The organism is Wylensekiella montiformis, from assembly GCF_009697385.1.
Lineage (GTDB): Bacteria > Bacillota > Negativicutes > Selenomonadales > Selenomonadaceae > Selenomonas_A > Selenomonas_A montiformis.
Genome location: NZ_VUNL01000008.1, coordinates 57,672 through 152,404 on the forward strand (window position 1 = coordinate 57,672; position 94,733 = coordinate 152,404).

General features: G+C 53.4%; 94 protein-coding genes, 3 tRNA genes, 1 rRNA gene, 4 pseudogenes and 1 riboswitch (1 of these 103 only partly in view). Of the genes and pseudogenes, 9 read left to right on the plus strand and 93 right to left on the minus strand.

Annotated elements, in window-relative coordinates; translation table 11 throughout:
• The 3 genes from FYJ78_RS08060 to FYJ78_RS08070 form a co-directional block, all read right to left on the minus strand.
• A protein-coding gene (locus FYJ78_RS08060) for an ABC transporter ATP-binding protein (RefSeq protein WP_195847927.1) crosses the window boundary here: on the minus strand, nt 1-294 show its 5' portion. 1,482 nt of this gene lie to the left of the window's left edge; the window shows 294 of its 1,776 coding nt (coding positions 1-294); it begins with the start codon at nt 292-294; its stop codon lies beyond the left edge, outside the window.
• Between the two features lie 129 nt (nt 295-423).
• On the minus strand, nt 424-1,320 hold the full coding sequence (locus FYJ78_RS08065) for a DMT family transporter (protein WP_154620906.1): 897 nt from the start codon (nt 1,318-1,320) through the stop codon (nt 424-426).
• 130 nt (nt 1,321-1,450) lie between these two features.
• Nucleotides 1,451-2,344 carry a LysR family transcriptional regulator gene (locus FYJ78_RS08070; protein ID WP_154620907.1) on the minus strand — a complete coding sequence of 298 codons (894 nt, stop codon included), beginning with the start codon at nt 2,342-2,344 and terminating at the stop codon, nt 1,451-1,453.
• A 456-nt stretch (nt 2,345-2,800) separates the two neighbouring features.
• On the opposite strand from FYJ78_RS08070, the gene FYJ78_RS08075 reads away from it, so the two are divergent.
• Nucleotides 2,801-4,087, plus strand: a complete 1,287-nt coding sequence (locus FYJ78_RS08075) for an MFS transporter (RefSeq protein WP_154620908.1) — start codon at nt 2,801-2,803, stop codon at nt 4,085-4,087.
• Between the two features lie 65 nt (nt 4,088-4,152).
• On the opposite strand, the gene FYJ78_RS08080 is transcribed toward FYJ78_RS08075, so the two are convergent.
• Both FYJ78_RS08080 and FYJ78_RS08085 read right to left on the minus strand, forming a co-directional pair.
• The gene (locus FYJ78_RS08080) at nt 4,153-4,797 is read right to left on the minus strand and encodes an NAD(P)H-binding protein (RefSeq protein WP_154620909.1); all 645 of its coding nucleotides are present in this window, start codon (nt 4,795-4,797) and stop codon (nt 4,153-4,155) included.
• A 1,006-nt stretch (nt 4,798-5,803) separates the two neighbouring features.
• Nucleotides 5,804-7,606, minus strand: coding sequence for a methyl-accepting chemotaxis protein (locus tag FYJ78_RS08085; protein ID WP_195847928.1), 1,803 nt, complete (start codon nt 7,604-7,606; stop codon nt 5,804-5,806).
• Nucleotides 7,607-7,891: 285 nt separating this feature from the next.
• Between FYJ78_RS08085 and FYJ78_RS08090 the strand changes: the two genes are divergently transcribed.
• On the plus strand, nt 7,892-8,302 hold the full coding sequence (locus tag FYJ78_RS08090; protein ID WP_154620911.1) for a hemerythrin domain-containing protein: 411 nt from the start codon (nt 7,892-7,894) through the stop codon (nt 8,300-8,302).
• 104 nt (nt 8,303-8,406) lie between these two features.
• The gene (locus FYJ78_RS08095) at nt 8,407-8,757 is read left to right on the plus strand and encodes a hypothetical protein (RefSeq protein WP_154620912.1); all 351 of its coding nucleotides are present in this window, start codon (nt 8,407-8,409) and stop codon (nt 8,755-8,757) included.
• Nucleotides 8,758-8,925: 168 nt separating this feature from the next.
• Here FYJ78_RS08095 and FYJ78_RS13165 read toward each other — a convergent pair.
• Nucleotides 8,926-9,219, minus strand: a pseudogene (locus FYJ78_RS13165) (transposase); the annotation flags it as partial.
• Between the two features lie 9 nt (nt 9,220-9,228).
• Nucleotides 9,229-9,528 (minus strand): annotated as a pseudogene (locus tag FYJ78_RS13170) (IS3 family transposase); the annotation flags it as partial.
• A gap of 314 nt (nt 9,529-9,842) precedes the next feature.
• Here FYJ78_RS13170 and FYJ78_RS08105 point away from each other — a divergent pair.
• Genes FYJ78_RS08105 through FYJ78_RS08120 form a run of 4 tightly spaced genes read left to right on the plus strand, consistent with a single transcriptional unit; the run spans nt 9,843 to nt 13,259 of the window.
• Nucleotides 9,843-10,346 (plus strand): PTS sugar transporter subunit IIA, encoded by a 504-nt coding sequence (locus tag FYJ78_RS08105; RefSeq protein WP_154620913.1) that lies wholly within the window; start codon nt 9,843-9,845, stop codon nt 10,344-10,346.
• Nucleotides 10,343-11,200 carry a PRD domain-containing protein gene (locus FYJ78_RS08110; RefSeq protein ID WP_154620914.1) on the plus strand — a complete coding sequence of 286 codons (858 nt, stop codon included), beginning with the start codon at nt 10,343-10,345 and terminating at the stop codon, nt 11,198-11,200. Before FYJ78_RS08105 ends, FYJ78_RS08110 begins: the two co-directional genes overlap by 4 nt.
• Nucleotides 11,201-11,244: 44 nt before the next feature.
• The gene (locus FYJ78_RS08115; RefSeq protein WP_154620915.1) at nt 11,245-12,627 is read left to right on the plus strand and encodes a PTS transporter subunit EIIC; all 1,383 of its coding nucleotides are present in this window, start codon (nt 11,245-11,247) and stop codon (nt 12,625-12,627) included.
• Nucleotides 12,624-13,259, plus strand: a complete 636-nt coding sequence (locus FYJ78_RS08120; protein ID WP_154620916.1) for an HAD family hydrolase — start codon at nt 12,624-12,626, stop codon at nt 13,257-13,259. The genes FYJ78_RS08115 and FYJ78_RS08120 overlap by 4 nt, the downstream gene beginning before the upstream one ends.
• Before the next feature lie 84 nt (nt 13,260-13,343).
• Here the strand turns inward: FYJ78_RS08120 and FYJ78_RS08125 are convergent.
• A pseudogene (locus FYJ78_RS08125) lies at nt 13,344-14,958 on the minus strand (ribonucleoside-diphosphate reductase subunit alpha).
• Between the two features lie 3 nt (nt 14,959-14,961).
• Between FYJ78_RS08125 and FYJ78_RS08130 the strand changes: the two are divergent.
• The gene (locus tag FYJ78_RS08130; RefSeq protein ID WP_235899953.1) at nt 14,962-15,381 is read left to right on the plus strand and encodes a transposase; all 420 of its coding nucleotides are present in this window, start codon (nt 14,962-14,964) and stop codon (nt 15,379-15,381) included.
• Between the two features lie 43 nt (nt 15,382-15,424).
• Here FYJ78_RS08130 and FYJ78_RS08135 read toward each other — a convergent pair whose 3' ends face one another.
• The 39 genes and pseudogenes from FYJ78_RS08135 to FYJ78_RS08325 all read right to left on the minus strand — a co-directional run bounded on the left by FYJ78_RS08135 (nt 15,425) and on the right by FYJ78_RS08325 (nt 53,273).
• The gene (locus FYJ78_RS08135) at nt 15,425-15,622 is read right to left on the minus strand and encodes a hypothetical protein (RefSeq protein WP_195847929.1); all 198 of its coding nucleotides are present in this window, start codon (nt 15,620-15,622) and stop codon (nt 15,425-15,427) included.
• A 338-nt stretch (nt 15,623-15,960) separates the two neighbouring features.
• A complete protein-coding gene (gene rpsI / locus FYJ78_RS08140; protein ID WP_154620918.1) occupies nt 15,961-16,353 on the minus strand; it encodes a 30S ribosomal protein S9 in 393 nt (130 codons plus the stop codon).
• A gap of 24 nt (nt 16,354-16,377) precedes the next feature.
• Nucleotides 16,378-16,818, minus strand: a complete 441-nt coding sequence (rplM, locus tag FYJ78_RS08145) for a 50S ribosomal protein L13 (protein ID WP_154620919.1) — start codon at nt 16,816-16,818, stop codon at nt 16,378-16,380.
• 198 nt (nt 16,819-17,016) lie between these two features.
• Nucleotides 17,017-17,955, minus strand: coding sequence for an NAD-dependent epimerase/dehydratase family protein (locus FYJ78_RS08150; RefSeq protein ID WP_154620920.1), 939 nt, complete (start codon nt 17,953-17,955; stop codon nt 17,017-17,019).
• A 115-nt stretch (nt 17,956-18,070) separates the two neighbouring features.
• Nucleotides 18,071-18,688 (minus strand): histidine phosphatase family protein, encoded by a 618-nt coding sequence (locus FYJ78_RS08155; protein WP_154620921.1) that lies wholly within the window; start codon nt 18,686-18,688, stop codon nt 18,071-18,073.
• The gene (gene cobD / locus FYJ78_RS08160; RefSeq protein WP_154620922.1) at nt 18,682-19,755 is read right to left on the minus strand and encodes a threonine-phosphate decarboxylase CobD; all 1,074 of its coding nucleotides are present in this window, start codon (nt 19,753-19,755) and stop codon (nt 18,682-18,684) included. Before cobD ends, FYJ78_RS08155 begins: the two co-directional genes overlap by 7 nt.
• Nucleotides 19,752-21,140: a cobyrinic acid a,c-diamide synthase CobB gene (locus tag FYJ78_RS08165; protein ID WP_154620923.1), complete on the minus strand. Its 1,389-nt coding sequence runs from the start codon at nt 21,138-21,140 to the stop codon at nt 19,752-19,754. The genes cobD and FYJ78_RS08165 overlap by 4 nt, the downstream gene beginning before the upstream one ends.
• A gap of 33 nt (nt 21,141-21,173) precedes the next feature.
• A complete protein-coding gene (locus FYJ78_RS08170) occupies nt 21,174-22,064 on the minus strand; it encodes a GHMP family kinase ATP-binding protein (protein WP_195847930.1) in 891 nt (296 codons plus the stop codon).
• Nucleotides 22,065-22,089: 25 nt separating this feature from the next.
• Nucleotides 22,090-22,857 carry an adenosylcobinamide-GDP ribazoletransferase gene (gene cobS, locus FYJ78_RS08175; RefSeq protein ID WP_154620925.1) on the minus strand — a complete coding sequence of 256 codons (768 nt, stop codon included), beginning with the start codon at nt 22,855-22,857 and terminating at the stop codon, nt 22,090-22,092.
• A 52-nt stretch (nt 22,858-22,909) separates the two neighbouring features.
• Nucleotides 22,910-23,851: an adenosylcobinamide-phosphate synthase CbiB gene (gene cbiB / locus FYJ78_RS08180; RefSeq protein ID WP_154620926.1), complete on the minus strand. Its 942-nt coding sequence runs from the start codon at nt 23,849-23,851 to the stop codon at nt 22,910-22,912.
• Nucleotides 23,845-25,383: a cobyric acid synthase gene (locus FYJ78_RS08185; protein WP_154620927.1), complete on the minus strand. Its 1,539-nt coding sequence runs from the start codon at nt 25,381-25,383 to the stop codon at nt 23,845-23,847. The genes cbiB and FYJ78_RS08185 overlap by 7 nt, the downstream gene beginning before the upstream one ends.
• Nucleotides 25,384-25,451: 68 nt before the next feature.
• Nucleotides 25,452-26,069 (minus strand): bifunctional adenosylcobinamide kinase/adenosylcobinamide-phosphate guanylyltransferase, encoded by a 618-nt coding sequence (gene cobU, locus FYJ78_RS08190; RefSeq protein WP_154620928.1) that lies wholly within the window; start codon nt 26,067-26,069, stop codon nt 25,452-25,454.
• 4 nt (nt 26,070-26,073) lie between these two features.
• Nucleotides 26,074-26,709, minus strand: a complete 636-nt coding sequence (locus FYJ78_RS08195; protein WP_154620929.1) for a precorrin-8X methylmutase — start codon at nt 26,707-26,709, stop codon at nt 26,074-26,076.
• Nucleotides 26,678-27,478 (minus strand): precorrin-6A reductase, encoded by an 801-nt coding sequence (cobK, locus tag FYJ78_RS08200; RefSeq protein ID WP_154620930.1) that lies wholly within the window; start codon nt 27,476-27,478, stop codon nt 26,678-26,680. Before cobK ends, FYJ78_RS08195 begins: the two co-directional genes overlap by 32 nt.
• Nucleotides 27,475-28,230 (minus strand): precorrin-3B C(17)-methyltransferase, encoded by a 756-nt coding sequence (cobJ, locus tag FYJ78_RS08205; RefSeq protein WP_154620931.1) that lies wholly within the window; start codon nt 28,228-28,230, stop codon nt 27,475-27,477. The genes cobK and cobJ overlap by 4 nt, the downstream gene beginning before the upstream one ends.
• On the minus strand, nt 28,218-29,312 hold the full coding sequence (locus FYJ78_RS08210; protein ID WP_154620932.1) for a cobalt-precorrin 5A hydrolase: 1,095 nt from the start codon (nt 29,310-29,312) through the stop codon (nt 28,218-28,220). Before FYJ78_RS08210 ends, cobJ begins: the two co-directional genes overlap by 13 nt.
• Nucleotides 29,309-30,064 (minus strand): precorrin-4 C(11)-methyltransferase, encoded by a 756-nt coding sequence (gene cobM / locus FYJ78_RS08215; protein ID WP_154620933.1) that lies wholly within the window; start codon nt 30,062-30,064, stop codon nt 29,309-29,311. Before cobM ends, FYJ78_RS08210 begins: the two co-directional genes overlap by 4 nt.
• Before the next feature lie 249 nt (nt 30,065-30,313).
• Nucleotides 30,314-30,682, minus strand: a complete 369-nt coding sequence (gene pylSn, locus FYJ78_RS08220) for a pyrrolysine--tRNA(Pyl) ligase small subunit (protein ID WP_154620934.1) — start codon at nt 30,680-30,682, stop codon at nt 30,314-30,316.
• Between the two features lie 142 nt (nt 30,683-30,824).
• Nucleotides 30,825-31,496: a cobalamin B12-binding domain-containing protein gene (locus FYJ78_RS08225; RefSeq protein ID WP_195847931.1), complete on the minus strand. Its 672-nt coding sequence runs from the start codon at nt 31,494-31,496 to the stop codon at nt 30,825-30,827.
• Between the two features lie 174 nt (nt 31,497-31,670).
• The gene (locus FYJ78_RS08230; protein WP_195847932.1) at nt 31,671-32,132 is read right to left on the minus strand and encodes a helix-turn-helix domain-containing protein; all 462 of its coding nucleotides are present in this window, start codon (nt 32,130-32,132) and stop codon (nt 31,671-31,673) included.
• 25 nt (nt 32,133-32,157) lie between these two features.
• On the minus strand, nt 32,158-33,009 hold the full coding sequence (pylD, locus tag FYJ78_RS08235; RefSeq protein ID WP_154620937.1) for a 3-methylornithyl-N6-L-lysine dehydrogenase PylD: 852 nt from the start codon (nt 33,007-33,009) through the stop codon (nt 32,158-32,160).
• Complete coding sequence (gene pylC / locus FYJ78_RS08240) at nt 33,006-34,214, minus strand: 3-methylornithine--L-lysine ligase PylC (protein WP_154620938.1); 1,209 nt, start codon at nt 34,212-34,214, stop codon at nt 33,006-33,008. The genes pylD and pylC overlap by 4 nt, the downstream gene beginning before the upstream one ends.
• Nucleotides 34,211-35,302 (minus strand): methylornithine synthase PylB, encoded by a 1,092-nt coding sequence (pylB, locus tag FYJ78_RS08245; protein ID WP_154620939.1) that lies wholly within the window; start codon nt 35,300-35,302, stop codon nt 34,211-34,213. The genes pylC and pylB overlap by 4 nt, the downstream gene beginning before the upstream one ends.
• A gap of 13 nt (nt 35,303-35,315) precedes the next feature.
• Nucleotides 35,316-36,164: a pyrrolysine--tRNA(Pyl) ligase large subunit gene (gene pylSc, locus FYJ78_RS08250; RefSeq protein WP_154620940.1), complete on the minus strand. Its 849-nt coding sequence runs from the start codon at nt 36,162-36,164 to the stop codon at nt 35,316-35,318.
• Between the two features lie 5 nt (nt 36,165-36,169).
• Complete coding sequence (locus FYJ78_RS08255; protein ID WP_195847933.1) at nt 36,170-38,068, minus strand: ASKHA domain-containing protein; 1,899 nt, start codon at nt 38,066-38,068, stop codon at nt 36,170-36,172.
• A 105-nt stretch (nt 38,069-38,173) separates the two neighbouring features.
• Nucleotides 38,174-39,580, minus strand: a pseudogene (locus FYJ78_RS13005) (monomethylamine:corrinoid methyltransferase).
• Nucleotides 39,581-39,762: 182 nt separating this feature from the next.
• Nucleotides 39,763-40,992, minus strand: a complete 1,230-nt coding sequence (locus FYJ78_RS08265) for a uroporphyrinogen decarboxylase family protein (RefSeq protein WP_154620942.1) — start codon at nt 40,990-40,992, stop codon at nt 39,763-39,765.
• Nucleotides 40,993-41,019: 27 nt separating this feature from the next.
• The gene (locus FYJ78_RS08270; RefSeq protein WP_206671389.1) at nt 41,020-42,039 is read right to left on the minus strand and encodes an MtaA/CmuA family methyltransferase; all 1,020 of its coding nucleotides are present in this window, start codon (nt 42,037-42,039) and stop codon (nt 41,020-41,022) included.
• A gap of 17 nt (nt 42,040-42,056) precedes the next feature.
• A complete protein-coding gene (locus FYJ78_RS08275; RefSeq protein WP_154620943.1) occupies nt 42,057-42,728 on the minus strand; it encodes a cobalamin-dependent protein in 672 nt (223 codons plus the stop codon).
• Between the two features lie 19 nt (nt 42,729-42,747).
• Nucleotides 42,748-44,421, minus strand: a complete 1,674-nt coding sequence (locus tag FYJ78_RS08280) for an ASKHA domain-containing protein (RefSeq protein ID WP_154620944.1) — start codon at nt 44,419-44,421, stop codon at nt 42,748-42,750.
• Between the two features lie 3 nt (nt 44,422-44,424).
• The gene (locus FYJ78_RS08285; RefSeq protein WP_154620945.1) at nt 44,425-45,447 is read right to left on the minus strand and encodes a uroporphyrinogen decarboxylase family protein; all 1,023 of its coding nucleotides are present in this window, start codon (nt 45,445-45,447) and stop codon (nt 44,425-44,427) included.
• A gap of 33 nt (nt 45,448-45,480) precedes the next feature.
• The gene (locus FYJ78_RS08290; RefSeq protein WP_154620946.1) at nt 45,481-46,131 is read right to left on the minus strand and encodes a corrinoid protein; all 651 of its coding nucleotides are present in this window, start codon (nt 46,129-46,131) and stop codon (nt 45,481-45,483) included.
• 39 nt (nt 46,132-46,170) lie between these two features.
• Nucleotides 46,171-46,833, minus strand: a complete 663-nt coding sequence (locus tag FYJ78_RS08295; RefSeq protein WP_154620947.1) for a corrinoid protein — start codon at nt 46,831-46,833, stop codon at nt 46,171-46,173.
• A 210-nt stretch (nt 46,834-47,043) separates the two neighbouring features.
• Nucleotides 47,044-48,372, minus strand: a complete 1,329-nt coding sequence (locus tag FYJ78_RS08300; RefSeq protein ID WP_235899955.1) for an ammonium transporter — start codon at nt 48,370-48,372, stop codon at nt 47,044-47,046.
• 132 nt (nt 48,373-48,504) lie between these two features.
• Nucleotides 48,505-49,104 (minus strand): precorrin-6Y C5,15-methyltransferase (decarboxylating) subunit CbiT, encoded by a 600-nt coding sequence (gene cbiT / locus FYJ78_RS08305; protein WP_154620948.1) that lies wholly within the window; start codon nt 49,102-49,104, stop codon nt 48,505-48,507.
• Between the two features lie 22 nt (nt 49,105-49,126).
• Complete coding sequence (locus tag FYJ78_RS08310) at nt 49,127-50,437, minus strand: flagellin N-terminal helical domain-containing protein (RefSeq protein ID WP_154620949.1); 1,311 nt, start codon at nt 50,435-50,437, stop codon at nt 49,127-49,129.
• A gap of 174 nt (nt 50,438-50,611) precedes the next feature.
• Nucleotides 50,612-51,964 (minus strand): adenosylmethionine--8-amino-7-oxononanoate transaminase, encoded by a 1,353-nt coding sequence (gene bioA, locus FYJ78_RS08315; protein ID WP_154620950.1) that lies wholly within the window; start codon nt 51,962-51,964, stop codon nt 50,612-50,614.
• Nucleotides 51,965-51,983: 19 nt separating this feature from the next.
• Nucleotides 51,984-52,670, minus strand: coding sequence for a dethiobiotin synthase (gene bioD / locus FYJ78_RS08320; protein WP_154620951.1), 687 nt, complete (start codon nt 52,668-52,670; stop codon nt 51,984-51,986).
• Between the two features lie 6 nt (nt 52,671-52,676).
• Nucleotides 52,677-53,273, minus strand: coding sequence for a biotin transporter BioY (locus FYJ78_RS08325; protein WP_154620952.1), 597 nt, complete (start codon nt 53,271-53,273; stop codon nt 52,677-52,679).
• A 364-nt stretch (nt 53,274-53,637) separates the two neighbouring features.
• Here FYJ78_RS08325 and FYJ78_RS08330 point away from each other — a divergent pair, with 364 nt between their 5' ends.
• Nucleotides 53,638-54,876, plus strand: coding sequence for a dicarboxylate/amino acid:cation symporter (locus tag FYJ78_RS08330; protein WP_154620953.1), 1,239 nt, complete (start codon nt 53,638-53,640; stop codon nt 54,874-54,876).
• A gap of 210 nt (nt 54,877-55,086) precedes the next feature.
• Here FYJ78_RS08330 and cbiE read toward each other — a convergent pair whose 3' ends face one another.
• From cbiE to rrf, 46 genes are all read right to left on the minus strand, one after another.
• Nucleotides 55,087-55,731: a precorrin-6y C5,15-methyltransferase (decarboxylating) subunit CbiE gene (gene cbiE, locus FYJ78_RS08335; protein WP_154620954.1), complete on the minus strand. Its 645-nt coding sequence runs from the start codon at nt 55,729-55,731 to the stop codon at nt 55,087-55,089.
• Nucleotides 55,713-56,825, minus strand: a complete 1,113-nt coding sequence (gene cbiD, locus FYJ78_RS08340) for a cobalt-precorrin-5B (C(1))-methyltransferase CbiD (protein ID WP_154620955.1) — start codon at nt 56,823-56,825, stop codon at nt 55,713-55,715. The genes cbiE and cbiD overlap by 19 nt, the downstream gene beginning before the upstream one ends.
• A gap of 31 nt (nt 56,826-56,856) precedes the next feature.
• On the minus strand, nt 56,857-57,846 hold the full coding sequence (locus tag FYJ78_RS08345; RefSeq protein ID WP_154620956.1) for a lysylphosphatidylglycerol synthase transmembrane domain-containing protein: 990 nt from the start codon (nt 57,844-57,846) through the stop codon (nt 56,857-56,859).
• A gap of 31 nt (nt 57,847-57,877) precedes the next feature.
• On the minus strand, nt 57,878-58,666 hold the full coding sequence (gene folE2, locus FYJ78_RS08350; protein WP_154620957.1) for a GTP cyclohydrolase FolE2: 789 nt from the start codon (nt 58,664-58,666) through the stop codon (nt 57,878-57,880).
• A gap of 34 nt (nt 58,667-58,700) precedes the next feature.
• Nucleotides 58,701-59,345 (minus strand): ribulose-phosphate 3-epimerase, encoded by a 645-nt coding sequence (gene rpe / locus FYJ78_RS08355; protein ID WP_154620958.1) that lies wholly within the window; start codon nt 59,343-59,345, stop codon nt 58,701-58,703.
• Nucleotides 59,342-60,244, minus strand: a complete 903-nt coding sequence (gene rsgA / locus FYJ78_RS08360) for a ribosome small subunit-dependent GTPase A (protein ID WP_154620959.1) — start codon at nt 60,242-60,244, stop codon at nt 59,342-59,344. The genes rpe and rsgA overlap by 4 nt, the downstream gene beginning before the upstream one ends.
• Before the next feature lie 32 nt (nt 60,245-60,276).
• The gene (gene pknB / locus FYJ78_RS08365; RefSeq protein WP_154620960.1) at nt 60,277-62,028 is read right to left on the minus strand and encodes a Stk1 family PASTA domain-containing Ser/Thr kinase; all 1,752 of its coding nucleotides are present in this window, start codon (nt 62,026-62,028) and stop codon (nt 60,277-60,279) included.
• 61 nt (nt 62,029-62,089) lie between these two features.
• Nucleotides 62,090-63,487, minus strand: a complete 1,398-nt coding sequence (locus FYJ78_RS08370; protein WP_154620961.1) for a peptidoglycan D,D-transpeptidase FtsI family protein — start codon at nt 63,485-63,487, stop codon at nt 62,090-62,092.
• Nucleotides 63,480-64,751, minus strand: a complete 1,272-nt coding sequence (locus FYJ78_RS08375) for an FtsW/RodA/SpoVE family cell cycle protein (RefSeq protein ID WP_154620962.1) — start codon at nt 64,749-64,751, stop codon at nt 63,480-63,482. Before FYJ78_RS08375 ends, FYJ78_RS08370 begins: the two co-directional genes overlap by 8 nt.
• Nucleotides 64,748-65,452 carry a Stp1/IreP family PP2C-type Ser/Thr phosphatase gene (locus FYJ78_RS08380; protein WP_154620963.1) on the minus strand — a complete coding sequence of 235 codons (705 nt, stop codon included), beginning with the start codon at nt 65,450-65,452 and terminating at the stop codon, nt 64,748-64,750. The genes FYJ78_RS08375 and FYJ78_RS08380 overlap by 4 nt, the downstream gene beginning before the upstream one ends.
• Nucleotides 65,453-65,456: 4 nt before the next feature.
• Entirely contained in the window at nt 65,457-65,900 is a 444-nt protein-coding gene (locus tag FYJ78_RS08385; protein ID WP_154620964.1) for an FHA domain-containing protein, read from the minus strand.
• A gap of 10 nt (nt 65,901-65,910) precedes the next feature.
• Entirely contained in the window at nt 65,911-66,654 is a 744-nt protein-coding gene (locus FYJ78_RS08390; protein WP_154620965.1) for an FhaA domain-containing protein, read from the minus strand.
• 153 nt (nt 66,655-66,807) lie between these two features.
• Complete coding sequence (gene rlmN / locus FYJ78_RS08395; protein ID WP_408014434.1) at nt 66,808-67,857, minus strand: dual-specificity RNA methyltransferase RlmN; 1,050 nt, start codon at nt 67,855-67,857, stop codon at nt 66,808-66,810.
• A 13-nt stretch (nt 67,858-67,870) separates the two neighbouring features.
• The gene (rsmB, locus tag FYJ78_RS08400) at nt 67,871-69,220 is read right to left on the minus strand and encodes a 16S rRNA (cytosine(967)-C(5))-methyltransferase RsmB (RefSeq protein WP_154620967.1); all 1,350 of its coding nucleotides are present in this window, start codon (nt 69,218-69,220) and stop codon (nt 67,871-67,873) included.
• A gap of 42 nt (nt 69,221-69,262) precedes the next feature.
• Nucleotides 69,263-70,069 (minus strand): DUF116 domain-containing protein, encoded by an 807-nt coding sequence (locus tag FYJ78_RS08405; RefSeq protein WP_154620968.1) that lies wholly within the window; start codon nt 70,067-70,069, stop codon nt 69,263-69,265.
• Nucleotides 70,070-70,119: 50 nt separating this feature from the next.
• Entirely contained in the window at nt 70,120-71,055 is a 936-nt protein-coding gene (gene fmt, locus FYJ78_RS08410; RefSeq protein ID WP_328597684.1) for a methionyl-tRNA formyltransferase, read from the minus strand.
• Entirely contained in the window at nt 71,052-71,519 is a 468-nt protein-coding gene (def, locus tag FYJ78_RS08415; protein ID WP_206671390.1) for a peptide deformylase, read from the minus strand. The genes fmt and def overlap by 4 nt, the downstream gene beginning before the upstream one ends.
• Nucleotides 71,520-71,558: 39 nt before the next feature.
• Nucleotides 71,559-72,419, minus strand: a complete 861-nt coding sequence (locus tag FYJ78_RS08420; protein WP_154620970.1) for an amidohydrolase family protein — start codon at nt 72,417-72,419, stop codon at nt 71,559-71,561.
• Nucleotides 72,406-73,680: a peptidase T gene (gene pepT, locus FYJ78_RS08425; RefSeq protein ID WP_154620971.1), complete on the minus strand. Its 1,275-nt coding sequence runs from the start codon at nt 73,678-73,680 to the stop codon at nt 72,406-72,408. Before pepT ends, FYJ78_RS08420 begins: the two co-directional genes overlap by 14 nt.
• Nucleotides 73,681-73,816: 136 nt before the next feature.
• The gene (locus FYJ78_RS08430; protein WP_154620972.1) at nt 73,817-75,187 is read right to left on the minus strand and encodes an AMP-binding protein; all 1,371 of its coding nucleotides are present in this window, start codon (nt 75,185-75,187) and stop codon (nt 73,817-73,819) included.
• Entirely contained in the window at nt 75,184-76,332 is a 1,149-nt protein-coding gene (locus FYJ78_RS08435) for an acetyl-CoA C-acyltransferase (RefSeq protein WP_154620973.1), read from the minus strand. Before FYJ78_RS08435 ends, FYJ78_RS08430 begins: the two co-directional genes overlap by 4 nt.
• Before the next feature lie 9 nt (nt 76,333-76,341).
• A complete protein-coding gene (locus FYJ78_RS08440) occupies nt 76,342-76,911 on the minus strand; it encodes a biotin transporter BioY (RefSeq protein WP_154620974.1) in 570 nt (189 codons plus the stop codon).
• 71 nt (nt 76,912-76,982) lie between these two features.
• Nucleotides 76,983-77,528: a hypothetical protein gene (locus tag FYJ78_RS08445; protein WP_154620975.1), complete on the minus strand. Its 546-nt coding sequence runs from the start codon at nt 77,526-77,528 to the stop codon at nt 76,983-76,985.
• 71 nt (nt 77,529-77,599) lie between these two features.
• Complete coding sequence (locus tag FYJ78_RS08450; protein WP_154620976.1) at nt 77,600-77,788, minus strand: hypothetical protein; 189 nt, start codon at nt 77,786-77,788, stop codon at nt 77,600-77,602.
• Nucleotides 77,789-77,913: 125 nt separating this feature from the next.
• Complete coding sequence (locus tag FYJ78_RS08455) at nt 77,914-79,497, minus strand: DEAD/DEAH box helicase (protein ID WP_235899956.1); 1,584 nt, start codon at nt 79,495-79,497, stop codon at nt 77,914-77,916.
• Nucleotides 79,494-79,970 carry a CinA family protein gene (locus FYJ78_RS08460; protein WP_328597685.1) on the minus strand — a complete coding sequence of 159 codons (477 nt, stop codon included), beginning with the start codon at nt 79,968-79,970 and terminating at the stop codon, nt 79,494-79,496. The genes FYJ78_RS08455 and FYJ78_RS08460 overlap by 4 nt, the downstream gene beginning before the upstream one ends.
• A 16-nt stretch (nt 79,971-79,986) precedes the next feature.
• The gene (gene rimO / locus FYJ78_RS08465) at nt 79,987-81,315 is read right to left on the minus strand and encodes a 30S ribosomal protein S12 methylthiotransferase RimO (RefSeq protein WP_328597686.1); all 1,329 of its coding nucleotides are present in this window, start codon (nt 81,313-81,315) and stop codon (nt 79,987-79,989) included.
• Nucleotides 81,316-81,423: 108 nt separating this feature from the next.
• Nucleotides 81,424-82,470, minus strand: coding sequence for an ABC transporter substrate-binding protein (locus tag FYJ78_RS08470; RefSeq protein ID WP_154620979.1), 1,047 nt, complete (start codon nt 82,468-82,470; stop codon nt 81,424-81,426).
• A gap of 148 nt (nt 82,471-82,618) precedes the next feature.
• Nucleotides 82,619-83,569 (minus strand): chemotaxis protein, encoded by a 951-nt coding sequence (locus FYJ78_RS08475; RefSeq protein WP_154620980.1) that lies wholly within the window; start codon nt 83,567-83,569, stop codon nt 82,619-82,621.
• 119 nt (nt 83,570-83,688) lie between these two features.
• Complete coding sequence (locus FYJ78_RS08480; protein WP_154620981.1) at nt 83,689-84,558, minus strand: CvfB family protein; 870 nt, start codon at nt 84,556-84,558, stop codon at nt 83,689-83,691.
• Between the two features lie 9 nt (nt 84,559-84,567).
• Nucleotides 84,568-84,912: a ribosome silencing factor gene (rsfS, locus tag FYJ78_RS08485; protein WP_328597687.1), complete on the minus strand. Its 345-nt coding sequence runs from the start codon at nt 84,910-84,912 to the stop codon at nt 84,568-84,570.
• A 2-nt stretch (nt 84,913-84,914) separates the two neighbouring features.
• Nucleotides 84,915-85,958 carry an LCP family protein gene (locus FYJ78_RS08490; RefSeq protein ID WP_154620982.1) on the minus strand — a complete coding sequence of 348 codons (1,044 nt, stop codon included), beginning with the start codon at nt 85,956-85,958 and terminating at the stop codon, nt 84,915-84,917.
• Nucleotides 85,959-85,993: 35 nt separating this feature from the next.
• On the minus strand, nt 85,994-86,596 hold the full coding sequence (gene yqeK, locus FYJ78_RS08495; protein ID WP_154620983.1) for a bis(5'-nucleosyl)-tetraphosphatase (symmetrical) YqeK: 603 nt from the start codon (nt 86,594-86,596) through the stop codon (nt 85,994-85,996).
• Nucleotides 86,593-87,216 carry a nicotinate-nucleotide adenylyltransferase gene (gene nadD, locus FYJ78_RS08500; protein ID WP_154620984.1) on the minus strand — a complete coding sequence of 208 codons (624 nt, stop codon included), beginning with the start codon at nt 87,214-87,216 and terminating at the stop codon, nt 86,593-86,595. The genes yqeK and nadD overlap by 4 nt, the downstream gene beginning before the upstream one ends.
• 157 nt (nt 87,217-87,373) lie before the next feature.
• Nucleotides 87,374-88,630 (minus strand): glutamate-5-semialdehyde dehydrogenase, encoded by a 1,257-nt coding sequence (locus tag FYJ78_RS08505; protein WP_154620985.1) that lies wholly within the window; start codon nt 88,628-88,630, stop codon nt 87,374-87,376.
• Nucleotides 88,631-88,651: 21 nt separating this feature from the next.
• Nucleotides 88,652-89,779 carry a glutamate 5-kinase gene (proB, locus tag FYJ78_RS08510; RefSeq protein ID WP_328597688.1) on the minus strand — a complete coding sequence of 376 codons (1,128 nt, stop codon included), beginning with the start codon at nt 89,777-89,779 and terminating at the stop codon, nt 88,652-88,654.
• Nucleotides 89,780-89,794: 15 nt separating this feature from the next.
• Nucleotides 89,795-90,097 (minus strand): ribosome assembly RNA-binding protein YhbY, encoded by a 303-nt coding sequence (gene yhbY / locus FYJ78_RS08515; RefSeq protein ID WP_154620987.1) that lies wholly within the window; start codon nt 90,095-90,097, stop codon nt 89,795-89,797.
• Between the two features lie 16 nt (nt 90,098-90,113).
• Nucleotides 90,114-91,394 (minus strand): GTPase ObgE, encoded by a 1,281-nt coding sequence (gene obgE / locus FYJ78_RS08520; protein WP_154620988.1) that lies wholly within the window; start codon nt 91,392-91,394, stop codon nt 90,114-90,116.
• A 170-nt stretch (nt 91,395-91,564) separates the two neighbouring features.
• Nucleotides 91,565-91,858 carry a 50S ribosomal protein L27 gene (gene rpmA / locus FYJ78_RS08525; protein WP_154620989.1) on the minus strand — a complete coding sequence of 98 codons (294 nt, stop codon included), beginning with the start codon at nt 91,856-91,858 and terminating at the stop codon, nt 91,565-91,567.
• A 5-nt stretch (nt 91,859-91,863) separates the two neighbouring features.
• The gene (locus FYJ78_RS08530; RefSeq protein ID WP_154620990.1) at nt 91,864-92,184 is read right to left on the minus strand and encodes a ribosomal-processing cysteine protease Prp; all 321 of its coding nucleotides are present in this window, start codon (nt 92,182-92,184) and stop codon (nt 91,864-91,866) included.
• 3 nt (nt 92,185-92,187) lie between these two features.
• Complete coding sequence (gene rplU, locus FYJ78_RS08535; RefSeq protein ID WP_154620991.1) at nt 92,188-92,499, minus strand: 50S ribosomal protein L21; 312 nt, start codon at nt 92,497-92,499, stop codon at nt 92,188-92,190.
• Nucleotides 92,500-92,721: 222 nt separating this feature from the next.
• Nucleotides 92,722-94,056, minus strand: a complete 1,335-nt coding sequence (locus FYJ78_RS08540) for an NCS2 family permease (RefSeq protein ID WP_154620992.1) — start codon at nt 94,054-94,056, stop codon at nt 92,722-92,724.
• 92 nt (nt 94,057-94,148) lie between these two features.
• Nucleotides 94,149-94,252, minus strand: a riboswitch (purine riboswitch).
• 90 nt (nt 94,253-94,342) lie between these two features.
• Nucleotides 94,343-94,433 (minus strand) — tRNA-Ser (locus tag FYJ78_RS08545).
• 5 nt (nt 94,434-94,438) lie between these two features.
• A tRNA-Trp gene (locus tag FYJ78_RS08550) sits at nt 94,439-94,514 on the minus strand.
• A 12-nt stretch (nt 94,515-94,526) separates the two neighbouring features.
• Nucleotides 94,527-94,602 (minus strand) — tRNA-His (locus tag FYJ78_RS08555).
• A gap of 8 nt (nt 94,603-94,610) precedes the next feature.
• Nucleotides 94,611-94,727 (minus strand): 5S ribosomal RNA (rrf, locus tag FYJ78_RS08560).
• Nucleotides 94,728-94,733: the final 6 nt, after the last annotated feature.

A 94,733-nucleotide genomic window follows, 5' to 3' on the forward strand; every position in this document is an offset into this window, starting at 1 on the left:
GCGCCGAAAGCAGGCCTTGCGCACATCGTTGCCAAAATGCTGCGCACAGAAATTGACACAAATACCGCCCGCTATACCGCATCCTCCGCCCAACAGAACCACCAGCGCCATGGCCAGCCCTGTCCTGAGAACAAACTCCGGATCAGGGACGCCGCCGCGCCCGGCCCCCAAAATCCCTTCATCGACAATGGATGCCATCATACGCGGCTGATAAAGATCGACAAGCACCTCCGCAATCATCAGAAAAACTGCCAGACTTGCCTGATAGCGATAGGGATAAAGATAACGTATCATAACATCCTCCCGGAACACCATAAAGAAGCTTCCTCTATCATACCATATCCTTTCAGGAAATCGCTCAAAAAAATTCCTGCCCGCATCAAGACGGACAGGAACTTCAACATGCCTTTGCCAAATTCTGACTCAGCTGGAAACGGTCTGCTGCAGCCGTTTCAAAAACAATCCCGATTGTGTGGCCAGAACACCAGCCATCATCATCACACAGCCAAAAATCTGAGCTCCGCTCATCACTTCGCCAAGCAGCAGCCAGCTGAACACCGCACCAAAACAAGCTTCAAAGCTCATGATGATCGCTGCCGGCCCCGGATCTGCATATTTCTGTCCAAGAATCTGCAGCGTAAACGCGACGCCGCCCGACATGACGCCACCGTAGAAAATCGGAAACCATGCCTGAAAAACCGCCGGCCAGCTGATATCCTCCCAGGCCACAGCAGCAATCGTACTGCCCAGCCAGCAAACAAAAATCTGCGCCAGTGACAACTCAATCTCATCCACCAGCAAAGCAAAACGATCAATGAACAGAATCTGCCCGGCCCAGAAAAACGCGCTGAGCAGAACCAGACCATCGCCAAAATTCAGCGTCACAGCCCCGTGAAGAGACAACAAATATAAGCCGGCCAGCGCGAGCACTGCACCGATCCAGTTTTCCCGCCGGATCCGTTTGCCGAGCACGACAGCGCCCAGCGGAACCAACACGATATACAACGCGGTAATGAACGCCGTTTTCCCCGCTGTCGTATATACCATAGCCACCTGCTGCAGAGAGGTAGCAATCAGCATAATCGTACCTGCGCCCAAACCGGCTTTCCAGCCGGATTGGGTCATTCCGTTCTCCTGTCTCCGGCGCCGTTTGCCGCGAACTCCCAGCCATACCAGCAGCAAAAAAACAAAACCCATAAAATAGCGGGCCATCGCATAAGTAAAGGGGCCAAGATCATCCATACCGGCCATTTGAGCGACAAACGCCGTTCCCCAGATGAACGCGGCCATCATCAGAAAAAAGTACCCTCTCAACTTCATAGTACCACCTCCCGTTCTCTCTTGTGTCCGTCTCCATTATACCATGCAAAACAAAATATGCAATAATATACTTTTTTGTATTTTTATTCTTACTAAACAAGAACAAGGACAACGTAAAAACCATCACCGTTCAGGATAGGCGGCTGTCCTGATGCTGCCGAAAATAATTGATGGTAAACTGCTGGAAGCATACCGCAGCCGGAGTCAGAGGCCGCCGCGTATTCCAGGCGATCCCCACAGCTCGCCTGCAGACCGGAAAAGATACGGGGATATAGCGAACCCCCATCTGCTCGGTGCATGGAATATGCGGAAGCAGACTGACCCCCAGCCGCGCAGCTACCAGAGAAATCAGATTATGTACCTCATCCCCCTCAAAGATGACCTGCGGATGGCTTTCCGCCAGATCCAGCAGCTGATTGACCTGCTGCCTCAGATTGTATTCCGGTTTCAATGTGATAAAGGGCGCCCCATCGATCTCCTGCAAACGAACTTTATTTTTATGCACAAGTGGATGATCTTCCGGAACGACAAGAAACAATTCTTCCGACCACAAAAACATCCAGGCAATATCTGCCTCATTGAGCATCGAACAAAGGCAGATATCGGTATCGCCGTCTTCAATCTGACGGGACATAATCGTGGAATTCTGCTGATTCAACCGAATGACAACATGCGGATACCTGGCATGGAAGCGGCTCAGGATCAGAGGCAAATACGTATCGCCCAGCGAATGAAGGAAGGACACGCTGACAGAACCTTCTCCGCCGCTTTCCATCCGAAGTTCCTGCCTGGCTACATCCATTTCCCGCAATGCCCGGTCCACATGGAACAAAAATTTTTCCCCCATATCCGTCAGACTCGTCTCTTTTCCATGTCGTTCAAACAGCGAAACACTGAGTTCATCTTCCAGTTTTGCAATCGAGCGACTTAAAGCCGATTGAGATACGGCAATCGATTTGGCGGCCTGCGTGAAATTCCTGCAGCGGGCCAATGCCTGAAAATACTTCAATTGTGTCAGTTCCATTCGCGCTTCATCCTCTGTTTCTTCCGTCTTCTATTGCATGCTGTGCATAATTCCTTTTAGTTATCTGCTATTATATACTACAAATACTCATTTTTTCAATCATCTCCATCTATTATAATGTATTTTATACATAGATTTCCTGAATTTTTCTCATATATACAACATTTATAAACAATAAAGAGCAACTATGCAGGCAGCGCCAAAAGGTCGTGCACAAAATGCATTAGACAACCTCCGCCCCGCTGACTATAATGAAGCCTTGAAATTTCCATTTACTCATCACGATCAGAAACAGGTGAAATCATGTATGCTGAAATCCCCCGGGACTACATCCGGGAACTTTGTCAAATCGCCCGCATCCCGCGCGATGATGCCGAAGCCATGCTCCGTACTGCATTCATACCAGCTGCGAGACGTTCCGGCACACGTCAACTACACAGAAAGGAAGTCAGGCCCATGCCCGAAACAATCAATTCCGAACCATTATGGAGCAAAGATTATTTCTTTGATATCAGCGTAAATTTTCTCGTCTATTGTGTCCACTTTCTGCTGATGCTTTGGTCCACCGCTTATGCGATTCATACCTGGAACGCCTCGATCGGGATGGCGGGACTGGCCTCCGGCCTTTTTATCGTCGGCGCTCTGTTCGCCCGCATCCCGGCCGGACGATTCATTGACTTCGTCGGCCGCCGCAGGATGTTTCTCGGCGGAACGGCAATGTTTTTCCTACTGGTGCTCTGCTATGAGTTTGCTCCGACCCTGCAGCTGTTCATGCTTGTCCGTTTTCTGCACGGGCTCTCCTTCGGTACCACATCGACAGCAGCCAGCACGGTCGCAGCCGCCCTTATTCCTCTGAAACGTATGGGAACCGGCATCGGCTATTTCACGCTCGGCGTGACCATTGCTTCAGCCGTCGGTCCTTTTCTGGCCATGAATCTTACGCGCTCCGGCGCATTCCATTTGGGCATTGAGATCTGCACAGCCGCCACCCTCGTCATTTTTCTTCTGTCCCTTTCGATTCATGCGCCGGAACGAATCATCCTGCCGGAGGAAAAAAAAGATCTGTATCATTTTTCCTTTGACCGGTTTTTCTCGCTCAAGGCGCTGGGCATTTCCACGATTGCGTTTATGGGCGGTGTCTGTTATTCGACCGTGCTCAGCTTTCTCGGTGCTTATACCAATGCCATCGGTGTCACGGGAATCGGCGCAACCTGTTTCTTCCTCTGTTTTGCAGCTACATCCTTCATCAGCCGGCCGCTGACAGGTTTTCTTTTGGATAAATATGGCGGAAACATCGTCATTTATCCCTCGCTGCTGTGTATGACTGCTGCCATGGGAATTATCGCGCAGGCATCGTCAGATATCCCCCTGCTGATTGGTGCGCTGTTCCTCGGATTCGGCTATGGAACCGTCACAGCCTCCTGCCACGCGCTGGCTGTTCATTGCGCGCCCATGCATCAGGTCGGCGTAGCTACCAGCACATACTTTGTCCTGCTCGATCTCGGCATCGGTGTCGGGCCATATACTCTCGGAAGCTTTGTCCCGTCTATGGGATTCTCTTTTGTCTACCTGGCGGCAGGAACCATATCGCTCGGAGGCATCGCACTCTACTATTACCTGCTCGGCCGCCGTCATCGCTTTACACGTCATCAAATGGACCGCGACAGCGAAGCAAAAACCATCGTTGCCCGGCGGCGGCGCCGCTTTTATGAACAGCGTCTTTCCACCGCCTCAGGCCATTAACCGAAAAACGAGAGCCGTTCTGTATCAAAAGGTACAGCGGCTCTCGTTTTTGTTTTTGTTCCCGTTCACCGTGATATCCGGCGGATCTCCTGACCGGTAATACGCCGAATACCACAAAAAGACTCAGCACCGGTCTCCGCCATACAGGAAGCAACCGTCTCCGTCGAAACCGGCGCCATACTGCGGGCAAGGCCAGCAAGATTCAGCAACTGAATAAACTTTACAGAAAGAACTTCCATCCGGCGTTTGGCATGCTTGCGGATCAGCGACGGCGGCTGCAGAATCGTCAATCCATCAAAACGCAGAGAGGCAATATCCTCCTCAATCTGCCCCTTAAGACGCAGATAAAACCAGCGGGAAGATGAATTCGCACCAACCGAGGATACAAGCACCATTCGCGGCACGCCGTTCTCTCTGGCTATGCGCGCAAACCCGACTTGATAATCATAATCGATATGATACTGCGCTTCCTTTGAACCAGCCTGCTTCTTCGAGGTTCCCAGTGCGGAAAAAAGCACATCCCCCCGAACCATCTCCTGCCATTCTTCCGGACGGTCAAAATCTACCCGATAAAACCGAAGCTTCTCTGCTTTCATACCGGGGTCGCGCCGCGCAAAGGCAAGGACCTGCTCATAACGGGGATCCCGGATCAGCACATCCAGCAGCTCCATTCCCACAGCGCCGGTAGCGCCAATCACAATCGCTTTCATACAAAACTCCCTTCTGCTCGCTGATCGTTCAGCTCCAGCGCCTTGTCCAGCTCGTTCAGCACGACGTTCACCAAAAGAGGTTTAGTGTCCATAGCTATTCCTAATGGCATCAGCTTCCTCCATATATGCATCATATACTTCTGCATATTCATTCAATTCCGCTCCTGTTGGAGTATAGGTGAAAAAACTTCCATTTTCAAGCGGTATCGTATACCATATAGCTTTATTTCCAATCGCATTCCTCATCGTTCTCGCGACATCAAAAGGTATATGTCCGCTCTTATATGTAAGTTTATATTTATTCATTTTATCATATCTATTGTTAGGCAGATTATACGCTATGTTTCCTATATGCAATATGATATTATCGCGCTTAGACATCAAGCGGTTTGAATCACCCGTATAGGGAACCCATACACTAAAGTACATTCGCAGCCATTCATTAAGTTTCATATCACGCAGAAGAAGAATCGCAATGGAAAAGCCCAAAAAATCCAAGGCGATATTATGGATTACATCTATGGGAATGCCTCGTAATTGATAACTTTTATCGGTCTTACATCATTGACAAACCTACAACATTTTCCTGTACGATATTTTCGGCTAAAAAAACACACCGTACGGGGGGAAATGTATGCTCACCAAAAAGATACTCAAATCAATCCTAAATGTCAAGCATACCGCTATAGATGACATGAAAATAAATTAAGCTATCCGTTTACATGGCCTACGGATTTCGTAATATAGACAACATGATCGATATGATTATGCTCCGCTGCTCCTACATGGATGTAAGGTTGCCATGGGATTAGGAAGCTGCTTAGCAGGCTGGGAATTTCTCCACACAAACTGATGATGCCTAAAAAAAATCCGGCACCCTCCTATCATACAGGAGAATGCCGGAACTGATTTTTCAGCAACCGAGATCGTGACGATGCTCGAGCAGATCCTGTTTCGTCATGAATATCATCCTTTCCCTTCGAGCAGTAATCTGTAACCATTCTGCTTATATCTTAAACACCGCGATGGAATTTTGCAAGTTCTGCGCCTGCTCCGCGAGCTTGCGGCTCGCGTCCGCGATCTCGTGCATCGAGGCCGTTTCCTCCTCCGTCGCCGCCGAGACGGTCTGCGCCTCATCCGCCACAGAACGACTCTTGGTGTTGATCTCCTCGACTGCCGCATCGATGCGGCCGATGCTCTGCGTCAGACGCTCGACGGAGGACTGCATCGCCTGCGATGCCTCTGCCACCTTGCCGACCATGCTCGCAATGCCCTCGAAGGAAGTGCCTGCGCCCTGCACGGTCTTTGTCCCATCCATGACTTCGGAGAGTCCCTGATGCATGGCGTCCACAGCCTCCTGCGTCGAAGACTGGATGCGGCCGATGCGCTCTGAGATCTCACTCGCCGCTTCCTGCGACTGCTCAGCGAGCTTGCGCACCTCATCGGCGACCACAGCGAAGCCGCGGCCATGTTCTCCCGCGCGCGCCGCCTCAATGGCAGCATTGAGAGCGAGAAGATTTGTCTGCTCGGCGATGCCGGCAATCGTGTCGACGATCTCGCCGATTTGCTTGGAGTTCTCCCCAAGACCCTCAATGAGTTCCGCGATGTGGCTGACATTCGTCTGAATGGACTGCATGCCTGTCACAGCCGTTTCGACATCCTGACGTCCCGCGGTCGCGACATCACTCGTCTGCTGAACCTGATGGCCTGTCTCTTCAATGTGTCCCTCAAAGTCCTGCATGTGCTGCGTAAGCTTCTTTGTATGCTCGTTGGCCGTCTGCACATCGTCGAACTGCTCCGAGCAGGAGCCCGCGACCTTGACGATCGACTCAGCGATTGACTGGCTGACATCCGCCGCTTGCTCGGCCGAGGATGTGAGTTCCTCAGACGACGCCGCGAGGTACTCCGCCGTTTGCGCGACATTGCGCATGAGCGCGCGTACTTTTTCATTCATCTCCTGCATGGCCTGTGCCATCGTGCCGAGCTCATCCGGGCGGGAGGCAAGCTCCTGCATCTCCGCAGCAGCCTCACCCTCGAGGCGGAAGTCTCCCGTCCCCATGATGCCGAGCCGCTCCGTCGTCCGTACGATCGGCCGCGCGATGTTCGCGCCAATATAGCGTGAAAAGAGCACGAGGAGGATTTGCAGCAAGACGATCACGCCGAGCGACTCCAGGACGCTCGTGCGCAGATCCGCCGCGAGCTTCGCCTCTTTCTGCGCGACGATCGCATCGATCTCATCAATCCAGACGCCCGTGCCAATCACCCAATGATATGGTTTGAACTCGATAGAATAGCCGTATTTCGGCAGAGGCTCCGTCTCGCCCGGCTTTGGGAACGTCCAGCGTGTAAAGCCGCCGCCCTCCTGCTGCGCAGACTTGTTGATCTCCTGAATGTACGGATACCCATTGATGTCCTTTGCGTTGAAACGGTTCGTTCCCTCGACATCCTTCCTGCCGAGCAGCACGACGTTGTTGCCATCCACCGTATCGATCCAGAAATAGCCCTTGCCGCCGTCATAGCGCAGGTCACGCACGCGGTCGGCAGCCTCCTTCTTCGCCTGTTCCTCCGTGAGTTCACCTGCCTGCTGCTTCTTGTAATACTCGTCGAGGATCCCATAGGCGACCTCTGTCTCTCCCTTGAGCTGATTTCCCACACTTTCCTCGAGGTCAGTCCTGTACGTGGCAAGCTGCGCGTGATTATCGCGCACCGTACTGACAATGAAATACGCACCAATGCAAAGCGTCGATATCAGCGAGACGCCGCCGATGGCAAGCATCAAACGCGTTTTCATGGAAGTAATCTTTAGCATCCCACATTCCCCCTTATTTCGAGACTTCCCGTTTCTCGAGTACATGACTTCTTTATTTGACTTGCTGTTTCTCTTATATAATTTATAATTCGCGTTGAATATTGATTCTCCTTCTTTTGTGCCACAATTTCAACAATTTTATTTGCAGCCATTCATCTCTTCTTTGTAACACTCGTTACAGATTCCTGTTGACAACCATATTATGATGGAAACAAGCTCAACACACAATGACCGCGTCGCGGTCATTGTGCGCCCGTCCTTACAGTAAAAAGGAGGTATCGTACCATGTATCTTGAATTGCTTGTCGATCATCACACATCCATCCATTCGCTGCTGAAACAGCTTTCCGCCTTCACCTCCGCGTCCATGCTCGCCGCAAATGCCGAGGAAGCCTCCCGCGCGATTTCCCGGCTCGCAGGGCTCCTCACCGTCCACCTTGCGGCGGAGGACAAATTCCTCTACCCGAGCCTCGCGCGCAGCGAAGACGAGCATATCCGCACGACTGCCGCGCGCTTCGATGAGGAGATGGGGCATCTCGCCAGCGCATTCCTTTCCTATAAAGATGCATGGATGACGCCGACGAAGATCCGGCAGAATCCCGCCGCCTGCCTCGATGCGACGAAGGAAGTCCTTGCCGCGCTGCAGGAACGCCTCGGCCGCGAGGATGCACAGCTCTATCCGCTGCTTCAAGATTAAAAAAGGCACTCCATCAGAATGTGTGGGGAACTAACTCTTCCCACACATTCTGATGGAGTGCCTTATATCTACGTTTATGCTTTTAGAAAAAGGAGAAGATTAAAATGAAAAAACTGTTTAGGAATCTTGTAGTAGCATTTGCTTTGATTGCTTCTATTATTGGTGTATCTGTTGCACCGACAGCAGAAGCAGGTCATGTTGTCACTGATGATGACAGATTTGGCATTTACATTAATGACAGCTCTATTTATTATGATAGAGTAGGTCATGCTAATGCTCAAATCAGGTATGGAAGACTTGGTTATGAAGATAGCTTTGATCCGATTCTTGTAAGTGTGATGTGGGGAAAAGGATTCTATGCTTATAGAATTGATAGTTATGGAAATAATATCGGTTCTATTCCTCAGAATGTACAGTTGGCTCTTGCCAATTATCTCTCTGAAAGATATCAGTAATATTTCTATTTGAAGTATTTATCCCACGTGCTGTGCTTATGGCTTGTGCTCCAGGGGCGGCAGAAAAAGACGTGAAAGCAGCTGGTGGCTTTCACGTCTTTTTGTAGAATCGGGTATGCAGCTATTTTCTGCAGTGAAGGCGGGGGTGCGGACGTTTTCTTGGACAGCCTAGGCAACCAATCCAAGAGATCGCCTGTACTCCACAGGGCTTAAATATCCTAACGATTTCTTGATTCTTTTTTCATTGTACCAATGAAGGTACTGATCTAACTCACGTGAGAATTCCTCCACGGTCACACCCGTCCAGTCCTGATTGTAGAAGAACTCATTTTTTATTCGTCCAAATAAACCTTCACAGGCAGCATTATCTGGAGAGCACCCTTTCTGTGACATGGATCTGGTATATCCGTTTATCTTCATTCTCTCGATCCAACCTGGCCAGCGGTAGTGACATCTTCGATCCTCAAGACCCTCTTCCTTCATCACTCTGCGAACGACCTTCTCCGAGACCTTTATCCCTGTCTTTTTTAGTTCTGCATGAATCCTGCGATATCCATATCGAGCTTTGTTTTCAAGGAATATACGAACAACTTCATGGCGCAGATATTCATATTTATCTTCTGCTACAAAAGCCTTTATCTGATAGTAGTAACTACTCCTTGACAGTTTCATTCTTCGAAGCAGAATCGGTAGCGGGTACTTCTCCTTCATGGCGTCGATAACCAAGTCGACGTACCACATCTGTAACAGATCCTGTCTGATGGAAAACATGCAGTGCCTTTGTTCTCTGTTCTTCTGAATACATCATTGACTCCTTTCTGAGCCCTATATGTGTCCAGGTTTCTTTCCGCACCCCCTAATCGGGACATTTTTATTTGTGGCATATCAGGACTTTATCATTTATGGCTTATATATTTATATTATCTGAAAATTTATTATTGACAAAGTAGCTAAAAAATGATATTCTTGTTATAGATACAAGGAATGTTACTGCAAAGCAGGCATAACCGCGATTGAGACGGACTTCGTCCGCCGATCTTGTTATGCCTGCTTTTTATTATGTCTGAAAGCTGGAGGTACGCATTATGAACTGGCACAATCTATTCAAGAAAAAGACTCCGGCCTTGCGGCCGCGAATTTTCAAGGACAACATCCTTTATGCTCCCACACAAGGAACATACCTGCCACTCGCTAAGGTATCCGATCCTGCCTTTGCCAGTAAGAGCATGGGCGACGGCTTTGCCATCGTACCTGAAGGTAATATCCTCTATGCACCGGTCAGTGGCTCAGTCGCCGGAACATTCCCGACCGGTCACGCCCTCACGCTCAAGAGTGATAACGGACTGGAAATCCTGATCCATGTCGGTATCGATACGGTTGAACTCAACGGGCAAGGATTCGAGACTATCGCTCAGCAAGGCCAAAAGGTTACAGCCGGTGATCCTCTCCTGCGCTTTGACCCGGTAGCCATCCGGAAAGCCGATTACGATCCCACCATCATGATCATCGTCATGAATCCCCGGGATATTCACCTGACACCACTGGCGGAAGGCAGTGTCCAGGCACTTGACGAGATAATGAAGTTTTGATTATAGAAGGGAAGGATGCCATTGTGAAAATTGAACGAATCTACAACAACAATGTCATCTTGGCTCATGACGATAAGAACGAAGAAATCATCGCCATCGGTAAAGGCCTGGCATTCAGCCGTCATGTCGGCGATACCATTGAAAAAGACCGCATCGAAAAACTCTTCATCCTGCGGGACAAATCCATCCAATCCAAACTACAGGCAATCCTCAGCGATATCCCTTCTGTCTACCTGGAAATCGTGGAAGAACTCATACAAGAAATTCATGCAACGTCAAATCTAACGCTCAATGAAAGCATTTATCTGACGTTGACCGATCACATCAGCGTTTCCCTCGAACGAGAAAAGCAGGGCCTCCTCTGCCGCAATCCCCTGTTGCCGGAAATCAAGCAATTCTATCCGCAGGAATATCGGCTGGCCCGTCTGGCAGTAGGTATCATCCGGCGGTATCTGCAGGTGACGATATCCGATGACGAAGTTGGCTTCATCACCCTCCACATCGTCAACGCCAGCGTCAATCAACAGATGATGGTAACCGTGAAAGCGACACGTATGGTCCGGGACATCCTCACCATCATTCGCCAGGCATTTCCCGATAAGATTGAAGCTAAGCCGCTGCTTTATCAGCGTCTGGTCCGCCATCTGCAAATCTTTACGAGGACCCTGCTCACCGTCGAAAAAATCGAAGACAACAGCAATTATTTTTATAAGCTCGGCAAGACACAATACAGTGATGCCTACCGCTGCGTAAAAACCATCAACCATTATGTAAAGGAAAAAACCGGCAAAACCATCACAGATGGTGAGCAGGGCTATCTTCTGCTCCATATCATCAATTTGATTTATTCCTAAAAGCAAAATCCCTGCATCATGGCACTCAAGAAGGAGGAAATTTCATGAATGCAAAAATGATCAATCAAATCGTAGATGCCGTCGGCGGTGCCGACAATATCTGTTCCGTCGTTCACTGCTCCACCCGACTGCGTTTCTCGCTGCGCGACGAAAAAAAAGCCGATGATGCTAAAGCACAAAGCATTCCCGGTGTTCTGTCCTTAGTGAAGAAAGGCGGCCAATATCAGCTGGTTATCGGCAATGATGTGGATCTCGTTTACGATGCCCTGATACAGAAATATCCGCAGTTGCAAAAGGACCAGGCTCCAAAGCAGGCAGTTCCTGCCAAGAAAAAAGGCATCGTCAATGCCATCCTCGGCGCGATCACCGGTTCCATCGCCCCGGTCGTCCCCTTACTGGCCGGCTGCGGCATGGGCAAGGTTCTGCTGCTCGTCCTCGTCATGAGCGGGCTGCTCACTAAAGCCTCCTCTTCCTACATCCTGCTCAATATGATTTTCGATACAGGATTTTACTTCATGCCAGCCTTCATCGGGTTCTCCGCAGCCAAGATGTTCGGCTGCAATGCTTTCATGGGCGGCTTTATCGGCCTGGCCATGGTTCACCCGACCTGGACAGGGCTCGTTGCCAAAGGGGCCCCCATTGACTTCCTCGGTGTACCAGTCCTGCTGGCCAAATATTCTTCTACCTTGATCCCGGTCCTGTTATCCGTCTGGATCATGTCTTATATCGAAAAAGGCGTCAAGAAGATTGTGCCGGGTATGGTCAAAGTTTTCCTTGAGCCCATGCTCATCGCCCTCATCAGCGTGCCATTGGCTCTCGTCTGCATCGGTCCGCTCGGCAATTTGCTCTCGCAGGCCATCGCCGATGGCAGCATGTTCATCTACGGAACCCTCGGCGCTGTTGCACTGGCCATCTTGGCGGCTCTCTACCCCTGGCTCGTTTCCGTCGGACTGCATAAGGCCCTGAGCCCGATCAGTATCATGCTCGTGGCTCAGCAGGGGTTTGACCCCGTTATCCGCGTGGTTGCACTCTGCTCCAACATGTCTCAGGCGGCAGCCGCCCTGGCTGTTGCTTGGAAGACGAAGAACAAGGCTCTGAAATCCCTTGCCTTCTCCTCCAGCATGACCGCTTATCTCGGCGGCATCACAGAACCTGCCATGTACGGTGTCAACCTCAAGCTCAAGCGCCCAATGTACGGCTGCATGATTGGCAGTGGCATCGCCGCACTCTTTGCCGGTTTTGTAAAGCTCAAGGCCTTCATCTATGTCACGCCAGGACTCCTGAGCATGGCTATGTGGATTGGTGAAGACGAAAACTTTATCCTGCAAGCACTCATCACCCTCGTGATTGCCTCCATCGCCACGTTCATTGCCACCATCATGATTGGCTTCGAAGATCCTGAAGAAAACAAGGAGGAACAAGCATGAAAGCATTCATATTCGATATGGACGGGGTCCTCATTGACAGCGAACCACTGCACATCGAAGTAAAGCTCGAGACATTCCGTCATTTCGGCATACCATTCCCCCCGGAGAAGCTGCCGTCCTTTGCCGGCCGTACGAGCAAGGATCTCTTTACTGAGGCGCTGCTTGCGCATCCCCAAGCAGGACTCACCTGGCAAGAACTCGCCTCCTTCAAGCACCAGCGCTATATCGACCGGCTGATACACGATCCTTCCATTCAGCCCATCACCGGAGTAACCGAGCTTTTACGGCACCTGCGCAGCAAGAAGTTCCGCATTGGATTGGCCTCCTCATCTGGACGCAATATCATCGAGATGGTACTGAGCCGCTTTGGCATCCGGTCCTACTTCGATACCATCGTCAGCGGTGCAGAACTGCCGCACAGCAAGCCATACCCTGATATCTACCTGAAAGCAGCCGAAGGGCTGGGCATACCACCATGTGACTGCACAGTCGTGGAAGATGCCACAGCCGGCATCGCTGCTGCCAAGGCTGCTGGCATAACCTGCATCGCTTTCCACAACCCTCATTCCGGCCAGCAGGATCTCAGTCAAGCTGACCGTATCGTCGAACATTTCTCAGAAATCCTTGTCTAACTTCGCCCCTGTCCCCTTCATATAGCAAAAAGCACGCCATATGGCGTGCTTTTTGTATATATATTCGTACAGGATATAGATCCGTCAAAGGTCATCAACAAGTGCCGTGCTCTTGGCGTAGGCCGTGCTGCGGCCCTCGATGAAGTCCGTCTTGATGAAGTTCGGGTTGGCGTACTGACTGACCCAGCGCATCGAGGACGGCTCTTCCTCATAGCCCTCGTAGAGCGCGCCGAGGCCGATGCTCTCCGCGCGCGCATTGCCGAGGTAGCGCACGTAGTCCTCGATCATCATCTCGTTGAGGCCCTCGACCTCGTTGCCGATGGCGTACTTGCCCCAAGCGATTTCCTGGCGCATGCCCTGCGCGCGGACCTTCGTGGCGAGTTCCTGCCACGCTTCCGACTCGTAGCCGCGCTTCCTGAAGTAGTCACCCGTCTGCCAGTCGCTGCCCGCAAAGCAGCCGTACGAGCCCTTCTCCGCCACGAGGTCGCTGCTCGCCTCGATGGCCGCGTAGTTGATGCGGGAGAAGACGTCGTCGAAAGGTGAGGTGCTCCTCGCTCTCCCAACGGACGGCGTTCCTGGCGAGCATGTGGTGGTAGCCCGAGACGCCAAGGCCGATGCTCCTGTACTTCGCATTCGTCAGGCGCGCGTAGGCGAGCGGCGCCTCATTGAGATCGATGACATTGTCGAGCGCGCGCACCGCCGTGCGCACGACAGAGCGCAGCTCCTCGTGCGACGTCACGTCGATGCGGCCGAGATTGAGGCTCGCGAGATTGCAGACGATGAAATCGCCCGGCCGCGTCGTGACCTGCACGACCGTGTCGCCCGCCTCCGTCTTGATTTCCGTGCGAACCGACTCGACAGCCGACATGTTCTGCGCGATCTCCGTGCAGAGATTCGAGCAGTAGATCATGCCGGCTTGCGGATTGGGGTTGAGGCGGTTGACCGTGTCGCGGTAGAAGGTAAACGGCGTGCCCATCTCGACGACGGACTTCAGGATCAGGCGGACGATCTCCTTGACCGAGATCACGCGCTTGTCGATGCGCGGCTCGGCGACACAGGCGCGGTAGCGCTTCTCCCACTCCTCACCCCAGAAGTCCTCGAGCGCGTATCCCATGACCATCTCGATCTCGTGCGGGTCCATGAGGAACCACGGCGCGTCGAGATCCTCCTTCGCGAGTTTCCAGAAGAGGTCCGGGTAGCAGACGGCCGGGAAGATGTCATGCGCCTTCATGCGGTCGTCGCCATTGTTGGTGCGCAGCTGCAGGAACTCCGGCAGGTCCTTGTGCCAGGCATCGAGGTAGACAGCGCAGGCCCCCTGGCGCACGCCGAGCTGGTCGACGGCCACAGCCGTGTCATTGACGAGGCGGATCCAGCGGATGACACCGCCCGCCGCGCCCTCGAAGTCGCGGATGGCCGCGCCTGTCGCGCGGACCTTGCCGAAGTAGAGGCCCATGCCGCCGCCCCACTTGCTGACCTTGACAAACGAGTCGAGGCTGCGGTAGATGCCGTCGAGAGAGTCCGGCACCGTGTCGATGAAGCGGCTCGAGAGCTGGTGATACGGCTTTCTCGCGTTGGCGAGTGTCGGCGTCGCCATCGTGACCTGCTGCAGGCTCAGCATGTCGTAGAAGCGGCGTACCCAGTCCATGCGCACCGAAGGCTCCTCGAGCATCGCGAGATGCAGTGCGATGCCGAGGTTCATCTTATGCGTGCGGTAAGCCGCCTGGTGCGACCTTCCGACCGGAAGGCCGTCCTGGATGCGCTTAAGCGCGTTTGCCGGCAGGAGAATGCTACACTTGCACGGCAAGAGCTGTCAACCTTCCTCAACTCGTATGGAAGAAAGTACAAGCGACTTCATAAGCTTTTTCAGAATGAGGCCAGCCTCTTTTCGTTTTACGAGTTCCCGAAGAGCATCCAGCAGACAATCTACACGTCAAACCTCATTGAGAACAACAACAAGGGATTTCGTCACAAGGCAAAGCTCAAGGAGCAATTCCCCAATGAGGATTCGCTGGAACGATTCGCCTGCATGGTCTACTGCGATTACAACCGACGGTTCTCTGGGAAAGCTCATCGCGGATTTCAGGAAGCATATTCGGAATTATTGGAGATGTTCGCGGATTGAGTTTTCGGCCTGCACTATAAAAGTTTACACATAAGGATCGACACTACCTCTTTAAGTACTGGTAATACTTATACGCCGCCTTCGGAACGCGATTGCCATTGATCTTATACCGCATCGCGCCGTTACTCGTCTCCTCAGCCTTGGCCTTCGTATACGGATTGCGGGCCAGCGACTCCATGAGTTTTTTCATCGACATAAAGCCCTTGCCCGCGCCGAATGGATTCCCCACTGCTTCCAGCACACTACGAACTTTGCGGGTAGCGCCCGGCGTCATATCGTTAATGAACCCATGATATTTTCTTTGACAGAGTAAACAACACGCAGCCTTGAGCCTTGCTATCACTCCACGCTCTGTTAGCCAGTTCCACGAAAGACTGCTTGTTTGCGCCTTACGCGCAGCTTATCGACGCCATCGACAAAATTTAGCTGTTCTTTTTTGTAACTTGTATGTAACTTGTATATCGATTTTAATACACTATTTCATACACTAAGACGCTTTTTCGAAAAGAAAGAGAACTGAAAAAGCCCGCCAGCACTGAGCTGACGGACTTTTTGTAACTTGCTTTGATACTCTGAAACTTAACGTTTCGAGAACTGGGAAGCCTTGCGGGCTTTCTTGAGGCCGTATTTGCGGCGCTCTTTCTCGCGCGGATCACGCGTAACGAAGCCGGCCTTCTTCAAAGCCGGACGAAGATCAGCGTCCATCTCCATGAGCGCACGGGTAATCCCGTGACGGATTGCACCGGCCTGACCAGTTACGCCGCCGCCAGCAACATTAGCGATGACATCGTACTTGTCGACGGTCTCCGTAAGATTGAGAGGCTGACGAACGATCAGCTCAAGAGTTTTCAGACCAAAATACTCTTCCATGTCGCGACCATTGATCGTGACTTTGCCTTCGCCTGGAACCAGACGAACACGGGCAACGGAAGATTTTCTGCGGCCAGTGCCGTAGTAGCTTACTTGTGCCATGTAGAATGTTCCTCCCTTTCCAGATTAGCGAATGTTCAGCTCAAGCTTTTCCGGCTTCTGAGCTGCGTGCGGATGCTCCGGTCCAGCGTAAACGCTGAGCTTGCGGTACATCTGCGCACCAAGGCGGTTGTGCGGCAGCATGCCTTTGACCGCATGCTCAATCACGCGCTCCGGGAACTTCTCCAGCATCAATCCGGCACTTGTGAACGTCGTGCCGCCCTGATAACCGGAATGACGGAAATACGTCTTATCCGTAAGTTTCTTACCCGTAAATTTCACTTTCTCAGCATTGATGACGATGACGTAATCACCCGTATCAACGTGCGGAGTAAAGGTCGGTTTATTTTTACCGCGAAGAACTTTTGCGACTTCAGCTGCGAGGCGGCCGACAGTCTGGCCTTCAGCGTCTACAACATACCATTTGCGCTCGATATTGGATGCATTTGCCATAAACGTTGTCTTCATGCGATTTCCCCCCTATGATTTCAAATCTGATTCCATCGGTACATGACGTTCTCGCGGCCAGCCTCCGGGGCTAATGGAAACCTGGACCCGTAACATCACATAGAACTATTCTACCCATAAACGGCCGTCAAGTCAAGCAATTTACGAGATTTTCCTCTATTTTTTCCGTCAAAAATGACAATAGTCTCAGCCCGAACGTCACTGCAGACCGCGCTGATCTGCTTCAATATATCCGAGCGTATTCTTCAACCCCTGCTCCAAACTGGTAACCGGCTGCCATTTCAGTGCCTGGCGCGCCTTTTCATTGCACAGTACGGAGCGGCAGATATCTCCGGCTCTTGCCGGGCAGAAATTCGTCTTGATCTTCCGTCCCGTGATCCGGCCGAAGATCTGAATCAGGTCCAGCAGGCTGGTTTCCGTCTGCGTGCTAAGATTATACACGGTATTGGCGGCCGGAGTGGTCAGGGCCGCGCAGATTCCCGCTGCAATATCTCCGGCATAGATGAAATCCCGTGTCTGATGTCCATCGCCGTAAACCGACAGCGTCCCTCCGCCGGCCACCTTCCGGGCAAAGATGCTTATAACGCCGCCTTCGCCGCGGTCTCCCTGCCGTTCTCCGTAAACGTTGGCAAAGCGCAATACCACATAGTCCAGACCAAACTGTTCCTGATAAAGCTTCAGATACCGTTCCACTGTCACTTTAGTCAGCCCGTAAAATGACATTGGCGCCGGCAGCCGCTCTTCCCTTATCGGCAAAGCATTCTCGGGAACATCGCCATACGCGGCTGCGGTCGAGGCAAATACGATACGCCGGATTCCGCCTTTGCGTGCCGCTTCCAAAAGGTTCACGGTTCCAACCACATTCTCCGTCGCATCGAACAGCGGATCATCAATCGAAACATTGACCATCGTCTGTCCAGCCAGATGAACCATCGCATCGAAACCAGCTGCGATAATCCGTTCCCGCGCCTCCTCCGACCGGATATCCATCTCCCATCGGTCACATCCAGCAGGGAGATTAGACCAGTCCCCTGTACTCACATTATCCAAAACCGTTACCTTTTGTCCATCGGCCAATAATTTCCGAACCAAATGCGACCCGATAAACCCGGCTCCGCCAGTCACTAAAAGCTTCATTTTATTTCCTCCTGTCGTCTCGATAACTATATCATATTTTCCGCACAAAATCCCGTTTCTCAGAAAAAAACCGGATAAACAAAAGTTTAACCGGTTTTTTCGTCATAGTCATATATCAGCGCAATCCGCCGAGATGCGCCGTACTGTTGATCAGCTCGACCGTCGCACCTGCCTCAGAATCATAGCGGACAATATTGACCGCCGTGTTGAACTGGCGGATGCTCCATACATAGCGCAGCGGCATGTGCAGCGCAGCCGCGAGCAATGTCCGCAGCACCGCGCCATGTGCCGTTACAGCCACGGTCTTTCCCTCATTCTCCTGGATCAGTTCATTCAGCCGTTTTACCGCGCGGCATTGTACTGCAGCAAAGGATTCGCCATGCGGAATGTCCAGAAGATCCGGTCGCTGCAGAAAATGATCCATAGCTTCCGGCCACTTGGCAACGATCTGCGCATACGTCAGTCCTTCCCAATCGCCGAAGCTGATTTCTCGGAAAGCAGGCTCACGATGCACGGGCAGCCCAAACCGTCCGGCTACAGCCAGCGCTGTATCAAAGGCCCGAACCAAGTCACTGGAATAGATGACATCGATCTTCTCTACCGGAAAATGATCAGCCAGAAGAGCAGCCTGCGCTCTGCCTGTGTCCGATAAAGCTACATCAGACTGCCCCTGATACCGCCCGTCCGCATTCCATTCCGTCTCGCCATGACGGATAAACACTACTTTTACCATGAAATTTCCTCCAACGCCGTCAAGAATCGCTTGTTTTCTTCCGGGGTCCGAACCGCAACGCGAATATAACTCCGTCCGTCCAGCCCCGGATAATTGGCACAGTCACGAACCAATATTCCTTTCCGGCTCAATACATCGGTCAACTCCGTGCTGCTCATCGCCGTACCGCTGATATCCAGTAAAATGAAATTCACGCTGGGCTTCAGCGGACGTATCCCCTGCACATCAGCAAGCTGCTGATAAAAGGAACTGCTCCATTCCGCGAGCTCTTCACGGCTGCGCTTCTGATAGTCCCGATCGCGCAAAACCGCAATGCCCGCTTGCTGTGCCAGCACATTCACATTCCAGACATCCTTGCCCTGATTCAGCTTGTCAGCCAGATCGGGCGATGCAGCGCCAAACCCCAGCCGGAGGCCCGGAAGCGCATAAAATTTCGTCAGAGAACGCACCACAAACAAATGCGGATACTCCTTTGTCAGATCGCGCACCGTATACCGCGTGTCATACCGCAAAAAATCCAAAAAGGATTCATCTACGACCAGCCACTGACGTCCGCCTTTCATTTCTTCCAGCAAATGCGTGAGTTCATTGCGCGTCACGAGGCCTCCGGTCGGGTTATTCGGATTCCCCAGAATAATGCAGTCCGCTACTGGAAGCGCCGCCGTCAGTTTCTCCCGATCCAGCCGGAACGCTTCCTCCGGTTCCAGCTGAAAATAACTTACTTTGCAGCGGGCAGCCAGCGCGGCCCGCTCATATTCGCTGAACGACGGAACCGGCAGCAGAACGCGCTTGGGACGTACAGTCTGAAGAAACAGATAAAACAGCTCTGCCGCGCCGTTTCCGAGGACCAGCTGATCCTCGGAGAGGTTGTATGCCTCCGCCAAGGCCGCTTTGAGTTCCTTCGCATCCGGATCCGGATAATGCACCACCGCGCCGATATGATCCGCCACCGCCTGATATGCCTTCTCGGACAATCCCAGCGGATTAATATTCGCGGAAAAATCCAGCCATCTCCCCTGCTGAGGAGATTTCCGATAAATATTTCCCCCATGTTCAAATGCTTTCAAAACGATCCCTCATTTCTTTCCCGCTGCAACCAAAACTGACGGCAATGTGCGACAAACGAAGCCGCAGCATCCGGACATCCGGCAAAATGCAGATGCAGATAGCTTCCCAGAGCATTCTTTCGGCTCTGTCCGGCAGGATACGATACTCCATTGCGCAGTTTCTTAAAGCAGAACGGCCGCAGCATCCCGTTCGTTTCCTGTTCTGCCGAAAAGTGAAACTCATGTCCATGAAACAGTTTCCCACAGGGGCCCAGCACGGTATCCTGCCAGAGTTCCGCCTCGACATAGCCGACCATCTGAAGTTTTTTCGTCATGACTGCCCGTCCTGAAAATACACCGGCCATCGGCCAGACTTTTCCCTCAAAATCCTGCAGATCCTCCAACAAATACATATAACCGCCGCATTCAGCATAAATCGGCATACCGCGATCCGCCACGCTGCGGATCGCCGCCCGCATGGACGCATTTTCCGCCAGACGGCCGGCAAACATTTCCGGGAAACCTCCGCCAAAGATCATGCCATCCAGCTCCGGCAAAGTATCGTCATGAAGAGGACTAAACGGAACCAGTTCTGCCCCGTTCTGCTCCAATACCTGCAGGCTGGTCGGATAATAAAAGGAAAACGCCTCATCGCGGGCGATACCGATGCGGCACAAGTGAGGCCTACCCTTTTTCTCTGCTTTCAGGCCATCCCCAATAGAACCTGCCTGAGCAGCCAGATCCAGCAGACCATCCAGATCCAGCTGACGGGAGACGGCCTCCCCCATACGATTTACGACTTGACATTCTTCATTTTCCTGAACAGGAAGCAGGCCAAGATGCCGCTCCGGCATGACCAGCGCTGTGTCCCGCCGGATCGCACCGAATACCGTCATCCCGATCTTCTGCATCGCTTCACGGACGATCGCTTCATGTGTATCCGATCCGACACGGTTCAGAATAACGCCTGCCAGCTGCACATCGGGATCATAATCGCGAAAGCCGCGGGCAATCGCCGCCGCCGACGCCCCCATGGATTTGACATCGATAACCAATACGACTGGGGCCTGAATCAACTTTGCAATCTCAGCAGTCGAACTCACCCCGCTGCGTCCGCCATCAAACAGTCCCATGACGCCTTCAATCACAGCCAGATCCGCCGACCCGGCCTCTTTACAAAAAATCTCCGGCACCACCTGAGGAGGAACCAGCCAGGTATCCAGATTGTGCGCCGGGCGCCCGCTGGCCAGCTGATGATAGCCCGGATCAATATAATCCGGCCCGACTTTGAACGACTGCACGTTCAAGCCACGCTGACGCAATGCAGCCAAAAGCCCCGTGACAATCGTAGTCTTACCCGAACCGGACTGGACAGCTCCTATGACGAGACGTGATATCTTACCCATGCAAAGATTCCTCCTCTTCCTCCTCGCACCATTTCAGCTGGTCTCAAAAAGCGGCGGCAACGTATCGGATCGAATATCCACGCCCCCTGAAATCAATCGCGCCTGACGCAGCAGAGCCAGATCCGGAAAGCGCAGACAAATCTTCCGGACGGTTTTTTCCAAATAGGATTCAGGAATTCCAGCCGGCCATATCACACCAATGACCGTGCCGCTGTGCGCCACATTGACGCCCAGCGCGCCAAGCGGCTGAACGAAATCGAGCAGTTCCTCCAAATGCGCTTTGTAAAGAACGGACTGATTGGCCAGCGCACTGATCGTCGCAGCCTGGGCAATCAAGGCTGCATCCTGAGCGCGGCAGCCGCGCTCAAAAACCGCCAAAGCTTCCGCGATGCGCTGCGGATCCGGAAAATTCGGCTCCGGACGGGCATGAAACGCCAACGTATCGACCTGACCACCCGTATCAAAAACAGACAGGCGTACAGACGGCAGCACAGGATACTGTGCCAGCAGTGTTCCGGTCATAGAGTTCATCCTCACGATGCCTTCACAAAATATCCCATCCGTCGGTTCAATGGCCGCTGCCTCCCGCAGGATATCCGCTGCAGAAAGCTCATAGCCAAGGGCCTGGGCCACTCCCACGGCCGTCGCCGCAATATCCGCACTCGAAGAAGACATGCCCTTCCCCTGCGGCAGTTCAGATTCCAGCCGGATGCCCCAGGGGAACTCCTTTTCTCCCAGTAAAACCAATGTCCTTTTCATGGCACTCTTTGCCTTGCTGCCCATACCGTACCAGCCGGTAAAGCGGTCTGAAATCCGAACGGCAGCATAGCAGTCAATCGGGCAGGTAATAAGAAACGGACCGTCGGGCAGGACCCCCTGTATCAATTCACCACAGGAGCCCGGCACCCGGATTACGATTTCCATAGACTTCACTTCCTGTTCATCGGAATCAGAGCCACACGGCATGAACCCCTCCAACCAGCCAGGAGGCCACGAAAAACACCAGCAGCACCACCGTTTCCGTCAGGGTCTCGATGGCCCCATACGTATCGCCCGTAAGCCCGCCGAGCCTATCCGTCAGCCAGCGTCCTGCCCCCCAGGCAAAAACAAGTCCCGTCAGCAGCGCAGCTGCGGCGATACCGCCCCATGGAAGCACACCAGCCGCCGTGACAGCCCCGGCAGCCGCCACGGTTTTCCGATCTGCCATATCAGAAAAAATCTTGCCCATTCCCTCTTTTCTCGCATATGGAAAACCGGCAATGACCATGACCATGGCCATGCGTCCGATAGCCGGCATCACAAAGACTGCTGGAAGAAGCCATACCGCATCAATACCGCGCATCGCTGTCCAGTTTATCATCATAAGGCTCACCAATGCAATAACGCCGAATGAGCCGACCCGGCTGTCTTTCATGATCTCCAATTTGCGCTCACGGCTGCGCGCCGAAAACACGCCGTCTGCCGTATCCATAAGCCCGTCCAGCAGAAGGCCTCCCGTAAAAAACACCGGGAGCAGCACAAGAACCGCCGTAACGAGCTCCGCCTGACCGAAAAGACGCATCAGACACCAGGCTGCCGCCATATAAAGCCCGCCGAGTACCAGGCCAACCAAAGGAAACCATTTGGTGCTCCGCCCGAAATCTTCCATGGTAAGATCTGTCTGCGTACGAAGATGAATGCGAGTCAAAAACTGCAGCGCGGTCAAAAAAGATCTCATAGCGGCATACTCCTTCTGTCAATCATCACGTCGCCGGCAGCCACGCCAGCGTCTACAAGCCAAACATCGCATAAAGAATGAGCAAAAACAGCACCGTGGCCGTATACATCATGCGGATACATTCCATGATATGTTTGGGCGCGGTCATCTCAATGACATCTCCCATATAAGCGCGAAAGGTCCTCCGGCCAAAATAAGTATTGAATCCGCCCAGACGAATGTGCAGCGCCCCAGCCACAGTTGCCTCGGCATATCCGCCGTTCGGGCTTGGATGCTTGCCCGCATCGCGCTGCATAACGCGCCAGGCATTCCGATGATCAAAGCCGAGCAGCCAGGCCGAAAAGACAAACAAAATCCCTGTAATGCGTGCGGGGATATAGCCGAGCACATCATCCAGACGGGCAGCCGCACGTCCGAAATAAAGATACTTCTCATTCTTATAGCCGATCATCGAATCCATTGTATTGGCAGCGCGGTAAAGCACGGCCAGCGGAACGCCGCCAACGGCGAAAAAAAACAGCGGCGCGATAATCCCGTCAATCGTATTTTCCGCAATGGTTTCCACGGCCGCCCTCGCCACTTCCGCATCATCCAGCTGTTCCGTATCCCGGCCGACAATCCAACCGACCTTTTTCCTCGCTTCCGCCAAATTCCCATCCATGAGCAGAGCATAAATCTCCCGGCCTGCCTTGGCAAGACTTTTCGGCGAAATCGTACTGGACAGCAGAAGGGCGCCAACCACCGCCGATCCCCACCAGAAAGGAATCCAGCCGGCCATCATCATGATAAGAGCCGCCACCTCATAACTGATAAAGAGAACCAGCAGCACGAGCAGCGCCCCCATGCGGAACTTCCGCGCCGTGCTGTCCGCTTTCCGGTAAAAGCAATGCTCCAGAAAAGAAATCAAACGGCCGATCAGACAAACCGGATGGTATTTGCTGTTCGGATCGCCTATGATCGTGTCAATCAAAAACGCGAGAATTCCGGTCAGCATCTCGTTTCTCCCATGATTTCAGCCAGCTTGTCCATATCAAGGCTTCGGCGAACAATATCTGCCAGACGGTTATAGGCCCGTTCTTTTTCCGTCCGCACATTCCGCTGAACAGAAAGCGGTGCAAGCCCTTTCCTTTCCCGCAGGCTGTTCAATACCTGACGGCGGAACCCATCATGATCGAAAATCCCATGGATATATGAGCCGACAATGTCGCCGCCATGTTCGCGGATCGAGACTGCGCCATCCCAGCTGTCAAAAGGTTCATCCGCCTTGGCTGTGATGTGAAAGGGATGCTCTACACCGGAGCCGAACGCCGTGTGCCCCATATGGATCTCATAGCCGGGCATCCCCTCCGCCCGAATGTTTTTTCCGAGAAAGTTAAGACTCAGACAATCGGCTGTAACCTGCGCCGTAAGTTTTTCCGCCTCAAAAGTGGTCTCCATGTCCAGGAACCCCATACCGCGAATGCCGTCGTGATCGGATTCCGTATGATGCGGATCGCGGATTTCCCGGCCAAGCATCTGATACCCTCCGCAGATGCCCCATAGCGGCGTCCCGTTTGCAACGCACTCGCGAATCGCCTCCTCGAGGCCCGACTCCCGAATCCATAGAAGATCCTCCGTCGTATTCTTGGAGCCCGGAAGCAGAATAAGATCCGGTTCTCCCAGTTCCTCCCGGCTCTGAACGTAATAAAGCGCAACATCCGGTTCAGCAGCCAGACTATCAAAATCGGTGAAATTGGAAAGCTTCGGGGTCCGGACCACAGCAATGTGGATATCGCCGTCTTCCGGAACCTCCTGCTTTTCTTCAAGCGATACAGAATCTTCATCGTCAATGCCCAGATTTTCAATATGAGGAACGATTCCCAGCACGGGCTTGCCCGTCTTTTTCTCCAAAAACTCCACTGCTGGCATCAGCAGACGGACATCACCACGAAACTTGTTGATAATCAGTCCCTTGACCAGCGCGCGCTCTTCCTCATCGAGCAATTCCAGTGTACCGACCAGCGAAGCCAATGCGCCGCCCCGGTCAATATCGGCGATCAGCAGAACAGGCGCCTGCAGATATTTCGCGACGCGCATATTGACGATGTCATTCTCTTTGAGATTGATTTCGGCCGGGCTGCCCGCTCCTTCGATCACCAATGTATCATACGCCAAGACCAGACGTCCCAGTGCCTCTTTGACCGTCTCGAAAGCCTTCAGCGAATATCCCTGATGGTATTCCGCCGCACTCATATTGCCGACCGGCACCCCCATCAGAATAACCTGTGAACAGGAATTGCCCGTCGGCTTCAAAAGGACAGGATTCATATCGACCATCGGCTCCAATCCAGCGGCCTCCGCCTGAGCCACTTGCGCGCGCCCCATCTCTTTTCCGTCCTTGGTCACATAAGAGTTCAATGCCATGTTCTGCGCTTTAAACGGAACCACCTTTCGTCCCTGCTGATGAAAGATACGGCAAAGCGCCGTAGTAATGATGCTTTTACCGACATGGGAACTGGTCCCCATAAGCATGATCGAATTTGACATAGGAATTCCTCCTTGTTGTGACGCTGTTTCTTCCTGCTCACCGGCAAAACGGGGTTGCCGGATGCCGATCATCCGGTGATCCCCGGCAGATAGTCCCGGGCATCAGCCAGAGCCTTAATCTCCACGGGAATGCCCGCTATTACTGCATAGACTTGATCGGCGGCTGCGGCAATCTGCTGATTGGCCAGTCCGCTGAGATCCCGATAGAGACGGCCGAGCCTGTTTTCCGGAACAATGCCGGCGCCGACTTCATTAGTGACAAAGACCGTCGTTGCACCGCTCCCGCGAAGCAAGTCAGCTGCCTTGATCAGACGGCCAACCTTTTCGTGAACCATTTCATACAGTTTATCCTCGTCCGCCAGCGCAGCCGCGTCCTGTGCGCAGAGCATATTGCTCAGATAAAGCGTGATACAATCAAATAAAATCACGTCGCTGCAGGATCCTGCTTCCAGCAATGCCTCATGAGCATCAAACGGAGCTTCCCAAGTCTTCCAGTCCGCCGGGCGTCTCCGTCGATGAAGGCGGACGCGGTATTCCATCTCCGAATCAAGGACTTGTGCCGTGGCAATATAAGCCGTCCTGCCGTTTTGACCGGCCACCAGCCGCTCAGCAAAGGCAGATTTTCCGGAACGGGCGCCGCCGGTCACAAGAATCAGCCGGCCCCGCTGCCGCTTTTCCTCCGCCATCGTATCATCCCCGATCGTTATTGATGAGATACATCATCGCGTTGACCGCCGCTGCCGCAATCGGACTTCCACCCTTGGTTCCCTTCACCGTGATATAGGGAATCCTGCCATTTTCCGCCAAAGCCTGCTTGGAATCCGCCGCCCCGACAAAGCCGACAGGAATGCCGACAATGCAGGACGGACGTATTCCCTCTTCCTCAACCAGACGAAGGACTTCAAACAAGGCAGTCGGCGCATTGCCGATAGCGATAATAGAACCGTCAAGGCTGCGGCCAAACTGGCGCATCGCCGCCATAGAGCGCGTAATCCCCTGTTTCTTTGCCGTCTCAGCAACAGAAGGGTCCGCAATGAGACAATGCACTTGGCCGCCGAAGGATGCGAGTTTCCGTTTGTTGATGCCTGTACGGACCATCTCCACATCCGTGTAAATATCACAGCCTGAACGCAGCGATGCCATCGCCTTGTCAATCGCGTCGTCCGACATGCGGATAAGAGGGGCGTACTCCACGTCCCCGGCCGCATGAATGATCCGCGAATACACTTTCACCGCCTTTTCATCCAGCCCCATTCCCGCAAGATGCGGAGCAATGATCTCCATGCTGCGGGTTTCAATGTCCATTGGCTTTTTGATAAACTCCATCATAATTCTCCTCTATAAACCGCCGGATATCCTCATACGTTCTGCCGAGATGCGCATACGACATAACCGGACGGTCAATAACAATGACCGGCAGGGCAAGATCGGCGGCGGCAGCGACCTTGGTATCCGTGCCGCCGATAGTGCCGCTGTTCTTTGTAATGACAACATCCGCCTTATATTTGACATACAATTCCCGGTTCAGCGCCCGGCTGAACGCCCCCTGCATGGCGACGATATGGCCCGGATCGATCCCCATCTCTTCACATTGCCGGACTACTCCGGCTGTCGGCAAAACACGGACGGTCAGAACACAATCCTTTAATGCCGGATGACGGGTGAACCGTTCCAGATTGCGGCTTCCCGTGGTCAAAAACACGTTTTTTCCGCAGCATGCCGCCTGCCGGGCTGCCTCCTCATAGCTGTGAACCAGCATGACAGATGAGCCGGGAAATTCCGAAAGATCCCGTTCATAGCGGATATATGGAACAGATTGTGCCGCACAGGCGTTCATAAGATTGCGGGAAACATCTGCCGCATAGGGATGGCTGGCATCTATCGCCAGCCTGATGTGATGCGCATGAAAATAATCCGAAAAACCTTTTTCATCCAGCGGCTGATCGTTGATGAGCAACCGGCCGCTTCCCCTGCTTTCCGACAGCAATTGTTCTCCATAGCGGCTGACCACCGAAGCGGTCACATCATACCCATGACCGAGAAGGAATGTTACGAGATCGCGGCCATCCTTTGTGCCGGCCGCCACAAAAATCATATTCCGCCCTCCTTATTCTGATAGCCGCGCGGCGTAATCATCCAGCCATCCCGCACATAAGTCTGGCTGTTGCCAATGATGACCAAAGAAAACATATTGATCTCTTCTTTGGTAAAATCGGCCAGCGTAGAAATCACCTTCTGCTCCCCATCCCGGCTGGCTGCCGTGACAATCCCAACCGGTGTGGCAGGATCCCGATACTGGAGCATAATGCGGCGGACTTCCTCAATATTCTGAACCCGCTTTTTGCTTTTGGGATTGTACAGTGCTGTCACAAAATCCCCCTGAGCGGCCATCTCAATGCGCTTCTGAATCCGATTCCATGGCGTCAGCAGATCCGAAAGACTGATCACGGCAAAATCATGCATCAGCGGTGCGCCGAGGACCGAAGCAGCAGCATTAACGGCAGACACGCCTGCGATCACGCCGCCAAATGACGGACGATGTTCCGGAGGATATTGAAGGACGATCTCCAGTACGAGCCCGGCCATGCCATAAACACCAGCATCGCCGCTCGATACCACGACGGTATCAGCCCCGCCGGCCGCTTTCTCCGCCGCCATACGGCAGCGGTCGACTTCCTGCATCATTGCCGTGCCGATAACCTCCTTCCCTGCCAGAAGGTCCTCAATCAGACGAATATAGGTATGATAACCGGCAACGACCTGTGCCGCTTCAATCGCTCGTTTGGCCCGCGGCGTCATATCCTCCAGACTTCCCGGTCCAATACCGACTACTGTTACTTTTCCCATATCAGAGCCACCGTCACTTTCTCAAATTTCGTCTTGCAAAGCGCCATCCTGCCGCCGGCCTTTCCAGTACAGCAGCAGGCTGCCGCTTCACAGACATTGCCGATCCCCAAGGTTTGCTTCACAAAGGACGACTCATTCAGATGATACTTGCGGATAGCCGAAGCCATCTCTTCGTTTTCATAAAATAAAACCGGACATCCTATGCTTCGCCCGGCCGCAAGAAGTCCCTCTTCCTGTGCCTTAAACGACGTACTGGCCAACGCATCAAGAAAGGAACAATCCACGCCAATCCGTCGGCAGGCCTTATCCAATGCCTGCATGACCAGCGCTTCGGGTACGCCCCGGCGGCAGCCGATACCGGCGATCAGTCTGCGCGGCGTCATGCAAAGGCAGTCTTCCGGCAAATTCCGGATGGCATGGCAGTCGCTCCTGCCAAGCACCAGCACGTCCAGAGGTCCCGGTTTCTTCAACATATCTTCTTTCCCGCACAGCACAGCCTGCTGCCCTGCCTGAAGGAGCTTCTGCCGGTACCACTCGCCGTGCGGCAAAGTCCGGTCAATACGCCAGCATACTGCGTCTCCCGCCAATACCGCCCGATTTATCCTGCGAATATGTTCCTTTGGCCAGGGGCGCAGCCCCAACGGACCGGAAAGCGCATCCGGAGCCAGGCATCCGTTCACATCGGTTGCCGTCGTAATCACCGGCTCCGCGCCGATCGCCCGGCAAAGGCTCCGGGCAAGAGCATTGCCGCCGCCTACATGTCCGGAAAGCAGGCTGATTCCATATTTTCCCCGTTCATCGAAAACCAAAATCGCAGGATCCGTCAGCTTACTCTTCAAATGCGGCGCCGTCATGCGCACGGCAATGCCCGCCGCCATGATGAAAACCAGCGCATCATAGGCGGAAAATATTTCCTTCACCACATCCGACAGGCGTGCAAACCAATGAATGTCCTCCGCCGCGTCTGCATCCTCCGCCAGTTTTTCCGACGCATACACATCTACAGGCTCATCCACGCACCAGCGCATTTTCATGGCCAGTCTCAGAGCAGAGCGGGTCAGCACACAGCAGGCCAGCCTCATCGGGATGCCTTCCGGAATCCATGCGAAAATTCCGGCGCGTAAAGCCGCGAAAGCTCATAATCCGCCCCAAGACAGCGGCTCACAACAATCATGGCCGTCCGGTCAATGCCCTGATTCCGGGTCTTCTCCACAATCGTTGCCAGCGTACCGCGCACAATTTTCTGCTCCGGCCAGGAAGCTTTCTGCACGATAGCAATCGGTGTTTCCGGCGCATAACCGCCGGAAATCAGTTCAGCCACTACCTGATCGAGCATCGCAATGGAAAGATAAATGCACATCGTCGACTGATGCGCCGCCAGACTGCGCAGCTTTTCCCGTTCCGGTACGGGCGTACGGCCTTCATTGCGCGTAATGATAACCGTCTGCGAAATCCCCGGCAAGGTATACTCCTGCTGAAGTGCAGCTGCCGTCGCAAAACAAGAACTGACTCCCGGCACGATATCAAACGCGATGTTCCTCTTCCGAAAGGCGTCCATCTGTTCCTGAATCGCACCATACACGGATGGATCGCCAGTATGCAGGCGCACGGTCATCTTGCCACTTTTTTCCGACTGTTCCACCACGGCAATAACCTCATCCAACGTCATGGCAGCAGAATTATAAATTTCAGCGCCGTCCCGACAAACATCCAGCAGCGCCGGATTGACCAGCGAACCGGCATAAATGACTACATCGGCTTCCTGCAGATATCGCTTTCCCTTGACTGTAATGAGTTCCGGATCGCCGGGACCCGCTCCGACAATATGTACCATGAACCATATCCCTCCCTGACTTTTTCTGCCGTGTGCAGAACCATTTCTTGACAACTATAGATGTACGATGACAACTATAATTATACAAATGACCCGTCTATAAGTCCATACCGGGAAACAAACTCAACGCGCAAACGCCCGATTTGCGGACATCGTGCGTCCCTTCCCGCCCAGCCCATCGCGCGGCGGCCTGCGCAGCCGGATGTTTATAGAATAAGAAAGACCCCGCCTCTCCGGCAGAGTCTTTTCTCATTTCCCACGATCCGCCAAATCCGATCCCCATGACTGATTCATATGTGTCTTGCTGTATTTAGCGATTTTCCAGTCCGGAATCCCGCAGGCACGGCATTTACAACCGCACCATTTATTTCTCAGCCATCGTGCTGCCCGGCTGTTTCGCGAATTGCGCACCACAAACGATTCGCCGCAGAAAGTCGTGATCCTGGCTGTTGTACCATGAAATTCCATTGACCGGATCCCGTGAAGAATTCCTCCTCGCGCAGGCCACAGACGAATCTTGTCGATCAGTTGAAAAAACTCCGCGTTTTTCCGGTAAAAACGCTCCCGCTCGCGACTCTCCCTCTGAGAAGAAATCTCGTCCGTACGGTTCCGCTTCATCGTTTCTCCCTCCTGTCCATGCTTTCTTTATCCTGTTATGTTTCAATGCCCGAAGGCAGAATATCCTGGCGGAGAATCCGGGAGTTTCACCCGGCTGCACGGATTTAGAGTCCGCGTGATCCATCCGATCCATCCTCCTCAATTATCTATGTGTTTCACGTTCCCGACGATGCCCATGCACCATCTCATTGGTAAGCCGAACGGCTTCCGCCGCATCGCGCGCATAACCGTCTGCTCCGATATGCCTCGCCCAGGCGGGAGAAATCTGCCGGCCGCCGACCAGAACCTCAAAGTCATGACGCATCTCCTTCTCCCGAAGAAGATCCATCAGTTCACGCTGTTCGGGAACGGTCGATGTCATCAGGGCAAAGCCGATAATAACCTCCGCCCTCCAGTCCTTCGCCTGTGCTATAGCCTCAGACGCTGAAACACTGCGGCCGAGGTCCAGGACTTCAAAACCATGCGCCCGAAGCACCGAGGTCACCAGCTGTTTGCCGATGTCATGAATATCGCCCGACACCGTATAAACTTCAATGCGTCCCTGAGCCAGCGTTTCCTTTTCCGTCTGATAATCGTCAGACAGGACCTGCAGTACCGTTTCAAAGACATCGGCAGCCAGCAGCATCTGCGGAATATACAAACGGCCGGCATCAAAATCCCGGCTGAGTTTTTCTGCAGCGGGCAGGACGGCAGAGTGAATGATCTCCAGCAACGGAACCTTGGCATCGTACAGGTATTCCGCCTGACGAACCGCCTCGTCCGTATCAAGCTCTGTCAATGCCGCCTGCATGTTCCGAAACCCTTCTGTTTTCATGACCAAACGCGCCTCCCAGCTTCCTGAAAAACACAAAAAGCCCGACAGAACGATACTGTCCGGCTCCCTTGCCACCATATGAATAAAAAGATATTTGTATATCTATTTGTTACAATTATAGCACATTTATTTACAACATTCAATCGATACAGACGATAAAATGAATGCTTTTGTTTATTTTTTTAATTCTTCCTGTATTTTTTTCATATCTTCCGCACTGGCTGACCGAAGAATCAGACGAATCGACTCGACCGAAACCTCCCGCTGAAACCGCGTCCTGATCTGACTGGTCAGTTCCGCCAGCGTCCATTTGCGAATATCTTCCGGCGGCTGACAGGACATGCGCAGAATCTCCAGCCTCTCCTGAGGGGTAAACTTCTCCGGCGCGCCGGAACGCTGCAGATCCGACAACCCTTCCATGCGGTATCGGACAAATCGATTGCGCCATTTGCGGCAGGTTTTCTCCGAAATGCCGAGCTGACGGCCTATCTCGATATTCTCATGTCCTTCTGCAGCCAGCAGCACGATGCGTGACCGCAGATAAAGACGCCGCTCCACAGTCTGGCTGTTGACGTTATGACGCAGGCAGGACTCTTCTTCCGGACTCAGCACAATTCTTGCCGCAACTCTTGGCACAACACCGCCCCCTTCTGCCAATAGTTTATCCTATTTTTTGGTTTTCGTCAAAAAGGTGCAGTGCCGCTTCGGCCTGCAATGTACAAGCCATCGCCGCAACGCCGAGTTCCAGCGGATCGTGAATGACCTGCTGCGCATGACGCGCCATGACAGCCGGCGATACTCCGCAGGGGATTCCCGGCGCGGCGATGATCGTCTCCGCATCAACCTGATCCAGCCCGATAAGATCGGGCGCTGTTGTCGCTTCGAGGTAAAGATTGCTGGCGGCCAGCGCCTCGTCCAGACTTCCCGCCAGATAAAAATGAGAACGACCGCGAAACGCCTCTGTGCGCGCTGGATCGCAATCATAAATGACGATATCAGCGCCGCGGCCGCGCAAAAATTCCGCGCCGTCCCGGCCGACAACGCCGGCTCCCAAAACCGTCACGGAACGATGATGAAGGTCTCCGGCGCGCGCGGCCAGTGCGGCAGCAAACGCCCGCCCTGTGCAGGCGCTGTTCTCCACCGAGCAGTGCGCGTGCAGATCAATCATGGTGCAAGTCAGATCATCCGCAATAAAAATCTGTCCGGCTCCCCGCTCCACGGCCTCAGCCATACCAGCAGCATCCGGCTGATCCGTCACAAAACAATCCATTCCGATATAGGACAGGATTGCCTCCACACTGTCGGAAAATCCGCCGATAATGCCCTGCCCTGTTGTCAGCGGAATAATACCTACCCGGGCCGTATGAAGCCGCTTCAGGAAGCGGCTGTCCCCGCCTGCCGCCAGCATGGCAAGTCCCGCCAGGCCGTATCCCGTCTGACTGGTCAGCTCTTCATCATGCAGGGCCATCCGCCGCCGGATATGCTGAATATCGTTCTCTGTCAGTCTGGTCATAGTACATACTCCCTTTCATCGCAATCCGTCAGATTCTCATCGAGCTCCGGACACTCCAAATGCTCCTGATCCAGTATCGTTCGAATAACCTCCTCATGTTTTTTCCATGCTTCTTTGCGGCTGTCCGCTGTGATCATCAATGTCGCAGCCCAGCTCGCGCGGCCCGGCCGATAATTCGTCAAAGCCTCGTCCGCGCCAAAGAAACCATACGTCCAGTTCAATGCCCCCTGCGTGCCCATGATATGTTCGCCTACAAAGCGCAGCTGGCCGGCCGCGACATAAATGTGTTCATAAATCACACCGCGTTCCGGGCAGCGGGGACAGCACAGCACGCCTCCGCTGCCGATTCCCTCTGCATAAATGGCCGGAGGAACCACTCCTGTCGAATGATACACGGCGGTCAGCGTCTGACTTGGCAGGCGCGCATCAATTTCCAGTACCTTAAGCTGGCCGTCATTGAGAATCGCTTCCACATCCATGATTCCATCGAGCTTGACCATTTCCGCAAGCTCTCCCGCACATTTCGCAAAATCACTCTGCAATTTCGGACTGAGACCGCTGGGACAGATGACCCGTTTGCAATCGTACCGGTCGTCCATTTCCAGCTCCGTAACCTCAAACGTCCACATCCGGCCCTTCTCGGCAATAATCTCAATCGAATACGACGGGCCTTCCAGATATTCCTGCACCACAACATCAGTCAGGCCGGGATGCCTGGCCTGATAAAGTTCCAGTTTGGCGCGTTCTGAGATTCGGCATACGCCCTCGCTGCCGCTGCGGTCGGAAGGCTTGGCAATAACGGGGAACGAGCAATTTGGCCAATAGCGCGGCGACGGAACGCCAAGCTTATGGAACATAGCATCGGACGCCAGCTTGGAGCGGGTAATGCGATAGGCATCCATACAAAACATCATCTTCACACCGCATTCCCGCGCCGTTTCATCGATCACCGACAGGACGGGAAGCTTTTCCAGCGCGGGAATGATAAAATCATGTTCCCGCATGACCTGCTGAAGCTTATCCGCTTCCATGATGTCAAAACAGAGAAATGTGTCAGCCATCGCCGAAGCCGCACAATCCGGGTCCAGATCTACCACCGTAACCTGCCAACCGGATTTTTTCATTAAATAGACAGCCTCAACACCCTGCAGCTTGCCGCCGAGCACCAGCACCTTTTTCTTCCTGCTGCCATGTTCTTCATTCATACAGATACCCTCTTTCTCTCATTCCGGCAATCCTGACGATGGGCCACGTCCAGCCACTGCGCATATTGTTTCGATGATGCGGCCCGAAGCCCGCAGCGTGCCAGCACCGGCTGAATTCCCTGAACGGTACGGGCTCCGTCGCCAATATCCTTCTCGCTCTGCGCAACACCGGCCAGTCCGGCATCCGGCGGAATCAGCGAAGTGACCACATTGGCTCCTGCATCCAAACGGGATTTCAGCCCCTGCAGCCCCTCCACATCCAGCGAAGCCGGAATCAGACGATTCGGGAACAGCAGCCGCATCACTGCGATCAAATTGAGTTCCCGGCTGCAGCTTCCCGCCTGCACGTTTTCCAATGGCGTCCCCTTCTGCGGTACGAAAGTCATGGTACGAACCTGTCGTGCCCCGAGCAGTTCCATCTGGCGAAGGGAATGAATCTGATCGGCCGTGGTATCGCCCACCCCGGTCAGCAATCCTTCTTCGACCAGCAGTCCATATCGACGGGCCGACAGCTTGCGCTCCCAGCGTTCCTGATAGGGCTGGTCCAGACGCAGGCGGTCGTAAAGTGCAGGCGTATGCGTCTCCTGATACAGCGCGTACCAGTCGGCGCCGGCCTCCCGCAAATAGGGCAGCAGTCGCTCTGGGACAATTCCCGGCGACACCATCAGTGGCAGCCCTGTCTCTTCACGGACCGCACGGATAAGTTCGAGCAGCCGCTCATAGCCGCGTTCACCGTCATTCAGATAATATGGATCTTCCCCCATGGTCAGATCCAAAAGGTTTACACCGGAATCCTTTAGACGCACCGCCGCTTCCAGAATCTCCTCCCGGCTTCTGCGATACCGGATGCTTTGCCGGTTCTGACTGCGGAATCCGCAAAAGCGGCAGCCGTTTCGGCAATAGGTAGAAAAATAAACAAATCCGTACAAAAAAACCTCAGGGCCGAAATTCTGCTGACGAATCCGGCGCGCCTCCCGAAACAGCGCATCACGTTCCGCCGGATCCGTAAGTTCCAGCATATAGGCCAGCTCCGCGTGGCTTAGTTCCGCTCCGCAGCGATTGCGAAAAAGGATCTGCTTGATATTCATGGTTTTCCCCTCCTCAGGACAGATTGAGACGCACCCCGTCAAGATAAGCCAGACTGCGGCTGTACGGTTTGACATGACGGGCGCCCTCTTTCATCATGGCCAGCCGTTCCAGTCCGAATCCCCATCCTACCCAGGTCGAATCAATCCCCCAGGCATCGTCGAGAACATGCGGGCCCATGGCGCCGGAAGCCGCTTCGATTCCCTGCCAGGTCACATCCATGGTATCGCCGTAAACGACCGATTCTTCCCGTTCCAGCCGGAAATCCGGCAACCCCGCTGCCTCCATGACCAGTTTGGCAAAATCCCGTAAATGCGCCAGACGCTCTTCCGGATCCAGCCCCCACTCCACGAGGTTCAGCATCGTAAACTCATTCAAGTGCGTACTGCCCTGCGACTCCTTGCGGAAGCATGACCCCACTTCAAAAATACGAATTGGCCCGCTCCAAAGCCGCATCAGGCTTTTGGACACATCATAGAGATTCGGGGCCAGCATCGGCCTGAGGCACCGGTTCTTATCCAGCCAGAACACCTGGGAAAACAATGCGTGCCGATCATCGATCGTCATGCGCGCCAGCATCTGCCGGGAAAGAATCGTCGGCGTCGTCACCTGCACAAAGCCGACTCCCGTCAGGACGTCAACCAGTTTTTCCGTCAGGCGGCATACGGCAGGGCGCCGGACAGACTCGCGGAAGGTATCCAGCCGGCGGCGTCCACGGGAAGCGAGCTCCTTTTCCCGCAAGTAGAACGTCTTATCCCGTTCACGCGTTGAACAGAACCACTCATCCAGAACCTCATCACCGCCCAGTTCCACCAAGCGTTCGCGCTGTGTTTTTGTCCAATGGATACGATCTGACCACTCCATGCTTCTCACTTCTCCTTCGAATGATCCGGAAACATCGTTCCCTCAAAGAATAATCGCTGAAAATCCGTCTGGCTCGCCGCCTCAACAAACCGGATTTGGCGGGACAGCTCTCCTGCCTTATCGCGCAGATCCCGGTCAAACAAAGCGGCAAGCGCTCCCTCGCTGGCCGCATTGCCGATGCTTTCAATGACTGCGCCGGGACAAAGGGGAAACATCCGAATCCGGCAGGCATTCTCCTTATCGATGTAGCTGCCGAAGGCCCCGGCCAGCAAGATCCGCTCAGGAGCCTTTCCGCCGCCGGCGCGAATGAGCAGAACCGCACCGGCATACAGTGCGCCTTTCGCCAGCTGAACGGCCCGTACATCCTTCTGCGTAATGACCAGTTCTTTGCCCGTCCCCGACTCCTCGGCCGTCGCGAGAACAAACTCCCGGCTGTGGCGCCCTGCCGGCCGCAGCCGCGGAGAATCCGTCTCCTTGCGAAACGTCCCGTCCGGCCCGATCAAACCACAGCGAACGAACTCGGCGATGACGTCGATAATCCCTGATCCGCAGATGCCTTTGGGCTTTCCTCCGCCGATCACCCGGCAGAAAGGCAGCCCCGTTGCCGCATCGATGCGAACCCTCTCGATCGCTCCCGGTGCGGCCCGCATCCCGCAGGAAATTTCCGCTCCCTCCAGCGCCGGGCCGGTCGCACAGGAAGTAGACCAGATGCCCTCTGCATCGCCATAATCGATCTCGCCGTTCGTTCCGATGTCAATCACCATCGTCCGGACCGGCTGCTGATCCAAGCGTTCAGCAAGCAGGACGGCCACGTTATCTGCACCGACGAATCCCGCTTCGATCGGCAGGCAGGAAACATCTCCGAACTGCGGTACCTTCAGCCCAAGCTGCCCGGCCGGCAAAGTGACCGGGCGGCGCAGAACGGAAACAAACGGCGATTTGCCGATTCTTTCCGGATCGAGTCCCAGAAAAAGATGCTCCATAACGGTGTTGCCGGCAACGATCATTTCGTAGATCCGCTCCGCGCGAATCCCGGCTTTCTCCGCCAGATCTCCGGCCAGCCGCCCGATATCCTGACGGACCAGATCTGCAAGCTGCCGAAGTCCGTCTGAATGCATCATGACATGAGAAATCCGGGAAACTACATCATCACCGCAGCATATCTGCCCGTTCATACAGGAACATCGCGCCAAAACCCGCCCTGTGGAGAGATCCGCCAGCGATGCCGCAATGGTCGTAGTACCGAGATCCACAGCCATTCCATATAATTCAGGATTTTCTGTCTCGGGAACAGGTCCGGCATCAATGATCTCCGTTGCCTCTCCGGATGACAGAAAAACCGCCTGAACCCGCCAGCGGCACTTACGCAGCAGTGCCGGCAGGCGAAGGAGCAGCCCGTACCGGCAGCATGTCTTCTCCTTCATGCGCCCCGTTTCACAAGCTACCGCCTCGCACAAACGCTCTTCATCCGAGCGAAAATCCTCCAGCGACGGAGGAGACATCGTCACACATACGGATTGAACGCGCGGATTCAACAGGAACCTTGCCCGCCTGCCCCGCTCGACAATCACTCCTTGCTCAGTCCGGCTCTCCGCCGGGATTTCCACCGTGGCGTCCTGATAAAGCTCCAGGCAACAGGCCAGACGGAAATTTTTTTGCCGTTCCTGCAGCGTCAGACATTTTTTCTCGTTCCAGGTCAGAGGATTTACGGCGCCTTCACGGATCAGATTCTGCATAGGCCGTCCTTTGATATGAACCCGCACCTTGCATTTTCCGCAAGTACCGTGTCCGCCGCAGACCGCCCGGATCTCCAGCCCGTTCTGCCGGATCGTTTCCAGCACCGTTTCCCGCTGTCGGACCTTGATGCGCCGTCCTGACGGCTGGAACAAAATTCTCACTGCCATCGCTCTTCCGCCTTTCTTCTGCTGCATGACCGCTTACCGGAACAGAAAAAGGGTCCAGGAGTTCCGGCCCTGCGAAACTTCTGTACCCTTTCCCCTTAGAACACGTTACAACAGGCTTTTCTTTTTTGTCCAATAATCCAGTCCGAGATCCGTCATGATCCTGACCGCTTCATCATAGACATCAAGATATTCCTGCGTCGGCAATAATGTCGTCGTATCGTAGCACGCTTCAAACGGCTTGCCAACCGGAGCAGTTTTATAATCCTTCTCATACATGCTAATCAGCTTGTCGAGAATCGCATTAACCTTCTCCGTCTCCATACCGGCAACGGCATGCGCACATTCTCCCATGAAGCGGGCTTCCATACCCGTTGTGAAGTTCGTGGCCACACCCTTGCTGGCTGCAACACCGGAAAGAACCTCCCGGCCGCTGCATGTATCGGTGATGGCCTGCGCCGCTGTTTCCAGCAGGCACATGACCGTACACGGTCCAGCCGTCGTATAATACTGATTGCCCATCATCAGATCCAGATGCGACTCGATGGCCATGCAGGCGTGTCCAGCAATAGCCAGCGTCTCCCTGGACGTGGTATTGCCCCAGCGCACATGCGTCGGACCATCAAGATGCCAGGTAGCCTGCATCATGACAAAGGAATTCAGCGTCGTAGCTACATCCACGATCGTGGTCTCTTCAAGGCCGCCGGCATAGCCGCCGTAAATCGGCATCTGCTCGCACATGATCATATCGCTGCTCAGTACATAATGCGCATCAAAAGTGAGTGCACTGACATCAATCTTGAGCTCATTGAGCTGCGATACTTCATGGCTGTCGGTCGTCCTCATGCCGCCTGGAAAATCTGCAGCGATTGCTCCGGCAGCGGAAAGGGATGTTTCATTCCCCTAAAGCCCCATGCCGCAGCGTCCGGCACGCATCTGTGCTTCACGAACCGCCTTGGCCTCTGCTTTCACAGCAGCGATTTCCCAAGGGGACCCCGGCGTCGGATCCTTGCCCTTGATCGTCTGCAAAACGCCATCCACAATGGTATCTACGATCGGCTCCTGCGCATAGGACTGATGAATCGCCTGGAAATACTCTTCCGAGCAGGGAGCGCCGGTCGGTCCGCCCTGAATGATCGGCGCCCGTTTATCATCATGTCGGCGGCAGGCAATGGTGCGTCCATTCACACCCGGCACACCATACTGCGCGCTCTTCGGTGCATTTTCCACCGAGGCCAGGATCTCTTCTTCCGTATACTTGATGACGCGATGCGTATCGATGCAATAAACGCCACAAGTTGCCAACAGCTCCAGTCCTGCCAGGAACAAATTGCTGCAAAGCTTCTCATCCGTAGGAATGATCGTATGCTTGTCCATTTTGATCCCGTATTTCTTCTTGAGCTTCATGGCCGTCTGGGGAATGATCTTAAAATCCCAGTCTTTTTCGTCGACCTTTTCCCCTGTTTTTGCCCGGTCATAGACATCCATGACCGTAATGGTTCTGGCCAATGTCATAGGAATCCCTCCTTTTTTTATAAAAAAAGCTCATAACACCGATCTTCATCAGCGTTATGAGCTTCTTTGCCCTGCACATCCTCAATAAAGGAATGTATTTTTTTGTTTTCATTGATATTATACCATGATAACAAAGCGGTTGCAAGCATAACGCGATAAGAAATTCTCGTTTTTTACTTCTTCTATCCGGTATCCGGATCATCCGGGAAATGAAGAAAGCTCACCTTTTGATGCGGTATGGGAACAGCCGTAACCAAAATGCAGTTATGTCCCGTTATGGATACCTTATGCCGATCATAGACGGAGAGCAGCGCTTCGGCAAAATTATGCTTACCGGTAAGTTCATAGGTCTCGGAGGTACAAAGATGCATATATTCCAGCGATGTGGACGTCTTGCCGCAGACATGCACAATCCCGCCCGGCCGCAGGCCGGCGACCTCTTTCAGCAGCCGTACGGTTTCCCGCCCGCTTACTTCACGGAAAATCTTTGGCCCGACAAACTCCACCACTCCGCTGGGATCCGCATAGGAAATCATTTCCGCGCCGGCTTCGAAAGCCAATCCGATATAGCGGACCAGATTCCGCCGGATCTTTGCCATAGCCGTTTCAATGAATTTTCTTTCCTTTCGCAGACCCCGAAACAACACCATAGAATCCATCAGCATAGAAAGAACGGTAAACGGAGCCTCCACCTTCAAAACGCAGGGACGCCCCACGGCATGAAGCAGCCGGATGGCCCGGAGCACCTCAGCAATCCGTCCCTTGGAAAAATCAATATCCGGAAGATCGGCCAGCTCCTGAACCGAGTGAAAGCGATACCCTCCGGGCAGCGGCAGATGGCCTGCCTCGGGAAAGACGATCTCCGCACCAAAGGCCCCGGCCTCGATCGTCACGCAGAACGGAAGTTTGCAGACCGGATCCCCGTTGCTGTCAGCAATGAGGGATGCCGCTGCACTCATGAGCGGCGCATATTGATAAGCATCCCAGTAGCTCGCGCCGAACTTCCGGATAACAAATGGCGGTATCTCCTCACTGCCTGCATGATTGCAGTCAAACCCAGGCAAGCGCTCTCCATCTGCGGTCGGAATCAGCAAAGGACGGGCCGGCGATGGAACCGTCACAAAAATGCTGTGCCGTGGAATGCTCAGACAGGCCAGATGCCAGCCGTCATTCCGTTCAGCCGGGGAAAGCGCCATGCGTTCCCGATTGTCCGCCGGGCGCAGCAACGGTTCGCCTGCGGGAAGCTTTTCCTCCCGCTCATCCGCCGCGACCCGTACCCGGCATCGTCCGCAGCACCGTGTGCCGTGACAGCTGCTGTCAATCGTGACACCGTTGCGGCGCGCTGTCTCCAGGATGGTTTCATTACGACGGATCCGGCACCGGCGCCCTTCCGGCAAAAAAGTAATGAACATCCCGATTCCTCCTCACTCCTGCCAAAATCAGTTTTTGGCCCCTTCGACCATCGCCTGCAGATTGCGAAGCGGTGTGCTCGGAGCTGCAGCGCAGCCCGGCGAGATGATGTCTACGCCGCGGGACAGCGCGCTCTTGACCGCATCCTTGATCTCCTCCGGCGTACCGTTCAGCAGAACGCCGGACGGGCTGATATCGCCAATGATCGGCGTCTTAATCCCGTTCGCCCGAAATGCTTCCTTCGCCGCAGGAATATCCACTGCTGATTCTACGCTGATGCCGGCACATCCTGTCGAAGCAATGTCCAGCATTACCTTATCCAGCTTGCCGCAGATATGGATAATGACCGGCACATCCAGCGCTTCAATCAGGCGTTTCTCATAAGGCTCGGCAAGCTGACGGTAATTCTTTGGACTGATCATATCCAATGATGCCATCATATCTTCAATAACAATCGCATCTGCGCCAGCTTCAATATAACCTTTTCCAAACGTGATCGCCGCCTGCAGACCAATCTCCAGGAACGGCTCAATCTTCTCCGGGGTTTTAAACATCGCCTTCAGAAACGGCGTAATACCGATCAGGCTGTTGGCGATACTGAACGGACCGCCGATACCGCCCATGACCAAAACCTTATCGCCATAACGCTGTTTCATCAGACGTACCGCTTCAATGGCAACCGGCACACGGCCGCGCTGCAGAAAATCTGCCGGAAACTCCGGCGTATCTTCAATCGTATACGGATGTTTAGCGATGCTGGGAATATGCGTCTTGCCCCCGCTTTTGATTTCAGCCCCCATCGCTTCAGCCTCAATGGTCTGGCAATACGGAGCGCGGACTGCATCCAGTCCGATCACTTCCGCACCGCCTTTTCCGGAAAGCACCGCCATCATTTCCGCATCCGAATGAGCTTCCGGCCAGTATACTCCGACCGCATCCATCAGCTCATAGGTCGCATACTGACAGGCACTGATTACCGATGGACGGTCAACCGGTTCGCCGGCCAGCGCATGCAGCAAGCGCTCTCTTCCTGTCATTTCCTCTGCCATAATAAAAGCCACCTTTCTCAATTGCCATGTGTTTTCATGATCTCATCCAGAATACGAACCGTATCCCCGGCACTGGCCGAATAATAATCCGCTCCGATTTTCTGAGCGAACGAAGGCGATATCGGCTTGCCGCCGACAATGACCCGGCAGGACTGGCGGCAGCCGCGCCGCTCCATGAGCTGGATGACGTCCGCCATATGATTCATGGACGTCGTCATCAGCGACGCCAGAGCCAGTGCATCTGCCTGCTTCTCGATCACCGCATCGACGAAGCGTTCCGCCGAAACATCACGGCCGATATCAAAAACATCATACCCTGCAGCTTCAACGACTAACGCAACGATATTCTTTCCGATATCATGCGTATCCCCCGCCACTGAACCGATGACAACGCAGCCCTTCGGCTCCGGCCGCTGCCCCATCATATACGGCCGGAAAATCTTCGTTGCCTCCTCCGCAGCATCAGCGCACGACAGCAATTCCGGAATAAAATATTCGCCTTCCTCATAGAGCCGACTGGCTTCTGACATGCCTGCAGCCACAGCGGTTTCCAAAAGCTCCATCTCAAACCAGCCGGCTGTCGTGATGACTCTGGCAGTATCCGCCGCCGTCTCTACCTCCATATCACGGATCGCATCCGCCAGACGGCGGCGTATCTCCTCTTTTGCTTCAGCAACAGCATCTGCCATCTTCTCACCACCTGATCATTCAGAACGTCAACGCCTTGACAAACACATCCTGGAATTTCGGATCCTGGGAAAGCTCCACATCCTTGATCTCATCGACCAGATTTTCCATATAGGTGCGCACTTCCTGATTCAGCAAAAACGCCTTGGCGCCGGATTTTGAGGTGTTGCCGACAAATTTCACCTTGCCGCGGAACGCTTCCGGCAGCATCCCCTGATCGATCAGGCTGCTTTCCCGCAGATGATAACCGAAGGAGCCGGCAATCTCCACACAATCGACATGTTCCGCTTCAACGCCCAATGCACTCATGAGCATTTCCACGCCAGCCCGGATCGCTCCTTTCGCCAGCTGTACCTGACGAATATCCGACTGTGTGATATAGACTTCCTCCGCCACGTAAAATACCGGTTTCCCGTCTTTTTCCTTCATCTGTGCCTTCAGCACATCGGGATATTTCCCTTTGTCCGGTTTAACCAGACGCCCGGATTTTCCAATCACCCCGACGCGGACCAGCTCGCCAATGATATCCAGCAAACCGCTTCCGCAAATTCCTGATGCCTTGACATCGCCGATTACATGCGTTTTCGGGGTGCCATCCGGCTGAATCTGATACAGCTCCAAAGCACCGTTTCCCGCGCGCATGCCACAGGTAATATTCATTCCCTCAAAGGCCGGACCAGCTGCAGTGGAAGTGCCAGCCAGCTTGCCGTCCTGAGCCAGAATCATTTCCCCGTTTGTACCGATATCGATAAAGAGCGTCGTCCCTTTCTTTTTCTCCAGCTGGGCCGCGAGTACGCCGGACGTGATATCCGGACCGACATAGGCCGAGATGATTGGCGGCAGATAAATGTCGCCATATGGAGAAATCTCCAGATCGTCCGCCGGTACCGTGTTGCCGCCGCGAATGACGGCCGTATAAGGAAACTGTCCCAAAGGCTCCGGATTGACGTTGCAGGCCAAATGAATCATCGTAGTATTGCCGCTGTAAATCACTTCATAGATATACCGGCTCTCGATAGAATTGCGCTTGCAAAGCTCCTGAATCGTATGATTAAATTCATCGCGTATCGCTCCATAGAGCAGGACCAGTCCCTCCGGCTTCGATGCCATATGGATACGGGTAATGACGTCCTGTGCATGAAGGCTCTGCGGGTTCAATGCCGACAGACTGTCGATCTCTTCTCCGGTATTCATATCAATCAGGGCAGTGACCAGTGTCGTCGTACCGATATCGATAGCCAGCCCGTAAAACTGCTTGGTCGTATCGCCTTCTTCCTCACCGACCTTTTTCCCGCCCGCAAGAACGAACGTCTTCCCCTTCGGTGCCGCATAAACCTTCTGAAACCACGGTTTGATCTCATATTGAAAGGATTCGCCTTCACTGAGGATCTTCAGCGTCTTATTCTGTTTGGCCGTATTCGGGGCCACAACGATAAGATCGCCATACACTTTCGTATGACAGGCCAGAACGTATCCCTGTTCCTGAAGCTCCGCCGGCAGCTGATAATGCGCTTCTTCACATTTCCAGCTTCCAGGTGCTGCATCCTTCAACTGCACCTGGCATTTCCCGCAGGTACCAACGCCGTCGCAAGGAGACTCGATGATAATGCCGGCGTCACGGGCTGCCTGCAGAATGGTCACGCCCGCTTCTACGGAAACGCGCTGATCCTGTTCCTGAAAAAACAGTTCTGGCATAATTCACTCCTCCTTTATCGCCGTGGTGAATGCCTGGATATTTTTCAGCTTCGTCGAGGTACTGAGTCCGCAGGCAGGAGAAATAATATCGATATTATTGCGCAGCAGTACCTTAGCCTGCTTGTAGATCGTATCCGGGTTGCTGAATTCCAACAGATAGGTGCTGAGGTTTCCCATCGTAGTCAGCGTATTGTACTCTTCCTTCATCTGCTTCAGATTGACAAAGGCATCGACGCTGATTGCATCGCCGTGAAGCTCGGCAATCTGAGGCTTGACCATGGCCATTTCACCGCAGATATGAATAATGACCGGTACGCCCATTTCATGAATGGCATCCGTCAGCATATTCAAATAGAACACGGCATATTCCTTAAACATTTTCGGACCGAGAATTTCACCGGTAGCCGTCGGATCTGCAATCGAGATAACGGTCGCCCCGTTGTCCACCATAAGGCGCGCATATTCAATCAAATGCTGCGTGACATAATCGATGACTTTATGCGCAGCTTCTTTTTCGCGCCGCAGCTGCTTCAAAAAAGTCATAGGATCGACAATCGAAGCTGAGGTAGAAAGCGGCCCCGTCAGACTCCCGATGGCGGGAATATCCGGATATTTCTGCGACAGATAATGCAAAGACTGCACAACAGCCGCTACACGGCTGCTTTTGGCCATCGTCCCTTTTGGCTTAAACTGGACATCTTTGACCGATTGAAACGCTTCCACTTTAATTTTCGGCTCACAGGACAGCGTTCCGAAATCAATCGGACTTCCCAAGGCCTCCGCCTCTACGGTCATGCAAAACGGTATTCCGAAATTCTCAAATCCGGTATTTTCCTCCACATCATAAGCCAGCTCCCGCATCAGCGAATCCACATGATGCGCTTCCGGCAGGGTATGCCCGGACTTCTGCATGATTTCCACTAACGCAGCATTCATCATTCCTCCCGGACAAATGACCGGATGGCGATCCACCTTTTTCTTCGCCAGTGAGCGAAGCAATCTTTCTTTTGGCGTCAAAGCATCCATAAGATTATCTCCTTCCTGTGTCTCCGCTTTGCCTCAGCACCCCAGCATATCGCGGGCAATGCGAACGGCTGCGTTCGCGTTGATGCTGTACGCATCCGCTCCGACTTTTTTCGCAAAAGCCGGCGATATCGGCGCACCACCGATGACCACCTTAATCTTGCCTTCCAGACCGCGCTCTTTGATCAAATTGATCGTATCGCCGATCTTGTCCATCGTCGTCGTCATGAGCGCCGCGATCATAATGATCTGCGCGCCTTCCTGCACAGCCAGATCGACGAATTTAGCCGGTGGAACATCACGGCCGGCATCGACGACGTCAAAATTGGCGGAACTCAGCATAACCTTGACCAGATTCTTGCCGATGTCATGTGTATCGCCCTCGATCACGCCGACCACGATCTTATGCTTTTCGCCTGCCGACTCCATCTTGATATGCGGTTTCAAGATATCAATGCCTGTATTCACTGCGTCCGAGCACATCAGCAGCTCGGGAACGAAATATTCTTCCTCCTCAAACAATTTGCCGGCCTTGTCCATGCCCTTCGCCAGTCCCTGATCGATGGCCCCCAGGGCATCATAGCCCTGATCGACTACTTCATTGGCGAGTTCTGCCACCGCACCCTCATCCATATCGACAACGGCTTCTGCCAGCGCCTCATTTAATTCTGCCGCACTCTTTGCCATAACGCATTCTCCTTCCATTTTGTTCCATTTTCCAGCCGGTCAGGCTCTCAATTCCGCCATCAGGCGCTTCGCCTGATCAATCGCTTCTGCCGCATTTTCTGCATAAGCATCTGCTCCGATCGATTTCACCCACTCCGGTGAAACCGGAGCACCGCCGAACATGCACTTGTACTGATCGCGTACACCGTCTTCTTTCAGCAGATTGATAATATCCCGCTGCGCCGGCATCGTCGTCGTCATAAGCGCAGCGCCAGCGATGATGTCCACCTTGAGCTCCTCTGCCTTCGCCACGACCTCAGCGCTCGAAACATCGCGCCCCAGATCGATCACCTCAAATCCGCTGGCGGAAAGCATCGTCTTAACGATATTTTTGCCGATATCATGAATATCACTCTCTACGGTGCAGATCAAAACCTTTCCCATAGAAGTCGCCGACTTGGCTTCTTCCGACAGATCCGCGGTGATGATGCCCACGGCATTCTCAAAAATATCTGCGGCCACAACCAGCTGCGGTACGAACACCTCGCCTTCATCAAACAGATCGCTCTGCGTCTGCATGCCGGCGCCCAGTCCTTTACTGATCGCTTCAATCGGATCCAGCCCCAGCTCCACGGCTTCTTTCGCAGCCTCTGTGCCAAGATCTTCATCCAGCTCCTCAATGCAGGTTTTCAGTTTTGCCAAAACTTCTTCTTTCGTGCTCATGATTCACTACCTCCTCCGAAACTTGAAGCATACAAAAAAGCTGATCCTTCCTGCCCAAAACCGGGCCGGAAATCGATCAGCTTCTTTGCTGCCGCCACTATAACGGAACTTTTTTATTTGTTTTTCATAATTTGATTATATCACGCCGCCTCATGAATATCAATGCTTTTTTCAAAAAAATAAATTCCGTTTTTATAGCCAAAACATTGCTCAAAACTTCATATACGCAGACTCGCCATGAAGGCTGATGTCCAAGCCGGCCTTTTCTTCATCCTCCGTAACGCGCAGAGACAGAAAGAGCGAAATGACCTTCAAAATCAACAAAGTCATAATGATGGAGATCAAAATGGAAGTCAGCACGCCAACCACCTGGGGAAACATTTGCGCAGCATTGCCATAAAGCAGTCCGTCTGCTCCATCGGGATTGACCGCCTTTGTCGCAAAGACACCGGTGAGCAGTGCGCCGCAGATACCGCCGACGCCATGGCAGCCAAAAGCGTCCAAAGAATCATCGTACTTCAATTTCCCCTTGACCACCGTAATGGCCACAAAGCAAACTGCCGAAGTGATTGCGCCAATGACCGCAGCCGCCCACGGCTCGACGAAACCCGCAGCCGGCGTTACGCCGACCAGGCCTGCAATACCGCCTGTGATCGTACCAAACAACGTAACCTTATGATAGCATACGCGCTCAAGAATCATCCAAATCAGAAAAGCCATCATCGACGAGACAGCCGTATTCACAAAGGCCGCTACCATGATATCCGACGAACCGATAGCACAGCCGGAATTAAACCCGAACCACCCCATCCAGACGATGCTTCCGCCCAGGATAATGTAGGGAACATTGTGCGGGATATTCGGAATACTGCCATACCCGCGGCGCGCCCCCAATACCAGCGCTGCGGTCAGGCCGGACACGCCGGAAGAAATATGAATCACTGTGCCGCCCGCAAAATCCAGAGCACCAAGCTGATAAATGATACCGCCCGAAGTCCAGACCATATGACAGAGCGGATCATAAACCAGCGTAGACCAGAGCAGGATGAGCAGGCAATAAGCGCCAAAGCTGACACGCTCAGCGATCGAGCCGCTGATGATGGCTGCCGTAATCACGGCAAACATCATCTGGAATACCGCAAACTCCAAATGCGGAATGGTCTTGGCCAGATCCGGATCCGGCGCCAGCCCGACACCGCTCAGCCCCAGCCAGTCTCCTCCGCCGATGATGCCGCCGATGTCACTGCCGAAGCACAGGGAATACCCGAACAGCATCCACTGAACCCCGATAATACCAATGGCGGCCAAAGACATCATAATCGTATTCAGCGTATTCTTACGCTTGACCATGCCGCCATAAAAGAATCCCAACGCCGGGGTCATAAAAAATACCATCAACGCGGCAAACGCCATGAAAGCCATATCCGCTCCATTCAGTGCTCCCATCCCTGCCGGCTCATCCGCAGCAAAAACAGTCTGCGGAAGCAGCAGGGTCCATGCGGCAAGCGCTGCAATTTTCCCCTTTCTCTCGGTTCTCATAGTACATCCTCCTCTTGTACAATGACTGATTCTCCTCGAAAAACAAGAACAAAAAAACCCGTCAGGAAAAATCCTGGCGGGCTCCATTGCCTAAACGGTACGTTTTTATTTGTTTTTCTTAATTGGATTATATCATTGCCCGAAAGATAATGCAACGTTTTTCTCGGCAGTGACCAAATAAATCGGGTTTTCTGCCCTGGCCATATCATACGGCCCCACCTGACGCAGGCGATTGACCTGAACCTGAACGGCTTCATAAGAAAACATCCTGTCATGGGTACGGAAATAATCGATACCGGCCAAAAGAGTCTGAACGGTAATACAATTCAATACGACACGCCCCCCCGCTTTCAGCCGGGATGATACCACATCCAGAATCGGCGAAAGGCGCTGCCCGCTGCCGCCGATCAGGACAGCATCCGCCTGCGGAAGCTCATCCATGCCATCCGGCGCCTCGGTCTCAATGGCCGTCACATTCGGAACCGAAAAATTCGAGGCATTGGCCCGGATCAGCCGAATCCCATCCGGATTGCGCTCCAGCGCATAGACATGCCCCTGTGGAGCCAGCCGGGCTGCTTCTATCGACAAAGAACCAGTTCCGGCTCCAATATCATACACCACGGAATCCGGCGCGATATGCGCTTTCACCAAAGTCAGGATACGGATTTCCTGCTTTGTCATAGGCACATCGCTGCGAATAAATTCCTCATCATCGATTCCTAAAAAATACATTCCGTTCAGCCCCTCCTGTATGTCAGCTTCCCAGCAGCTTCAAAAACCAGCCTGCATTCGCATTATTCTGCGCCAGCATAGCCATGGCCGCCTGCATGAGTACATTTTCTTTGGTATATTCCAGCATCTCCCGTGCCAGATTCGCATCCATAAGCGTCGACTGGGCATCCGTAAGATTTTCACTCTGTACGGTGAGATTGCTGATCGTATAATCCAGCCGGGACGACATCGCACCAATGGAAGTTTGCTGATCCAGCGCCTTTTCCAATGCCTTATCCAGCACATCCATCGCTGCATTGGCGCCCTCCCGCGTCGTGACATTGAGCACCGATCCATCCTTCCCCCGTAGTCCCAGTGCGCGTGAACTCATATCTCCGAGCGAAATCTTCATGCTCTGGTTTGCATCCGCTCCGATCTGCATAGTCAAAGATCCGTCGCTGCGTGAATCTTTGGCCTGAATACTCTCAGAAAAAGCATCCAGCACGCTGTTTACAGACTTCTTCATCTGACCACGACTGTCACAAATGCCAATCGTAAAACCAGAAATCATGCCGTCTGTGCCTTTATCCCCGGCCCGGACCGAAATAGCCGGTTCTCCATCAACCGTATGAACGGCTTCACCGCTGGAATCCATGCCGATCTCGGAAGTATCGCTCATGTCAGCCACATCGAATACATCGCCATGGATCGCATTCATCTGCCTGAAAATATCCGACACCGTCGTATCCTTGACCGAATAACTGGCCGAATACGTTTTGCCATCCTTGACATAGGAAACCTGAACCGTATCATCCGGCTGGATATTCAGCGCACGGCCGTCACGGCGCATAAGATCTGTCAGTTTGTCAGAAAGCTTTGTTCCTGTATCCAGCTGACGATTGGAAAAGGCCTGCGCTGTCTCCTGGGAAAGCCCGGCCCGCGAGCCATCCAGCAAATACTTTCCGTTATAGGTTACCAGCGCATCGTCATCGATCTGATCTGCATATTGATCGAACAGCTTCTGAATGGTCTGGCGGTCCGTTGTGGTCGCCGTATCACTTGCCGCCTCAATGGCCTTTTCTTTCAGCGTGCGCAGGATATCTACCGTCGAGCTGATGCCGCCTTCCGCTACCTTGAGCAGACTTTTCGACTGCTGCGCATTGCGGCTGGCTGCATCAAGTCCCCGGATACGCACATCCATGCGCTGTCCGATCGCCCACCCCGCCGGATCATCGGCTACGCTGTTAATACGCAGTCCGGTAGAGATACGGCGCATATGCTGTGCCATACTCGCAGCATGCTGATTCATGGTATTCAGCATGCCGAGCGACAGCACATAATTGTTGATCATCATATAGCAGCCTCCTTGCTCTATAAACGACAATCTCCCTCTCCTTATGTATATCGTCGATTTTTCTCAAAAAAATAAATCCGGACCAATCCATTTTACCTGATTTGTCCGGATTTTTCCAGCCAGCCGCATGCACGATCTTTTTTCCGTTCCCTCCTCTTAGAAAGGGGACCCTTCTTATGTTTCCGGCAGAATATCACAAAGCGCCCGATGCGCAGCTTCAATAGCCTGAGTAAGCTCCTCTCGCGTGATATTGAGCGGCGGATTGAAGTAAAGGACATCGCCAAGAGGCCGCAGAATCAGTCCATATTCCAGCGCCTTTTTGTAAATCGCATAACCTGTGCGCCGCGCGGGATCCAATGGCGCTTTCGTTTCAGGATCCCGGACCAGCTCTATCGCATGAATCAGTCCGATATGCCGAATCTCCCCCACATTCGGGTGATGCCCAAAGGCCCGATCCATTTCCCGGGTCAACCAGGATGCCGTCTGCCCGGCCTTCTGCAAAATATGCTGTTCGCGCAAAACCTTCTGTACCGCCAGCGCTGCTGCACATCCTAGCGGATTGCCGGCATAAGTATGACTATGCAGAAACGCTTTCCCCTCGCTGTAATCCGCGTAAAACGCATCGTAAATCTCTTCGGTCACACAAGTTATCGACATAGGCAGGTACCCGCCGGTCAGCCCCTTGGACAAACACAGAATGTCCGGAGATATTTCCGCCTGATCACAGGCAAACATCGTACCGGTCCGTCCGAATCCCGTCGCGATCTCATCGCAGATCAGCCGGACATCGTAGCGGTCGCACAGCATTCTCAGCTTCTTCAGATACAAAGGCGGGTAAATACGCATACCGGCGCTTCCCTGCAGCAGCGGCTCTACAATCATCGCCGCCGTTTCTCCGGCATGTTCCCGGAATGCGTTCTCTGCAGCAGCAAAACACTCACAGCTGCACGTTTCACGCGTCTTCCCATACGGGCAGCGATAACAATCCGGCGCCTCCACATGAATGTTGTCCATCATCATGGGCTGATACATCTTCGCATAAAGATCCATGCTGCCCACGGATAGCGCGCCAATCGTCTCGCCATGATATCCCTCCGTCAAACACATGAAGCGCTTTTTCTGCGGTTTTCCGCTCTGCAGATAATACTGAAAACACATTTTCAACGCACACTCCACAGCCGAAGATCCATTGTCGTTGAAATGAAATTTCCGGATTTTAGGCGGCGTGATCTCAGCCAGCCGTTCGGCCAGCTCAATAGCCGGCCGATGCGCGAAATTGGCAAAAATAACATGTTCCAGCCGATCCAGCTGGTCCCGGATCGCCGCGTTAATATCCGGATTGCAATGTCCCAGCAGATTAGCCCACCAGGAGCTCACAATATCAAGATACCGCTTGCCATAAATATCATAAAGCCAGACCCCCTGCCCATGATCGATAACCATCGGCGGCAATGTTTCATAATCTTTCATCTGCGAACAGGGATGCCAGATATATCGCAAATCGCGTTCTTCCATGGTCAAAGCCATACGTTCTTTCCTCCTCCGTTCATCGATAAAGCGCAGCCAGCCTGTCTGGATCCATATCAAGTTCCTTGTCTCCATCCTGAACAAAGGCCAAAACAGGAATCCCTGTAATCTCCTCGATCATCCTGGCATTGTCCTCTTCCATGATATTCCCCGGATGATAATGATTGAATATCACACCCGGAATCCCTATTGCCCGCGCTCTGAGATGCTCAATGGTCAGCACCGCCGCATTAATCGTGCCAAGCCCGGCGTCGGCCACAATCAACGCGTCGAGATCCAGACGCTTCACCAGATCATCGAGGATCACATGCTGCTGATCATCCCAGCGCAGAGGACATATAATACCGCCGCTTCCCTCCATCGTCAGATAATCATACTTTTCCCGTGCCCACCGGAAATCCGCCTCCACACGGGAAAAATCAATGGGCGTATGATTCAGACGCGCGGCCAGATGCGGCGATACGGCCTCGCGATAGACATAGGAAACAAGATGCGGTATCTTCTCTCCGATTTCCGCCATCTGATTGACATAAACGGCATCGCCCGGCTGAAGCTCCCCCTGATCATCCGGCTCAGCACCGGAAAGCGCTGCCTTATAGTACCCGGCATTTCGGCCGGACTGACGAAGATGCCGGACAATAAGCCCGGTCACATACGTTTTGCCGACATCGGTTCCTGTTCCCGTAATGAACAATGCTTTCCCCATCCTGAATTACACTTCCTTTACCGCATAAGCTTTGGACTTTTCCACTGCCGGCACAGCCAGCCATATCCCCGCATGGAAACAGCGAAGTCCCAATCCCGCTGCGGCCATACACAACAGGAAATCCGGACCCGCCTGTAAAATCCCGCAATAAAAAATAGCAGCCCACAAAGTAATCGGCGCATCGGCGACATAATTCGAGAACACATAAAACCAACTGATACCGATCAGGTACACGATCACCATGCCGCCGAAATTTACAGCCAGCAGCCGCCGGAACGACACCGGACGGAATCTCCGTGCATAGCGGCCGCAAAACCATGCCTGCAAAATGAAACCAAGCAGATACCCGAACGTCGGCTGCAGTACATATCCTGGGCCTCCGCCGGATGCAAAAACCGGAATACCGGCCAATCCCATCAGAACATATCCCCCGACAGCAGCCGCCCCCATCTGTTCCCCCAGCAGCAATCCTGCCAGCAAGGTAAATAAAAATTGCAGCGTATAAACATCCGTGCCAACAGGAATCCGGATAAATGTCCCCACTGTAATCAAGGCGACAAACAGGGCACAAAGCACCAGTTCCCGTACCTCAAGCTTCTTCATGAATTTTCCTCTCCTCTCTTCACAAAAGAACCATCACGCTCTTTACCATACGCCTTTCCCCTTTCATTGTCAACCTATTTTATATTTTAAGTTAACTATAAAGCCAACCGTTTAAAACAAAACGCATAGCGCAGCAATCGCCGTTCCCAATAAGACAAACATCAGACACGAATCAAGCTGGGAACGGGCCGGCGATACAATGGCCCCCATCATCCCAATCCAAGGCAAAACCATGCACTGGGACGGAAGAAAAAATCATCCGCCTGTAATGGACATTTTAAGAAAACTCTGTTAAAATAGGAAAGACGAAACAATACTTGGCAGCCGGGAGTCTTATTTTATCCGTTGAGGGAGGAATTATCCAATGGAAAACACAAAAAAATCCGGCATGAGTCTGGACAGACTCGGCATCTGGATCATCGGCGCCACCGTTCTCGGTGCTGTTGTCGGACTGCTTATGGGAAAGCCAGCCCACATGTTCGCGCCAATGGGCAACTTGTTCATGCAGCTCATCAAAATGGTTGTCGTCCCACTCGTCCTGTTCTCGCTGATCGGCGGTGCTGCCTCGCTGGGGAAATCGAGCAGCGCGGGCAAGATCGGCGCTCTGACTTTTGTATACTACGGCATAACCACAGCCGTCGCGGTCATGCTCGGACTGCTTTTCAGCGAACTGTTCAAGCCGGGACTCGGCATTGACATGGCTTCCCTGTCCAGTGCCGCCATTCAGGTAGACCACATAGAGGAAAGCACCAAAATCCCCGGGTTCTGGGAAACGGTGACCGGTTTCGTACCAGCCAATCCGTTCAAAGCGCTCGTTGACGGCAATATCCTGCAAATCATCGTGTTTGCCATGTTCATGGGATTTGCCGCTACCTATTTAGACGGAAAGAAAAAAGAGTTTCTTTTGAATTTCTTTAACTTCATGACCGAGCTCTTTATCAAAATCATGACGGCCATCATGTATATCGCTCCGATCGGCGTATTCTGCCTCATGGCCGATGCCACAGGTACATTCGGATACAGCGTACTCATGAAAATCCTGTACCTTATCATCCTCTATGTCATCGTTCTGGCTATTGTTACCTACGGCATGATCGGCGGGTCTGTCGCATTGTTCTCCAAATGCACAACGTACAAGCAATTCTTCAAGAGCATGTGGAAGGTTCAGGTTTTCGCCTTTTCCACCGCTTCTTCGATGGCTACTCTGCCGCTCAATATGAACACGGTCACTACCGAGCTTGGTGTCTCCAAGGAAACGACTTCTTTCGCCCTGCCGCTCGGCGCCACGATCAACATGAATGGCAATGCGGCTTACTATGCCATGGCCGCAACCTTCATCGCACAAATGTATGGTATGGATCTCTCCTTTGCTCAGTATGTAGCCATCATCATCACCAGCACCCTCGGCGCAGTTGGACAGGCTGGCGTTCCGGGGCCGACGCTTCTTGTCGTCGCCGTTCTCGTATCGGCAAACATCCCGATTGATGCCCTGCCGATTCTCTTCGGCGTCGACCGTATCTTCGATATGCTCCGCACTGCCGTCAATATCACCGGCGACGCAGCCTGCGCTACAATCGTAGACCAGTTCCGCCAAAAAGCCTGATCCAGAAGCGTCATTGCTGCTGTTGCACATGATTCACGCGATCAAGCCCGCGCAGCCTTTGGCATGATAAATCTTACGGGCTCGCAAGAAAATATATCATCCCAATAGAAGAGAGCACGGCCTGCTGCTTTAAAAGCAGCAGGCCGTGCTCTCTTCTATTGGATGGATTTCTTCTCACCGTCTACCTCAGGCAGGCTGGACGCACCTCGCTTAACCTTCCACGATCAGGATGCCATGTCCGGTTTCCGGCAGAGAGACGGATTCCCTCAGCGTAGTGGTACGGATAGTCTCATCCTCATAGGTCAGGCGGGCACAGATGTGAAGCTTCGCTGTATCGGGCCAGCCCTGCTCCATCAGAATAGGCGGAATCGTCCGCGAAGTGTACTTCCCGTCAGTCAGCATGCCGATGGTGCGGCCCGGCTGATAGGTCAATTGCTCCGCTGCCGGACGGCGGCCGTGAAAGCTCACCAGCTGCGCATCATGCCAGGGAAGCGCTAAACGGGAAAACGCCATCTGCATGGCGCTGATCCCCGGAATGACCTGAATCGGCTCGTGCGGAAAATAGCGGCGCAGTGCATCGAGCAGCGAGTAATATCCGGGATCGCCGGATACCATGACGACAACGTCATGCTGTTCCAGTTCTCTGCGCACAAACTCCATGACACCGGGAATATCCCCGGCTATGACCATCGTATGCTGCCGCCCGCTTTCCGCAAACTGTGCCAAAGCACGACGTCCGCCGGCCAAAGCTTTTGCTCCCCGGATCGCGTCCCGCGCTGCCGGAATCATATAGTCCGGATTTCCCGGACCGATTCCGGCTACGATAATGCGATGCTTTATTGCGGAAGATTCCATGAAAATTCCTCCCCGATTGCCTTTGCCTTCTCATCCAATCCCAGCAGATCGCCGGTCAAAGTCACCATGACTGCACCAACGGTCATTTTCCCGAAAAGATAGCGCTCCGACCGAATACCTGCCCGTTCTGCCAGCACCCGGCAGACGGTATCGCGCAGACCAGCTGCCGTCAGCACAGACAAGGCATCTTCCGTCGTATTCGACGACAGGACAGCCTGTACGCCCTGCTGATCCAGTCCGGCAGCGGCTGCATAAGCGGCCATGGTTTCCAGCCTTCCGTCGGCAATGCGGTTATGTGTATAAAATACGCCAGCCGCCACCTTGCTGAGCTTGCCGATATGACCAAACAGCATCACACGCCGGATATGGCGCTCCGCAGCCGCCTCCAGCATAAAGCCGATAAAATTACTGGTCTGGATAATGGCCTGCTGCGGCAGGCCCCATGACAAGGCAATGCGCTCGCCGATTTTGCCCGGCACAAAGATCAGATCCTGAAAGCCTGCTGCCCGCGCCACATCAATCTGCGGTACAAGAGAATTTCGGAATCCTTCCTCAGACATAGGCCGCAGTACGCCTGTCGTACCGATGACAGACAGACCGCCCTCTACGCCAAGGACCGGATTCAGTGTATGACGAGCCAGTTCCTTCCCAGCGGGGATCGCAATCGTAACCTCCAACGGCACCTGATCCGTGCCCAGCACATCCGCCACAACGCGCCGGATAAGCTGCCGCGGCCCCGGATTAATGGAAGGTTCACCGACAGGAACGGAAAGGCCCGGTTTCGTCACCGTCCCAATTCCTTCACCGGCCCGGAAATGAATCTCCGGCGGCCTACAGGAAATGTGGCGTACCCTCGTAAATACCGATACACCGTCAGTAATGTCCGGGTCATCGCCTGAACACTTCACCACTTCTGCCTGCCATCCCTCCCGGGTCTGCCGGACATCCTTTACGGGGATAGTCAGCGGCGTTCCGTCGAGCGCAATAAGTTCGACGATTTGCCAGGATTCCCCGGCTTCGCACAGCAGAGCCGCCTTGACTCCGGCCGCCGCACAGGCGCCAGTCGTATAGCCGCTTCTGAGTTTCTTTTTCAAACGTCCCGCCCCCTGCCTGTATGGACAGATTCTATTTATTGAGCTGCCGATTCAGGAAATCACGTCCGAATACGGTCAGTGTATAATAAAGCCCCACCAAAAAGGGAATGTATTCGGCAATAAGGCGCCAGCACACTGCTACAATACCGACCGTTCCGGCGGGAACCGTATCGCTGAACAGCAGCACAAAACCGCCTTCAGCCACGCCGGAACCGCCCGGAGTCGGCGTGAAATACAGCAGCATATTCAAAAATATCATGCGTCCCATGACCGTATACCAATCCGCATCCGTCACACCCAGCCCCAGCAGCAGACATGGCACAATCGCATAAATGCAAAGAAGGTTCAAACCGGATTCCAAAAACACCAGCAGCATCTGGCGCGGCGATCGTGACAGCAAATTGACGGCACTTTTCGTATCGCGAAAAAAAGCAAACGCTTTTCGGCGCCGACTGGCACACATCCGTCTGGTCAGACGTACCATGACATAGTCCAGATAGCCGCGGCGCGCTCCCACCACAATGGCCAGAATGACGGCAAAAGCGGTCAGCGTGATAACCATCAGCGTCTCATTTGACACGCCGGGCAAGATTCCCTGATCGTGCAAAAAAATCAACGGCATGCACAAAACGAGGAACAAAATCGACAACAGAGTACGCACAATGACGAGCACGGTCGCCTTGCCGGTCGGCACGCCGGCATGACGCAGAAACATAAGCTGGGCGACAGCGCCTCCCGTCGCCCCCGGCGTCAGCAGGGCAAGAAAATAATTGCCGAATATGACCTGAACCGCCTGATACAGCGTGATCTTTTCATTTGAAATTTTTACCATGTGCATCAGTCGGCTGCCATCAAAAAACAGGCCGAGACTGACGGCCATCACAGCCAGAATGATTGACCACGGTTTAAACCGATTCAGATTCTGCAGGGTATTGATATCTACCGTTGTGTAAATGACCACACCGGAAATAATCAGCACCAACAGAATCAGGGCCAAAAACCGCTTGTAAAATTTATTCATGAAATCCGTCCCTCAGGATTGCTTCATTCAGTCAGACCAGCGACTCCTCATGTGCCGCATAGGCATTGTGATTATGTATCGACTCATAGTTTTCGCATTCCAGTGAAAACCAGGCCAGCCCCTTGAGCTGGCGCAATTCCAGAACGATATCCCGCAGGATATCCTCCACAAACTTCGGATTTGCATAGGCCGCTTCCGTCACGAACTTTTCATCTTCTCGCTTGAGCAGCGGATAAATGGGCGCGGAGCCCTGCGCTTCCACCAACGCGGCCAGATCTTCAATATAAATACATTCCGTCTCCGGCCGGAAACGCAGCTGGACGCGGGCAACGGAACGCTGATTATGCGCACCATACGCGGAAATTTCCTTGCTGCAAGGGCAAAGCGATGTAAACGGAACGTCTACCCCAAGCTGGAACTGCATCGGCTGTCCCTTTTCCTTTCTGCCGGTAAAGCAGCAGTCAAGATCCAGCACAGAACGGCGCCCGCTGGCGGGGGCCTTTTTATCTACGAAATATTTAAACGACAAGCTGACTTCCGCCGAATGGGCATCAAGCCTGCACAGCGCCTCCTCCAGCATGCTTTCCATCTCCGGCTCCGCCAAAGGCTTTTGGCTCCACGGCATGAGAATCTCCAGAAAACGGCTCATGTGGGTTCCTTTATATTTCTCCGGCAATGCGACGGTAAAGCATATACGGGCTAATACCTGCTGAAATCCGCCTTCCTTTGTCTTGATCAGAAAGGGAAGATGAGCATCCTTAATCCCGACACGCTGAATGGCAATTCCCCTGCCGTCCATCCGATTTTGTACATCCTGCATCAATGATCTCTTCCCTTCTCCGGCGCTTCTTTCTTCATCCACGGATAGCCCGGATGGCCTCAGCGGCATCCGGTGCGCCATAGACAGCAGACCCCGCTACCAAAATATTTGCTCCGGCCTGGCGTACGAGTTTGCTCGTCTCAGCATTGATTCCGCCGTCTACTTCGATATCGCAATCAAAGTCCATATCCTGAATCGTATGATACAGCATGTGAATTTTTTCCAGCTGGGAGGAGATAAACTTCTGTCCGCCAAACCCCGGATTCACGGTCATGATAAGCACCATATCCACATCTGCCAGCAGTTCTTCAACCATTGCCAGAGACGTCCCCGGATTCAGTGCAATGCCAGCCTTGCACCCGGACGCCTTGATCTGCTGCACAATGCGATGATGATGCTTTGCTGCCTCCGCATGAAACGTGATGATGTTCGCGCCCGCCTTGGCAAAGGATTCGATCTGCGTTTCCGGATGCTCGACCATGAGATGCACATCAAACACAGCATCAGAGACCTTGCGCAGACTCTGCACAACGGGAGAGCCCAATGTGATATTCGGCACAAAGGTCCCATCCATAACATCAATATGAACATACTCTGCTCCGGCATCGGTTACTTTACGAATCTCATCAGCCAGATGAGCAAAATCAGCCGACAGGATAGATGGAGCTATTTTTATCATTTCCATTCCTTCTTTCGTTCCACTTTCCGCTGTTCCCGTATCTCTTCAAAAAAGCGGAGATACGCCTCATAACGTTCCTCTAAAATCTTCCCCTCCTGAACGGCCGCTTTGACCGCGCAGTCCGGCTCATGGGTGTGACTGCATGGGGAAAAGCGGCAGCATCCGAGATATGGACGGAAATCCGGGAAAAACAGCGGCAGGCGTTCCAGTCCGATCTCTGTAAACTCCACAGCGCTGAATCCCGGCGTATCCACAATGAAGCCCCCGTCATACGGAAGGAGTTCAGCCACACGGGTTGTATGGCGTCCCCGCTTAATCTTTTCGCTGACGCATCCGGTTTGGAGCGATAAACCGTCATCGATACGGTTCAGCAGCGAAGACTTTCCCACGCCGGACGGGCCGGCGAAAACCGTAATCTCACCGCGGAGCCGGCCGCACACCGCCTCGATTCCCGTTCCTTCTCTGGCCGAGACGCGAAGCACCGGATAGCCGATCGCTTCATATTCCGACAGAAACATACGAATCTCACCATCATACAGATCCTTTTTATTGACGCAGATCACAATTTTAGGGATCTGTGACCATTCGGCCAGAACCAGAAAGCGGTTCAACAGCAGCGGATGCAAATCCGGCTGGGCTGCCGCAACGGTAATCATAACCTGTGTAATATTGGCCACAGCCGGCCGAATCAGCAGACTTGTGCGCGGAAGCTGCTCCTCAATGACGCCGGTACCATCCGGCAAACGGGAAATCATGACCCGGTCGCCGGGAAGGATACCATTCTCTCTGCGGGACCGCTTAAATTTCCCCCGAAGCTTGCAGGTGACCAGCTCACATGCTTCATCAATCTGCACATAGAAAAAACTGTTATAGGCCTTAATGACCCGCCCTTCTTGCATGAACGCTCCCTTTCTCACCATTCACCGAAAGCTCAGCGGCTCTTGCCGGATGGAGTATTTTGCACTGGTGCCGTTCCTTCTGTCTGTTTGCCGTTCTTTTCGGATTTGTTCTCCTTGCCCTTTGACGAAGCGTCGGCCACAACCAGGCTGACAGCAGAACCGGGAGCCGCACTGCCGGACGGGCTCTGACTGATGACCGTACCAGCTGCAGCACCGGTAACGCTGCGGCGTGAGATATTGCCGACTTGGAATCCCGCTTCCTTAATCCGCTCTTCCGCAGATTCTAAAGTCAGTCCCGTGACGTCCGGCACAGAAACCTTAGTATCCTTTTTCCCTTTGCTGATGGTAATATCCACCTTCTGCCCTTTTGTGACCTTGCTGCCAGCCTTTGGATCGGTAGCAATAACCGTACCTGCTTCCTCCTCCGAGGCTTTTTCATAAACAGAACCAACCACCAGTCCCATCTTTTTCAGTCTGGCCTCCGCATCGGCCTTAGACAGCCCCTTCAGATCCGGCATTTCCACACTTTCTCCGCCCTTGCTGACATAAATAGTCACAAGGCGCTCTTCTTTAACTCTCGCCCCGGCCTCCGGCGTCTGCGAGACAACTACACCAGCAGGAACACTGGCATCATACGTTTCCGCCACATTGACACGCAGTTTCTTATCTTCAAGGATCTGACGGGCCAGCGTCATTTGCTTCCCGGTGACATCCGGAACGACGACCTCTTCTGTACTCCAAAACTTGCCATAGCTCATAAACGCGCCGACAAAGAAACCCATAAGCAGGACAAAAACAAGCCCGGCAATGAACTTCTTGGAACGGAACACGGAACGTTCCGTCTGCGGCTCTTCATACCCGTAATTCCGCTCATGACGCGACGGCGCGGAAGGTTCCTGTACACGGGGCAGAATCTGTGTCGCATCCGGGTCAGGCTGCGGCACACCGCCATAACCGGCGCCCGTTCCGGCTATCTGTGATGCCTGCTGCAGATCAGCGACCAGTTCGGCCGCCGTGGGGCGCATCGCCGGGTCTTTGCTCATCGCCCGGGATACAATCGCCTCAACGACAGGCGGAATGGACGGATCGATCTGCCGCACAGGCACCGGCTCCTGCTGCAGATGCTTCATGGCAATGCTCACCGGCGTCTCTCCGGTAAACGGAAGCTGACCCGTAAGCATCTCATAAAGCACGACACCCAGTGAATACACATCCGACTTCGGCGTGATGATGGTTCCCTTTGCCTGTTCCGGCGAAAAATAATGCACCGATCCCACGACATTGCCGGAATAAGTCATCGTGGATTCCGTAACGGCGCGGGCAATGCCAAAATCGGCAACCTTTGCGCTTCCATCGGCCATCATAAGAATATTATGCGGCTTGATGTCACAATGAACCAGCTTATTGGCATGGGCATGCGCCAGCGCGCGGGCAATATCGCCGGCAATATGCAGCGAGTCAGAAACGCCCAGATGCCCCTCCTGACGAATTTTATCCTTCAGCGTACTCCCCGGCACATATTCCATGACAATATAATGGGCGCTGTCCGCCACACCGACATCATAGATATTGACAATATTCGGATGAGATAATCTGGCGGCAGCCTGTGCCTCACGATGGAATTTATCGATAAATTCCGTATCGCTCTTGAACTGGTCATGCAGGATCTTCACCGCTACGGGACGATCCAAAAGCAGATCCGTCGCCTTATAAACATCGGCCATCCCGCCTCCGCCGATCAGTTCCTGGAGCTCATAGCGCTGGTCTAAGACACGCTTTATCATTGATATTTCCTCCTAGGTAAAGACAGTTTCTATCGATGTCCCCTGCCGGGGAATGATTCTCTCAATTCTGCAGGCTCAGGATCACCTTGCGCGCGATTGGCGCGGCCTGTGTACCTCCTCCGCCGCCATTTTCCACAATAACAGCAAACACGATGCGCCGGTTCCGCAGTTCAGCAGAGCCGATAAACCAGGCATGATCCTTTCCGGCTGCATTTTCTGCGGTTCCCGTCTTGCCGGTTACCCGGATGCCGCTGACCTGCGCCGCTTTTCCGGTCCCTTTCGTCACCACATCTTCCATATAGCTGTCCAGACGGGCTGCCATCTCCGGTGTTGTCGCCGTCAGCCATTTTTGCGGAACCGTCTCATGGATTACCGTCCCGCCCGGTGTGATGACCTGCTGGACGAGATAAGGCTTCATAATAACCCCGCCATTCGCATAGGCAGCGGCCAGCAGGGCCATGTGCATCGGCGTTACCAGCAGCGAACTCTGACCGATGGCCGTCTGCGCCTGATCGCCGCTTCCCAATGTACCAAACGACGGCAGATGTGACCGGGTCATGACAATGTCGCCGCCAATTTCCCGGTCAAAGCCAAATCGCTCAAAGGCCTTTTTCAGCTTTTCGTCTCCCAGACGCATACCAAGCGTGCCAAACGTCACATTGCAGGATTCGGTCAGCGCCTTGCGCAGATCGACGCGTCCATGTACCTCTCCATGACTTTCACGGATTGTTTGTCCACCGCCGACATCCAGCGAACCGTTACAGTCAAAAATTTCCCGTTCATTTGTTGCTGCGTTGGTCAGCGCGGCATCCGCAATCATAGGCTTGATCGTCGAGCCCGGCGGATACAGTCCCTGCACCGCACGATTTAAAAGCGCACCATCTGCCTGCTTCGAGAGCAATTTCCAGTTGGACTCGATATCATTGGGATCATACGAAGGTGAACTGACCATAGCCAGTACAGCTCCTGTCGCAGCATCCAAAACCACAACAGCTCCCCTTCGACCGTCCAGACCGTCATAAGCAGCCTGCTGCGCATCGGCTTCAATGGTCAGCTTAACATCGTTGCCCTGATCGGACTGAAACAGCTGGGATATCGGACCGATCCGGGACAGATTCTCAGATAAGCCGAGCAGTTCGCGGTTGGCATGGCCTTCCACTCCGGCGCTTCCGATTTTTTCACCATTGTATCCCGTCACCGCGGCCATTGCCGCCCCCATGGGATAGCTGCGGCTCCCATCCTGACGAGTCTGAGCCAGGACACGGCCCCGCGCATCCAATATCGATCCGCGGCGGATATCCGCCCGAGCCGCTGCACTACGCATATTGAGCGGATTCGCTGCCAAATCATCGGCTTCCCAGGCAGACAGGTACACAATATAGACCGTCAGAAGGCCGACCAGCATCAGCAAAAAGGATGCAGTCCGCAGGATCTGACGTTTCATTCTCCAATCAGCCATGTTCCTGCTCCTTTGACAACGACAATAACACTCCCAGCAAAAGAAAGCCAGCTACCATCGAGCTGCCGCCATAACTGACAAACGGAAGCGTAATCCCCGTCAGCGGCAGAAATTTCGTAACGCCGGCAATGATGATAAACATCTGCAGCAGAATCAAACAGCTGCATCCGCCGGCCAGCAGCATTTCCTTCTCATTCCGAACAGCCAGTGCCACCCGGATACCGCGCCAGAACAGCATGACGTAACAGGCGATAATCATCATCGCTCCAACCAGCCCCATCTCCTCTGCAATCGCGGCAAAGATGAAATCCGTATGGACCTCGGGGATAAATCCCGGATGTCCATATCCAAATCCGGTTCCCCATATTCCTCCCGTGCCAAAGGCAAACATGGACTGGACGACCTGGTACGCCATGCCATTCGGATCCTGCCAGGGATTCAGCCATATATCGAATCGCACGCGGACATGACCGAACATCGCATAGCTGACCGCCGCCGCTGCGCCAATAAAAACCAGTGCCAGAAATACATACGACTTGCTTCCCGTAGCCATATACGTCATGAGCACAGCCATACCGAAAAACAACAGTGCAGACCCGAGATCCCGTTCCACCACGAACATCAATACAGCCATTCCCCAGATACAGATCAATGGCGCGATAAAGCGAAGCGGCGGCAGGCGCAGCAGGAGAAAGCGATGAGACGGCAGCGTCAAAACGCGGCGGTGGTCAGAAAGATAGGCCGCCAGAAAAAACACCAAAACAATTTTCCCGAGCTCTGACGGCTGGATGGAAATCGGACCGAAAACCAGCCAGTTCTTGCTGCCGCCGATCTCCGTCCCAAAGAGCAGCGGCAGTCCCAACAGCAGGACACAGCCGATGCCCAAAAGGTAGGGATAATCCAGCATGCGGCGGATATGTCCCCAAAAACGCAAAACCAGCAGCAGCACCAACATTCCGACGATGATCCACTGCAGTTGGCGGATCATCAGCTCCGGCTTCAGTCTGGCGATTTCCGCCACCCCGACGCCGGCCAGCATCAGGACGATTGGAAACAAAACGGTATCTTCCCTGCGCCGAATGATTACCGCCTGCAGGAACAATGCCGGAAGGGCTGCTCCAGCCAGCCATAGGAAACCATTCAGCGAACCGGGTACAGCGCCGGCAGGAAGTGGCCCCCCATTCGGATTCATTTTCAGATAAAGAATGCCCATACCGCACAGTACGAACCCCAACGGCGCCAGCATCAAACTCCAATTCTTCATGAAGCATACACCACCACAATGGCCGTAATATTGTCCGTCCCGCCGGCAGCCAATGCCGCCCGTATCAGCTCTGCGGCAGGATCAGCCGCACCAGACCGCAGCAGCATCACGATCTCCGGATCACTGACCAGTTTGGTCAGACCGTCCGTAGCCAAAAGCAGAACGTCCCCCGCCTCCAGCGGAAAAGAACCGGTATCCACAACCAGCTCCGTTTCAATGCCGACAGCCCGGGTCAGAAGGTTGCGCCTCGGGTGGATTCGTGCTTCTGCTTCCGTGATCTCCCCCTGCTCAACCAGATCCTCTACATAGGAATGATCACGTGTGATCTGACAGAAACGGTCCCCGCGCAGCAGGTAAAGCCTGCTGTCACCGACATGCGCCCAAAACGCCGTGCTTCCGGACACATGCAGCAGCGTCGCGGTCGTTCCCATCCCCTGATACGCAGGATGCTCCTTCTCACTATGCAAAATAGCCGCATTGGCATCCTGTACAGCCCGGCGCAGCTGTTCCTCTCCGATTCCGGAGACGCCTTTCAGCTGCGCGCGCACGGTTTTGACCAACAGATGACTTGCTATCTCACCGGCAGCATGCCCGCCCATTCCGTCTGCCACGACATAAACAGACGGATCAAAGACAGCCGCATCATCTTCATTGCCCGAACGCACCAGTCCGGCATCGGTGGCCTCATATACCTGATTCATCTGCTCACCTCTCGAATCTCAATGTAACCATGCCAATTCGCACCAGATCCCCCGGCTTGATATAGGCCCGGCCTTCTAATATCTGATCGTTAACATAGGTATGATTCCTGCTCCCCAGATCTTCGACCACATACTGACTGCCATGGCGATAAATCACAGCATGATGATGAGAAACAAAACTTTCAGGAATCATGACGTCGTTATCCTCACCACGTCCGACCGTAATTTGTTCGTCAAAAGCAAACCGTCGTCCGGAAAGATTCGCTTCCTCTGCATCGACTACAGAAAGAACCGCTTCATTCTGACGGGTCTCCGGGTGCTTAAGACCTGCTGATTCACGGCGCATATCCACAAACATCCGCTTCATCAGCCTGACAGCAAACCACAGCAGCCAGAGCAGCATACCATATTCGAGCACCACCCGGACTGCCTTCAAAACTATCGCCATCGTCGGCAAATCAAATCACCTCGTATCTTAAGACCGTCGAACCGATCCGGATCGCATCGCCGTCCTGCAGACAACAAGATTCCATGCGCCTGTCATTCACAAAGGTTCCGTTTGTACTCTGCGCATCATGCAGCACATGGCGATGAGACTCATAAGAAATCCAGGCATGAAGACGAGACGCTCTGGAATCGGTCAGGATGAACTCGTTCTTGTCACGCCGTCCAATATAAATCTGCTTTTCTCCAAACTCCAGATAAGCATCCAGATCGGGCCCTTCCGTGACCCGAAGAGAAGCTGTCTTGTATTCCCGCGGAAGATTCAGCGGCGTACTGGAGGAAAAACTGGGCCGTTCCAGCACAATCGTATGAACCGACTCATCCGAATTGCCGGCAGGCTTCTCTTCCTCATACCAGGAGCGCAGGGAAAAGGTCCCTTGTGTGCGTTCCGCTTCGGCCCGGCAGGCTACCTTCAGATTCCCTTCCATGAGATAATCCTGCAGAATAACCTGCTTCTCGACAGCTGTATAAAGCTCATCCAGAACCCGCTGCGCACAGAAATGCTGATAATCATCCGGCGCCATAATAAATTCATAATGATTCGGCAGCCCATGCTTCGGCTTGCCGCGGCCCTGCCGCGCCACTTCTTTTTCAATGCCCTTAATCAGCTCGGCCATCTCCAGACTGCTGCTGAACCTTTTATTGAAAAACCCTTCGATATGATTTTCCAGAAAGGATTCCCATTTTCCGATCCCCATAAAACAGACCTCCTCTGATCATCATAAAGTGAGACGTATTCAGGGCTTTTGGGGCGCTTATCATCGGACAAACCCGTCTGTTTTTCCTGTTGTCCATTATAGCAGAAAGCATCCGTAATGCCTAGCTTTCGTTGGAGCACAGGCTGAAGCTGCTCATTTATTTTCCCTCAGATGCTTGTTGCGCAGTTGTCCGCAGGCCGCCTGAATGTCCGTTCCCATTTCCCGGCGCACTGTGACCGTCAAATGATGGCGGAGAAGGAATTGCTCGAACCAGTCAATACGGGATTTGGACGGACGCATCAGACTGCGCTCCGGTACCGGATTGATCGGGATCAGATTTACACTGGCCAGCTGTCCTTTCAGCAAGTGAACCAGCTCTTCTGCCTGCTTCGCCCCATCATTCAGATGATCGATCAAAATATATTCATAGGTGACACGTCTCCCGGTTTTGTCAGCATACGCCCCGGCAGCGCGAACCACATCGGCCAGCGGATACCGCCGGTTAATCGGCATGATTTTCGAACGCAGCTCCTGCTCCGGCGCATGCAAAGAAACCGAAAGAGAAACAGGGATTCCCTCATCGGCCAGGCGGTAAATATTCGGAACAATGCCTGAAGTAGAAAGCGTAATATTCCGATAGCCCAGTCCTAGCGTATAGGGCTCATGAACCAGATGAAGGAACCCGACCACCGCATCATAGTTCATAAGCGGCTCTCCCGAACCCATGAGAACAACCGTATCCACTTTCCCGCCCGGCGTTTCCTCTTTCAGCATATCCTGAATCGTCACTGCCTGCGCCAGTATTTCGCCTTGGGAAAGATCCCGGGCCCGGCCATGAAGAGTTGATGCACAAAAAATACAGCCCATACTGCAGCCGGCCTGAGTCGAAACGCAAATGCTGTTGCCGTAGGGCTGACGCATCAGCACAGTTTCCACCGCGGTTCCATCGCGGTATTCCAACAAAAACTTCGTCGTTTTTCCATCCCGCGAGTCCAGCCTGTCCCGGATCTCAGGACGCCCGATCAACAGATCCTGCGCCAGCGCGTCGCGAAGTCCGCGTGGAAGGTTCGTCATGGAGTCAAACGTTTTCGCACCCTTTTGGTACATCCATTCTGCAATCTGCCCGGCACGATACCCCGGCACCCGGTACGGCGCCAGGGATTCCTGCAGCTCCTCTTTCGTCATTCCGAAAATATCGTTCACATTGTTTCCTTTCTTACCTCGCCGCATCGCTCAGGCTGCGGCGGAAGCGTGCAATAAAAAAGCCATCCGTCCCGTCTCGCTGCGGAAAAAGCTGGACCATCGCTTCATCCCGCTTCTGACAAGGCAAAAATTGGCCGGCCGTTTCCAGCACATACTCAGAATGATTCCTCAGAAAAGTCTCCGCAACCGACTGGTTTTCTTCCGGCTCAATGGTACAGGTACTGTAAACCAATACGCCTCCCGGCTTTACGGCATGGGCAGCGCTGTTAAGAATCTCCTTCTGCAGATTCGGCAAGCCAGCGATTTCTTCTGCCGTTTTCTTCCAGCGGGCATCGGGCTTGCGGCGCAACACGCCCAGTCCGGAGCACGGTGCATCGACCAGAACGCGGTCTGCCTGCGCCGGATACATTCGACCAATCTCCCGCGCATCGATCCGTTTCGTCTCAATGCTTTGAATGCCCAGCCGGGCTGCATTCTCCCGGATGCGCTCCAGCTTATGATCAAAAACGTCTCCAGCCAGAATATGTCCCCGATCCTGCATGAGCGCCGCAATATGCGTCGTTTTCCCGCCCGGCGCGCTGCAGCAGTCGATCACAAACTCTCCCGGCTGCGGATCCAGCACATGGGCGACCAGCATGGAACTTTCATCCTGTACCTGACAGAATCCCTGCTGAAGCGGCGCCAATTCATCCAGGGCGCCATGCGCATAAATGCGAATTCCTTCTGGAGTCCAGCAGGAAGGTTCTGCCAAAGCTCCGCCTTCGCAAAGTTTTTGCAGCAATGCCTCCCGATTCGTTTTCAGTGTATTGGTTCGTACTGACAAAACCGGCTGCTCGTTATCAAACGCGCAAAGCCGCTGCGTCTCCTCAAAGCCGAATTGTTTGATCCAACGCTTAACCAGCCAGTACGGATGCTGACTAGAAAGAGCCAGTCCCTCAGCCGCATGCCCTTTTCCCTGCGGAAACGCCGCTCTTTCCGGCTCACGGACAGCCGTCCGTAGCACCGCATTGACAAATTTCGCCGTCCCGGCATGGCTGTATTTCTTCGTCAAATCTACTGCCGTATTACAAACCGCCGAAGCCGGCACGCGATCTAAATAAAACAATTGATAGATGCCGAGCCGCAGAATCTGCCGCACCATCGGCGGAATTTTTTTCAGCGGACGATTCGCATAGCGGCGAAGAATCCAGTCCAGCGTTCCGCCAGCCTTCACCGCGCCGTAAACCAGCTCGGTCACAAAACGCCGGTCCTGATCGCTTAGCGGAAACCGCCGCAGATATTTCGCCAGCGCTACATTAGCGTATGCACCGTTTTCATTCACCTCGTTCAGGATTCTGGCGGCGGTATCACGCGCTTTATCCATAATCTGTCCTCCCTGTTTCCCTTTCCTGCCCGAAGTCCCGTCTCACGACTGCTTCGGAAGGATAATCCGTTCCAGCTCTCTGCGAACTTCCTTCATATCGACACGAGTATTATAACAAGGACCGTTCGGCCGAATGTTCAGCACGCCGACAGCCGGCAGCGGATAAACATCCTGTATACCGCTCATGAGATCGCGCTCGCAGGCAATAGCCAGTACAGCCTGCGGTCTGGTCTGACGAACAATCTGACGAGCCAGCGTCCCCCCCGTTGCCACAAAGAAATGAAACCCCATTTCATCGGCCAGCGCTACCAGTGCGCCGATATCACATCCGCCGCACCGTCTGCAGTTGTGCGGATCTCTCGTGATCTTATGCGGACAGGTCGCCAGCTGCAGACAATGCGGCGTAACGACCAACAGCCGCTCTGCCGGCACTCGTATCCCCATGCGGTTAAACAGGAGATTGCTCGTCGCAATGAACGATCCCTCCAGACGCCGGCGGCTGATACCGAACAAACCGGCCAGCCGCACAGCCAGCGGAAACAGGAGATTGATCAACTCATACGTCTGGCGCTGCAGCAGCGGAAGATATGGCAGACCGGCCACAGCCAGAGCCATATTCACCAGTCCCAGCCATGCCAGCCCCATACCAACAGAAAAAACAGCCCCCGTAATCCAAGGCAGGACAGAGGAAATTCCAGTCAGGCCGGGCACGGCAATATACCATACGAGATATAAAACAGCTGCCGTCAAAACCATTGTTCCGGCCAGCATACCGAGAAACAGCCGCTTTTTCGGACGTCCGGGAACCCCCGGCTTCTTTTTGTTTTTGTTTTCGGATGGATCTGTCATCATGCTCCTCCAACCTCAATGTATCCTGACGTTCATGCACACTGATACACTCAGCAGAACCTTGCCGGCAGCTCTGCTCCATGACCGTTCAGATAATCTGCCGCCCGCATCTTTTTCCTGCCCGGTGCCTGCAGCTCTGTAATCTCCAGAAGTTCATCTCCCGCAGCAACCAGCAGTCCGCTTTTCCGATCCGCCCGGACGATGGTTCCCGGATCAGCTTCTGCCGCTTTTCCTGTCGTTTTGGTCCGCCAGATTTTATACGTCTTTCCGTCCAGTACAGTATAGGCACCGGGCCAGGAATTCAGACCGCGCACCAGATTATGAATCGCCTCCGCTTTTTGCGACCAGTCAATATGCCCGGTCTGTTTCGTAAGCATCGGCGCGTAATTGGAATCGCCCTGCTGCGGGATTCGTACCAGTGTTCCGTCCGAAAGCTTCTCCAACGTGTCCACAAGGAGCTGTGCGCCCTGATCCCGCAGTGCGTCATGCAGCTCTTCCAGCGTCATATCCGGACCGATATCCATCTCCGAGCGAAGCAGCATATCGCCGGTATCCAATCCGGCATCCATGAACATCGTCGTTACTCCTGTTTTTTTCTCACCGTTGATGATACACCACTGCATCGGCGCAGCGCCGCGATAGCGCGGCAAAAGCGACGCATGAACGTTGATACATCCATATACCGGAATATCCAGAATCCGCTGGGATAAAATTTGTCCGAATGCCACGACCACCATCAGATCCGGCTTCATGTTCTCAAGTTCTGCGGTAAACGCATCCGTCTTGATTCTTTCCGGCTGATAAACCGGCAGTCCATGATCCTGCGCCCATGCCTTCACCGGCGAAGGCATCATCTTCTGTCCACGGCCGCGAGGTTTATCCGGCTGCGTAACCACGCCGATTACCTCGCAGCGTTCCGCTAAAGCGGCTAAACAGGGAACCGCAAACTCCGGCGTCCCCATGAATACAACCCGGAACCGTTTCACGATGCACTCCCCCTGTGTATGCTCTGGGCAATATCGATAAAAAGCTGTCCATCCAAATGATCCAATTCATGCTGAATACAGCGGGCCAGCAGTCCCGTTGCCGTAAGCTGCTGCTTCTTGCCGCGTCGATTCAGGAAAGCCACCCGAACCTTAGCCGCACGCTCGACCTCACCATAAAGATCCGGACAGGAAAGACATCCTTCCGTATCCGTCTCTGTTCCTTCACGATATGTGATTTCCGGATTAATCAGTTCCAGCAGTCCATGATCATCCTGACAGTCAATGACGACCGCACGAATCGTCTGCCCGACCTGCGGAGCAGCAATCCCTACTCCATTGTTTTCGTACATCGTTTCAGCCATATCGTCCAGCAGCGTCCGAAGGCGCTTATCCACATGTTCCACCGGCTTGCACACTTCTTTCAGAACCGGATTCCCGGCCTTCATGATTTCTAACAATGCCATATGATTCTCCTTCCCAATCTTCATTTCTATTCCGGCCTGTCATACCCGAATTCCGGCAGCAGGAGCGGCAGCCGTATTCGCTTCATCCAACGCCAGATGGTAGATGCGTACAGCGTTGCCGTAAAAAACCTCCGCCCAATGTTCCCGGGGAATGATTTCCTTTGTAAACGCAATATAATCGCCAAGATTAGCCAGCGGCCAATCCGTGCCGAACAAGAACCGATCATAACAATCCAGATATTCCAGCCATCCCTTGAGCCGTTCGATATAATATCGCTTTTTCGCCAGGAAAGCCTGAAAATCCGGCAGCTTTCCTTCCAGAATACCGGAAAGATCCGCCGCGACATTCGCATTTTTTTCCAAGACGGCAGCCGCATCAGCAAACCATGGTTCCCCGAAATGACAAAGAACGAACTGAACCCCGCGGAACTTCACCGCGGCTTCATCCATGACCAGCGGATGACTGTATTTCAAATGGGCATCATCACTGGCCGTAAGCCCTGTATGGACGGCGACCGGCTTACCATAACGTTCCGCCAATTCATAAAACGGCTGCAGGAAGTCATCATAGATATAAAACGAATGATACCCCGGATACAGTTTCAGTCCCACGCACTGCGGATTTTGAAAATGCTTCTCTACCAAATCAGCCTGTATGCGAACAGCATCCCGATCAAAGCCGCTATGCCCATCCAGACCGACGCAATAACTCAAAAAGGACGGATAAGACGGACACAACTGTTCCAGCGGCAGATTGCCCATGACGATGCCATGAGCAATCCCGCGAAACTGATATTGCTCGGACAAATGCTCCGCGCTGTTTTCATGCTGAGCTGCCCGGGCGATCGTATCAAAATAGGCATCCCGGCAAAAATGCAGATGTGCATCAATGATTCTCATGTCCGATCCCTTGTTTCTTCAGTTTTGCTGCCCCCACGACAATCCCTAACACGGTTTCTCCGGCTTTCTTCAGCGACTGCAGCGGCAGATATTCAAACCGGCCGTGGAAATTCGCACCGCCGGTAAAAAGATTCGGACAGGGCAGACCGCGGAAGGAAAGCTGCGCGCCGTCCGTACCGCCCCGGATTGGCTGAATATCGGGGACGACTCCGGCTGCCTCCATAGCCTGCCGGGCCAAATCTACGACAAACAGGTTACCATCCTCGATCTTTTCCAGCATATTATAATAGACATCATGCGGCTTGATCTCGACCGTACCTGCTCCATACTTCGCGTTCAGAAAATCCGCCATGCGATGCAGATACTGCTTGCGGTCTTCGAATTTCTGCCGATCATGATCGCGGATCAGCATATTCATCGTACAGGACTCTACACCACCGGTCATTTTATATACATGAAAAAATCCTTCATGTCCTTCCGTATACTCCGGCTTGTCCCCGGCAGGAAGCATCTGCTGCCACTCAGCAGCCACGGTCATTGCGTTCAGCATCTTGCCCTTGGCATCACCGGTATGCACACTGCGTCCATGAAACGTGATAACCGGATTCGAGGCATTGAAATTTTCATATTCCAATCCGCCCAGTTCGCCGCCATCCACAGTATAAGCAAAATCCGCTCCGAACTTCTTCACATCAAAGCGCGCTGCACTGCGCCCCGTCTCTTCGTCCGGCGTGAAACCGATGCGAATTCTGCCGTGCTGAATTTCCGGATGCTTCACCAGATATTCCATCGCGCTCACAATCGCCGTAACGCCGGCTTTATCATCTGCCCCCAGCAGCGTTGTCCCATCCGTAAAGAGAATGTCCTGCCCCTTATACTTGAGCACCTCAGGGAACTCCTCCGTACGAAATACTATGGGGCCTTCCTCGTTGAGCACAATATCGCCGCCATCATAATCTTTCACCAGCTTCGGATGTACCGGACCGCCGGCCGCATCCGGACTGGTGTCCACATGAGCGATAAACCCGACTACCGGCGCCGTCTCTACGCCATGCTCCGGCAGAGTTGCCATAATATAGCCGTGAGAATCCAGCTCCACATCCTGCAGGCCGATCTCCTTCAATTCCTCTGCCAGATGCCGGGCCAGGATCATCTGTCCCGGCGTACTCGGACAAACGGCGTCGTTGTCCTCATCCGACTGCGTATCAAAACGGATATAATCCTTGAAACGCTTCAGCAAAACATCCATACTCAATTCCATGAGAAAACACCTCGATTATCGATTCAATTCATACATCTTCTAATTATAGCAAATTTCCCGGCAAGAAAAAAGGAAAACGGGTACAATATGATTGGCCTCCGCCAATCATGTTGTCCCCGTTGGATACGACGAAACGTCATTCGCTCATTTCCTCTGTTTCGGCTCGATGCCAGATGGCCTGCTGATCCACTTTGCCCCGGTCGTTCAACGGAATTTCATGAAGAAAGACAATCCGCCCCGGCCTTTCGATGGGTTTCAGACGCCGGCGGATGCTCTGCCGTATTTCCCGCTTTTCCCTGTCAGCGTCTTTGACCAGAAACGCTGCCAATGCGCTGCCGCGAAGAGGATCGCGGTACGGCAGCACCACAGCTTCCCTTACGCCGCGGATAGCCCGCAATTCGTTTTCCAGCCGTATGGTACTCAGTTTAACGCCGCCTTTGTTTACCCAGGCATCGCGCCGGCCTTCAAACATCAGCTCCCCCCGTTCGTTGAGCCAGCCGGCATCCCGAACCGTAAAGGGGATCGTCACTCCGCTGACATGATACGCCGTATCCACATAAATCAATCCTTCCCGGACGTTCACACCGATACCGGGGAACGGACGCCCGAGATTGCGCGGATCGCGTTCCGGATCTTCGCAGACCGCATAAGTGATATAGTTGAGTTCGCTTGCCCCATAATAAAGAATCAGTTCCGCCGACGGAAAAAGCTGCCGAAGCTCACGGATATTGCGTGCGCTGAGCAGCTGCGATCCGGTAAAAATACTTTGAACCGACGAGAGCGGGGCATGGACAGCGGCAGTCATCAGCTGCAGTTTGGTCGGAATCAGATAGAGTACATCCGCCTGAAAACGACGCATCAAATCCGCCCAATGCCGGCAGCGCAGGTACTCACTGGTGATCACAGTGCCGCCCTCATACAATACCGACAGCAGCGTATTCAGATTTCCTGTAAAGCTCAGACTCCCGTGCAAAAAAAGCCGCGTCCCGCTGGCAACACGAAAGATCGGATTCTGCACAGGAAAAAATCCCGCCCAACTGTCATAGGTGCGATACATCACTTTTGGAGTCCCCGTCGAGCCCGAGCTGAGCACGCCGAGGATGTCCGGCTCGCTATGACAGCACGGGGAAATACCAGTTTCTTCCAGCTGCAGATCCGGATTTTTCCCCTCGCCGCGCACGCATAAGAGTCCCTGCAAATGATTCTCCCGCAAGATGGCACGCTGTTCCTCAGGCCGCATCCCGTGATGAAGCAGAGTCGGACGTATTCCCATCGCCTGCAGAGCCAGAAAGGCGGTCAGCTGGCCCGGCAAAGAATCCGCCAGAACCAGTACATCCCCGTTTTCCCAAGCCAAAGGGCGCCTCTGCTTCAGCCGGTCCGCAAAAAACGTCACAGACTGCCGCATCTCCTGATACGTGCAGCTCCACGCATCATCTGCCAGCAGCAAATGATCCGGCTGACGATCTGCCCATTGACACAGCAGATCATAATCATTCCGCACCATCATTCCATCATCTCCAATGCAATGGCTTCCCCCATCCCTCCGGCGCCGGCAATCGACAAAATCCCCTTCCCGCCGCCGGCTTCCCGCAGAGATTGGAGCAAATGGATCAGCAGAACAGCTCCCGACGCACCGTAAGGATGTCCATAGGCCAGAGCTCCGCCAAAGCGGTTATACCGATCCAGACAGGAAGGATGCGCCCGTTCAAACAAAACATCAATGACGGCAAACGCTTCATTGAACTCAATAGCGGACAAATCTTCATACCGGAGTCCCAGACGTTTCAGCAGAACATCCGCCGTGCGCATGGCGCCCCGGGGGCTTTCAGCGGGATCTCCGCCAACCGCTGCCGTACCGATGATCCGTGCCAACGGCTTTTTCCGGTTGCGCCGCACCCACGACCCCGAAGCCAGAACAGCAAATGCGGCTCCATCGTGAATCATGCAGGCATTGCCGGCGTGGAGCGTCGTTCCCTCGCCAAAAATCAGCGGAAGCCGATCCAGCAGACGCTGACTGATGCCCGGCCGGATGCCATCGTCCTTTGTCCATCCGTTAATCGGCACAATGACCTCCTTCATCACACCGGCGCGCTGCGCAGCAGCTGCCCGCCGATGCGACCGGAGCGCCCACGCATCCAGCTCATCCCGGGACACCTGTTCCGCCTGCGCTGTGCGTTCCGCACCGCGCAGCATCGTGTCCGGCGCCATATCCCCCGGAGCAAACTGCGCCGTGCGGTAGGTTCCCTTCTGATCCGGCGTCAGCCCATAACGCGCATCCTGCGGCGCATAAACACGCAGAGGCTGCAGCGAGGCGCTCTCCATGCCCCCCGCAATCCATACCTCGCCCCGCCCGCACGATATACCCGCAGCGGCCAGAGAAAGAGCCGCTGCCGCCGACGCACACTGCATATCGATCGTACAGGCAGGAATCGAAGCATCCAGACCGGCAGTCAGTGCCATCAAACGCGTAAGATTGCCGCCAGTTCCCACTGCATTTCCACCCAGGATACCGTCTGCGGACGAAAGATGGCAGCGCCGCATCAGTTCCTTCACCACTTCCGCGCCAAATTCTTCCGGACGAATACGGCGAAACCGGCCGTTTTTAACAACAATAGGGCTCCGCAGAGCCCCGATCACATACACCGTTTCCATCGGACTTCCTCAGCAACGATCCGCCGTCATGTGATTAACACGCACCCCGATGAATGCTGCCAGCAAGGCTTTCATGATATCCCCGGGAATAAAAGGAAACACTGCCATAATCAATCCCTGCCACAGATCCACCTGCATGACCAGCATCATCGAAATCAAACCACCGACATAGGTCAAAGGAACCCCGGCCAGCACAGCCACCGCTGCATACCGCCGGAAGCAAATATCACGCCCCTTGATCAAACTTTCGATCCAGCAAACGAACGGCCATCCCAAATAAAAGCCGCCCGTCGGACCGAGTATACGCCCCAGTCCGCCGGTGCCGCCTGGAAAAACCGGAAGCCCGACAGCGCCCAAAAACACATAAGCCGCCACTGTAATAAAAGTGAGTTTCGGCGGCAGAACCAGTGCCGTAACAGTCAAAGCTATGGTCAGGGCCGTCACCAGCCCGGGCGTAAAGGGAAGCGGAAAGGAAATGAATGCGGAAACACAGCAAAAGGCAATGCACAGCGCCATCTTCGTCAAATCCCTCGCCGTGATCGTTTTCCCCGAGTCAGTCTGTAACCATTCGTTCTTCATATCAAAAAACCTGCCTTTATTCTCAACAATATGGTAAAAAGCCAATGCGTTCCTCGTCGTTTCGAAAGGATTCAACCTGTTCCCAGCCAGCGAAAATCCGCTTTGCGCTCTCCCTGCTGAACAATATCCCCGTCCGAATTCACAGATGCCCATCCTGCCCGCACCGGATGATGAAACCGCACCATCAGTCCGGCGGCTCCGCAGGGCATTTCTTCCAGAATGGCTTCCATAATCATCAGTCCCGGAACGACGGGATGCGCCCCCTGATGTATTTCGTTCGTATCGCCAACCGACAGCGTAAAGGAACGAATGGCCGATGCCGAAAAGCATACCTGCCTTGCTTTATCCTCTTCCATAAAAACAGATGATTCTGCATCGGCCGCATGGCAATCCGCGCCGCGTCCAAGAAGCAGCGTCACCATCAGTTCCTCATGCCCCGAGCGGCAGCATATCTCCATCCTGCCATGCCGATCCTGCAAAATCATCGGCGCCCCTTCGCCTTCCGGCAAAGAAGCCTCCCGCCGCCAAACCGCCCGCATGATAACCGCGCCGCGATACCGTTCTCCCTGAAGCTGAGACAGCATCCGGGCCAGCAGCCTGAATCGATTTATCCCCATAAAAATAACGCCTCCAGCAAACACTCTTATTATAAGCGCATCTGCCAAAAGCGTCAACTTTATCAATATATTTAGTTAACCGATATTTTATTCATCCAATCAGAATCTATAACCGGCCATTTGCAGACCGCCCTTTCCCATGCTGCCGACAGCTCCCTCTCTTCATCGAGCAATGCCTCCACCTGCTCACGCAGCGTATGGATTTCATCCGCCAGAAAGCTCGCTCCCCCTGCTTTCCGGGCAGCCAATCGCTCAGACAAACCGATCCATCCTGTAAAAAATTATCCCTTCAATCCTCTTCAAATATATTATAATCCCCCCCCGCGGACATCAAGAGATAAAAAAAGCTCATCGAAACCGATGAGCTAAAAACACAAATTCCGTATTATCGTTTGCGAGCCGGTTCTACATTGACACGGAAGCCTTTGACGGTATTTCGATGCATGGCATTCATAACCCGGCTGGCCGTATCTTCCGGTACCTCAACAAAAGTAAACTTATCGTAAATGTTGATGACGCCGATCGTATCGCCCGGAATATCTGCCTCTCCGGCAATGGCCCGGACAATATCTGACGGTCGGATCTTCTGGCTGCGCCCGACATTGAAGAACAGCCGAACCATCCCGGGTGCTCCGCCGGTGTCGCCAAACCCGTCCGCTTCATCATGAGACTCCTCGTTTCGGAACCCTTCGATCGACAGCTTCAACGCTGCTGCCGCGATATCCACAGGATCAAAACCTTCAGCAGCAGCATCGGAAACAATATCATGATACTCGTCATACCGATTCTGTCTGAGCGTCCGGACCAGACGCTCCCGGATCACTTCCCGCTGGCGCTCGAGAATATCTGAAGCCGTAGGCAGCTCCCGACGCTGAATTCTGGTATGTGCCAGCTTCATGATCAATCGCAGCTGGCGATACTCCCTCGGTTCGATAAAGGTGATCGCCATTCCCTTGCGGCCGGCACGTCCGGTACGCCCGATACGATGTACATAAGACTCGTGATCCTGCGGTATATCGAAGTTGATGACATGCGTGATATCATCAATATCGATGCCGCGGGCAGCTACATCCGTGGCAATCAGGATATCAATACGGCCCTCCCGAAAGCGTTTCATGACGCGGTCGCGCTGAATCTGTGATAAATCACCGTGCAGCCCGCCCGAAGAATACCCTCTTGCATCGAGTGCCGCCGTCAAATCATCTACGGCCCGTTTGGTCCGGCAGAAAATAATCAGCTTGCCGGTCTCCTCCACATCGAGAACACGGCACAACCCTTCAAATTTCTGCCTCGTTTCGTAATAGACCTGCTCAATCGACGGCACAGTCAGATTTTCACGGGTGATCGTCACACGCTCAGGATGTTCCATATAGCGATGCGACAGTTTCTCAATGGGTTCCGGCATAGTCGCCGAAAAGAGCAGGGTCTGACGCTGCTCAGGGATATTGCTCAGGATATGTTCAATATCATCAATAAAGCCCATATCCAGCATTTCATCCGCTTCATCCAGCACCAAAGTGCGCACCCGCTGGAGATCAATCGTGCCGCGATGAATATGATCGAGCAGCCGTCCCGGCGTGCTGACCACAATATGCACGCCGCGCTTCAGCGCCCGAATCTGGCGGTCCACCGATTGTCCGCCATACACCGGCAAGGTGCGCACATGCTTGAACCGGCCGATCTTATTCAGCTCTTCCGCCGTCTGAATGGCTAATTCTCTGGTTGGAGTCAGTACCAGTGCCTGAATCCCATGCTCTTTTCCCTTTACCATCTCCACGACAGGAATCCCAAACGCAGCCGTCTTGCCCGTACCGGTCTGAGCCTGTCCGATGACATCGTGGCCCTCCAATGCCAGCGGAATCGTCCGGGCCTGAATCGGCGATGGTTCTTCAAATCCCATAGCTTCCACTGCCTGCAAAATTTTCCGGCTCAATGCAATGGAACCAAATGTTTCTAATGTTTGTTTCAAATAACTCCTCCTAAATAATCCTGTATCATCTGCAGCGCCTGATCCGCACTTTGCTGCTTGACCGACAAGCGCCCGCCCTGGAACTGACATGGTTTGACGACAGTCCCTCTGGAACCGGAAACCGCAATATAAACCAGTCCTGCAGGTTTCCCCGCCATGCCGCCCGGGCCAGCCAGACCGGTGATGCCAACACCGATATCCGTACTCAGCAGCCTACGAATCCCCTGTGCCATCTCCCGGGCCGTTTCCGCAGAAATTTCCGTATACGCGTCAATGGTTTCCGGCCGGACGCCGACCAGCTGTTCCTTGACCTCATTGGTATAAGAAACCACCGCCCCCCTGACATAGCTCGAACTGCCCGGCACATCCGTAAGCCTGCTTGTCAGAAGCCCCCCCGTACAGGATTCCGCGCAGGCTATGGTTTTTCCCTGCGCCTTCAGCTGCTCTCCTACGCATTCTTCTCGTGCCTTCACCGGATCCTTACCTCCATTATTTTAATGCTTCGCCAACGATATCATAAGTAAATCCCTGCAAAACCCGAATCCGGATCATATCACCGGGCTGGCTGTCTTTATCGTTTTCGACATAGACCTGACCATCTACATCCGGTGCTTCACGATAAGAACGCCCGACACAAATCGAAGGCTGCTCCTCATCGCGCCCCTCAACCAGAACCTCCAGTTCCTTTCCTTCCAAGCCCTGATTGACTTCTTCGGAAATCTTGCTCTGCATGCTCATGAGGTCATGATACCGCTCCTGCATGATTTCCTCCGGCACCTGATCCGGCATGTCGTAAGCCGCCGTATCCTCCTCACGAGAATAGGTAAACACGCCAACCTTGTCCAGACGCTGCTCCTTCAAAAACTGCTTGAGATTTTGAAACTGTTCTTCTGTTTCGCCGGGGAACCCGACAATAAACGTAGAACGTATCGTAACACCGGGGATGCGTTCACGAAGTTTTTTCAGCAAGGCTTCGATCTGTTCCCGCGTATCCGGACGGTTCATAGAACGCAGAACCGCATCATCTGCATGCTGCAGCGGCAGATCGACATACTTGCAGACTTTCGGTTCCGAAGCATACACATCGATAAGCTCATCCGTAAAGAATTTCGGATAGCAATACATCGTCCGCACCCATTTCAGCTGCGGAACCTTGACGAGTTCCCGCAGCAGCCGAGCCAGCGACGGTTTTCCATAGATGTCCTTGCCATACAGGGTACTGTCCTGCGCAATCAGGACAACTTCCCGCACGCCCTGCTCAGTAAGCTGACGAACCTCGCCGCAGATATCCTCGATCCGGCGGCTGCGGAAGCGGCCGCGTATCTGCGGAATCGCGCAGAATGCACAACGATTATCACAGCCCTCAGCAATCTTGACATAGGCGGTATACCCAGGCGTCGTCCGGATGCGCGGCGTTTTCTCATCATACAGCGTATCATCATCACCGGCAATGACGACGCGGTGCCCCTTCAAGGTCTCCTCTACAGCTTCCATGATACGTCCCCAGGCGCCCGTCCCCAGAATGGCATCCGCCTCCGGCAGTTCATCCAGCAGCTCCTGCTTATAACGCTGCCCCAGACAGCCGGCCACAATCAGGCTGCGGCAGCGCCCTGATTCTTTATAATCCGCCATGTTCAGTACAGTCGTGATCGACTCTTCCTTTGCAGACTGAATAAACGCACAAGTATTGACGATAAGGATATCGGCCTGCGCCGGGTCCGTCGTCAATTCAATGCCATGCGCCCGCAGTTCGCCGAGCATTACTTCCGTATCTACAAGATTCTTGGAGCAGCCAAGACTGATAAAACCTGCTTTCACTTTTTTCCTCCTATAAAAATGCTCACATTCGTTTTTCCTGTTTTCCCGTTCAGAACGGACAGAGGATACTGCCATCTTCCAAGGCAGTATCCTCTGATTCCTTTCTCCTTACTTGAAGCGTATTTCCTTAACCCAACGGTCCAGAAAGTCATGCTTCTGCTTTGCCGTAAAGCGGGCAGTCTGATCGAACAAGACAAGATTTTTCCCCGCAAAGGTCTTATACGCCAATGTACCGGGATTCGTCGGCACAAAATAAAAGCCTTGAGACTGCAGCACCTGCTGTGCCTCGTCCCCAAGCAGCCAGTCGCAAAAGGCTTTCGCCGCCGTTTGATCGGCTTCATTCACATGCAGGGGCAAAGCTGTCCCCGTAATAATGGCAGCCGTTCCGTCTGCAGGATAAACGATCTGAAGCGGGTAGCCATCCTGCATATACCGTATGCTCTCGCTTTCCACGGCCAGAGCAATATCCACTTCCCCCATACCGGCCTGACGAACCGGATTAGACAAATAACGGGCGTACTGAACCACTTTCGGATGAATCTGACGCCAAATATCATAAGAAGCCGCATCCCCGAACTGGGCAATCATACGAAAAAGAAGATTCGCCGAAGCATCCGCTGCCAAAAAATCTGTAATACCGATGCGTACGCCCGGACGACTGGCCAAATCCGTCCAGGTATCAGGAATCACCGTCTGTGTCTTCAGGTAATCGCGGTTGACACAAAACACAATGGGATCATACCAAACCCCGACCCAATATCCATCCTGCTGACGAAACAGCTCAGGAACCTGATCTCCCTGTTCAGAAAGCCACGGCGCCAGCTCGCCATCGGCAGCGGCGCGTCCCAGCGTCTCACTGTCCGCCAGAACCAGCGCCGCTCCTTCGTTCCCTTCGGACGAATCAGCCTGCTCCCTGAGCCGTTCCAAGACAGCCTCAGACGACAGCGGCGCGAAATTGATACGGATGTCATACTCCTGCTCATACGCAGCGGACAGGATGGCAGCATGTTCCGCCGGAAGCGTTGTATAAGCTGTAATCTCCCGCATAGGACGGCGTTCTGCATCACGGCCGGCTCCCGCCATATACGCAGAACCGGCCACCACAATCAAAAAGAGCAGAAACGCCGTCAGCAGCAAGGAAGTATACCTTCTCATTTCATGATACCTCACCCTACTACACAATATCAGTATCTATCATTGTACCATACAAACCCGGCTGCAACAAGCTATGCGTCTCCCCATGACTCCGCCAGACAGCAACAGGCTGTCGCAAATGCGGCAGCCTGTTTTTGTCTACGTCCTCTTATTCTTCTTCATCCTCATTCTTGAGCGGAACATCGAAAATCAGATGATCCAGCAGCCCGATCAATTGGTTGATCTCCGGCTTTGCCACCTGCCCCGAAGCGCCAAGCTGTTCGCCCTTGATGCGCATCTCATCACTAATCAGCGAAGAGAACAGCACCAGCGGCACTTCACTGAGGCGGCTGTCGGCACGCACCAGCTTCAGCAGACGGTGTCCGTCCATCTTCGGCATTTCGACATCCGAGATAATGATGCCGACATGATCGTCGATATTTCCGCTCCGTCCGGCCAGATCCTGCAGATAATCCCAGGCATCCTGACCATTGCCGAAACTGCGGACAAAGTGATACCCCGATTCATGCAGAGTCGTAACCAACAGATCACGCAGCATCGGCGAATCTTCCGCCACCACAACATGAACCCCGCTGCGTTTTGTCTTGATGTCTTCCGCAGCGTCCTCAATCGTCGTCAGTTTGGCATTGATCTCCGGATTGATTTCGGCAATAATCGTCTCGAAATCAAGAAGCAGGACGATCCGATCCTCCATCTTGATGATGCCGACCACGCGCGACTGGTCGCCGACCTCCGGCGCCGGCTCCATATCTTTCCACGAAATGCGATGAATGCGGGATACATTCTCCACCAAAAAGCCGATGTTATAATTATTGATTTCCGTCACAATAATATTCTTCGGCTCAGATTTCGCCTGCACGTTCAAACAGCGCGGAAGGTTGACGAGCGGAATCGCCTTGCCGCGCAGCGTAAACAGTCCGTCAACATACGGATGAGCCTGCGGCATTGTTGTCACCGGTGTCCGCGGAATGACTTCACGAACCTTCGCTACATTGATTCCATAATTCACATCGCCGATACTGAACTCCACGATTTCAAACTCATTCGTACCGGTTTCGAGCAGAATTCCCTTTTTATCTCCATTTGTCTCTGCTGCCATCAAATTCGCCCCCATAATCTGGATTCGCAATATCCCATTTTAAATTCATCTATGATGTCATATTCGCCTAAAAAAAACAAAATCCTTCTAGTTTGATTAAAAAAGTCCGCGTATTCCATTCATTCTTTCAAATAAGTCCAGCCATCCTTTTCTACCACACGCCCCTCACGAAGCAAATGCCCCAGAGCACGCTTAAACGCCGCCTTGGAAATCTGAAACTTGTCACGGATGACTTCCGGCGAAGTCGCATCACTGTACGGCATACGTCCCTTGCGGCTCTCCAGCAGATCGAGGATCCGCCGGGAATCCGTCAGCAAAGCCTTTTCCTTGGCCTCACGCAGCGACGCATTGAGACGTCCATCCGGCCGTACATAGGTCACACGGGCCGTCACGATCTCGCCCACCCGCGGGCGAACAGGCATCTCTTTATTCGCGATAAAAACAATGTACCGCTCTTCACTGAACAGAAACGCTCCCGCATCCGTATAATTATAAATCGCACCAGTGACCATCTGACCGATTTTTACTCCCGCCGCCGGTTTGGATGCCCGCCGTATCTCATCTTCGACTTCCATTGTCACGGCCAGCCGGCCGGATTTATCGGTATAAAGTTTTGCCCAGACGACTTCGCCGATCTGAGGGCGTCCGCGCATGCCGGCATAAGGCATAAAAATACCGCGCTCTGCACCGACATCCAAAAAAGCTCCGTCACGGCTCACATTGATCACCCGCAGGCGGGCAATCTGCCCTTCCTTCATGCGCGGTACGCGCATACTGGCAGTCAGGCGGCGTTTCGGGTCAAGGTACAGGAATACTTCCACTTCCTCTCCGACCTTCACCGGCGCGGTCTGCTGTGCCTGATGCAGCAGAATATCATCCGACGTATTCCCCGTTTCGGCATCAAGGAACGCGCCCATTTCTCCCAGCCGGGCTACCCGCAGCTTCGCTACGGTACTCGGCCCGTATTTTCGTTTTTCTTTATGTTCCATATTCCTGCCTCAGTCCTCATAGGGAGTCAGCTTCGCATCTCCCCAGAGGCGTTCGAGCGCATAATATTCCCGGGCTTCCTGCATAAAGATATGTGCAATGACATCGCCATAATCCATCAAAACCCATTCTCCTTCACGATACCCTTCTTTATGGAGAAACGCTGCGCCCTGTTCAGCCAGCTTTTCTTCAATATTATCCGCAATCGCCCGGACCTGCGTAGCTGTATTCGCGGAGCAAATCACAAAATAATCCGTAGAGGACATCAATCCCTGCATATCCATCACGACAATATCCCGTGCCTTTTTGTCACTGGCAGCCTTACAAATTGCTTTGCTCATTTCTTGTTCTGTCACGATTATTCCTCCTCGTTTTGTCTCACTCTGTCGCAATTAGGAAACCATTCCTGCATCTTTTCATCAATCCGCTTCTCATCAGGAACCCAGATTGTTTCATCCTGCCCGGCTTCTGCTCCCGGCAGCAGGCAGCTCCCCGGCGCATCGCTGCTCATATGCCGCAATACATTGGCCAGATGCGCCGAATCAAAAATTTCTGCACTCGTCTCGACCCGTTTTTTTAACAATTCCGCTACTGCCGGAAGATGCGGGATCGTCTCAAACTGCAGCAGATTCTGATAAAGGGCCCGGACAAATCGCTGCTGACGCTGAACACGGCCGGTATCCCCCAGCTCAGGGCTCCGATAGCGGAGATACTCCTGTACCTGCTTCCCATCGAGATGCTGATACCCTTTCTTCAGATGAATAGACAGCGATGCATCCGGATCTTCATAATTCATCTCTTCCTCGACATAGAGATCCACACCGCCCAGTGCATCGATCAGATCGGCAAAGGTATCCATATCCACGACGACATACTGGTGGATAGAAATTCCGAGCAGCTGATTGACCGCCCGTACCATCATCGGAGCACCGCCTGCCGCATAAAGATTTTTGATCCGCATTTGTTCCGTATGTTCCGGCTCAGTCACCCAGGTATCCCGTGGAATATGGATAAACCGTACTCTCCCCGTCTCGTTTTCCAAGCTGGCAACCAACAAAGTATCTGCCTGCTTTTCCTGACTGCCTGAATCGTTGGCCCCGTCATCAATGCCCAAAAACAGCACATTCGTGTAGCCATCAAAGCGTGGATCCACAAAGCCGCGGCGGACTTGCTGACGCTCCGTATAACCGGCATACATCGACTGATATTCGTGATAGAGATGATTGCCGCAGGATATCAGGGTGTAACTCAGATACAATATCCCGCTCAGTAATGCTCCGAAAAAAAACAGCAGAAAGACCAGACGGAACAGTGCCCGCCGTCGGCGGCGCGCCATCAGTCTGCGCTTGCGTATCATATCCTGATGGATGCGCCGTCTTTCTTTTTCTTCATCAAATTCCATAGGGTTTCCCTCTGCACACATCTTGTGCCAACCGGTTAAACCGCCGCATTGTCGTTGCGGTGCCTGTTCAGCAAAATTTCATTGCGCGCCTGTACGGTATCCGGATGGATCAAATTCCCCTTATCCAGCACAAAACGCAGCGAATCGCTGAGGCCTTCGAATACCATTTCATCCAGACTGGACTCTCTGGCCATGCGCCGCAGCTTCTCCACCTCCGGATAATTCCGGCCGGGTTCAATCATATCGGCAAACCAGACAATTTTATCCAGCGAAGTCATACCGGCCCCGCCGACTGTGTGACGCCGAATCGCCTGCTCGACAGCCGGATCGTCAACACGATAACGTTCACGGACCAGACAGGCGCCTATGCTGGCATGGAGCAGCAGAGGCATGGACCGCTCGACCATACCGATAGAAATGCCGCGCTGTTCTGCCTCATGTACCATTTCCTCATTGCGATACTCGCGGGCGCAATCATGCAAAAGTCCTGCGATTCTGGCGCGCTGCTCATCAGCACCGAACCGGTGCGCCAGAAACTCAGCCGTCTCCGCTACTCCGAGGGAGTGACGAAACCGTGATGGCTTCAACCGCATCTGCAGGATCCCTTTCATTTCTTCATACGTCATGCCAAAACTCATCGGTACAACCCCTCTTTAACAATGTATTCCTCCACCGCCTGCGGAACGAGATAGCGGATGGAACGCCCCGCCCGGATACGCTGCCGAATATCTGTCGAAGAGATTTCCAATTCCGGCACCGTAAGAAAATGTATCCGCTCCCGCGCAATATGCCCGAACTGCCGCTCCAGATCATCCATATCCATAAAAGCGCCGGGCCGGGTTGTTCCCACAAAATGACAGCTGCGAAGCAATTCCTGAATATGATACCAGGTATAGAGTTCATTAATCGTATCCGATCCGGTGATAAAATAAAACTCGCTGTCTTCTCCATATTGTTCATGAAGCTCGCGCAGTGTCAGCAGCGAATACGATGGCCCTCTGCGCTCCATTTCCTGCCTGGATACATGAAAATAGGGATTTGAGCACACCGCCAGCTGCGTCATCATCAGGCGGTGATAAGCGGCGGTCACCTTCCGCCCTTGTTTATGGGGCGGATTGGCCGCAGGGATAAACAACACAAGCTCCAGCTGGAATGCTTCGCGCACAGCCTCAGCGATCACCAGATGCGCCGTATGGACCGGATCAAACGTCCCACCCATGACACCAATACGCCGCCGCGTTTTCCCCGCCTGCTTCATGCAGACAGCCCCCCTCTCAGCAGAAAAAGGACGACACATCCTCCTGCTATGGTCAATAGGATAATCCATCCTGCCCGGATGAAATCGATAATATCACGTTTCCCCTTCGGCGTGTTTCCATACGCCTTCAACGCCCGGAACCATTCTCCCCGCCGGCTCATTCGCGAATCTGACCTTCCCCATAGATTAAATATTTGGTGCTCGTAAGCTCCGATAATCCCATAGGTCCGCGGGCATGAAGCTTCTGCGTACTGATGCCGATCTCAGCGCCGAACCCAAATTCAAATCCATCGGTAAACCGGGTCGATGCATTGACATATACTGCGGCAGCATCTACTTCACGCTGAAAACGATGTGCATGAGCCAGATTTTCGGTTACGATCGTTTCAGAATGTCCCGTATTGTAACGGTTAATGTGCGCAATCGCCTCATCCAGATCATGCACTACCCTTACGGAAAGAATCAAATCACCATACTCGGCCGACCAGTCTTCTTCTTCTGCCGCCTTCATCTCCGGACAAATGGCACGGCTGCGGTCACAGCCGCGCAGCTCTACCTTCTTTTCCCGCAGTGCCTGACTAACCCTCGGCAGGAATACATTAGCAATGTTCTCATGAACCAGCAGCGTTTCCATGGCATTGCAGACAGACGGATGCGATGTCTTCGCATTGACGGCAATGCGGACCGCCATATCCTGATCTGCGGAATCATCTACAAAAGTATGGCACACACCGGTCCCTGTCTGAATCACCGGCACAGAACTATGTTCGACGATATGATGAATCAGGCCGGCGCCGCCGCGGGGAATAATGACATCGAGGAGTCCCGAAAGATGCGTCATGACATCCACCGCCTCGCGGTCAGTGAACTCTACAAATTGCAGTGCGCCCTCCGGAATCCCCGCTTTATACGCGGCTTTAGACAACAGAGAAGAAATCGCCGTATTCGAGCGAATTGCCTCCGAGCCTCCCCGAAGAATAACGGCATTGCCGGATTTCAGGCACAGCCCTGCTGCATCCGCCGTCACGTTCGGACGCGCTTCATAGATAATCCCGATAACCCCGATCGGCACCCGTACCCGGCGAATCTCCAAACCATTCGGACGAATGGTAGAATAATCACCCTGACAAACCGGATCCGGCAGCGCTGCCGTCTGCCTAAGCCCTTCTGCCATATTGGCAATGCGGGTTTCATTGAGCATCAGGCGATCCAGATAGGAACGGCGAAGCCCCTTCTGCCGCGCCTCCTCCAAATCCTGCTCATTGGCAGAAAGAATCAGTGCCGCCCGCTTCTCCAACGCATCCGCCATAGCGAGCAGCGCCTGGTTCTTGATGCCGGTAGGCAGAATCCCCAGCTGTTGGCTCGCCGCTCGTGCTGCTTCTGCCTTTTCCTTCATTGCTGCTTTGATATCCATCCTGATTCCTCCTCCGGAAACTTAAACCATCAGAACCATATTATCTCGGTGAATCACTTCTTCCGGTACCTCTCCGCTGACCAGATGCGAAAACTCACCGCTCTTGTGTCCCAACAGTTTATGCAGGGTCTCCGCATCATAATTCACGATGCCGCGGGCAATTTCCTGCTGGCCTTCCGTAAGCACCCGTACCGTATTCCCCCGATGAAACGCTCCGTCACAATCGACCACACCTGCCGCGAGCAAGCTGGACCCATTGCTCCGCATCGCAGCCGCGCAGCCATCATCCACGATAATCTCTCCAGCCAGCCGCTTGCCGAATGCCAGCCAGCTTTTTCTCACCTTCAGATGCGATTCCCTTGCGGGGAAAACTGTACCGACCGCTTCCCCGGCGAGAACACTTCGAATAACGTCCTCGCGCCCTCCGGACGCGATAACCATCGTCACCCCCGCGCTCATAGCCACCTGTGCTGCCTGAATCTTCGTCATCATACCGCCGGTCCCCAGAGCAGAACCTGCTCCGCCAGCCAGATTCTGAATATCGGGCGTGATCTCATGAATTTCCGGAATGAGCTTGGCCTCAGGATGCTGCGCCGGATTGGCCGTATACATTCCTTCAATGTCCGACAAAATAATCAGCGCGTCAGCGTCCACCAACGTGGCGACCATCGCCGACAAATTATCATTGTCGCCAATCTTGATCTCATCGACAGAAACCGCATCGTTTTCATTGATGACCGGAATCGCGCCCATGCTCAGCTGTGCCAGCAAAGAATTACGAGAATGAATATATTGATTATGGCGAACCGAATTTTCCTTCGTCAGCAGAACCTGCCCCATGATCTGTCCATATTCAGCAAAGAATTTCTCGTAAATGTGCATAAGCACGCCTTGACCGATCGCAGCGATCGCCTGTTTTTTCGGAATGGATTGCGGCTTCTTGTCCAGTCCCAGTCTGCCCAAACCAGCCGCGATAGCACCAGACGATACCAGAACCATTTCCTTGCCCTGATTCCGCAAATCAGACAACTCCCGTACGAGATGATCGATGCGGCGCAGGTCCAGCTTTCCAGTATCATGCGTCAGCGTGCTTGTTCCCACCTTGACGACGACCCTTCTGGCTTCGCGCAGCCTCTCTCTTGCATTCACTCTCATCGCCCCCGTTTACGGCAGTTCGATTTTCGTCTTCTCAAAATTTTTCTTATAAAGCAGGCCATTGCGTCCAATGATCTGCACGAGATTGGAATCCACTCGTTCCGCCAGCATACGGATGACGTCCTCCGGTTCCGCCAGACAATTTTGCAGTACCCGTACCTTAATCAGTTCCCGCTTTTTAATGACATCGCGTGCCGACTGGACCACCGTCGGCGTAACGCCTTCCTTCCCGATCATAACCACCGGCTCCAAAGCCTGTCCCATGGAACGCAAAAAACTTTTCTGCTTGCCCGTCAACGAATTTCTGATCAATCTGTTTCCTCCTAAATTACTCCCGGTACTCAAACTCCATATCGCCGATATGAACCGTATCTCCTTCCCGGATGCCTTTCTCCTTCAGTTTGCTGTCTATCCCCTTGATCCGCCAAATATATTGAAAACGCCGGACTGCCTCGTCATTGAGGAAGTTCGTCATAGCGACCAATTTTTCCAGCGCCTTGCCAGATACGACAAAATCGCCGCGGATATCCCGGGAAATCGTTACCTTTTCCGGATCTTCTTTATTTTCATCATAAACTTTGACCTCTTCCTCGGTCTCCGGTTCTTCCACATATTGATCCAGCCATTCCCCGACATACCGGATCAGCTCCGGAACGCCCTGATGCGTCGCCGCTGAAATGGCAAAAAATTTCAGGCCTTCTTCATCCGCCAGCTTCTGAAGTCGCGGCAGATTCGCTCTGGCTTCGGGCAGATCGATTTTATTGGCCACAAGAATCTGCGTGCGGCGGGCGATTTTTTCACTGTATTTTCGCAGCTCGGCATTGATGGTATGATAATCATCCACCGGATCCCGTCCTTCCAAACCGGAAGCGTCAACCAAATGAAGAATCAGCTTAGTTCGCTCGACATGGCGCAGAAAATCATGACCCAGCCCCACGCCCTCCGCAGCTCCTTCGATCAGACCAGGAATATCCGCCATGACAAAACTCTTCTCATAGTCGGTCTTTACCACGCCAAGGACCGGCGTAATCGTCGTAAAATGATACTCTGCAATCTCCGGACGCGCTGCGGAACAACTGGCGACCAGACTCGATTTTCCGACACTTGGATAACCGACCAGTCCGACATCAGCCAAAAGCTTCAGCTCCAGAATCAGATTGCGCGCCTCACCAGGTTCTCCAAATTCTGCAAAAGTCGGTGCACGATTCGCCGCATTGGCAAACTTCGCATTGCCTCGCCCGCCGCGTCCTCCCCGGCAGATCACGGCTTCCTGACCGATTTCCGTCAAATCGGCCAGAAGTTCCCCCGTATCCTCATCCCGGACCACCGTGCCGGCCGGTACTTTGACATAACAAGCTGGTGCATTGGCGCCGTATTGATTTTTAATATCGCCGTTTTCCCCGTTTTTCGCCTGAAATTTCCGGTGATAACGAAAATCCAGCAGCGTATTGCTGTTCGGATCCACAACAAAGATGATATCTCCGCCGCGGCCACCATCGCCGCCCGCGGGGCCTCCTTTCGGCACAAATTTCTCGCGCCGGAAAGCGGATTTGCCATGGCCTCCATCACCGGCCTTGACAATAACCCGCGTCCTGTCAATAAATTGCATGATAACCTCCTTCTTTTCTCCTGCTCCGCCTTGTGATGAATAAAAGTAAAAGCCGGCATTATGTCAACACCGGCTCTTACTTTTATGCACCACAACGCAACTTAACGCCGTATTCTTTCCCATATAACAATACCTGCGCCGCTCCGAAGAAACGCGCAGGTATCTGTTCTTTACATAGCCTGTTCTTCCGCCGTATACACGCTGACCTGGCGATTATAGCGGCCCTTGCGCTCAAAAGCGACCTTGCCTGCCACCTTCGCAAACAGCGTATCATCCTTGCCGATACCGACATTATGACCTGGATGGAAATGCGTGCCGCGCTGACGAACGAGAATGCTGCCAGCCGTCACGACCGTGCCGGCCTGCTCCTTAACGCCCAGACGCTTAGACTCGCTGTCGCGGCCATTACGCGTGGAGCTGACACCTTTTTTATGCGCAAACAACTGCAAATCAAAAGTAAACATGAAATTCACCTCCGTTGTTCTGAAATATGAATCGCTTTCGGACTGATCTTCTGAATTTCCCGCAGCCCCAAAAGCATCGTTTGCATAATTGCTTCAGTGAGATCATCGGGGACACCCTTGAGCCTTACGATGAGCTTTCCGCTCGCCACGTCATAATCGACCTCGCGATGCAGGTACTCAGCTATACCTAAAAGAGCGGTCTGCGCAAGAGAAGATACCCCTGCACAGACGATATCCTTGCCCCGGTCCGCCGTGCCGCTGTGACCCGTGACCGAAAAACCGGATACTTTCCCGTCTGCCTGAGAAAAGATTTGTATACAGATCATAGATCAGGCTTCAATCTTCTCAATGACAACCTTCGTAAACGGCTGACGATGTCCCTGACGTTTGCGATAATTAGATTTTGCCTTGTATTTGAAAACAAGGATCTTCTTATCTTTGCCCTGAGCCTCGACTTTACCCGTTACCTTGGCACCCTCAACGACAGGCTTGCCAACCTTGACATCCGAATCGCTGACCACCGTCAGGACTTCGTCAAATACAACAGCCTCGCCTTCGGCTGCAGCCAGCTTCTCGACCGTGATCACATCACCCTCGGAAACCTTATACTGCTTGCCGCCAGTTTTGATAATTGCGTACATGAAAACACCTCCCTATCGATTACTCGCCAGCTGCGGTACAGCTGAATTCGCATCAGCTGATTTCAGAACCCCGCTGTGCGGTTGGGGATGGATGCAAAAGCACCCAAAACAAGACACACTTTCTGCGTCTACAGTTGTTAATAATATCATAGCCCCTCTTGCCTGTCAAGAAAAGAATCCCTGATTTTATTGGGGTAAACCAAATTCTTTATCCTGATTAAGTCAGGAACGCATAAATAAATTGATCAGAAAAGCGATGCTGACCAGCCACATAATCCAGCTGACCTCGTGCCTTTTTCCCGACAAAGTTTTGATAAAGGCGAAGCTGATGAATCCGAACGCAAAGCCGTTGGCGATACTCGAGGTAAGCGGCATCATAATGATAGTCAGAAACGCCGGCAGGCCATCTGTAAAATCCTGAAAATTAATTTTCCCGACCTCGGACATCATCAGTGCGCCGACAAGAATGAGCGGCGGCGCTGTCGCGAATCCCGGAACCAGACCAATTAAGGGCGCAAAAAGCAAGGAAAGCAAAAACAATACGGATACCGTAACAGCGGTAAGCCCTGTCTTGCCGCCGGCAGCGATACCAGCGGCGCTCTCGATATACGATGTGACCGTCGATGTTCCGAAAATAGCGCTGCAGATCGTTCCAAGAGCATCCGTCGTAAGCGCGCGGTCCAAATTCTCGATTTCTCCATCCGGCTTAACCAACTTGGCCTTTGAAGTCAGCCCAATTAATGTTCCCATATTATCAAACAATTCGACCACCGTAAAGGTGAAAATAATGGAAAAAATACCATAATTCCAGGCACCGGCAATGTCCAGTTTGCCAAAGGTTTCCCCCATATGCGGAACAGAAGTGCTGACCATATCAAACAGTCCATGCGGAACCGGTGAATAACCGAGCACCATCGACAACAACGTCGTAGCGATGATGCCAAGCAAAATCGCCCCTTGGACGTTCCGTGCCATCAAAGCGCCGGTAAATACCAGTCCGAACAAAGAAAGCGCGGTTGTCGGCTGAGTCACATGCCCCAGCGTAATAAACGTGGCCGGATCGCTGACGATCAGCCCCGTTCCCTTCAGCCCGACAAACGCAATAAAAAGTCCGATACCAACACCAATGGCCACGCGCAGATTTTGTGGAACCGCATGGATGATCGCCTGACGGACATGACTGATGGTCAGGAGGAGAAACAAAATTCCCGAAAAAAATACGGCACCGAGTGCAACCGTCCAATGAAGGTGCAGCACGCCGCAAACATAATAGGCAAAGAAGGCGTTCAGCCCCATTCCGGGCGCCAACGCGACCGGATAGTTGGCAAACACGCCCATAACCATGGTCGAAAGCGCCGCGATCCAAATCGTTGAAGCAATCGCCGCTTCCTTTGGCACACCTGCTTCTGCGAGGATATTCGGATTGACAAACATGATGTAAGCTAAAGCAATAAACGTGGTGATGCCCGCTGTGACCTCCGTCCGGACTGTTGTGTTCTTTTCCCTCAATTGAAAGAATCGCTCCAGCAGTGAGGTTTGGCCTGTTTGTACTTGCATAAAAATAAAAGCCTCCTTCATTCAGGCACAGTAAAACCATCAGCCTGAACAGAAGAGGCATATTCTATTGCGTCATCCGCTACGCACATCCCATACTCTCTCGTTGTCCTTGTAGACTGTGACAATTTACGGCTGCCTGGTAGAAACGCCCGCACCATATCTGCGGACTTATACAAGAATTAACGCTTTAAAGGATATCAGGAAAATGGAATCCTGTCAAACCAAGAAAGAAGATCGATGCCAACGAAAAAAGGACTTCGCACAGCGAAATCCTTTAAATAGCAAGTGGCGGAGTGGAGAGGATTCGAACCTCCGCACCGGTTACCCAGCCTAACGATTTAGCAAACCGTCCTCTTAAGCCTCTTGAGTACCACTCCATATATGGCAGGGGCAGTAAGACTTGAACTCACAACCTACGGTTTTGGAGACCGTTGCTCTACCAGTTGAGCTATACCCCTAATAGATAAAAATGGGGCGACTTGTGGGGATCGAACCCACGCATGCTGGAGCCACAATCCAGTGTGTTAACCGCTTCACCAAAGCCGCCATAATGAAACCGGCAACTTCCTATCCTCCCAGCCCGTCTCCAGACAAGTACTTTCGGCCTCTGAATGCTTAACTACTGTGTTCGGTATGGGAACAGGTGGAACCATTCAGGCATCGTCACCGGATATTCA

Coding starts and splice junctions, on each gene's coding strand:
- cobJ (WP_154620931.1), bottom strand. CDS start 28,230: ATGGGAAAAGTAACAGTAGTCGGTATTGGACCGGGAAGTCTGGAGGAT.
- cbiB (WP_154620926.1), bottom strand. CDS start 23,851: ATGCTGACCGGAATTCTCGCGTTTTTGATTGACACGATCATAGGCGAT.
- FYJ78_RS08290 (WP_154620946.1), bottom strand. CDS start 46,131: ATGGCAAAGAGTGCGGCAGAATTAAATGAGGCGCTGGCAGAAGCCGTT.
- pknB (WP_154620960.1), bottom strand. CDS start 62,028: ATGATAAAGCGTGTCTTAGACCAGCGCTATGAGCTCCAGGAACTGATC.
- rpe (WP_154620958.1), bottom strand. CDS start 59,345: ATGATAAAAATAGCTCCATCTATCCTGTCGGCTGATTTTGCTCATCTG.
- FYJ78_RS08370 (WP_154620961.1), bottom strand. CDS start 63,487: ATGGCTGATTGGAGAATGAAACGTCAGATCCTGCGGACTGCATCCTTT.
- pepT (WP_154620971.1), bottom strand. CDS start 73,680: ATGGAATTGAGTATGGATGTTTTGCTGAAGCGTTTCAAGGATTATATC.
- pylD (WP_154620937.1), bottom strand. CDS start 33,009: ATGACCAGACTGACAGAGAACGATATTCAGCATATCCGGCGGCGGATG.
- FYJ78_RS08430 (WP_154620972.1), bottom strand. CDS start 75,187: ATGATGGTGCGGAATGATTATGATCTGCTGTGTCAATGGGCAGATCGT.
- FYJ78_RS08195 (WP_154620929.1), bottom strand. CDS start 26,709: ATGGAGTTTATCAAAAAGCCAATGGACATTGAAACCCGCAGCATGGAG.
- FYJ78_RS08070 (WP_154620907.1), bottom strand. CDS start 2,344: ATGGAACTGACACAATTGAAGTATTTTCAGGCATTGGCCCGCTGCAGG.
- FYJ78_RS08080 (WP_154620909.1), bottom strand. CDS start 4,797: ATGAAAGCGATTGTGATTGGCGCTACCGGCGCTGTGGGAATGGAGCTG.
- FYJ78_RS08155 (WP_154620921.1), bottom strand. CDS start 18,688: ATGGTAAAAGTAGTGTTTATCCGTCATGGCGAGACGGAATGGAATGCG.
- FYJ78_RS08440 (WP_154620974.1), bottom strand. CDS start 76,911: ATGAAGAACGAATGGTTACAGACTGACTCGGGGAAAACGATCACGGCG.
- obgE (WP_154620988.1), bottom strand. CDS start 91,394: ATGCAATTTATTGACAGGACGCGGGTTATTGTCAAGGCCGGTGATGGA.
- FYJ78_RS08285 (WP_154620945.1), bottom strand. CDS start 45,447: ATGGATGCTTTGACGCCAAAAGAAAGATTGCTTCGCTCACTGGCGAAG.
- FYJ78_RS08225 (WP_195847931.1), bottom strand. CDS start 31,496: ATGAAAACAGAAGGGTTTCGGAACATGCAGGCGGCATTGACAGAGCTT.
- FYJ78_RS08275 (WP_154620943.1), bottom strand. CDS start 42,728: ATGGCAGATGCTGTTGCTGAAGCAAAAGAGGAGATACGCCGCCGTCTG.
- pylSc (WP_154620940.1), bottom strand. CDS start 36,164: ATGGAGTGGTCAGATCGTATCCATTGGACAAAAACACAGCGCGAACGC.
- cobS (WP_154620925.1), bottom strand. CDS start 22,857: ATGAGATCTTTTTTGACCGCGCTGCAGTTTTTGACTCGCATTCATCTT.
- FYJ78_RS08295 (WP_154620947.1), bottom strand. CDS start 46,833: ATGAGCACGAAAGAAGAAGTTTTGGCAAAACTGAAAACCTGCATTGAG.
- FYJ78_RS08475 (WP_154620980.1), bottom strand. CDS start 83,569: ATGGCAGCAGAGACAAATGGAGATAAAAAGGGAATTCTGCTCGAAACC.
- FYJ78_RS08255 (WP_195847933.1), bottom strand. CDS start 38,068: ATGGCAGTGAGAATTTTGTTCCAGCCGTCAGGACGGCGCATCAAGGTC.
- FYJ78_RS08150 (WP_154620920.1), bottom strand. CDS start 17,955: ATGAAGCTTTTAGTGACTGGCGGAGCCGGGTTTATCGGGTCGCATTTG.
- FYJ78_RS08505 (WP_154620985.1), bottom strand. CDS start 88,630: ATGGATATCAAAGCAGCAATGAAGGAAAAGGCAGAAGCAGCACGAGCG.
- cbiE (WP_154620954.1), bottom strand. CDS start 55,731: ATGGAATCTTCCGCAATAAAGCATCGCATTATCGTAGCCGGAATCGGT.
- folE2 (WP_154620957.1), bottom strand. CDS start 58,666: ATGCAGGATGTACAAAATCGGATGGACGGCAGGGGAATTGCCATTCAG.
- cobM (WP_154620933.1), bottom strand. CDS start 30,064: ATGGTACATATTGTCGGAGCGGGTCCCGGCGATCCGGAACTCATTACA.
- FYJ78_RS08380 (WP_154620963.1), bottom strand. CDS start 65,452: ATGAATCAGGTATATGAGGCCACCGATGCCGGACTGGTGCGTTCGGGC.
- FYJ78_RS08210 (WP_154620932.1), bottom strand. CDS start 29,312: ATGAGGCTGGCCTGCTGTGTGCTGACCCGCTCTGCTCTGAGACTGGCC.
- FYJ78_RS08165 (WP_154620923.1), bottom strand. CDS start 21,140: ATGGGTAAGATATCACGTCTCGTCATAGGAGCTGTCCAGTCCGGTTCG.
- cobK (WP_154620930.1), bottom strand. CDS start 27,478: ATGATTTTTGTGGCGGCCGGCACAAAGGATGGCCGCGATCTCGTAACA.
- rsmB (WP_154620967.1), bottom strand. CDS start 69,220: ATGGATAAAGCGCGTGATACCGCCGCCAGAATCCTGAACGAGGTGAAT.
- FYJ78_RS08375 (WP_154620962.1), bottom strand. CDS start 64,751: ATGAAGAATTGGAGTTTGATGCTGGCGCCGTTGGGGTTCGTACTGTGC.
- rsgA (WP_154620959.1), bottom strand. CDS start 60,244: ATGCAAGAAGGGCGGGTCATTAAGGCCTATAACAGTTTTTTCTATGTG.
- FYJ78_RS08090 (WP_154620911.1), top strand. CDS start 7,892: ATGTATCTTGAATTGCTTGTCGATCATCACACATCCATCCATTCGCTG.
- rplU (WP_154620991.1), bottom strand. CDS start 92,499: ATGTACGCAATTATCAAAACTGGCGGCAAGCAGTATAAGGTTTCCGAG.
- FYJ78_RS08265 (WP_154620942.1), bottom strand. CDS start 40,992: ATGTTCATTACTTTTTTGCCGGAAGGGCGCCGGTGCCGGATCCGTCGT.
- pylSn (WP_154620934.1), bottom strand. CDS start 30,682: ATGAAGCGGAACCGTACGGACGAGATTTCTTCTCAGAGGGAGAGTCGC.
- FYJ78_RS08310 (WP_154620949.1), bottom strand. CDS start 50,437: ATGATGATCAACAATTATGTGCTGTCGCTCGGCATGCTGAATACCATG.
- FYJ78_RS08490 (WP_154620982.1), bottom strand. CDS start 85,958: ATGGAATTTGATGAAGAAAAAGAAAGACGGCGCATCCATCAGGATATG.
- yqeK (WP_154620983.1), bottom strand. CDS start 86,596: ATGAGTTTTGGCATGACGTATGAAGAAATGAAAGGGATCCTGCAGATG.
- nadD (WP_154620984.1), bottom strand. CDS start 87,216: ATGAAGCAGGCGGGGAAAACGCGGCGGCGTATTGGTGTCATGGGTGGG.
- FYJ78_RS08405 (WP_154620968.1), bottom strand. CDS start 70,069: ATGACAGATCCATCCGAAAACAAAAACAAAAAGAAGCCGGGGGTTCCC.
- FYJ78_RS08270 (WP_206671389.1), bottom strand. CDS start 42,039: ATGGCAGAGGAAATGACAGGAAGAGAGCGCTTGCTGCATGCGCTGGCC.
- rpsI (WP_154620918.1), bottom strand. CDS start 16,353: ATGGCACAAGTAAGCTACTACGGCACTGGCCGCAGAAAATCTTCCGTT.
- rpmA (WP_154620989.1), bottom strand. CDS start 91,858: ATGTTTACTTTTGATTTGCAGTTGTTTGCGCATAAAAAAGGTGTCAGC.
- FYJ78_RS08115 (WP_154620915.1), top strand. CDS start 11,245: ATGAATGCAAAAATGATCAATCAAATCGTAGATGCCGTCGGCGGTGCC.
- FYJ78_RS08480 (WP_154620981.1), bottom strand. CDS start 84,558: ATGGAACATAAAGAAAAACGAAAATACGGGCCGAGTACCGTAGCGAAG.
- FYJ78_RS08075 (WP_154620908.1), top strand. CDS start 2,801: ATGCCCGAAACAATCAATTCCGAACCATTATGGAGCAAAGATTATTTC.
- FYJ78_RS08300 (WP_235899955.1), bottom strand. CDS start 48,372: ATGAGAACCGAGAGAAAGGGGAAAATTGCAGCGCTTGCCGCATGGACC.
- FYJ78_RS08170 (WP_195847930.1), bottom strand. CDS start 22,064: ATGGAAATCGTAATCCGGGTGCCGGGCTCCTGTGGTGAATTGATACAG.
- FYJ78_RS08445 (WP_154620975.1), bottom strand. CDS start 77,528: ATGGGGATAAATCGATTCAGGCTGCTGGCCCGGATGCTGTCTCAGCTT.
- cbiT (WP_154620948.1), bottom strand. CDS start 49,104: ATGTATTTTTTAGGAATCGATGATGAGGAATTTATTCGCAGCGATGTG.
- FYJ78_RS08130 (WP_235899953.1), top strand. CDS start 14,962: ATGCGTGCGGTAAGCCGCCTGGTGCGACCTTCCGACCGGAAGGCCGTC.
- bioD (WP_154620951.1), bottom strand. CDS start 52,670: ATGGGGAAAGCATTGTTCATTACGGGAACAGGAACCGATGTCGGCAAA.
- FYJ78_RS08345 (WP_154620956.1), bottom strand. CDS start 57,846: ATGAATAAATTTTACAAGCGGTTTTTGGCCCTGATTCTGTTGGTGCTG.
- FYJ78_RS08390 (WP_154620965.1), bottom strand. CDS start 66,654: ATGGGGATCGGAAAATGGGAATCCTTTCTGGAAAATCATATCGAAGGG.
- FYJ78_RS08420 (WP_154620970.1), bottom strand. CDS start 72,419: ATGAGAATCATTGATGCACATCTGCATTTTTGCCGGGATGCCTATTTT.
- FYJ78_RS08330 (WP_154620953.1), top strand. CDS start 53,638: ATGGAAAACACAAAAAAATCCGGCATGAGTCTGGACAGACTCGGCATC.
- FYJ78_RS08185 (WP_154620927.1), bottom strand. CDS start 25,383: ATGTCAAATTCGATCATGCTTATGGGGACCAGTTCCCATGTCGGTAAA.
- pylC (WP_154620938.1), bottom strand. CDS start 34,214: ATGAATGAAGAACATGGCAGCAGGAAGAAAAAGGTGCTGGTGCTCGGC.
- FYJ78_RS08085 (WP_195847928.1), bottom strand. CDS start 7,606: ATGCTAAAGATTACTTCCATGAAAACGCGTTTGATGCTTGCCATCGGC.
- FYJ78_RS08120 (WP_154620916.1), top strand. CDS start 12,624: ATGAAAGCATTCATATTCGATATGGACGGGGTCCTCATTGACAGCGAA.
- FYJ78_RS08435 (WP_154620973.1), bottom strand. CDS start 76,332: ATGGAAACGGTGTATGTGATCGGGGCTCTGCGGAGCCCTATTGTTGTT.
- rplM (WP_154620919.1), bottom strand. CDS start 16,818: ATGAAGACAACGTTTATGGCAAATGCATCCAATATCGAGCGCAAATGG.
- FYJ78_RS08280 (WP_154620944.1), bottom strand. CDS start 44,421: ATGCCAGAACTGTTTTTTCAGGAACAGGATCAGCGCGTTTCCGTAGAA.
- FYJ78_RS08540 (WP_154620992.1), bottom strand. CDS start 94,056: ATGCAAGTACAAACAGGCCAAACCTCACTGCTGGAGCGATTCTTTCAA.
- FYJ78_RS08530 (WP_154620990.1), bottom strand. CDS start 92,184: ATGATCTGTATACAAATCTTTTCTCAGGCAGACGGGAAAGTATCCGGT.
- def (WP_206671390.1), bottom strand. CDS start 71,519: ATGGCATTGTTAGAAATCATGAAGGCCGGGAATCCGGTTCTGAAAGAA.
- pylB (WP_154620939.1), bottom strand. CDS start 35,302: ATGAATATCAAGCAGATCCTTTTTCGCAATCGCTGCGGAGCGGAACTA.
- FYJ78_RS08325 (WP_154620952.1), bottom strand. CDS start 53,273: ATGAAGAAGCTTGAGGTACGGGAACTGGTGCTTTGTGCCCTGTTTGTC.
- FYJ78_RS08470 (WP_154620979.1), bottom strand. CDS start 82,470: ATGAGAAGGTATACTTCCTTGCTGCTGACGGCGTTTCTGCTCTTTTTG.
- FYJ78_RS08385 (WP_154620964.1), bottom strand. CDS start 65,900: ATGGCGATAGTTTTGAAGGCAGTCCGGGTGGTGCTCGAATATGGTATG.
- FYJ78_RS08105 (WP_154620913.1), top strand. CDS start 9,843: ATGAACTGGCACAATCTATTCAAGAAAAAGACTCCGGCCTTGCGGCCG.
- bioA (WP_154620950.1), bottom strand. CDS start 51,964: ATGGCTTTGACCATGGAAGAACGCGATTTGCGATATATCTGGCATCCC.
- FYJ78_RS08095 (WP_154620912.1), top strand. CDS start 8,407: ATGAAAAAACTGTTTAGGAATCTTGTAGTAGCATTTGCTTTGATTGCT.
- cobU (WP_154620928.1), bottom strand. CDS start 26,069: ATGGCGGAGGAAAAGCGGCAGCGGGGCCGGCTGATTCTTGTGACCGGC.
- FYJ78_RS08065 (WP_154620906.1), bottom strand. CDS start 1,320: ATGAAGTTGAGAGGGTACTTTTTTCTGATGATGGCCGCGTTCATCTGG.